The organism is Mycolicibacterium sp. XJ1819 (genome assembly GCF_053483675.1).
Genome location: NZ_JBEFST010000021.1, coordinates 1 through 112,402 on the forward strand (window position 1 = coordinate 1; position 112,402 = coordinate 112,402).

Annotated in this window: 108 protein-coding genes and 2 tRNA genes (1 of these 110 cut by a window edge); 48 read left to right on the forward strand and 62 right to left on the reverse strand. The window is 67.9% G+C overall.

Translation table 11 applies throughout. The annotated features are described in order from the left end of the window. Positions 1–53 precede the first annotated feature (53 nt). The gene (locus ABQE89_RS21325) at positions 54–287 is read right to left on the reverse strand and encodes a hypothetical protein (protein ID WP_448420313.1); all 234 of its coding nucleotides are present in this window, start codon (positions 285–287) and stop codon (positions 54–56) included. 72 nt (positions 288–359) lie between these two features. Here ABQE89_RS21325 and ABQE89_RS21330 point away from each other — a divergent pair, with 72 nt between their 5' ends. The 5 genes from ABQE89_RS21330 (at position 360) to ABQE89_RS21350 (ending at position 6,877) form a co-directional block, all read left to right on the forward strand. Then, a complete protein-coding gene (locus tag ABQE89_RS21330) occupies positions 360–1,649 on the forward strand; it encodes an alpha/beta hydrolase fold domain-containing protein (RefSeq protein ID WP_448420315.1) in 1,290 nt (429 codons plus the stop codon). 55 nt (positions 1,650–1,704) lie between these two features. Next, positions 1,705–2,727, forward strand: coding sequence for a DUF2293 domain-containing protein (locus ABQE89_RS21335; RefSeq protein ID WP_448420317.1), 1,023 nt, complete (start codon positions 1,705–1,707; stop codon positions 2,725–2,727). A gap of 121 nt (positions 2,728–2,848) precedes the next feature. Then, the gene (locus ABQE89_RS21340; RefSeq protein ID WP_448420319.1) at positions 2,849–3,442 is read left to right on the forward strand and encodes a TetR/AcrR family transcriptional regulator; all 594 of its coding nucleotides are present in this window, start codon (positions 2,849–2,851) and stop codon (positions 3,440–3,442) included. Positions 3,443–3,575: 133 nt separating this feature from the next. Next, positions 3,576–4,022 (forward strand): MmpS family transport accessory protein, encoded by a 447-nt coding sequence (locus tag ABQE89_RS21345; protein WP_448420320.1) that lies wholly within the window; start codon positions 3,576–3,578, stop codon positions 4,020–4,022. Then, positions 4,019–6,877, forward strand: a complete 2,859-nt coding sequence (locus ABQE89_RS21350) for an MMPL/RND family transporter (RefSeq protein WP_448420322.1) — start codon at positions 4,019–4,021, stop codon at positions 6,875–6,877. The genes ABQE89_RS21345 and ABQE89_RS21350 overlap by 4 nt, the downstream gene beginning before the upstream one ends. 139 nt (positions 6,878–7,016) lie before the next feature. Here the strand turns inward: ABQE89_RS21350 and ABQE89_RS21355 are convergent, their stop codons facing one another. Then, positions 7,017–7,574, reverse strand: coding sequence for a class I SAM-dependent methyltransferase (locus ABQE89_RS21355; protein WP_448420324.1), 558 nt, complete (start codon positions 7,572–7,574; stop codon positions 7,017–7,019). Positions 7,575–7,645: 71 nt separating this feature from the next. On the opposite strand from ABQE89_RS21355, the gene ABQE89_RS21360 reads away from it, so the two are divergent. Then, positions 7,646–8,959: a plasmid pRiA4b ORF-3 family protein gene (locus ABQE89_RS21360; RefSeq protein WP_448420326.1), complete on the forward strand. Its 1,314-nt coding sequence runs from the start codon at positions 7,646–7,648 to the stop codon at positions 8,957–8,959. A 93-nt stretch (positions 8,960–9,052) separates the two neighbouring features. Here the strand turns inward: ABQE89_RS21360 and ABQE89_RS21365 are convergent, their stop codons facing one another. The 4 genes from ABQE89_RS21365 to ABQE89_RS21380 form a co-directional block, all read right to left on the reverse strand. Further along, a complete protein-coding gene (locus tag ABQE89_RS21365) occupies positions 9,053–9,436 on the reverse strand; it encodes a type II toxin-antitoxin system death-on-curing family toxin (protein ID WP_448420328.1) in 384 nt (127 codons plus the stop codon). Further along, the gene (locus ABQE89_RS21370) at positions 9,433–9,630 is read right to left on the reverse strand and encodes an antitoxin Phd (protein WP_448420330.1); all 198 of its coding nucleotides are present in this window, start codon (positions 9,628–9,630) and stop codon (positions 9,433–9,435) included. The genes ABQE89_RS21365 and ABQE89_RS21370 overlap by 4 nt, the downstream gene beginning before the upstream one ends. A 52-nt stretch (positions 9,631–9,682) precedes the next feature. Next, positions 9,683–10,825: a serine hydrolase domain-containing protein gene (locus ABQE89_RS21375; RefSeq protein ID WP_448420332.1), complete on the reverse strand. Its 1,143-nt coding sequence runs from the start codon at positions 10,823–10,825 to the stop codon at positions 9,683–9,685. Positions 10,826–10,904: 79 nt separating this feature from the next. Beyond that, complete coding sequence (locus ABQE89_RS21380) at positions 10,905–11,606, reverse strand: mycothiol-dependent nitroreductase Rv2466c family protein (protein ID WP_448420334.1); 702 nt, start codon at positions 11,604–11,606, stop codon at positions 10,905–10,907. 196 nt (positions 11,607–11,802) lie between these two features. Between ABQE89_RS21380 and ABQE89_RS21385 the strand changes: the two genes are divergently transcribed. Genes ABQE89_RS21385 through ABQE89_RS21400 form a run of 4 tightly spaced genes read left to right on the forward strand, consistent with a single transcriptional unit; the run spans position 11,803 to position 14,171 of the window. Continuing rightward, positions 11,803–12,087 carry a type VII secretion target gene (locus ABQE89_RS21385; RefSeq protein WP_448420336.1) on the forward strand — a complete coding sequence of 95 codons (285 nt, stop codon included), beginning with the start codon at positions 11,803–11,805 and terminating at the stop codon, positions 12,085–12,087. A gap of 49 nt (positions 12,088–12,136) precedes the next feature. Continuing rightward, complete coding sequence (locus ABQE89_RS21390; RefSeq protein WP_448420338.1) at positions 12,137–13,441, forward strand: hypothetical protein; 1,305 nt, start codon at positions 12,137–12,139, stop codon at positions 13,439–13,441. Continuing rightward, on the forward strand, positions 13,438–13,950 hold the full coding sequence (locus tag ABQE89_RS21395; protein WP_448420340.1) for a hypothetical protein: 513 nt from the start codon (positions 13,438–13,440) through the stop codon (positions 13,948–13,950). The genes ABQE89_RS21390 and ABQE89_RS21395 overlap by 4 nt, the downstream gene beginning before the upstream one ends. 59 nt (positions 13,951–14,009) lie before the next feature. Beyond that, positions 14,010–14,171 carry a hypothetical protein gene (locus ABQE89_RS21400; protein ID WP_448420342.1) on the forward strand — a complete coding sequence of 54 codons (162 nt, stop codon included), beginning with the start codon at positions 14,010–14,012 and terminating at the stop codon, positions 14,169–14,171. Between the two features lie 87 nt (positions 14,172–14,258). Here ABQE89_RS21400 and ABQE89_RS21405 read toward each other — a convergent pair whose 3' ends face one another. The 6 genes from ABQE89_RS21405 to ABQE89_RS21430 form a co-directional block, all read right to left on the reverse strand. Continuing rightward, positions 14,259–15,329 carry a hypothetical protein gene (locus ABQE89_RS21405; RefSeq protein WP_448420344.1) on the reverse strand — a complete coding sequence of 357 codons (1,071 nt, stop codon included), beginning with the start codon at positions 15,327–15,329 and terminating at the stop codon, positions 14,259–14,261. A gap of 1 nt (position 15,330) precedes the next feature. Further along, positions 15,331–17,031, reverse strand: a complete 1,701-nt coding sequence (locus ABQE89_RS21410; RefSeq protein WP_448420346.1) for an NERD domain-containing protein — start codon at positions 17,029–17,031, stop codon at positions 15,331–15,333. A 377-nt stretch (positions 17,032–17,408) separates the two neighbouring features. Then, positions 17,409–18,767, reverse strand: coding sequence for a hypothetical protein (locus tag ABQE89_RS21415; protein WP_448420348.1), 1,359 nt, complete (start codon positions 18,765–18,767; stop codon positions 17,409–17,411). A gap of 2 nt (positions 18,768–18,769) precedes the next feature. Next, the gene (locus tag ABQE89_RS21420) at positions 18,770–19,054 is read right to left on the reverse strand and encodes a type VII secretion target (protein WP_448420350.1); all 285 of its coding nucleotides are present in this window, start codon (positions 19,052–19,054) and stop codon (positions 18,770–18,772) included. Positions 19,055–19,159: 105 nt separating this feature from the next. Continuing rightward, positions 19,160–19,783 carry a VldE C-terminal domain-containing protein gene (locus ABQE89_RS21425; RefSeq protein WP_448420352.1) on the reverse strand — a complete coding sequence of 208 codons (624 nt, stop codon included), beginning with the start codon at positions 19,781–19,783 and terminating at the stop codon, positions 19,160–19,162. A gap of 240 nt (positions 19,784–20,023) precedes the next feature. Beyond that, positions 20,024–21,385 carry a DUF7159 family protein gene (locus ABQE89_RS21430; RefSeq protein WP_448420354.1) on the reverse strand — a complete coding sequence of 454 codons (1,362 nt, stop codon included), beginning with the start codon at positions 21,383–21,385 and terminating at the stop codon, positions 20,024–20,026. Between the two features lie 124 nt (positions 21,386–21,509). Here ABQE89_RS21430 and ABQE89_RS21435 point away from each other — a divergent pair, with 124 nt between their 5' ends. The 6 genes from ABQE89_RS21435 (at position 21,510) to ABQE89_RS21460 (ending at position 28,045) form a co-directional block, all read left to right on the forward strand. Next, entirely contained in the window at positions 21,510–23,099 is a 1,590-nt protein-coding gene (locus ABQE89_RS21435) for a DUF7937 domain-containing protein (protein WP_448420356.1), read from the forward strand. Between the two features lie 39 nt (positions 23,100–23,138). Beyond that, a complete protein-coding gene (locus ABQE89_RS21440) occupies positions 23,139–24,416 on the forward strand; it encodes an HNH endonuclease signature motif containing protein (RefSeq protein WP_448420358.1) in 1,278 nt (425 codons plus the stop codon). Between the two features lie 437 nt (positions 24,417–24,853). Next, complete coding sequence (locus ABQE89_RS21445) at positions 24,854–25,966, forward strand: hypothetical protein (protein WP_448420360.1); 1,113 nt, start codon at positions 24,854–24,856, stop codon at positions 25,964–25,966. A gap of 124 nt (positions 25,967–26,090) precedes the next feature. Then, a complete protein-coding gene (gene arr / locus ABQE89_RS21450) occupies positions 26,091–26,519 on the forward strand; it encodes an NAD(+)--rifampin ADP-ribosyltransferase (RefSeq protein WP_448420362.1) in 429 nt (142 codons plus the stop codon). 97 nt (positions 26,520–26,616) lie between these two features. Next, positions 26,617–26,835 carry a hypothetical protein gene (locus ABQE89_RS21455; RefSeq protein WP_448420364.1) on the forward strand — a complete coding sequence of 73 codons (219 nt, stop codon included), beginning with the start codon at positions 26,617–26,619 and terminating at the stop codon, positions 26,833–26,835. A gap of 13 nt (positions 26,836–26,848) precedes the next feature. Continuing rightward, complete coding sequence (locus tag ABQE89_RS21460) at positions 26,849–28,045, forward strand: N(5)-(carboxyethyl)ornithine synthase (protein ID WP_448420366.1); 1,197 nt, start codon at positions 26,849–26,851, stop codon at positions 28,043–28,045. A 94-nt stretch (positions 28,046–28,139) separates the two neighbouring features. On the opposite strand, the gene ABQE89_RS21465 is transcribed toward ABQE89_RS21460, so the two are convergent. The 11 genes from ABQE89_RS21465 to ABQE89_RS21515 form a co-directional block, all read right to left on the reverse strand. Beyond that, positions 28,140–28,349: a hypothetical protein gene (locus ABQE89_RS21465; protein WP_448420368.1), complete on the reverse strand. Its 210-nt coding sequence runs from the start codon at positions 28,347–28,349 to the stop codon at positions 28,140–28,142. Between the two features lie 16 nt (positions 28,350–28,365). Beyond that, positions 28,366–28,524 carry a DUF6307 family protein gene (locus ABQE89_RS21470; RefSeq protein ID WP_448420370.1) on the reverse strand — a complete coding sequence of 53 codons (159 nt, stop codon included), beginning with the start codon at positions 28,522–28,524 and terminating at the stop codon, positions 28,366–28,368. Between the two features lie 112 nt (positions 28,525–28,636). Continuing rightward, on the reverse strand, positions 28,637–30,115 hold the full coding sequence (locus ABQE89_RS21475; RefSeq protein ID WP_448420372.1) for a glycoside hydrolase family 130 protein: 1,479 nt from the start codon (positions 30,113–30,115) through the stop codon (positions 28,637–28,639). Beyond that, entirely contained in the window at positions 30,112–31,137 is a 1,026-nt protein-coding gene (locus tag ABQE89_RS21480; protein ID WP_448420374.1) for a glycosyltransferase, read from the reverse strand. The genes ABQE89_RS21475 and ABQE89_RS21480 overlap by 4 nt, the downstream gene beginning before the upstream one ends. Further along, on the reverse strand, positions 31,134–32,264 hold the full coding sequence (locus ABQE89_RS21485; RefSeq protein WP_448420527.1) for a glycosyltransferase: 1,131 nt from the start codon (positions 32,262–32,264) through the stop codon (positions 31,134–31,136). Before ABQE89_RS21485 ends, ABQE89_RS21480 begins: the two co-directional genes overlap by 4 nt. A gap of 224 nt (positions 32,265–32,488) precedes the next feature. Beyond that, positions 32,489–33,886, reverse strand: coding sequence for a WS/DGAT/MGAT family O-acyltransferase (locus ABQE89_RS21490; RefSeq protein ID WP_448420376.1), 1,398 nt, complete (start codon positions 33,884–33,886; stop codon positions 32,489–32,491). 50 nt (positions 33,887–33,936) lie between these two features. Beyond that, entirely contained in the window at positions 33,937–34,398 is a 462-nt protein-coding gene (locus ABQE89_RS21495; protein WP_448420378.1) for a cyclic nucleotide-binding domain-containing protein, read from the reverse strand. Between the two features lie 77 nt (positions 34,399–34,475). Further along, a complete protein-coding gene (locus ABQE89_RS21500) occupies positions 34,476–35,969 on the reverse strand; it encodes a serine/threonine-protein kinase (RefSeq protein WP_448420380.1) in 1,494 nt (497 codons plus the stop codon). A 174-nt stretch (positions 35,970–36,143) separates the two neighbouring features. Further along, positions 36,144–36,338: a hypothetical protein gene (locus ABQE89_RS21505; protein ID WP_448420382.1), complete on the reverse strand. Its 195-nt coding sequence runs from the start codon at positions 36,336–36,338 to the stop codon at positions 36,144–36,146. A 91-nt stretch (positions 36,339–36,429) separates the two neighbouring features. Then, on the reverse strand, positions 36,430–37,257 hold the full coding sequence (locus ABQE89_RS21510) for a DUF2510 domain-containing protein (protein ID WP_448420384.1): 828 nt from the start codon (positions 37,255–37,257) through the stop codon (positions 36,430–36,432). Between the two features lie 50 nt (positions 37,258–37,307). Next, positions 37,308–38,243, reverse strand: a complete 936-nt coding sequence (locus tag ABQE89_RS21515; RefSeq protein WP_448420386.1) for an NAD(P)/FAD-dependent oxidoreductase — start codon at positions 38,241–38,243, stop codon at positions 37,308–37,310. A gap of 89 nt (positions 38,244–38,332) precedes the next feature. On the opposite strand from ABQE89_RS21515, the gene sodC reads away from it, so the two are divergent. Then, complete coding sequence (gene sodC / locus ABQE89_RS21520; RefSeq protein ID WP_448420388.1) at positions 38,333–39,196, forward strand: superoxide dismutase[Cu-Zn]; 864 nt, start codon at positions 38,333–38,335, stop codon at positions 39,194–39,196. Between the two features lie 104 nt (positions 39,197–39,300). Here sodC and ABQE89_RS21525 read toward each other — a convergent pair whose 3' ends face one another. The 4 genes from ABQE89_RS21525 to fdh form a co-directional block, all read right to left on the reverse strand. Continuing rightward, positions 39,301–39,978 (reverse strand): DUF4352 domain-containing protein, encoded by a 678-nt coding sequence (locus ABQE89_RS21525; protein WP_448420390.1) that lies wholly within the window; start codon positions 39,976–39,978, stop codon positions 39,301–39,303. 171 nt (positions 39,979–40,149) lie between these two features. Beyond that, entirely contained in the window at positions 40,150–41,097 is a 948-nt protein-coding gene (nrfD, locus tag ABQE89_RS21530; protein ID WP_448420392.1) for an NrfD/PsrC family molybdoenzyme membrane anchor subunit, read from the reverse strand. Beyond that, complete coding sequence (locus ABQE89_RS21535; RefSeq protein ID WP_448420394.1) at positions 41,097–41,999, reverse strand: 4Fe-4S dicluster domain-containing protein; 903 nt, start codon at positions 41,997–41,999, stop codon at positions 41,097–41,099. Before ABQE89_RS21535 ends, nrfD begins: the two co-directional genes overlap by 1 nt. Next, a complete protein-coding gene (gene fdh / locus ABQE89_RS21540; protein WP_448420396.1) occupies positions 41,996–45,247 on the reverse strand; it encodes a formate dehydrogenase in 3,252 nt (1,083 codons plus the stop codon). Before fdh ends, ABQE89_RS21535 begins: the two co-directional genes overlap by 4 nt. A gap of 122 nt (positions 45,248–45,369) precedes the next feature. Between fdh and ABQE89_RS21545 the strand changes: the two genes are divergently transcribed. Together ABQE89_RS21545 and ABQE89_RS21550 are read left to right on the forward strand one after the other, a co-directional pair. Continuing rightward, positions 45,370–46,218, forward strand: coding sequence for a glycoside hydrolase family 16 protein (locus ABQE89_RS21545; RefSeq protein ID WP_448420529.1), 849 nt, complete (start codon positions 45,370–45,372; stop codon positions 46,216–46,218). Further along, complete coding sequence (locus tag ABQE89_RS21550; RefSeq protein WP_448420398.1) at positions 46,200–47,669, forward strand: glycosyltransferase family 39 protein; 1,470 nt, start codon at positions 46,200–46,202, stop codon at positions 47,667–47,669. The genes ABQE89_RS21545 and ABQE89_RS21550 overlap by 19 nt, the downstream gene beginning before the upstream one ends. Here ABQE89_RS21550 and ABQE89_RS21555 read toward each other — a convergent pair. Genes ABQE89_RS21555 through ABQE89_RS21565 form a run of 3 tightly spaced genes read right to left on the reverse strand, consistent with a single transcriptional unit; the run spans position 47,666 to position 50,881 of the window. Further along, on the reverse strand, positions 47,666–49,342 hold the full coding sequence (locus tag ABQE89_RS21555; RefSeq protein WP_448420399.1) for a SelB domain-containing protein: 1,677 nt from the start codon (positions 49,340–49,342) through the stop codon (positions 47,666–47,668). The genes ABQE89_RS21550 and ABQE89_RS21555 overlap by 4 nt on opposite strands. Next, positions 49,330–50,661, reverse strand: coding sequence for an L-seryl-tRNA(Sec) selenium transferase (gene selA, locus ABQE89_RS21560; protein WP_448420401.1), 1,332 nt, complete (start codon positions 50,659–50,661; stop codon positions 49,330–49,332). The genes ABQE89_RS21555 and selA overlap by 13 nt, the downstream gene beginning before the upstream one ends. Positions 50,662–50,665: 4 nt before the next feature. Beyond that, on the reverse strand, positions 50,666–50,881 hold the full coding sequence (locus tag ABQE89_RS21565) for a hypothetical protein (RefSeq protein WP_448420403.1): 216 nt from the start codon (positions 50,879–50,881) through the stop codon (positions 50,666–50,668). Between the two features lie 46 nt (positions 50,882–50,927). Between ABQE89_RS21565 and ABQE89_RS21570 the strand changes: the two genes are divergently transcribed. Beyond that, positions 50,928–51,446 carry a DUF488 domain-containing protein gene (locus ABQE89_RS21570; RefSeq protein ID WP_448420405.1) on the forward strand — a complete coding sequence of 173 codons (519 nt, stop codon included), beginning with the start codon at positions 50,928–50,930 and terminating at the stop codon, positions 51,444–51,446. Between the two features lie 4 nt (positions 51,447–51,450). Here ABQE89_RS21570 and ABQE89_RS21575 read toward each other — a convergent pair. Further along, a tRNA-Sec gene (locus tag ABQE89_RS21575) sits at positions 51,451–51,545 on the reverse strand. A 38-nt stretch (positions 51,546–51,583) separates the two neighbouring features. On the opposite strand from ABQE89_RS21575, the gene selD reads away from it, so the two are divergent. Beyond that, positions 51,584–52,585 carry a selenide, water dikinase SelD gene (selD, locus tag ABQE89_RS21580; protein ID WP_448420407.1) on the forward strand — a complete coding sequence of 334 codons (1,002 nt, stop codon included), beginning with the start codon at positions 51,584–51,586 and terminating at the stop codon, positions 52,583–52,585. Positions 52,586–52,595: 10 nt separating this feature from the next. Here the strand turns inward: selD and ABQE89_RS21585 are convergent, their stop codons facing one another. Continuing rightward, positions 52,596–52,730, reverse strand: a complete 135-nt coding sequence (locus tag ABQE89_RS21585; protein ID WP_448420409.1) for a hypothetical protein — start codon at positions 52,728–52,730, stop codon at positions 52,596–52,598. A 119-nt stretch (positions 52,731–52,849) separates the two neighbouring features. Beyond that, positions 52,850–58,375 (reverse strand): Ig-like domain-containing protein, encoded by a 5,526-nt coding sequence (locus ABQE89_RS21590; protein ID WP_448420411.1) that lies wholly within the window; start codon positions 58,373–58,375, stop codon positions 52,850–52,852. Between the two features lie 370 nt (positions 58,376–58,745). Here ABQE89_RS21590 and ABQE89_RS21595 point away from each other — a divergent pair, with 370 nt between their 5' ends. After that, a complete protein-coding gene (locus tag ABQE89_RS21595; protein ID WP_448420413.1) occupies positions 58,746–60,131 on the forward strand; it encodes a glycoside hydrolase family 183 protein in 1,386 nt (461 codons plus the stop codon). Between the two features lie 13 nt (positions 60,132–60,144). Here ABQE89_RS21595 and stpK7 read toward each other — a convergent pair whose 3' ends face one another. Next, positions 60,145–61,947: a serine/threonine protein kinase StpK7 gene (gene stpK7 / locus ABQE89_RS21600; protein WP_448420414.1), complete on the reverse strand. Its 1,803-nt coding sequence runs from the start codon at positions 61,945–61,947 to the stop codon at positions 60,145–60,147. Between the two features lie 126 nt (positions 61,948–62,073). Here stpK7 and ABQE89_RS21605 point away from each other — a divergent pair, with 126 nt between their 5' ends. Continuing rightward, entirely contained in the window at positions 62,074–62,868 is a 795-nt protein-coding gene (locus ABQE89_RS21605) for an aminoglycoside phosphotransferase family protein (RefSeq protein ID WP_448420416.1), read from the forward strand. A gap of 37 nt (positions 62,869–62,905) precedes the next feature. Here the strand turns inward: ABQE89_RS21605 and ABQE89_RS21610 are convergent, their stop codons facing one another. After that, entirely contained in the window at positions 62,906–64,276 is a 1,371-nt protein-coding gene (locus ABQE89_RS21610; protein ID WP_448420418.1) for a cytochrome P450, read from the reverse strand. 67 nt (positions 64,277–64,343) lie between these two features. Here ABQE89_RS21610 and ABQE89_RS21615 point away from each other — a divergent pair, with 67 nt between their 5' ends. From ABQE89_RS21615 to ABQE89_RS21630, 4 genes are all read left to right on the forward strand, one after another. Next, positions 64,344–65,522, forward strand: coding sequence for an FAD-binding domain (locus ABQE89_RS21615; protein WP_448420420.1), 1,179 nt, complete (start codon positions 64,344–64,346; stop codon positions 65,520–65,522). An 88-nt stretch (positions 65,523–65,610) separates the two neighbouring features. Beyond that, positions 65,611–67,986 (forward strand): lysylphosphatidylglycerol synthase domain-containing protein, encoded by a 2,376-nt coding sequence (locus tag ABQE89_RS21620; protein WP_448420422.1) that lies wholly within the window; start codon positions 65,611–65,613, stop codon positions 67,984–67,986. A 145-nt stretch (positions 67,987–68,131) separates the two neighbouring features. Next, positions 68,132–69,052, forward strand: coding sequence for a cyclopropane mycolic acid synthase family methyltransferase (locus ABQE89_RS21625; RefSeq protein WP_448420424.1), 921 nt, complete (start codon positions 68,132–68,134; stop codon positions 69,050–69,052). An 87-nt stretch (positions 69,053–69,139) separates the two neighbouring features. Continuing rightward, a complete protein-coding gene (locus ABQE89_RS21630) occupies positions 69,140–70,021 on the forward strand; it encodes a cyclopropane mycolic acid synthase family methyltransferase (protein ID WP_448420426.1) in 882 nt (293 codons plus the stop codon). A 12-nt stretch (positions 70,022–70,033) separates the two neighbouring features. On the opposite strand, the gene ABQE89_RS21635 is transcribed toward ABQE89_RS21630, so the two are convergent. Further along, positions 70,034–71,284: a KasA/KasB family beta-ketoacyl-ACP synthase gene (locus ABQE89_RS21635; RefSeq protein WP_448420428.1), complete on the reverse strand. Its 1,251-nt coding sequence runs from the start codon at positions 71,282–71,284 to the stop codon at positions 70,034–70,036. Positions 71,285–71,429: 145 nt separating this feature from the next. Between ABQE89_RS21635 and ABQE89_RS21640 the strand changes: the two genes are divergently transcribed. Both ABQE89_RS21640 and ABQE89_RS21645 read left to right on the forward strand, forming a co-directional pair. Continuing rightward, on the forward strand, positions 71,430–71,834 hold the full coding sequence (locus ABQE89_RS21640) for a DUF2237 family protein (protein WP_448420430.1): 405 nt from the start codon (positions 71,430–71,432) through the stop codon (positions 71,832–71,834). 38 nt (positions 71,835–71,872) lie between these two features. After that, positions 71,873–72,355 (forward strand): hypothetical protein, encoded by a 483-nt coding sequence (locus ABQE89_RS21645; RefSeq protein WP_448420432.1) that lies wholly within the window; start codon positions 71,873–71,875, stop codon positions 72,353–72,355. Positions 72,356–72,362: 7 nt separating this feature from the next. On the opposite strand, the gene ABQE89_RS21650 is transcribed toward ABQE89_RS21645, so the two are convergent. From ABQE89_RS21650 to ABQE89_RS21670, 5 genes are read right to left on the reverse strand one after another with little or no spacing between them, the layout of a single operon-like run. Continuing rightward, the gene (locus tag ABQE89_RS21650) at positions 72,363–73,445 is read right to left on the reverse strand and encodes an ABC transporter ATP-binding protein (protein WP_448420434.1); all 1,083 of its coding nucleotides are present in this window, start codon (positions 73,443–73,445) and stop codon (positions 72,363–72,365) included. A gap of 28 nt (positions 73,446–73,473) precedes the next feature. Continuing rightward, positions 73,474–74,364, reverse strand: a complete 891-nt coding sequence (locus ABQE89_RS21655; RefSeq protein WP_448420437.1) for a carbohydrate ABC transporter permease — start codon at positions 74,362–74,364, stop codon at positions 73,474–73,476. Beyond that, positions 74,364–75,326, reverse strand: coding sequence for a carbohydrate ABC transporter permease (locus ABQE89_RS21660; protein ID WP_448420439.1), 963 nt, complete (start codon positions 75,324–75,326; stop codon positions 74,364–74,366). The genes ABQE89_RS21655 and ABQE89_RS21660 overlap by 1 nt, the downstream gene beginning before the upstream one ends. Then, complete coding sequence (locus ABQE89_RS21665) at positions 75,323–76,669, reverse strand: ABC transporter substrate-binding protein (protein WP_448420441.1); 1,347 nt, start codon at positions 76,667–76,669, stop codon at positions 75,323–75,325. The genes ABQE89_RS21660 and ABQE89_RS21665 overlap by 4 nt, the downstream gene beginning before the upstream one ends. Beyond that, on the reverse strand, positions 76,666–77,688 hold the full coding sequence (locus tag ABQE89_RS21670) for a sugar-binding transcriptional regulator (RefSeq protein WP_448420443.1): 1,023 nt from the start codon (positions 77,686–77,688) through the stop codon (positions 76,666–76,668). Before ABQE89_RS21670 ends, ABQE89_RS21665 begins: the two co-directional genes overlap by 4 nt. Positions 77,689–77,788: 100 nt before the next feature. On the opposite strand from ABQE89_RS21670, the gene ABQE89_RS21675 reads away from it, so the two are divergent. The 5 genes from ABQE89_RS21675 (at position 77,789) to ABQE89_RS21695 (ending at position 84,466) form a co-directional block, all read left to right on the forward strand. Continuing rightward, on the forward strand, positions 77,789–78,796 hold the full coding sequence (locus tag ABQE89_RS21675; protein WP_448420531.1) for an NAD(P)-dependent alcohol dehydrogenase: 1,008 nt from the start codon (positions 77,789–77,791) through the stop codon (positions 78,794–78,796). After that, the gene (locus tag ABQE89_RS21680; protein WP_448420445.1) at positions 78,793–80,256 is read left to right on the forward strand and encodes a mannitol dehydrogenase family protein; all 1,464 of its coding nucleotides are present in this window, start codon (positions 78,793–78,795) and stop codon (positions 80,254–80,256) included. The genes ABQE89_RS21675 and ABQE89_RS21680 overlap by 4 nt, the downstream gene beginning before the upstream one ends. Beyond that, a complete protein-coding gene (locus tag ABQE89_RS21685) occupies positions 80,253–81,644 on the forward strand; it encodes an FGGY-family carbohydrate kinase (protein WP_448420447.1) in 1,392 nt (463 codons plus the stop codon). Before ABQE89_RS21680 ends, ABQE89_RS21685 begins: the two co-directional genes overlap by 4 nt. A gap of 90 nt (positions 81,645–81,734) precedes the next feature. Further along, positions 81,735–82,457 (forward strand): hypothetical protein, encoded by a 723-nt coding sequence (locus ABQE89_RS21690; protein WP_448420449.1) that lies wholly within the window; start codon positions 81,735–81,737, stop codon positions 82,455–82,457. Positions 82,458–82,459: 2 nt separating this feature from the next. Beyond that, positions 82,460–84,466 carry a YhgE/Pip family protein gene (locus ABQE89_RS21695; protein ID WP_448420451.1) on the forward strand — a complete coding sequence of 669 codons (2,007 nt, stop codon included), beginning with the start codon at positions 82,460–82,462 and terminating at the stop codon, positions 84,464–84,466. 5 nt (positions 84,467–84,471) lie between these two features. Here ABQE89_RS21695 and ABQE89_RS21700 read toward each other — a convergent pair whose 3' ends face one another. Further along, entirely contained in the window at positions 84,472–84,843 is a 372-nt protein-coding gene (locus tag ABQE89_RS21700) for a hypothetical protein (RefSeq protein WP_448420453.1), read from the reverse strand. A 226-nt stretch (positions 84,844–85,069) separates the two neighbouring features. Here ABQE89_RS21700 and ABQE89_RS21705 point away from each other — a divergent pair, with 226 nt between their 5' ends. Genes ABQE89_RS21705 through ABQE89_RS21715 form a run of 3 tightly spaced genes read left to right on the forward strand, consistent with a single transcriptional unit; the run spans position 85,070 to position 86,195 of the window. Beyond that, positions 85,070–85,510: a CDGP domain-containing protein gene (locus ABQE89_RS21705; RefSeq protein WP_448420455.1), complete on the forward strand. Its 441-nt coding sequence runs from the start codon at positions 85,070–85,072 to the stop codon at positions 85,508–85,510. Continuing rightward, complete coding sequence (locus ABQE89_RS21710) at positions 85,507–85,845, forward strand: DUF732 domain-containing protein (protein ID WP_448420457.1); 339 nt, start codon at positions 85,507–85,509, stop codon at positions 85,843–85,845. The genes ABQE89_RS21705 and ABQE89_RS21710 overlap by 4 nt, the downstream gene beginning before the upstream one ends. A 14-nt stretch (positions 85,846–85,859) precedes the next feature. Further along, a complete protein-coding gene (locus ABQE89_RS21715; RefSeq protein WP_448420459.1) occupies positions 85,860–86,195 on the forward strand; it encodes a DUF732 domain-containing protein in 336 nt (111 codons plus the stop codon). Between the two features lie 159 nt (positions 86,196–86,354). On the opposite strand, the gene ABQE89_RS21720 is transcribed toward ABQE89_RS21715, so the two are convergent. Then, positions 86,355–86,440, reverse strand: a tRNA-Tyr gene (locus ABQE89_RS21720). Between the two features lie 194 nt (positions 86,441–86,634). On the opposite strand from ABQE89_RS21720, the gene ABQE89_RS21725 reads away from it, so the two are divergent. Beyond that, entirely contained in the window at positions 86,635–87,126 is a 492-nt protein-coding gene (locus ABQE89_RS21725) for a YajQ family cyclic di-GMP-binding protein (RefSeq protein ID WP_448420461.1), read from the forward strand. Positions 87,127–87,128: 2 nt separating this feature from the next. On the opposite strand, the gene ABQE89_RS21730 is transcribed toward ABQE89_RS21725, so the two are convergent. Then, positions 87,129–87,560, reverse strand: a complete 432-nt coding sequence (locus ABQE89_RS21730; protein ID WP_448420463.1) for a type II toxin-antitoxin system VapC family toxin — start codon at positions 87,558–87,560, stop codon at positions 87,129–87,131. Continuing rightward, the gene (locus ABQE89_RS21735; RefSeq protein WP_448420465.1) at positions 87,547–87,786 is read right to left on the reverse strand and encodes a ribbon-helix-helix domain-containing protein; all 240 of its coding nucleotides are present in this window, start codon (positions 87,784–87,786) and stop codon (positions 87,547–87,549) included. The genes ABQE89_RS21730 and ABQE89_RS21735 overlap by 14 nt, the downstream gene beginning before the upstream one ends. A gap of 18 nt (positions 87,787–87,804) precedes the next feature. On the opposite strand from ABQE89_RS21735, the gene ABQE89_RS21740 reads away from it, so the two are divergent. Then, positions 87,805–88,830 (forward strand): NAD(P)H-dependent glycerol-3-phosphate dehydrogenase, encoded by a 1,026-nt coding sequence (locus ABQE89_RS21740; protein WP_448420467.1) that lies wholly within the window; start codon positions 87,805–87,807, stop codon positions 88,828–88,830. Here the strand turns inward: ABQE89_RS21740 and ABQE89_RS21745 are convergent. Then, positions 88,827–89,378: a hypothetical protein gene (locus ABQE89_RS21745; RefSeq protein ID WP_448420469.1), complete on the reverse strand. Its 552-nt coding sequence runs from the start codon at positions 89,376–89,378 to the stop codon at positions 88,827–88,829. The genes ABQE89_RS21740 and ABQE89_RS21745 overlap by 4 nt on opposite strands. A gap of 171 nt (positions 89,379–89,549) precedes the next feature. On the opposite strand from ABQE89_RS21745, the gene ABQE89_RS21750 reads away from it, so the two are divergent. Next, on the forward strand, positions 89,550–90,722 hold the full coding sequence (locus tag ABQE89_RS21750; protein ID WP_448420471.1) for a flavin-containing monooxygenase: 1,173 nt from the start codon (positions 89,550–89,552) through the stop codon (positions 90,720–90,722). On the opposite strand, the gene ABQE89_RS21755 is transcribed toward ABQE89_RS21750, so the two are convergent. The 3 genes from ABQE89_RS21755 to grcC1 form a co-directional block, all read right to left on the reverse strand. Next, positions 90,667–91,716 carry a helix-turn-helix transcriptional regulator gene (locus tag ABQE89_RS21755; RefSeq protein WP_448420473.1) on the reverse strand — a complete coding sequence of 350 codons (1,050 nt, stop codon included), beginning with the start codon at positions 91,714–91,716 and terminating at the stop codon, positions 90,667–90,669. The two genes, ABQE89_RS21750 and ABQE89_RS21755, sit on opposite strands and share 56 nt — an antisense overlap. A 73-nt stretch (positions 91,717–91,789) precedes the next feature. Then, on the reverse strand, positions 91,790–92,668 hold the full coding sequence (gene htpX / locus ABQE89_RS21760) for a zinc metalloprotease HtpX (protein ID WP_448420475.1): 879 nt from the start codon (positions 92,666–92,668) through the stop codon (positions 91,790–91,792). 88 nt (positions 92,669–92,756) lie between these two features. After that, a complete protein-coding gene (grcC1, locus tag ABQE89_RS21765) occupies positions 92,757–93,764 on the reverse strand; it encodes a nonaprenyl/(2E,6E)-farnesyl/geranylgeranyl diphosphat synthase (RefSeq protein ID WP_448420477.1) in 1,008 nt (335 codons plus the stop codon). A 21-nt stretch (positions 93,765–93,785) separates the two neighbouring features. Between grcC1 and menJ the strand changes: the two genes are divergently transcribed. Further along, positions 93,786–95,006, forward strand: coding sequence for a menaquinone reductase MenJ (gene menJ / locus ABQE89_RS21770; protein WP_448420479.1), 1,221 nt, complete (start codon positions 93,786–93,788; stop codon positions 95,004–95,006). On the opposite strand, the gene ABQE89_RS21775 is transcribed toward menJ, so the two are convergent. Further along, a complete protein-coding gene (locus ABQE89_RS21775; protein ID WP_448420481.1) occupies positions 95,003–95,227 on the reverse strand; it encodes a hypothetical protein in 225 nt (74 codons plus the stop codon). The genes menJ and ABQE89_RS21775 overlap by 4 nt on opposite strands. A 44-nt stretch (positions 95,228–95,271) precedes the next feature. On the opposite strand from ABQE89_RS21775, the gene ABQE89_RS21780 reads away from it, so the two are divergent. After that, a complete protein-coding gene (locus ABQE89_RS21780) occupies positions 95,272–95,730 on the forward strand; it encodes a GAF domain-containing protein (RefSeq protein WP_448420483.1) in 459 nt (152 codons plus the stop codon). 80 nt (positions 95,731–95,810) lie between these two features. After that, positions 95,811–96,044, forward strand: coding sequence for a hypothetical protein (locus ABQE89_RS21785; RefSeq protein ID WP_448420485.1), 234 nt, complete (start codon positions 95,811–95,813; stop codon positions 96,042–96,044). Here ABQE89_RS21785 and ABQE89_RS21790 read toward each other — a convergent pair. The 3 genes from ABQE89_RS21790 to ABQE89_RS21800 all read right to left on the reverse strand — a co-directional run bounded on the left by ABQE89_RS21790 (position 96,041) and on the right by ABQE89_RS21800 (position 99,701). Continuing rightward, positions 96,041–97,099: an alpha/beta hydrolase gene (locus ABQE89_RS21790; RefSeq protein ID WP_448420487.1), complete on the reverse strand. Its 1,059-nt coding sequence runs from the start codon at positions 97,097–97,099 to the stop codon at positions 96,041–96,043. The two genes, ABQE89_RS21785 and ABQE89_RS21790, sit on opposite strands and share 4 nt — an antisense overlap. 54 nt (positions 97,100–97,153) lie before the next feature. Then, entirely contained in the window at positions 97,154–98,881 is a 1,728-nt protein-coding gene (locus tag ABQE89_RS21795) for a hydroxysqualene dehydroxylase (protein ID WP_448420489.1), read from the reverse strand. Between the two features lie 127 nt (positions 98,882–99,008). Continuing rightward, positions 99,009–99,701, reverse strand: coding sequence for a demethylmenaquinone methyltransferase (locus tag ABQE89_RS21800; RefSeq protein ID WP_448420491.1), 693 nt, complete (start codon positions 99,699–99,701; stop codon positions 99,009–99,011). 71 nt (positions 99,702–99,772) lie between these two features. On the opposite strand from ABQE89_RS21800, the gene ABQE89_RS21805 reads away from it, so the two are divergent. Beyond that, positions 99,773–100,597 (forward strand): SDR family oxidoreductase, encoded by an 825-nt coding sequence (locus ABQE89_RS21805; RefSeq protein WP_448420493.1) that lies wholly within the window; start codon positions 99,773–99,775, stop codon positions 100,595–100,597. On the opposite strand, the gene ABQE89_RS21810 is transcribed toward ABQE89_RS21805, so the two are convergent. After that, entirely contained in the window at positions 100,548–101,717 is a 1,170-nt protein-coding gene (locus tag ABQE89_RS21810) for a glycosyltransferase family 4 protein (protein WP_448420495.1), read from the reverse strand. The two genes, ABQE89_RS21805 and ABQE89_RS21810, sit on opposite strands and share 50 nt — an antisense overlap. A gap of 90 nt (positions 101,718–101,807) precedes the next feature. On the opposite strand from ABQE89_RS21810, the gene ABQE89_RS21815 reads away from it, so the two are divergent. Continuing rightward, positions 101,808–102,479 (forward strand): DsbA family protein, encoded by a 672-nt coding sequence (locus ABQE89_RS21815; RefSeq protein WP_448420497.1) that lies wholly within the window; start codon positions 101,808–101,810, stop codon positions 102,477–102,479. A 27-nt stretch (positions 102,480–102,506) separates the two neighbouring features. Here ABQE89_RS21815 and ABQE89_RS21820 read toward each other — a convergent pair whose 3' ends face one another. The 6 genes from ABQE89_RS21820 to ABQE89_RS21845 all read right to left on the reverse strand — a co-directional run bounded on the left by ABQE89_RS21820 (position 102,507) and on the right by ABQE89_RS21845 (position 108,268). Continuing rightward, complete coding sequence (locus ABQE89_RS21820; protein WP_448420533.1) at positions 102,507–103,040, reverse strand: DUF3592 domain-containing protein; 534 nt, start codon at positions 103,038–103,040, stop codon at positions 102,507–102,509. Positions 103,041–103,054: 14 nt separating this feature from the next. Then, complete coding sequence (gene menD / locus ABQE89_RS21825; RefSeq protein ID WP_448420499.1) at positions 103,055–104,689, reverse strand: 2-succinyl-5-enolpyruvyl-6-hydroxy-3-cyclohexene-1-carboxylic-acid synthase; 1,635 nt, start codon at positions 104,687–104,689, stop codon at positions 103,055–103,057. 2 nt (positions 104,690–104,691) lie between these two features. After that, complete coding sequence (locus ABQE89_RS21830) at positions 104,692–105,474, reverse strand: alpha/beta fold hydrolase (protein WP_448420501.1); 783 nt, start codon at positions 105,472–105,474, stop codon at positions 104,692–104,694. A 51-nt stretch (positions 105,475–105,525) separates the two neighbouring features. Beyond that, entirely contained in the window at positions 105,526–106,281 is a 756-nt protein-coding gene (locus ABQE89_RS21835; protein ID WP_448420503.1) for a DJ-1/PfpI family protein, read from the reverse strand. A gap of 11 nt (positions 106,282–106,292) precedes the next feature. Further along, on the reverse strand, positions 106,293–107,249 hold the full coding sequence (locus ABQE89_RS21840) for a GlxA family transcriptional regulator (protein WP_448420535.1): 957 nt from the start codon (positions 107,247–107,249) through the stop codon (positions 106,293–106,295). Between the two features lie 62 nt (positions 107,250–107,311). Beyond that, complete coding sequence (locus ABQE89_RS21845; RefSeq protein WP_448420505.1) at positions 107,312–108,268, reverse strand: o-succinylbenzoate synthase; 957 nt, start codon at positions 108,266–108,268, stop codon at positions 107,312–107,314. Between the two features lie 76 nt (positions 108,269–108,344). Here ABQE89_RS21845 and ABQE89_RS21850 point away from each other — a divergent pair, with 76 nt between their 5' ends. Then, positions 108,345–108,830, forward strand: coding sequence for a TspO/MBR family protein (locus tag ABQE89_RS21850; protein ID WP_448420507.1), 486 nt, complete (start codon positions 108,345–108,347; stop codon positions 108,828–108,830). Between the two features lie 61 nt (positions 108,831–108,891). On the opposite strand, the gene ABQE89_RS21855 is transcribed toward ABQE89_RS21850, so the two are convergent. Continuing rightward, positions 108,892–110,460, reverse strand: a complete 1,569-nt coding sequence (locus ABQE89_RS21855) for a long-chain-fatty-acid--CoA ligase (RefSeq protein ID WP_448420509.1) — start codon at positions 110,458–110,460, stop codon at positions 108,892–108,894. Positions 110,461–110,558: 98 nt separating this feature from the next. Here ABQE89_RS21855 and ABQE89_RS21860 point away from each other — a divergent pair, with 98 nt between their 5' ends. Then, positions 110,559–111,023 carry a YciI family protein gene (locus tag ABQE89_RS21860; protein ID WP_448420511.1) on the forward strand — a complete coding sequence of 155 codons (465 nt, stop codon included), beginning with the start codon at positions 110,559–110,561 and terminating at the stop codon, positions 111,021–111,023. 6 nt (positions 111,024–111,029) lie between these two features. On the opposite strand, the gene ABQE89_RS21865 is transcribed toward ABQE89_RS21860, so the two are convergent. Next, positions 111,030–111,278: a DUF3253 domain-containing protein gene (locus ABQE89_RS21865; protein WP_448420513.1), complete on the reverse strand. Its 249-nt coding sequence runs from the start codon at positions 111,276–111,278 to the stop codon at positions 111,030–111,032. Between the two features lie 114 nt (positions 111,279–111,392). Between ABQE89_RS21865 and fadD8 the strand changes: the two genes are divergently transcribed. Next, positions 111,393–112,402, forward strand: the 5' portion of a protein-coding gene (gene fadD8 / locus ABQE89_RS21870; RefSeq protein WP_448420515.1) for a fatty-acid--CoA ligase FadD8. The gene runs 592 nt beyond the window's last position; only the first 1,010 of its 1,602 coding nucleotides appear in the window; the start codon lies at positions 111,393–111,395; its stop codon lies off the right edge, out of view.

The window sequence follows — 112,402 nt, forward strand, 5'->3', positions numbered from 1 at the left end:
GCTGCGGCCTTTCGAAACGCCGGTGCGTCCGTAGCCGACCGGTACTCGTTCGGTCAGCCGTTACGGCCGACGATCAAGTCCTTGATCTCAGCGAGATGCTCATCCACCGAGCCGAATCGGGCTCGGGTTTCCAGACGGAAATCGGCCAGTCCGGTCTCGACGGCGGTCAGACGTGTCGTGTGTTCGCGCTGGTTCATACCCAGCGCATTGACTGCCGCCAAGACGGCGCGGTAATCCCCCTGGGCTGCCTCCAGCGCAGAAATCCGCGCTTCGTGATCCTCAAGCATCCCTACGATGATCAGCGTAAGGCACGATGGCCGCGCCCCGGCCCCACCGGTGTCGCCTCGTAGAGTGGCCGAATGCGCAAGCATCGAGTCCTCCACCTCGCCCGGCAGGCCGCAGCGTTATTCGTCACGGCCGTCACCGCGGCTTCCACGCTCAACGGCTACCGGCCGCTGGCGCGTAAGGGCTACCCGTCGATCGTTTCGTTCGGGTTCGGTCTGGTGGTCAGCGAGTTCCCGTTGCAGACCCTGGTGAGCCAACTCGGTGGGCTGGCGTTGACCACTCGTCGCCTGACCCGCCCGGTGCGCGCGATCGCCTGGCTGGTGGCCGCCGTCTCGGCGATCGGTCTGCTGAACTTCAGCCGCGCCGGCCATCGGGCCGCGATTCCCCTGACCGAGGCGTTGGACCGCGGCCTGGGTGCCGATCGGCGCACCGACTCGAGGGGCCTGTGGCGTCGTCCCGCAGGCAGCGGCACCGCCAAGGCCCCGGGCGCCTTGCGGATGCTGCGCATCTACCGCGACTACGCCCACGACGGCGACATCAGCTACGGCGAGTACGGCAGCGCCAACCACCTCGACATCTGGCGTCGGCCCGACCTCGAGCCGAACGGGAAAGCGCCGGTGCTGTTCCAGATCCCCGGTGGCGCGTGGGTCACCGGAAACAAACGTGGACAAGCACATCCGTTGATGAGTCACCTCGCCGAGCTCGGCTGGATCTGCGTGGCGATCAACTACCGGCACAGCCCGCGCAATACCTGGCCCGACCACATCATCGACGTCAAGCGCGCGCTGGCCTGGGTCAAGACCCACATCGCCGACTACGGCGGCGACCCCGACTTCGTCGCGGTCACCGGCGGCTCGGCGGGCGGGCATCTGTCGTCGCTGGCCGCGCTGACGCCCAACGACCCGCGGTATCAGCCCGGCTTCGAAGAGGTCGACACCCGCGTTCAGGCCGCGGTGCCGTTCTACGGCGTCTATGACTTCACCCGGTTCGAGGACGCGATGCACCCGTCGATGCCGGAGCTGCTCGAGCAGATGGTCGTCAAACAACCGCAGTCGACGAACTTCGACACCTATGTCGACGCGTCGCCGGTGACCCACGTGGCCCCCGACGCCCCGCCGTTCTTCGTGTTGCACGGCACCAACGACTCGCTGGTGCCCGTCGAGCAGGCCCGGGGATTCGTCGCCAAGCTGCGCGACGTCAGCACCCAGCCCGTGGTGTACGCCGAATTGCCGTTCGCCCAGCACGCTTTCGACATGTTCGGCTCGGCGCGCGCCGCACACGCGGCGGTCGCGGTCGAGCAGTTCCTCGCCGAGGTCTACGCGAAGCGGCAGCAGACGTCGCGGCCGGAAGTCGGCACGGGCTGATCCTGGCGAGGAAAGCGGAGACCTGTCGGACCGCTGACGTAGCGTCGGCCTTGCTATGGCGAACCTTCACACCCGCGTCGCGCGGATTGCCGAGGCAGCCATGGCCGACCAGGGATTCGTCGGACCCGTCGATATCCTCGTCGGCCTGGGCTGGCTGGCGCAGATCAACGTCGATCACTGGGAGCGCGGCCGTTTTCCTGTGCTCAGCCGGCGCGTGACGGTCGAGGCCGACAAGATCACCGCGGCCCTGGCGGCGTTGCAGCAGTGGGCCCGAGACCGTGAATTGAAGCCGTCCGAGATCGAATGCAGAGATAAGCAATTGACCGAGGACGGCGACCCCGACACCGAACGCGCCTTCCGCACCCATTGGGGGCCGGCCTACGGGCCTGACCCCGTCTTCGAGCGTCCGCGCCACCGTCCGCAAGACATCGTAATGATCTCACCGCACGACGCGTTTGTCTGCGACGCGTGCGATGAACCCGGCGATCTACTCGTCAAGGACAAGAAGGGCACGTTGTGCTTGGAGTGCGCGGATCTCGATCATCTCGAGTTTCTGCCGTCCGGTGACGCGGCGTTGACGCGACGCGCACGCAAGGCCAGCCGTTTGTCGGCGGTGGTGGTGCGGTGGAGTAGGCGACGTAAACGCTATGAGCGGCAAGGGGTTCTGGTGGAGCCGGCGGCCATCGAGCAGGCCGCGCAGGAGTGCCTGTCCGACGCGGAGAAGCGTGCCCGCCGCAGGGAACGCGTCGAAGAGGATGTGCAGTTTCGTGGCGAGTTCGCCGAGGCTATCCGCCGACAATTTCCGGGGTGTCCGGCCGAGCGCGCCGAGGCGATCGCGTGGCACGCCGCGGCACGCGGCAGCGGCAGGGTGGGGCGAAGCGCGGCGGGGCGCTCGTTGGACCCCGAGGCGGTGTACCTCGCCGTCGCGGCGTCGGTGCGCCATGTCGACACCGACTACGACGATCTGCTCATGTCCGGTCACGACCGCGATTCTGCTCGCGCGCAGGTGTATCTGCGTGTCGAGGACGTGCTCAGCGCGTGGCGTAACGGAGTCGTGCCGCTCGACGGGCCCAGGTGAACTCGTCGTCGCTTCGGCGTCCGGTGCGCAATAGTTCGCACATAAGCTCAACTTGGGCGGCCGTCGACATACGCTAAAGACGCTACTCGCTCGCACGACGTCGGCAGCCCATGGAGGTCCTGTGATCCGCAATGCCGATGGCGGCACGGACTCTCCGTGGTCGCCGCGCGAAGCCGAGTTGCTCGGGGTGACGCTGCAACTGCTGCAGGAGCACGGCTACGACCGGCTGAGCCTCGACGAGGTGGCGACCACCGCCCGCGCCAGCAAGGCCACCCTGTACCGACGATGGCCGACCAAGGCGGAACTTGTGCTGGCCGCATTCGTCGAGGGCACCCGGCAAGCCGCCGTCGACCCCGACACCGGAACGCTTCGCGGCGATCTGCTCCGCCTCGGCGAGCAGATCCGCGCCCACGTCAGTGCGCATGCGAGCACCATTCGGGCCGTCCTCATGGAAGTCTCGCGAAGCGACAAGCTGGCCGCCATGCTGCAGGAGCAGTTCCTCGACCAGCGCAAAGCCCTCATGGCCCGTGTCCTCGCACGCGCCGTGGACCGCGGCGAGATCGACGCATCCGCGATCACCGACGACCTCTGGGACATGTTGCCCGGCTACCTCATCTACCGGTCCGTCCTCACCGGCCGGGCGGCATCGCCGCGCACGGTGCGACATCTCGTCGACACCGTACTCATCCCCAGCCTCAGCCGTCACAACTCCTGAGGCCCGGGAATCATCTCGCGCCTCGCACGGGTTGTATGGTCCGGTCCCGTACCGTACTGTCAACTTGGTTGATATGCGCCGCAGGCTGCCAACCGTCCGTCAACGCGTCATCGCAGGGTCGAAAGGGTCACGGATGCAGCGGTTTTCGATCGGAAACCGATTGATGCGACGATGGATGCTGCTGGTGGCGGTCTTCGTTATTGCGGTGGCCGGATTCGCGGTATACCGGCTGAACGGCATCTTCGGCAGCCATGACGTGACCTCGACCCCCAGCGGTGCCGCCAACGAAATCGTGCCGTTCAACCCCAAGCACGTGGTCCTGGAGGTCTTCGGGGCGCCCGGGGCCAGCGCGACCATCACCTATCTGGACGTGAACGCCCAACCGCAGCGGGTCGACGACGCGACGCTGCCGTGGGCGTACGACGCGACCACCACACAACCGGCGGTCTTCGTCAACGTCTCCGCGCAGGGCGACAGCGCATCGATCGGCTGTCGGATCACTATCGACGATGTTGTCAAGGACGAGAGAACGGTCGACGCATTGAATGCCTTCACCTTCTGCCTGGACAAGTCCGGATGAGCCAGCATCTCGCCGAGCATCCGACGACGACGGACACCGTCGCCAAGTGGATCCGTCGGCTCTGCGTTCCGATCGTGTTGTTCTGGGTGGCCATCGCCGCCCTGACCAATGCGCTGGTGCCGCAACTCGAGGTCGTCGGCGAGGAGCACAACGTCGCGTTGAGCTCCCCGGATTCGCCGTCGCTGCAGGCGTTTGAGCGCATCGGCGAGGTGTTCGAGGAGTTCGACTCCGACAGTGCGGCGATGGTGGTGCTCGAGGGAGACCAACCCCTGGGCGCTGAGGCGCATCGCTACTACGACGAGTTGGTCAAACGATTCAACGAGGACACCAGACACGTCCAGCACGTGCAGGACTTCTGGGGCGACCCGCTCACCGCGGCGGGATCACAGAGCCCCGACGGGAAGGCCGCCTACGTTCAGGTGTTCCTCGCCGGCAACCAGGGCGAGGCGTTGTCGCTGGAGTCGGTCGACGCGCTGCGCGACATCATCGCCAAAACGCCTGCGCCGCCGGGTATCCATGCCTACGTCGCCGGATCTGCGGCACAGATCGCCGATCAGTTCCAGGTGGGCAACGAAAGCACCGCGATGGTCACGATACTGACCATCGGGGTCATCGCGATCATGCTGCTGATCGTCTACCGCTCGTCGGTGACCATGATCGTCGCGCTCATCACGGTGCTCGTCGAGATGTCAGCGGCGCGCGGTATCGTCTCGTTCCTGGCGAATAGCGGAGTCATCGGCCTGTCGACGTATTCGACGAACATCCTCACGCTGCTGGTCATCGCTGCCGGTACCGACTACGTGATCTTCCTGCTCGGCCGATATCACGAGCGGCGCAACGAAGGCATGGACCGGGAGGCCGCCTTCTACGACATGTACCGCGGAACCTCGCACGTGATACTCGGCTCCGGGCTGACCATCGCCGGCGCGGTCTTCTGCCTGTCCTTCACCCGCCTGCCATACTTCCAGAGCCTGGGAATTCCGGCCGCGATCGGGATGCTCGTCGCGCTGGCAGCGTCGTTGACGTTGGTGCCCGCGGTGCTGGTGGTCGCAGGCCGGTTCGGTCTGCTGGAGCCCAAACGCCAAACCGCCAAACGAGGTTGGCGACGGATCGGCACGGCGATCGTGCGGTGGCCCGCGCCGATTCTGGTGGCGACGATGGTGCTGGCGCTGGTGGGTATCGCCTCGTTGGCGGGTTACAAGGTCAGCTATGACGTCAGCCGGTACATGCCCGGTGATGCCCCGTCCAACGTCGGATACGCCGCCGCCGAGCGTCACTTCTCCAAAGCACGGCTCAATCCCGAACTGGTGATGATCGAAGCCGACCACGATCTGCGCAACCCCACCGACATGATCCTGTTGGAACGCGTGGCCAAGGCCGTCTTTCATACCGACGGCGTCGCTCAGGTGCAGTCGATCACCCGGCCGCTCGGCACACCGCTGGACCACACGTCGATCCCGTTTCAGATCAGTGCGCAGAGCGCCGCGCAGATCAACAGCCTCCCGTTTCAGAAGGACCGCGCCGCCGACATGCTCAGACAGGTGGGCGTCATCAACGACTCGATCAACATCCTGCGCCAGCAGTACGCGTTGCAGGAGCAGTCCAGCGCGATCACACACGAACAAAGTGAGGCGTTCGCGCAGACGGTGGCCACGGCGCAGGATCTGCGCGACAAGATCGCCAACTTCGACGACTTCTTCCGGCCGCTACGGAATTACTTCTATTGGGAGCCACACTGTTACGACATCCCGATCTGCTGGGCGCTGCGGTCGCTGTTCGACGCGCTCGACGGCATCAACGAGTTGACCGACCAGCTGGCCAACGTCTCCGGCAGCATCGCCAAACTCGATGAGTTGCAGCCCAAACTGCTGGCGCTGATCCCGCCGCAGATCGCCTCGCAGGAAACCAACCGCGACCTGACGATGACCAATCACGCCACCACGTCGGGTCTTTACGATCAGACCGCCGCGGCGCTGGAGAACGCGACCGAGTTGGGTGCCGCATACGACGCGTCGGACACCGACGACTCGTTCTACCTGCCGCCGGAGGCCCTCGACAACCCGGAGTTCCAACGAGGGCTGAAGTTGTTCCTCTCGCCGGATGGTAAAGCCGCGCGCATGATCGTCACGCATGACGTGGATCCGGCGACGCCGGAAGGTATTTCGCATATCGAGGCGATCAGGCACTCCGCGAAGGAGGCGGTGAAGGGGACGCCGTTGGCGGGCTCGAGCATCTACATCGGCGGGACGGCGTCGACGTACAAGGACATCGCGGACATGGCGCGCTACGACCTGATGATCGCGGCGATCGCCGCGCTCAGCCTGATCCTGCTGATCATGATGTTCATCACGCGAAGTCTGGTGGCGGCGCTGGTGATCGTGGGCACCGTGACGTTGTCGTTGGGGGCGTCGTTCGGGCTGTCGGTGTTGGTCTGGGAACACATCCTCGGCATCGAGTTGTATTGGGTGATATTCCCGTTGGCCGTCATCCTGTTGTTGGCCGTGGGGTCGGATTACAACCTGCTGCTGGTCTCCCGGTTCAAGGAGGAGATCCATGCCGGCATCAACACCGGGATCATCCGGGCGATGGCCGGTAGCGGATCGGTGGTCACGGCGGCGGGTCTGGTGTTCGCGTTCACCATGGCGTCGTTCGTTTTCAGCGAGTTGCGTGTGCTGGGGCAGATCGGCACCACGATCGCGTTGGGGTTGATCTTCGACACGTTGATCGTGCGGGCGTTCATGACCCCGTCCATCGCCGCGTTGCTCGGCCGGTGGTTTTGGTGGCCGGTACGGGTGCGTCAGCGGCCAGTGCCGCAGAAGTTCAGCGGCGACTCCCGACAGATGGCGCTGTTCTGATTCATCGTTGCGCGCTGGTGCCCTTTCGGGAGCTCCTCGCCGAAATCTGCATCAGGCCTGTGATTCGGGCGGGCTCACGACCCTTGGGCAGATTTCGCGGTGGTTGACCAGGGGGGTATGCGATCGGACAAATCGACGCTCATCCCGTCGATCCTTTCCTCACGACCAGCCACGCTTCGCCGTCACCCTCACCCGCCGCGATGGTCTGCAGCTGAGCGAAGGCGGTCGTCAACTCCCCTGGCGCCACCCGGAATCTCCCCGGACCGGCGCCGACGACGCTCTGCGCCGAGATCGCCAGCAGCCCGCCGGGGGTCAGCCGCTCGATGATCGGCTGGTCCAGTCGGCGGTCCCGGAATCGGTGGCAGATCACCATATCGACGGGCGGTCCCGAAGGCAGGCCGAGGTCGAGATCGACGATGTCGAACCGGCAACGATGGCCGACCTCACTGCGCGCAGCCAGATCTTGCGCCGCGGCGATGGCCGTCGGTGAGATGTCGACTCCCCATACCTCCATGCCGCGGCGGGCAAGCCAGACGCTGGCCATCCCCAGCCCGCAGGCCAGGTCAAGTGCCCGTCCCTCGGTCGGGAACTCTTCCTCGAACGGGGCGAACACGGCGGGGATGCTCACGGCTTCAACGGACGGCGCCACACGACTTCGGTAGCGCTCCTCCCAACAAACGCGGTCCTGCTCACTCATCGCGGTCAGAGTACGCAGGTGGGTAGTGCGGACGGCCGACGATTTTGGCGTCTTCCGGCTACCGTGACCCTGTGTTCGGTGCAGGCACCTCCCCACGACCGGAATTGCGTCGACCACCGCGGGACGAGCTCGCGGTCTACCGAGTCCGCGTCGACCTCGACCACGCCCGGCCGCCCATCTGGCGTCGGCTCGATCTGCGTTCCGATCTGACGTTGGACGTGCTGCATCGAGTCCTGCAGGCGGCTTTCAGTTGGGACGACTATCACCTGCACCGATTCTCGGTGGGCGGTGGTCCGTTCGATCCGGGCAGCCAGGTGTTTCTGTGCCCCTACGACGCCGACGACCCAGAATTCGACGACGACGGCGGCCCGCGTGCCTCACAGGTGCGGCTGGACGAGACGTTGCAGGACGCCGGCGATCAACTGCATTACCTCTACGACTACGGCGACATGTGGGAGCTGACGCTACAGCTCGAGCAGGTGACGCCGGCACTCGACGATGCCCCCACCGCGGTCCTGGTGGACGGCGAACGTGCGGCACCGCCGGAGGACTGCGGCGGGTTGACCGACGCCGAGCAGCTTGCCCAGGTTCTCGACGATCCCGCCCTGTTCGACGCCGACAACGTCAACGCGGCGCTGCGGACCCCGTTCTTCCTTATACGCGAGGCTGGTGTCGACGCCCGCCTTGCCGATCTGGTGTATCGGCTGGAACCCACACCGGCCGGCGCGGGCTTGGCGACGCGGGCGGCACGGCTGGTCTCGGAGCCGACGACGTTGGACGATGCTGAGGCGACGGCAGCGTTGCGCGCGTATCAGTGGTTTCTCGATCGGGCCACCGACGGTGGAATTCCGTTGACATCGGCCGGCTACCTGAAGCCGACCGATGTGGCGGTGGCGACGGAACTCCTTCCAGCGATGGGTGATTGGCCAGGCGGTAGTGATCGCGAGGTGCATTGCCCTCCGCTGCTGCATTTCCGCCAGACGCTTCAGTCGCTGGGGCTGCTGCGCAAGAAAAAGGGCGTGCTGCTGTTGACAAAGGCCGGTGCCGCCGCTCAGCGTGACCCAGCGATGCTGTGGGATCACTTGGCTCGCCGGTTGACGCCTGCCGATGAGAGCACGTTCGAAGGCCAGGCGAGCTTGCTATTGCTTGCGTATGTGGGCAGCAGCGCAGACGGCGCCTTGCCCTTGGACGAGATCGCCGCTGCGCTGACCGAACTCGATTGGCGGCATGCGGACGGTGACGTGGTCCGGGAGGGCGTTCTGTACTGGCTGCCGGCGTACCTCGCGCTCGTCAATGTCTCCGACCGGCCCAGGGTTTGGGCGCAACGCCACTGGATCAGTCCCGCGGCGTCCGCTTTGGCGCGGGCGGCATTGCGTCGGGACTGAGGCGGCCCCTACGACGCGTGGGTCCCGAAGTCTTCGCGCCATCGCGCCGCTTGTTCCAGCACCTCCCGTTTGTATGACTGTGCCGTCAGTCAGTCATCCGGACGCCAATGCCTGCAGCTTCTCCGCGAGTTCTGCCAGCTCCAGATCTCCCTGGGTGGCAACGGCATTCATGAAGTTCTCGGCCTCGTCGACATCGAAGTCGGGGTCCAACTCGATGCCATTGAGGTACAGGAACGTCCATGCGGCGGCCCAGGCGGTGCGCTTGTTGCCGTCGATCAACGCATGATTGCGCGCCAGGGATTGCAGCATCGCCGCCGCCATGGTGGACAGGTCGGGATAGGCGTCGACCCCGAAGGCGGTGGCCTGGGGACGCGCCACCGCCGCATCGAGCAGGCCATAGTCGGCCACCCTCAGCTCCAGACCGACGGCTGCGGCGCCAGCGACGAGAATGTCGTCGCGATCCAGGTATTCGGTCACGCCAGGCGACGATTGAGCTCTGCGCTGCGCTCTGCGATGATCCGCGCACCTTCACGCACGCGGCGCTTGTGATCGCTCGCGGCGTCGAGGGCGGCGCGGTGTACGAACGCGCGCAACGACAGGTCACCTTCCGCGGCTGCCTTGCGCAGCTGCTCCATCTCGTCGTCACTGAAGCTGACGTTCAATGCAGGCATGCTTCGACGGTACCAGATTCAGTACTGAATCCAGTACCAAGCGAACAGTGGCCTATGCCGCCACAGCTTCGTAGACCGCGGCCTCGAACGCCAGGATCGTCTGCACCATGTTGGCGTCGAAGAACGGCAGCAGCTGTGTGGCGATCACCGCGCCGACTCCCGCATTGCGGTCGATCCAGAAGAAGCTGTTGAACAGTCCCGACCAGTCGGCCGAGCCGGCGCTGCGCATGCCGGGCAGGTCGACCAGGTACAGGTGGAAGCCGAGGCCCCAGCCCTGCGGAACGTCGAGCAGCTCGACGGGGTTGGCCAGCTCGGGGATGGTCGGCTCCATCGTCTTGGGCAGCACTGCCCCGTCGAGGTGGTCGCGCAACGCGAGCTCGACCGTCTCCTCCTTGAGGATGCGCGTGCCGTCGAGCTCGCCGCCGTTGAGCCAGGCGCGCACGAACCGCCCGTAGTCGGCGATCGTCCCGTAGGACCCGTGGCCGGCGGCGTCCCACTCGGAGACGGCCGGCAGGTCACGGGCGGTCTCCACGAGGTTGCCGTCGGGCGCCCGGAAGCGGATGGGCAGCAGCCGCGCACGCTGCTCGTCGCTCGGGGCGAACGTCGAGTCCGTCATGCCGAGCGGCGCGTAGACGTGCTCGGCGAGGTAGTCGGCCAGAGTCTGACCGCTCACCGCCTCGACGACCATGCCGAGCCAGTCGGTGCTCAGGCCGTACTCCCAGACGGTGCCGGGGTCGTGGACCAGCGGCGCGCTGAGACTTCGCTTGATGCCCTCCAGCGGGTTGGGAAAGCCCCGTTCGGTGCAGTAGGTGAAGAGCTTCTCGTTGAGGAAGTGGTAGCCGCAGCCGGCGGTGTGGTTCATCAGCTGCCGAACGGTCGCCTGGGTCTTCGGTGCGCGCAGCACGGGCTCACCGCCCTCGAAGCGGTCGAGCACTTGGAGCTCGCCGAACTCGGGCACGATCGAGGGGACGGGTGCGTCGAGCTGGACGCGGCCCTGTTCGACGAGCTGCAGCGCCGCGGTGGTGGCGACGGCCTTGGTCATCGATGCGTTGCGGAACATGGTGTCGGGCTTGGCATCTCCGGCTGAGCCCTGGTACAAGACACCGTCGCGACCGACAACGGTGGCGGCGATGCCGTGCAGCGCTCCGTCAGCCGTCACGCCGCTCAGCAGGTCGTCGATGCGCTCGAACCCCATCGGAAGCTCCTTTGCTCTGCGAATATGCGGGCCATCATCGCACGGGTCACGAGGTACGCCCGGCGGAACCGAGTCGCCGTCAGCCCTGGGGAGGGTCGAAGGGGATGACTTCGCCCCGGTTGATCGACACCCAGTCGCGGGCCTGCAGGTATGGGCGGAAGGTGTCGGTGATCGCCTGTTGGTCGGCGGGTGTCTTGGGGCGCTGCAGCTCGTAGAGATGTGGGAACTCCGTCCACGCGACGACGGCGTCCCACAGTCGCACCGCCGCCTCGGCGGCCGGTGGATCGATGAGCACCGGCCCGAACAGGCACTGCCCGTCCGGGAAGAACAAGGTAGGCACCCCGTAGCCGCCGGCGTCGACGACGCGCTGGTGGTCGGCCATCACCTCGTCGTTGGTCGCCGGGTCGGCGATGGCCTCGTCCACCAGGCCCGGATCAAAACCGAGTTCCGTCAGAAGGGTTCGGGCGACGTCCTTTTCGTGGGGTTTGAGCCCTTCGACGTGCAGGGCGCGGGCCGCGCGTTCATACCAAGCGTCGACATCCGCCATGGACTGGCGGCGCAGCAGCGCCCCGATGCGCATCATCGACCAGCCGTAGGACCACTCCCGTTCCCACGGGTGCTTCTTGCCGTCCTGACGGTTGATCTCCTCGAGGCTGAAGAAGCGCCAGTTCACCTCGAGGCCGGTGTGATCACGCACCTCGCGGATCCATCGCGACGTCTGGTAGGCGAACGGGCACATGATGTCGAAGTGAAAGTCAACGACGACAGGACGATTGATCACATCGGGACCTCGGATTGGGCGGCACGGTTGGTAGTGATTCTGCCAGCTGAAGTCGCTGGTCCCAACCATGGCCGGCGCGGCCACGGCGTGCGGGTTGCAGGCAGAAAAATTTCTGCGCCGCTGGGTGTCGCAGGAGCGTTAGGGTTGATTCGCCTGGGACGAGACTTGCGAGCTAGCAACAATCAAGGGAGACTCGATGCTTGTCGATCCGGAAGTGCTCCGTGCATTCGCAGGACAGGTCAGTGCAGCGTCCGAGGGCATCCAAGGCACCGATGTGGGCGCCAAGGCAACGACATCCGCAGATGGTCTTGTCGCGTCCACCACACAGTGGGCAATGCGCCTCGTCGGCGAGCATTTGAGGCAGCAAGCGAATGCGATCGCCACGAATGTCGATGACATGGGGGCCGCCGTTCGTGGTGCGGGAGACCGATACGAAGTTGTGGACGGCGCCCTCGCGGGAACCTTCGACGGTCTGTTCTGATCCGGTGCTGCCCTCACGCCCCCGCTTACAAGCGTGGAATCCCGATTCGATGACGCCCGCCGCGTCGGCGTTACAGAGTGCAGGCCGATCCGTTTACAGCACGGTGCGAGCTCTTGACGATGGAATCGACCGGACGTCCGTGGCGCACACATGGTCGGGTCAGGCGCATGACGCGGCAACGGCGATGTTTGGCCGCGCGACCCATACGACCTCTGAGTTCGCTCACTACACGGAAGCGGTTGCGACAGCGCTGAAAAAGGGCAGCGGATCGATCGAAGACGCCCGCGCAGCCTTGCTGGGTCACGCGGAGAAAGTAGATGCCGGCGCGCTGCACGTCACGGACACGTGGGTCGTGCTCATCAAGCCTGCCCGGGTTTCAGCCGAAGAGGCGGCCAGCCTGCTAGCGCAGGCGGAGGCCGAACAGAAGGAGATCAACCGCCTACTGATCGCCGTCGGCGACGCGGATAACGCAACCGCAGAGTCGGTGCAGGCTGAGGCTCAAGATTTCGGCTTCGCTCTGCCCAGGCCGAGTGACTTTCCGGGTCTGGATCCCGTATCTGGGGCTGCCAGACCCGCTGACGATGTGCCGGATCCGATGACGCTCAATGGGCTCATCCAGCAGGGTGTCGTCCGAGATAACGACATGGCGCAGACGGTTCGGGAGAGCCGCGAGTGGGTCACAGAAGACGGCCAGGGGCGGACGACGCTGATGATGATGGACGGCAGCAGACACGAAATATATGAGTGGAACGATTTCGCCCCGTGCGTCGAGGACACCTACTACGACAAGCACGGCAACGAGGTTTCCAACACGTTCTCGCAGGACAAGACCAACTACGACGGCACGAAGTACACATCCATCAGATTCTCCGATGGCACCGAAGTCACGATGACGCAAACTCCAGACGGAAAGACCACCGGGGGTGTGACGGCGCCCGACGGTCGCCATGGTGTCCTACCGGACGAATTCTTCACTCACCCGACGCTCACCCTTGTCGGCGGTGCGCTCACAGGACTGGGAGAACAAGCCAAACGTGGAATCCCGATGCTTTCACCACAGTCGGTTGAAAACCTTGGAAAGGCGGCCAAATTCGGTGGGCCGGCGCTAGGTGTGGCGACAGCACTTTACGAGACTGTGACGGCGAAGACGTTCTACGACGGCTGTGTCGCTGCCATTTCCGGTGGCGCGAGCGTTGTCGGCGGCTACGGTGGTGGCGCAGCAGGGGCCGCAACGCTTTCGGCACTTGGCGTTCCGCAATTGGCACCGGCTGCCGCTGCAACCGGAAGCGTCCTCGGTACATGGACTTTCGGATATGTCGGCGGAATCATCGGCAATATCGTGTGTCCCAAATGAAGCTGCTGCCCATCGCGATCATCGGCACACTGTTCTTCGGACCCATCGGGCTTTTAGCGGCGGTTTGGGCAGTCATCAACATTGGACGGGGTGAGTACCTGACAGCCGTTGTATCGCTAGGGGTCGCAATGTTCGGCCTGGGTATTATCGTCCCCTTTGCCAAGGCCGTTCCAGGAAAGCTGACCCCACGCGGTGACTTCGACAACGAGGGGACAACTATTCGGCCGGATCGATACGTTGACATACCTATCCAGATCGCGCTATTTGGTGCAACGGTAGCCAGCGTTTTGTACGTGATATTCGGACACACTGGGGTACTGGACATTCCAATGCCAAAGCAGATGCGCTTATCCCTTCCGTTCAGCAGCGCGGCGATCGCAGTCATGGGGGTGCCAATGGTATGGAGAACGTTCCGCCGCGGCTGCTTGCATTACCTGCGTTTGACCCCCCTGGGTTCACGTTCGTGCATGGATGGCGACCTGAGGGCGGTGACTGGGCGCGGGTCGTAGACGTCACTGATGCCTCCCCGAATCGGTCGGCACCATCATCGAGCGCAATAGTCGTGGTGATGTCCGACGAGGACGTGCTGACAATGCCAGCGGCGTCCTTCACCTCAGAGGAGCGACGTCTGCGGGAGCTGGTCCGATTCTATTGGCAGAATCCGGATCATCGCGACGAACTGACGGACGGTCAGGCACTCAAGCGCCTGGCTGAAGGTCGATTCGAGTAAGGTGCGCAACAAGACTGAGCAATATCTATCCGACCAGATAAAACCTGCTCGGATCAATCGGAACCGATGGGCCGAACGGGATTGATGTCAAATCCCGCCAGGCTCGCCCAGATTAGCGACTGAAGGGTGCACCACTACCGGATATCCGTGGCGCAACGCGGCCACCGATGGCGCCGGCGTGAGCACGGTCGCTTCATCGGCACCAAAGGCCGTGAGTGCGACAGGGTCGCTGTATCCGGTCGGTTTCCACCGATGCGACCAGCCTTGCCACAGCAGAAGCATCTCATCGTCCGCAGCGACGAATGTGCCATCAGGTAGCGAGTCGATGCGCGCTCTCGGACGGGTGGCCTGGCTACGGAAGCTAGCCAACAGGTCGTCGAGATCGTTCGCGTTCTTGATCCTGGTCGGGTATGCCGATCGCACTGCGCTGAAGTAGTCGCGGTAGCGGTTACGACGGCATGTGAAGCAGGGCCTGTGCCCAGCCGCGAGCGCGACCGCCTCATCGAAAAAGAACAGCTTCTCGTACTTCCTCGGCTGCTTCAGCTCGCGCGGAAAGTTGAGTTCGCACACCAGCCACGTGGAACCGTATGAACGGTTGCCCATGAAAATGCCGCGTGTCGGTACCGCAATAATCTCACCTCTCGGTGTCACCCGGTTACACCGAGTCTGGCGGTGCGTCGGAGTTGTCACCTGTCGTTGCGGCGCCAACGGAGGTGAGGATGTGAGCTCATGGCGCGGGTTCCTGTGGGGAGTTGGCCATATGGGCTCAAGATCATCGACTGTGTCTGTGCCGTCGGAGATCTTGTCTGCGAAGCGCATCGCGAGCTTGTAGCGTTCGGCCACCGTGTCTTCGAACCTGAAACATGGCCGATTGATCCACTGTTGGCGGCCTTGCGCGCTCGGCGTGAGTGCGAATCTCACCCTTCGCCAATCAACGGTCGCTGTCCGCCGCGCTTTGTCCACGTGTGTGACCACGCCCAGCGCGTGAACGCGGCCTACTAGGTCGACAGAGTCCCACGACGCCACGACGATACCGTGGTGTGGCGCCAGATCCCGCAATATGCGGCCTTCCGACAGATCAAGCACGGCACTGTCCAGGATGGCGTCGGGGCCGCCGTAATCCGCTGGATCCAGTCGCCAGAAAGTGTTGGTAGTCAACCTATGCACCCTCCGTGTAGGTACTGTCTGGCAGCTCGCGCGCCGACGCCGTCGGCAGGTTGAGCCGGTGCGCAAGGTCCGGACCGCCCACTGGGCGTAAGAATTCAGGGTCGCCGCACACGACGAGTTGGTCGCGGGCACGGGACAATCCGACGTATAGACGTTCGCGAGAGCGTTCGAAGGCGGCCTCCTCGTTGACGACCAGCACGACCGCGCGGCGTTCAAGTCCCTTGAAGCCCAGCACGTGTCCGTAGAAGACCTGCTCGGTGTCCCAGAAGCTATCCCAATAGGCCTTATGTCCGCCCTTCTGGCGTTCGACCTGCTCAGGATGTCGGCTACCGGTCGTCAACAGCGCGACATCCTCAGGGCGCCAGCCTTCCTCGAGGAGACGCTCGACCTCGTCGTCGCCGGCCACCAGGGCATCCTCTCGCGCACAGGCGACGAACTTGACCGCCGGCCCTTCCCCGCCCAGGAATCGCATCGGATGATCGACGAGCGGCTGAAATGCGTTGGCGATCTGTCGCGTGTTGCGCAGGTTGTGATCGAGCAGGAGCGATACCAGCGGAACTGGCGGCGCGCCATGGCGGTCGAAGACGCGCTGACCTTCGTCGGTGAAGAGGTAGATGCCGCCGGTCTCCTCGTCCTTGAGCGCGGTCAGCAGCGGATCCCACCACGAGTCTGCGAAGTCCTGGGCCTCGTCGACGACGATCGAGTCGAACCGGTGTCCGGTCGCGAGTTGTGCTGCCAATTCGGTCATTTGCAGCGGCAGGTCGTGCTCCCAGAACTGCACGGTCGCGTCGGTGCGCACCGACTCGTCCGGGCCTTCGGGAGCACCCCACAACTTGCCCAGGTCGTGAAACTCGCCCACGTAGGCGGGTTGGTGGCGCCGCGGCCAGGTGGCGCAGATGCGTTCCAGATAGGAGGCCAGGCCGTGCGAGTAGCAGACCAGCGCGAAGCGCTGACCTTTCGCCGAGAGGCGGCGAGCCTGCTCCATCGCCAGGAACGTCTTGCCGCTGCCCGCTCCTCCGCGGATCTCGACGCGGTTGAGTAACTGGATGGCGTCGAGGATGACGGCCTGGTGTTCGGTCAGCGCGTCCGCGGAGTCCTCGTTGGCCAACGCCCGTGCGACGATGCTGCGCTGCGGTAATCCCCTGCCGCTCAAGGTGATTGTGAGCTGATCAATACCCTGGTGGGTGAGCAGCGGTCGGTCGAGTTCCTGTCGGACGAGCACGTACTTGAGTCTGTCGACCAACGTCGGGAGGTCGTCGCGGTCGATGACCTTCCAGCGCGGGCACTCCGGCAGGGCGAAGTCGGTAGCGATCTCGGCGTTGGGAAACACGACGACGTGGTCCCAGCGCAGCCGGCCCTGCGTCCAGCGGTCGTCCTTCTCGACGAACTCGCGAAGCGCGTAGCAGGCCTCGCGGGCCTGGCGCACCGGGTTGATCTTGTGTTCATGACCGCGGCGACGCTGCCACCAGCTCTCGCCGTCGTGCCAGACGTCGCCGCCTTTGACCTCCAGGCAGACGATGCCCGCGCCCTCGATGGCGACGACGAAGTCGACCTCGTGGTCCTTGAGGTGATCGGTGACACGCTGACCCGGGATCACCGCGTCATTGGGTTCGAGCTGCTCAAGCAGGCACTGATAGACCCTGCGTTCGGCGGCGTTCGCGAGCCGGGGTGTTTCCTCGGGAGTGATCGTCATCGTGCAGGCCCCATGATCTTGAAGGGTAGATCCGCTGGACGATAAATATGCGGGATGCGGTTCCGCTGATAGGCCGGACGCGCAGTTGGCGGACTGTTGACGGACGGTTTTCGACCGCTAGCCGGCTCTCGAGTATCAGTTTCCCGTTACGCAGCCCCGCAAGCTCGTCCGTCCCCACGCCACATGGTGCACCCCGGCGAACGCCAGCGCGCAGCACGCGGCAAGGCTGCCTGACCCTACGGCTGCCAGATAGTGTCCTGCTGCCGCCCACCGAACGGCGTACATGAACGGCAGTCCAGTAAACAGAAGGGCTCCCGCGGTGAGCCATGCCAGGCGGCGGCCGCTTGCGGCCCATCCCACCGGCTGCGGCAGTCCCACTATGGACAAGCGATCTCCCCGAGCATCTCCCCCAGCTCGTCTCCGGCAATGACGCCTGCGAACGCACCTACGATAGCGAAGAGCGGAACCGCTACGGGCGCAACACCCGTCGCCGCAGCCAGCGCCGCCCCGCCCTTGGCTAGGCCCCAACTTCCGAGGCCGCTGCCGGCACCTCCGACCGCCGCCACGCACGCGTCATGAGCGGTCTCGGCCATCAGCATGTCGAACACGGTCGTTGCAAAGGTCAACGCCGGGCCACCGAATTTCGCTGCTCTGCCGACCTTCTCGACAGACTCGGCAGTTAGCATGGGCAGTGTTCCACCCCTGCCGACCTGTGCTTCCAGCCCTGCCATGTGCGAGGTGATACTCAGCGACAAGTTGTCGACCAGCTCGACCGGCACCGCAACATGGTGTCCGCCGGCCGCAGTGAACCCCGCAGTGCTATGGCCCGTGGGGTCCATGGACATCGTGAAGTTCGATCCGTCCGCCCACGTGAATGACGTGTAGTCGCAATCGTTTCCGAGATCTCGCCACGAACTGGCACGCGAGATCTCCACGCCCTTCCTGTCGTACTGGGTAATCGAGAAGAAATCCTGCCGACTCGGCCAGTCGAACGGGTCGTATTTCGTGATGACATGACGACTTCCGTCCTGCATCGTCATCGTCGTCACCTCGTCACCGTACTCATTCTCCGATTCGGCGACCTCGCGCACGCTCAGCGCCATCTCGTGGTCGCGCAACGCCTCCTGCTGCAGCACTCCCAACGGATCGCGTGGATCGGTTACCTCATCTGCCGGCGGCGTCGCACCCGACAGAGCGAACAGCACCGAAATCGGATCCGTTTCCGCCATGCCGAACTGATCCATCGCTGCCCGAATGGCTTTCGAGATCTTGTCGTCGGCGTCCCCCACCGCCCCCAAGAGGTCGTTGATCTCGTCTTGCGACGCCGCCGCCAACTCCGCCAGCTCCGCGAACTGCTCGGCTGACATCCGCACCGCATCGACCAGCACCGCCCAGTCGTCGGTCACTCGCAGCGGACCAGCCTCGATCTCATCGGCCTTGCGCAGCAACGCCGCCCGCGCCGCCCCGAGGGCGTCGGCACCCGTGCGCACCGCCGCCGCGACCGCCTTCCCATACGAGCCGACGTCAGCGGCATAATCGTTGGCCCGCAGGAACATCGCCAACGCAGCCGAATGCGCGCGCCCCTCCCACGCCCGCATCTCCGGCATGCGCGCACACGCCTTCTCGATTCCGCCCACCGCGGAAACAACCTCGTCGGCTGACGCGCCGATCGTGTCGGCCGCAGCCACGAGGGCGTCGGGATTCCAGCCTTGCAACGTCGGGCGCGACGGCAACATCGTCAGAACACCCCGTCGAACTCGCCCGCCAGCGCATCGTCGGTGACCTCGAACGTGTCACCGGTGCCGCGGACCGCTGCGCCCATCGTCGTCACGTTCTGGGCCAGCTGCGTCACCATCTGCGCCAGGTGCTCGCCGACCGCGCGCACCGCCCACTGTGTCGTCGACCCCGGCAACGCATCGGCCGCCGATGACGTCCGCCCACCGAGGTCCGCCTGCGCGATCGCGTCGGCGGCGACGTCCACCTGCCCGGCAAAAGCACGCAGAATCTCCGGGTCGACCAGCACCCCTACCCCCTGTATGTGTCGGCATCGTCCTTCGATTCTCCGACACCGCAGGGGCATGTCATTGCAGCAATTTCCGGCCCGAGCGCCGAGGCGCATCGCCGCCGGTCAGCGGAGGTAAACCTGCCCCTCCGAAGGGAATCCGCCGCCCTTGGTCGCGATGTGCACGTGGTCGTAGTGGTTGGCGGTGTCCGACCCGCGGTTCGACATCAGCCGTTGCGAGCCGTCGGGCTTGTAGATGGTCTGCCGCCAGATCGCGTGCACCAGCCCGAAGCGTTCCGCGTTCTCCAACACATAGGCAAGCACGCTGTCCCCCAACGCTTTCCCCTCTTCCGAGCGTGCGTTCGGGATCATCACGTCGATCGCCAAGCCGTGCGGATGCCACTTCAACGGGTCTGAGCGAACCCCGCCGATGTCGAGAATCTCGGGGAATGTCGCACTCACCGCCCGCGCCGCCAGGATCGTGCTGACCTGCAGCCCGGTCTCCTTCGCCACGCCCTGCGGCAGCTCCGGCGGAACAGGGGGCGGCGGCGGTGGCTGGGCCGCCATCAACTGCACCGGCGGCGCGCTCGGCGCCGGTGCCGCCGCCGTGGCCTCGCAGCACTCCGCTGCGTCACTGACCTGCGGGTGGCCGTCCCCGCCGACAACAAACAGCGCCACCGCCGAGATCGCTCCCCCGACGACGGCTAACCGCGGCCTCCTCCGCGTCTTGGCTAATGCGTGTCTTCCCATCGGCCGCGGAGACTACCGACGCCGCGCTCGCCTCAGCCAACTCGTCGCTCAAGCGTCTGACGCCTTCCGCGCCACCCATTGAGCCGCAACGCCCGAGCTAAAGGGCTAAACCACACCACACCGCGGCGGGCTCGCCCCGCCCACTCACCGTGGTGAACATCATGAAGGCCACCGATTGTGACGCGGCCAGATTCAGGACAGGACGTGGTCGTCTTCACCAACCAGCGCTGAGCACTGCCGTTACGGCGTCTCCACCACCGTCGTCGCGGGCGCCTCGATCGACCCACCACTGCTGCTGTCGCTGCCGCTCGAAGGAGCCTCCAGAGCAGGCGGGGGTGCCTCCGGAGCGACGGCCGGCGGAGTGTAAGCGGGCTCCACCTGGGTCACGGGCGGCTGCGTCGGTGTGACCGGCGAGTACAGGATCGGGGGCTGTTCCTCCGACGTCGTCGTCTCCTCGGTCGTCGTCGTCTCCTCGGACGTGGTCGTCTCCGACGTCGGCGGCGCCGTGGTGGTCGTTGTTGTCGTCGTCTCCGTGGTGGTGGTCGTCGTCGGCGTCGTGGTGGTGGTCGTCGGCGTGACGGACGTCGTCACCGTCGTCGTCCAGGTCGGCACCGTCGGGAACGGGTTGAACGGCGGGAACGGAACGACCGGCACCGGAACGACCGGCACGTTCGGCGCTGGTGCGGGCGGCGGCGCGGGCACTTGCGGGGCGGGAACCTGCGGCGCGACGCTGTTCGGCCCCCGGTTCGGCCGCACGCTGGGTGCCCGCGGGGCCTCGGGCGCCGGCGACACCACCGCGACCGGCAACGCCACCGGATCCGGCTCATGCGGCACCTGCGGCAGGTATCGGCCCGGCACCGTGTCGGCCTGAGCCTGCGCCGGCGGTGGGGGCTGCGCCGACACATCGGCGACCGGTCGGACCGCTATCGCCACCGATGCCGCCAGCGTGGCGAAACTGACCACCACAAAACCCAGCGCACTGCCCATCAGCAGGGTTCGCGGCGGCGGCGGCGCGATCATCGAGGTGTAGGCCTCTTCGTCCTCCAGTTCCGGGACGAACTCCTCCAGCGAATCGAAGGGCAGCTCGTATTCGCCCGGCTCCTCCTGCGAGTAGGCCAGCTGAGGTCCCACCACGGCGGGGTCGGCCGCCTGCGCCATTTGCGTCGCGTCTGCGGCCGCGGGTGCCATTTGTGTCGCGTCTGCGGCCGCCGGCGCCATCTGCGTCGCCGCACCCGCAGGGAATCCGATCTGCGCCGCACTCCGCGCGGTCGCGAACTCGTCGTCTGCGTCGGCATTACCGGCCAGCGCCGCAGTCGCGTCGGCCTCCGACACCACCTCGACGTTCGCCACGCCCGCGTCGACCACCATCTGGCGCAGCTCCTCGGCCCGCGCGGCCTCGGGAACACAGATCCGCGTCGCGGCGACCTGGTTGCCCGAATCGGCCACCGCGCGGTAGGTGCCGACGATCGTCTCGGCCAGATCGGTCATCACGTCGTCTGGCAGATCCAGCGCGTACTGGTCGTAGACCTGCGCATCCGATGCGCCGACCATCGCCAACCGCGCGACCCGATCGGTCACCGCCACTCCGAGGACTACGTCCACCGATTCACCTTCGCCATTCCCCTACTTGCCCCGACGGCCCAAGCTACCCCGCCGCCGTGCTTGTGTGACGAGGCAAAAGTGAGCACGCTGAACCCCATTGAGTCTCTAGAGGAGGAATCGGCACGTGAGCGATCCGCGTTACGACGCATCGGCCACCGTCGCGGTGCCCACCACCGCCGTGGCCGCGGGCGGCCGATCACCACGCCTCGGCCACGTGCCCGTGCGCACCAACATCGTGCGCGACGGCATCGCGGTCGCCCTGCTGGTCCTCGCGCTGCTGCTGCCGTGGAACCTCGACTTCGGACTGACCGTCCCGGGCAGTCCGCGCAGTGTGTGGGCGGTCGTGGTCGTGGTGACGCTGCTCGCGGTCAGCGCCGCGCTGGACGCGCACATCGGGCCGCTGCGGCTGACCAACCCGGGCCTCGACGTCCGCCTGCTCAGCCGCGTCCGGCTGTTCGTGTGTCTGCCCTACCTTGTCGTCGCGGCCGGCTTCGTCGGCTACCACCTGATCGAGACTGTGCGCGACGGCGGAACCGGCATCACCCCGCCGGGTGTCGGCCCCGGTCTGCTGCTCGGTATCGGCGGTGCGCTGCTGGCCGCACAACCACCGGTGACCAGTATCACCATCGAGGGCAGCGGTTTTCGGCGCTGGTATGCACTCGCCCGGGTGCTGGGCGCGGTGTCGATCGGGCTCGCGACGCTGGCGGTCGGGTGGAACCTGTACTGGCGGCTGCGCTACCTGTTCGTCGCGAACGCCGAGTTCGACGGTCAGGACGTCGCCGTGATCGTCACGACGCTGCTCTACGGCGCGGTGGCGCTGACCGCGTTGATCATCGGGTCGCGCTGGCTCGTCCTGAGGTCGGCGGCCGGGCGGATGGCAGCCACCGCGCTGGGCGCCTCGGCCGGGTTGGCCGCGACGCTGGTGTGGATCTTGCCGGTGGGCCGCGACGTCGACGCCTTCCACGGCATCGCGCAGAACACGTCGACGGCGGCCGTCGGCTACGAGGGGTATCTGTTCTGGGTGGCCGCCGCGGCGATCGTCGGGCCGACGACGCTGTACACCGTCTTCCTGATCAAGCCGCCGACGCTCGGAGCATTTCGGTCGGCGGCCCAGAAGTGCCTGACGCTGATCGCGTTCTGGGCGTTCGCCGCGGCCCTGTGCCGCGTGGTCGACTTCGTGATCGCCGCATCGCTGGATCTGCCCCGCGCCCTGTACGACAGCGTGGCGATGACGGCGTTCAATCTGTTCGCCGGCCTCATCGCGTGGTGGCTGCACCGCCAACTCGACCGGGGATCGCCGGCGCTGGCCGTCATCGCCGCGTTCAGCGCGTTGTTGTTCGTGTTCGCGGTGGCCAACGTGACGATCGGCGTCGCACTGGCTCCGCGCTACGCCGAAGCCCCGCCCGACACGATCTACGGCAACAACCTGGCCCAGCAGATCACCAGCACGTTCGACGTGGTGATCTGCCTGTTGGGTGCGGCCGTGCTGGTCGTGATGCTGTTCACCGGTCCGCTGGCGGGCTATCTGATGCGTCGCCGTGAATCCCGGACCGCGGCCCCGGCACCGTCGGCACCGTCGCAACTTCCGAGAATTGTTCGGCGCGAAGAGGATTCAGCGACGTCGGTGTTGGCGCCGGAGACCGAGCAGTTCACCACCGCCCTGCGGATCCAGCGCCGTAGCTCCGACGAACCTCCGTCAGGGCCCGGCGGCTAAGGGTCCGAACTTGTCAGACCCCGTTGGCATGATGCGGGTATGTCGACGGCTACACCAGGTGACGCCAGGGTGATGAGCCCTACGGAGCGTCTCGACGCGTGCATTGCCGAGTTGGAGGAGCTTTCCGGCCAGCGCAACGCCATCGATGGGCGCATCGTGGAGCTCACCGCCGAGATCGACCGTGACGGGCTGTGGGCGACGACGGGCGCGCGGTCGGTCAAGCACTTTGTGTCCTGGAAGCTGGGGATGAGTGACACCACCGCCGAATCGGTGGCTACCGTCGCGAAGCGGTTCGACGAGTTTCCGCGCTGCACGTCGCAGATGCGGGACGGCCGACTGTCGTTGGATCAGGTCGGGGTGATCGCCAAACACGCCGCCACGGGCTCAGACGACCATTACGTCGAAATGGCGTCGGTGGCCACGGTGAACCAGTTGCGGATCGCGATCAGGCTGGAGCCACGCCCGACCCCGCCCAAACCTGAACCGCAGCGCTCGATCACCAAGACCACCGGCGACGAGTACACCACCTACCGGATCACCGTCCCGAACATCGAGGCGGCCAAGGTCGACGCTGCGCTGCAGTCACACCGCGACGCGCTGATCAACGAGCACATCAGCACCCACGGACCCGACGCTGCCGGTGACAGTCACGACCGCAGAGCGCAGCGCGACTACCTGACTCGGCCGCCGTTCCCGACATTGACCGACGCATTCATGCGGATGGTGGAAACTGCCTGGGACAGTGAAGTCGCGCGACGCCCCCACGGACAGCACACGACCGTGATCGTGCATCTGGACGCCGAAAAGCGCGCCGGCTGGGTCCACCTGGGTCCCGCACTCTCGGACGCCGACCGCCAATACCTGTTGTGCGACACCAACTGTGAGGTGTGGCTGCAGCGCGGCGGGCAGGTCATCGGGGCAGGACGCTCGACGCGGGTGATCAGTAGGCGCTTGCGTCGCGCGTTGGAGTACCGCGACCGCACCTGCCGGGTGCCCGGCTGTAACGCGACTCGTGGTCTGCACGCTCATCACATCCAGCACTGGGAAGACGGCGGGCCCACCGAACTGGGGAATCTGGTGTTGGTGTGTCCGTACCACCATCGGATGCATCATCGCGGCGAGATCACCATCACCGGACCCGCCGACCGACTCACCGTGTCCGACAGCTCCGGCCGAATACTCGGGGCCGGTTCGCTGGCCCGCCCACCCACCAAACCTCCGCCCGCGGTTGCGCCCTGGCGCGGACCGCTCGGCGAACGGGCCGACTGGTGGTGGTACCAACCCTTCGAACCCCAACCGCCGCCGTCACCCAACTAGGCCCGACGCCGACACGACGTCGACGCGCAAACAGGCTGGCGCACCGGGTGATCCGCGTGCCGGTTCGACAGAGGCTGTCGGAAAGTCGGGTTTTTGAGACACCGTCGCCACGCTCCGGCTCGACGGTGCGCCAGCCCCACGCTCGGGCCGTGGCCAACTGCGTCACCGAGATCGGCCTGCCCGTGCCGCCTCCGCGACGGGCGTTACTCCTGTGACGCATGAGATCAAATCCCGCAGCCAGCAAACAAAACCATAGGGAAACACCTGATTCCTTCACGAGCGCATCTCCGTACGCTCGGCAGCAGACGGGCCCGATGGGCTGACCGTCGAACATCCATAACCAAGCATCAGCAGCAACCAGAGATCCACACCCGAACGCGGTGGAGTTGTGCGCCCCAGCAATACCCGGCACCGACTCCGCATCGAAGGACACCGCAATGGCTTATCCCCAGTATTACCACGAGCATCAGCCAACCGTCCCGTGGCCTGACGACTACGACGGTCCAGATCCTCAGCGCCGCAGAAGAACTCCGATACTCGCTGCCTCGCTAGCCGGGCTCATTGCGGTTCTCGTGCTGGCGGTCGGCGTTCTGCTCGGTCTTCAGGTCGGCGGATCCGATCCCGCCGAGACCGTCTCCTCCAGCCCGTCACCGTCCGTTGTCGCAAGCGCCCCCAGTGCGGTGGAGCCGACGACGCCGCAGCCTGCCGGTGTGGACACCGGGCGGCGGCGCGCCCTCGAGGCCGCCCGCCTGGACCGGTCGACATACGAGTCGCTGAGCGCGCGTGAGTTCGCCCTCATGGCCAAGGACCCCGACGGGTGGGCCGGCCGGAAGATCATCGTCTACGGGGTGATCACTCAGTTCGACTCCGCGACCGGTGCGACGTCCTTCCGCGCCGACACCGGCCCCGCGCCGGTGACCGACGTCTACGACTACGACCAGAACACCTTCGTCACCGCCCACGACGCAGGTATGGCCTCTGACTTCGTCGAGAAGGACAGGGTGACGATGTACGTCGAGGTCGACGGGGCGCTCACCTACGACACCCAGATCGGCGGCTCGGCGACCGTGCCGTCGCTGATGGCCAACATCATCGAGAGCACGAGTTTCCGTCCCGCGCCGCGACCGGCGTACCCGACGGTTGCGCCGTTGCCCGTCCCCGATGCCGAGTCCGCCAGCGGGAATCAACTGCGCGCGATCGCCACGAGCGACAAGCCGATCGTGGCTGCGTCTCTCGCAGATCGCTGGGTGCCGCAGTTGAGTGCCAAGCGGCTCGGACTGGTCGCCGAAGGACGCACGTGGACCCACGCGGCGATACTGGCCGAGCACGAGCAGCTCCGACAGACTTACCCCGGCGTTCGGCTGCTGTGGTCAGGTAACTGGTCGACGTTCTCCGAATCGAACTTCTGGGTGACGATCGCGGGTTCCACCTTCCCCAGCGCCGAGGGTGCGTTGGCGTGGTGCAGCAGCGTCGGATTCGACCGAGACCACTGCTTCGCGAAACTGGTCAGTGCCACACACCCCGTCGAGGGCAGCACTGACTACAACTGACGGCCGCATCGGCCCCGAGGTCTCGTCTCACTCTCACTGTACGACCGGACCCGGGGCTTGCGGCAAGGCCCCTGAGGTGACGCACAATCGTCCGGCCACGAACCACGACGGACGGAGACCCGCTGTGCCGCACACCCCGAAACCCTTCGAAGTCCACGAGTCCGGCGCCTACCTGCACGGCACCAAGGCCGACCTGAAGATCGGTGATCTGTTGGTGCCCGGGCGTCCGTCGAACTTCGAAGACGGCCGCATCATGAACCACGTCTACATCACCCAGACCCTCGATGCCGCGGTGTGGGGCGCCGAGCTGGGCGCGGGCGACGGGCCCGGCCACATCTACGTCGTCGAGCCGCTAGGCCCGGTCGAGGACGACCCCAATGTGACGGACAAGAAGCTCCCCGGTAACCCGACCCGCTCCTACCGCACCCGCGAACCCGTGCGCATTGTCGGCGAGCTAACCGACTGGGTCGGGCACACACCCGAACAGCTGCAAGCCATGCAGGACACGTTGGCCGACCTCCGGCGCCGAGGAGAAGCCGTCATCTACGACTGACATCTCCTGATCCGAGCCCGCCGCCTGTTTCATTTATTGTTGACACACAAACTAATTGACGGTGTACTTGGGTTCTACCTGCAGATTAGAGAATCTCATGATCGCCAAGATCGAATCCCGACTTATCAGTCTCATCAAGTCCGCCGCAGTGGCCACACTCAGGTTCGGACAACGCCTGATGGGCGCAGAACCCACCGCGAGCCGCGCCGCCGACGCGCGCCTCGCTGACACACACCGGCACGACCAGGCGGCGCAGGCCGACCGTGGCCGTGACACCAAGCTCGAACACCAGAATCGGGCCGACGGCGCCACGTGAGCGGCACCACCGAGTGACGAACACCGCTGATACGCAACCGCTTTCACTCGGTGTCCTGTCGCGCTCACGCAAGCAGGACGAGCGCCGACTACCCATTCACCCGGGCCACTTCAGCAAGATAGATCCGACAATCCGGGACCGGATCTTCCTCGAGCACGGCTACGGTGCGGACTTCGGTGCCACAGACGACGCGCTTGCCGGCCTCGTCGGCGGCATCCGCACCCGCGAACAGCTCATCGCCGACTGCGACGTTATCCTGCTGCCCAAGGTCGAGGCGCCGGATCTGACCGAATTTCGTGTCGGACAGGTCGTCTGGGGCTGGCCGCACTGCGTCCAGAACACCGGCCTGACTCAGGTCGCCATCGACCGACGGTTGACGCTGATCGCCTTCGAGGCGATGAACCACTGGCAGGCCGACGGCGGCTTCGGGCTGCACGTCTTCCACAAGAATAACGAGCTCGCCGGCTACTGCTCAGTCCTGCACGCCATGCAACTGATCGGCGTCACCGGCAACTACGGCCAGCGCCTGCGCGCGTCCGTCATCGGGTTCGGCGCCACTGCCCGCGGCGCGGTCACCGCCCTGAGCTCCCACGGCGTCGACGACGTGCGGGTGCTGACCAACCGCGACGTCGCAGCGGTCGCCGCGCCGATTCACTCCACCCAGATCATCCAGATGGGACAAGACGCCGGAACCACGCCCGAACAGACGTGGGCGGACACCCCCGACGCCGGTGTCGTACCCGTCGCCCGCGTTCTCGCCGACAACGACATCGTCGTCAACTGCGTACTGCAGGACCCCCGCAACCCGTTGCTCTTCGCCACCGACAAGGACCTGGCCACGTTCGCTCCGGGCAGCCTGATCGTCGACGTCTCCTGCGATGTGGGCATGGGCTTCAGCTGGGCCAAGCCGACGACGTTCGTCGAACCGCTGCGGGAGTTGGCGAACGGCGTGTACTACTACGCGGTCGACCACAGCCCCTCGTACCTGTGGAAATCAGCGACGTGGGAGGTCAGCGAGGCCTTGCTGCCGCACCTGGACACCCTCCTGGCCGGCCCGGCGGCCTGGCAAGCGAGCCCGACCATCCATCGCGCCGTTGAAATTCGCGACGGCGTCATCCTCAACCGCGACATCCTGTCGTTTCAGCGCCGCGACGATGCGTTTCCGCACCTGATGTCCAACGCGCCGCCCTCGGACTCCCACACCGCGTGAGCCGCGTCGTCCTCGCTGCGCTGGGTCCGCCGCCCAACGCCGCCGCGGCGCATCTCGGCGACGGTTGAAAACGTTCGCCCCTCAGCGAGGTATGTCATGGGCTTGGGTGACGAATCGCCGCGCGGCGAAAGCCGACTTCGATATCCACATCGCGCGGATCCCAGCGGCCCAGATGGGTGGCGAGCGCTGAAAGCGAACCCCGGACCAGCGAGCGCTCGTTCGCCACAAACCCCGCACCCACGCGAATCACCTCGTCACGGCACACGATCCTCCGCTCGTCCTGAGTTTCGCTCGTCGTGGCCACGTTTCAGGCCCGGACGCTAGCGAATCTGCTCGGGGATCGAATTCAGCGTATGCAGAACCTGCACCGCCAATTCGCTTGCAGCCTTGTCCCCGAGCTTCGAGTGAGCCTTGATGGTTTCTGCTACCAACTCAACACGTTTGGTGTACGGGGTGCGCAGCTCAGTGGGAGTACTCATGGGAGTTCCTTTTCAATCGAACATGTTTCGCTCGAAACCGAGCTGTCCGATACCTTCGACCCTACACCCATTCTCGCTGGTGTGTTCGATCCCGCGTCGCCTCCGGCCACCGTCAGGACTGGAGTGCGACCACCAACTCACCCAGCGGCACGGTCGCGAAACCGATCGCCGCGTCGCCGATGCCGTACGGCACCACCAGCACGTCTCCGTGCAGTAGCGCACCGCACGAATACACCACGTTCGGCACATACCCATCCTGCTCGTCGGCGGCCGGGCTCAGCAGAGGTTGGTCCAGCTGACCGACGATCCGCGTCGGCTCGTCGAGGTCGAGCAGCAACGCGCCGATCCGGTAGGTGCGCATCGGGCCCACACCGTGGGTGAGCACCAGCCACCCGGCCTCGGTCTCGATGGGTGGACCGCAGTTTCCCAGCTGCAATGTCTCCCACGCCCGCGCCGGCTGCTGGCACGGCGCAGAGTCCGCCCACTCGAACGGATGCGGCGAGAACGCGACCGCATTCGATTCCCGGTCCGACCGGGACATCGCCGCGAAACGTCCCCCGATCCGGCGCGGGAACAGCGCGAGACCCTTGTTCGCCGCCGCCGGGCCCACCATCGGCGTCGACGTGAACGCCCGGAAGTCCGTGGTCTCCAACAGTTGCTGGCTGATATGCGATCCGCTGTAAGCGGTGTAGGAGGCATAGAAGGTCACTGTGCCGTCGTCGTCAGCGAAGCGCACGAAGCGCGCGTCCTCGATGCCGCCGGCCTCGGCGCTCGTCGCAGGCCACAGCACCCGCTCGGAAAGCACGCTGTCGTCGGTGAATTCGATGCCGTAGGTTCGCGACGCAATGACCCGGATCAACGAAATTGTCTCGGCCGCACGGCCCCGCGTCGCCCGGTGACTTGCCAGCATGGACAGCTGCTCTTCCAGATCGACCGTGGTGAACTGGTCACCGAGCGCATCCAGAACGTAGTCGGCGGCCTCGCCGCTGCCGTGCAGTCGGCGTAGCTCGCTGCGGATCACCGCACCGTCCAGCAATGTCGGCACGCTGGATCCCACCGTCGAGAAGGCGGCCCGATCGTCGAGCGCCACCTCGCCGGCGCTGTCCACCACACCGGTCCGGAACCCGATCGACGAAATGTGGCCCTCGCCGATGCCGCGCACGCTCATTACGAACCGTAGGCCGCCCGCCGCGACGCCGCTCTGATCGGGATGAGCGACCATGCTCGGGTTGCACAAGGCCGCGCCCTCGATCGCGTACTCGTTGGTGAAGACCGCCCCCAGCAACATCATTCGTGCCTCGGAAAGCTCACCGGCGCGGTCCACACGGTCGGCAACTTCACGCGCATGCCGACGGAAGGTCCCGACAAGATCGCGGTGCCGCCCGTCGAAGCGGGTGACGACGTCATCCAACGAAGTACGGACCTCGTCCTCGTCGAGCGCCAGGATGCGTTTCAGCACGGCGCCGGCACGGGAGTCCTGGTGCTCGAACCCCTCCTGGCCGGGCACGAACAGCCTGGTGATCACCCTCGACCGATCCGACTCGAGCCGCAGCGCCCGGCGGGTCGCCAAACCGGGCCGCACCGATGTCACTGGGACACAGTTCGATATTGCTGTGCGTGCTGCGAGGTCGAAATCAGCGCAAGCGTGGACTCGGCGCCTTGATTGCGGTTTACCCCGTCAGCGTGCAATCCGTCGTATCCGCCGCCGGTGTGCGGATCCCACATCAGCTGTCCCGCGTCGTTGTCACCCATGAACCATCGGGCCGCGGCCACGACACCGTCCCGCCAGATCGGGTTGTCGGCGTCGACGGCGGCGGCGCGCGCACACGCGTCGGCGAGCGTGGACACTTCGATGGGCTGTTGATCGAACGCGGGCGGGCGGTCCCCGGGACCTCTGCCCGCAACCGGTGTGGGCGAAAGATGGCCGTCGCCCGTTTCGTTGTCGATCAACCATGCCAGCAGATCCAGACCGCGCCGGCACAGCGCCGAATCGTCGAGCGCGGCCCCGGCGGCGATCATCGCCTCGGGCAGAACGGCGTTCGCGTATCTCAGCCGCGGCTCGGGCCACGGCCATGCCGCGTCCTCGTTCGGGGCCGGCACTGTGGCGGCATAGTCGGTGAGCAACACGCGTGCCGCGCGGTGTTGCGGGTCGAGCGCGAGGACTTCGGCGGCGCCCAGGGCGGCGAAAGCCATTGCGCGCGGCCATTCCGACCTTTCCTGTGCCGCACGGTCAAACTGCACGAGGGCCGACTGCTGGGCGCAGACGACCTTGCTGCGCGCCGCAGCGGTCCCCAACCCCCACACGCACCTGCCCCACGGATCCTCCAACGCCGGCTCGTCGATCCAATTGCCGGAGCTGTCCATCCGGTTGCAGCAGGCACCCTTCAGCGCTATCGCATCGTCGAGGAAGCGCAACGCGACGCCCGCCAGACCGTTCAGTGCGCGGTCGGGCTCCTCGTTTCGGGTCGTCACGACCAGTACCCGCGCCACATCGTCGGTGCAGTAACCATGTTCGGGCCGCGGCTCGGCGAGTTCGGCGTGCTCAAAGGTGCCGCGGCGGTCCGACAGCCGAAACAGATGGTCGAAGACCGGCGCCGGCGACACCGCGGTCATTCGCTGGCCTGACGCTGCGCCAGAAGCCGGCGGGCCATGGCCAGATACGCGCCGGCGACCACCGGCCACGCCAACTCCGGCGCCAGACGTCTGGCCTCTGCGGCCATCTCGCCTGCGAGACGAGGTCGCGTCAGCACCTGGCGCAATGCGGTCGCCAGTGCAGCCGGATCGTCATGATCGACGACGATGCCCGCTCCGGTCGCCAGCAACTCGACCGCGTGCGGGAACGCGGTCGCCACCACGGGCCGACCGCTCGCGATCGCATCGACCAGCACACCGGAGGTCACCTGATCCGTCGAGTCGTAGGGCAGGACCACCACCGCGGCGGACTGCGCCAGAACCGTCAACATTTCCACGTTGCGGTAACCGGTCTCGAAGTGCACCGAGTCCGCAACACCGCATCGGCGCGCCTGCTCGATCCGCGCATCGCGGTATGCCTCGCCATCGGCGGCCAGCACCTTCGGGTGAGTGCGGCCCGCCACCAGATACCGCGGCCGTCCCGGCAGATCCTTGAGCGAACGCATCGCTTCGATGACCCGCTCGATGCCCTTGCCCGGGCCCATCAGACCCCATGTCAACACAATCGGTCGGCTGCCCCGGGAGCGAGCGGCGCCCGCCGGCACTGCCGCGCCGTGCGGGATGGTGACGACCTTGCGGCCGTCGATGCCGAACCCGCCGCGCAGCCGCTGGTTGGCCGCCTCCGACATCACAATTACCTGATCCGCCCGCGCCACCACCTCTTCCAACACCGAACGCTGGTGTGGCGTCGGATCTTTCAAGACGGTGTGGGCGACCACGATCGAAGGGACGCGCAGCCCGTCCATGATGTCGACGACCTCGTCTCCGTCGACACCTCCGTAGATGCCGTACTCATGCTGGATGACGGTGACGTCACTCTTGTTCAACAGTTCGGCGCACCTGAGGGCGGATACGGTTGAGCCGTTGACCATCTCGCCTACGACACGTGCGCTCGCGCAAGACCTGCCGTCGGCCAGTCGGACGACGCTGACGTCGACACCGTGTGCGGTCAAGCCCTTGGCCAGTGCGGCGCTGAAGGTCGCCAGCCCGCACGGTGTCGGTGGATATGTGCTCAGGATGCCGACGCTCGGGGCGTCTGGGCCTTCTATCCCGGCAACGGGCGTCGTTCTACCCGGAAGGGTGTATAGCGTAGTCAAGGGTGATCCCAACTGGCGGTTGTCACCTGCATGCCCGGCGTGAGCGATTGCTCGGCGCGGTCAACGGCTAGGCAGCTGACACATCCCGGGACTGGCTGGATCTCCAACTATTCAACGGTACACGCGCACTCACCGGCCCTGCTTAGCGCGTGGTCAGGGGGCGGAACCGTGCCACATTACTTCTCTTTGCGGCGCTTGCCGACAAGCTCAGCCAACTCCGTCTCGAAGCGGTCCGCCAGATCCCACAGGTCGTCGACGAGTTGCCGACAGGACACCATGCCCACATTGAGCTTGCCGCTCAACGACATCACCGTGATGTTGAGCCCCGAGCCGTGAAAGATCGGCCCCAGCGGGAACAGCGACTTCATCCGCGCGCCCATCGCGTACAGCGTCGTCGGCGGGCCCGCCACGTTCGAGATCACCGCATTGTGAATCGCGGCCGTCTTCAACGGCGTGCGCGACATCACCTCCAGCACCACCCCGAACGCCGCAGGCGGAAGCACCTGGGTCACATCGGCCAGCAGCGTCGGCGCGATCGCCGCGCTGTGTTCCTTTGCCCGCGAACTGGATTCGGCGATCACCCGCAGCCGCTGCACCGGATCGGCGATCTGCGTCTGCAGGTTGCAGAACATCCCCGAGAGCTGATTGCGCCCCGGCCGGTCGGACTTGTCGTGCACCGGACTGGGCACCACCGCCACCAACGGCCGCTCGGGCAGCTCGCCGCGACCCTCGAAATACCCCCGCAGCGCCCCCGCGCACAACCCCATCACCACGTCGTTGACCTTCACGCCGAACCGGTCCTTGACCCGCTTGACGTCGTCCAACGGCAGCTGCGCGAACGCGACCGCGCGGTCCGAGGTGATCTCGGCGTTGAACACCGTCGACGGCGCCCTGAACGGCGCGGCCATCGCCCGACCACTGCGCGCCCGACCGATCGTGCTGACGACGGTCGACACCGCCGCCGGCACCGCCCGCGTCAACTCCCACGGCCGGGTGAGAAACCGCATGAACCCGTCGGCGGCGATCGCCAACGGCGCCCCACCGCCGGGCCCCTCGACCGGATCTGGTGGCGGCGCATCGGGTTCGACATCACACAGCTGGTCGATCAGGTTGGCCGCCGACACCCCGTCCACCGCGGCGTGATGCACCTTTATCATCAACACCACCGGACCACCGTCATGCGGATCGCTGCCGTCGACGCCCTCGATCACCCACATCTCCCACAGCGGCTCACTGCGGTCCAGCGGCGTCGACGCGATGCGCCCGCACACCTCGGCCAACTCCTCGCGCCCGCCCGGCGCGGGCAGCCCGACGCGGTGCAGATGCCGCGACACGTCCAGATCGGGGTCCTCCACCCACACCGGGTGGTCCAGGTTCAGCTGGCTGTTGGCCAATTTGGCGCGCAACTCCGGCAGCCCCTGCATGCGCGACGCCAGATGCTCGCGGATCCCCTCGAAGCTATAGCCGCCGGGGATGGTGGTGGTGTCCAACTCGGCGATCGAGCACACATGCAGTGGGACACTGGGCGATTCGCTGTAGAGCAAACTCGCGTCGAACGCGCTCAGCCGTTCCATCCACCCGAATTACCCCCGCCGGCATGGGCACCAAACCTCGGGGCCCCGGGTCAGGCCGAGTCGGTCGCCTCTCGCGGGGCGTGGCGGGCCACCGTCGCGTCCATCGCCTCACGCAACGCCGGTAGCTCGTCGACGAGACGCCGCAGATCGTCACGCGCGATGTGGAGCACTTCGGCGCGCCCGGTCGTCGTCACCGTGGCGTTGCGCAGCGCCCCGCGCAGGACCGACTCGCCGATCACCTCGCCCGGCCCGACCGTGGCGATCCGGTCGTGGCCGACGTAGACCCCGGCTTCCCCGCTGAGCAGGATGTAGCAGGCATCCGAGGGGGTCTGCTCTTGAATCAGCGGCCACGGTCCCGATGTCGACGTGCGGTGGGCGGCCTCCAGCAGACGCTTGAGGTCGTTGTCGGAGAACTTCGAGAACGTCTCGAACTCCCGCAGCCGGCCGGCGTCCTGGGCGATCTCCTGTGCGCGGGCTTCTGCGCTCGCACGGGCGTACTTACGGTTGTCCATGGTGGGCTCCCCCATCCGCGATGTGCCCCTGACATCGGGCAGCTTAGCGAACGACCAGTACAAACCGTGCCAAAACGTCAACGGTCCGACGGGCCGTACTCAAGCGCCGGCTCCGCGGAGTCCACCGACCCGTTGCTCGAGATCGTCAGCATGTCCGGCTGCACGTCGTAGCGCGCGCCGTCGGCCGGGTTGACGGCCACGAACCCGTCGCCCGAGCGTCGCACGTTCGCGATCTCGACGTTGGCGCCGTCGCGCAGCCGCTCACCGCGGTAGTAGTAGTCACCGGGCGCCTTCTCGCAGATCACCGCCAGCGACTGCGCCGTCCTGATCAGGGCCGCCGGTGTGCTGCCCGCATCGCAGCGGGCGGTGTGCCCGACGAAGCCCTGCGCGTCGGTGCCCGACACCCCGGCGATCCGTCCCCGGCTGGGCGACGGCGCGGTGGTGGTCTGCGAGGTCGACGGCGGCGCCGCCAGGCGGGTCTGCGGCGTCGCCTGCCCATCCTCGCCACCGAACGCCAACGCCATGGCCAGCGCCACGGCCGTCGCCAGCAATGCGACCGTCGCCGCGATCAACCCGATCTGTCCGCGCCCCAGCCGCGGTTTGCGCGTCGGGGGCGGCGCCGGGGTGAACGCCTGCTGATAGGCCGTCCGGGCGGGGTTCGGGTCGACCGAGGAGAACTGCCTGGTGGCGGGAGGCGGCACCGAGGGCGGAGCAGGTGCGGCGATCGGCGCGGGTGCCTGGTCGGCGGCCGCAACCGCGGCGGCCAGGTCGCCTGCCGTCGCGTACCGGTCGGCGGGCTTCTTGGCCATGCCCGTGGCGACGACGTCGTCAAACGCCCGGCTGACGCCGCGGCGCATGATGCTGGGCCGCGGCGGCGGCGAGAACAGGTGCGCGCCCATGATCTCGCGCAGATCGCCGGATTCGTACGGCGCGCGCCCGGTCAGGCATTCGTAGAGCAGGCAGGTCAGCGAGTAGATGTCGGAGGGCGGGCCGCCGCGTTCACCGCTGATGCGTTCGGGCGCCATGTAGGCGCACGAGCCGATCACCAGCCCGGTCTTGGTCACCGTGGCTTCGCCGCCGCCGTGGGCGATGCCGAAGTCGACGAGGTAGGCGAAGTCGTCGGCGGTGAGCAGCACGTTCTCCGGTTTGATGTCGCGATGCACCAGGCCGTTGGTGTGCGCGGCGTCCAGCGCGGCGGCGACCTGCGTGACGATCGACACCGCCCGCGCCGGCGGCAGCGGACCGTTGGTGCGCAGCAGATCCTTGACGCTGGCGCCCTCGACCAGCCGCATGTCGATGTAGAGCACGCCGTCGATGTCGCCGAAGTCGTGCACCGGGATGACGTGCGGTTCCTGCAGGCGCGCAGCCACGCGTGACTCGCGGCGAAACCGCTCCTGAAAGCTCGGGTCGGCCGCCATGTCCGGGCGCAACAGCTTGATCGCGACCATCCGCTCACGTTCGGTGTCGTAGGCGCGGTACACCTCGCCCATTCCCCCGACCCCGATCAGAGACTGCAGCTCATAGGGCCCGAACCGGGTGCCCAGCCGAGAGCCGCCTTTCGGGGAGCTCACATGCACGTCCTTCCGTCCTCAGTGCGTCAACTGGAAGCGTTCCCGAATCGCGGAGCCGGCTAACGCGATCTCGGCGGCCGCCACGAATGATGTTGGATCACAGCATCTTTGCTGTCGGCGACCTGCGATGACGCCCCCGCAAGGCAGCTTACGCCGTCACCAGCCGGGGCCTGGTCAGCGATGCCAGCCACTCGGCCGTTCCAACAGCCGCGGCTCCTGCAGGTCGCGGGCCGCCGAGGCGTACAACGCGTCCACGCGGGCGGCGAGCAGCCCGAAGTCCAGCAGATGCCCGAGCCGGTGCTCTTGCTCGATGAGCTGCTCGACCTGCACGCCGACGATCGGATACTGCGCGGGCAGGACGTTCTGCATCGACAGCCGCGCGTGGCGTCCATCCCGGGCTCCTCAATGTTGACAATGTCAAGATGCTCGAGAGTAACGACGCCGCCGCGCCCCCGGCCGGTCAACGCGAGTTCAGTGAGATGCGTTCCAGCACGAACGCGGTGATGCCGAGTGCGACGAGCGCGAACGTCAACGCGCAGGCGGCCAGTAGACCGAAGCCGACGGCGTAATCCTCGGAGTAGGACGCGGTGTGGCCCATCATCGCCGCGAGGTTGACGAAATTGCCCACCGACGCCAGGAAGGCGATGCCGCCGAGGATCGTCACCGCCAGCGCCGAATGGCTTCGCCACACCGTCCACAGGTACGCCGCACCGGCGAGGACGGAGACCACCCCCACGAACGCGACCCACACACCGGGGCTCTGCACGGCGGATTCGACGTCGGCCTGCAACTGCCGCCGCAGAAAGGAGCTCAGCACGTCGTCGGGCCCCGACACGGTGACCTGACCGAAGCCGTTCATCGCGATGCGGTAGCCGCCCACCATGGTGCTGCCCCACTCCAGAAGGGCCGACAGGAACAACGCCAGCCCCGCGGCAATGATCGCGATCCCGGCGACCGCTCGCGAGCTGCCCTTCTGCACCTGCCGCGGCCCGGTGTCCTTGATTCTCTGCAACCACGACTGGGAGGTGTGCGGAGGGTAACCGGCTGGGCCATACGGGTTTTGGACAGCGGGCATGCGCTGGGGCGTCCACTGGTATCCGTCCCACCAGCGCTGTGCGCCGCTGCCGTCCGGGTCGGGATACCACCCGGCCCGGCCGGGCACGTTCGCGGGGCGCGACGGGTGGGGTTCGCGGGTGATGTTGGTCCACGCCTGGCCGTCCCACCACCGCTCGCCGCCTGATCCGCCGGGGTCGGGGTACCAGTCCGGATCAACCCGGTTGTCTGACACGGCCGACTCTCCCATCTCGCAGTGAGCTTGCTGCGAGATTATGCCTGGCCTCAGGTCGGCGGGTAGGGCAGGCCGAATTCGTCGGCCAGCAGGCTCTGCACGACGATCATCGCGGTCTGCGAACCGGCGGCGATCGCGCCCGCCACATACGGTTGCTCGGCGCACACGTCGCCGGCGGCGAACACCCCGCCCGCGCTGGTGCGGTGCAGGTCGTCGACGGCGATGGTGTCGGCGGCCAGCGGGCCCGGAGAGCACTCGGCCTCGAGTTGTCGGGCCAGCGGTGAGCGTTGGCGCAGCGGCGCCTCCACCAGCAGACCGTCGCGGGCCAGCCGGGTGCCGTCGGCGAACGCGATGGCGCTCAATTGTCCTTCTTCGCTGACCAATTCGGCGACACGGCGGTCGTCGATGACGACCCCTGCGGATTGCAGGAGGTCTTTGTCGGCCGGCGAGAGGTCGGTTCTTCCGTCCGTGAGGACGACGACGTCGTCGCTCCAGCCGCGCAGCATCAGCGCCGCGTGCACAGCCTCCTCACCCGCGGCCAGCGTGGCCAGCCGCTTGTCGCGCATCTCCCAGCCGTGGCAGAACGGGCACTGGAACACCGAGGTGCCCCACAGTTCGGCCACGCCGGGTAGATCGGGCGGGCAGTACTGCATACCGGTCGCGAGGATCACCCGGCGGGCGAGGATGGGGTCGCCGTCCTCGGGTTCGAGGATGAAACCGCCCTCGACACGACGGCCGCCGCTGATGCGCCCGTGGCGGTACTCGACGCTGGGGTACGCCGACAACTCGCGGCGGCCCGCGGCATACAGGTCGGCCGGCGGGCGCTGGTCGTAGCCGAGCAGGCCGCCGATCAGCGACGATGCCCGGTTGCTCTGCTCGTCGGCGTCGATCACCACGGTGCGTCGACGCGCCCGGCCCAACACCAGCGCAGCACTCAGCCCGGCCGCCCCGCCGCCGACGACGGCGCATTCCCACTGATCTTCCATCGTCGTTTGATTCCCGCGAGGCACGTGGCGAAACGCCGCGCGCGGTGACGCCGGCATAGCCGCGGTGTGACGTGGGTAACCCATGGGCCATGTCCAAGTCGAAAACTGCCGTAGCCGTCATCGCAGCCCCCGTCGCCGTCGCGTTCCTGGCCGCCTGCCAGGGTGAACAAGCCGCCGACGAGACCACCTCGCCCACCACGAGTCCCACCTCCGACGCCGAGACGATCACCACCGATCTGCAGACCGCGGACGGCAGAACCGTGGCCAACGCGAAGATCGAGTTCGCGAACGGAACCGCCACGATCACGCTGGAGACCACCGAAGCCGGCCTGCTCTCGCCGGGCTTCCACGGTTTCCACATCCACGAGTTCGGCAGGTGTGAGGCCAACAGCGTCGCCCCGACCGGCGGTGAGCCCGGCGACTTCCTCTCCGCCGGCGGTCACCTGCACATGCGCGATCAAAGCGGTCATCCCGCCGTCGGCGATCTGACCCCGGTCGAGGTGCATGCGGACGGGTCGGCGCGGCTGGTCGCCACCACCGACTCGTTCACCATCGAGGACCTGCGCGGGCCCGAGGGATCCGCCCTGATGCTGCACGAGCGCCCCGACAACTTCGCCAACATCCCGCCGCGCTACACCGTCAACGGTGTGCCCGGCCCGGACGCCGAGACGCTGGCCACCGGCGACGCCGGCAGCCGGGTGGCCTGCGGTGTGCTGGCACCGGCCAGCGCCCAGGCCACGACGCCGGAGACGACCGAGACCACCACGATCACCGAGACGACGGCTCCGGTGCCCCCGGCCACGGGCACCTCGCCCGCGACGACGTCGCCGGCACCGGCGGAGACCACCAGCCCGACCGAGACCGAGACTCCGACGACGACCACCCCGACGACCACGACCTCCTTGGAGACCTCGCCGTCGCTACCCGAGGAAGAGGGTGAGCCCGAGGGGTGACACCGCGGCCGGACACCGCCTGACTACTACCGGCCGTCCCAACATCAGCGACAAACTCGCTCAGAGGTTGGCACGCCGACAGGTGCTACCCCGGAGTGCCGCTGTCAGAGCTGAACCTTGGCCCCACCGGAGAACATCGAGTCGTGCACCTCGAGTTCTGCGGGCTGAGTGCCCGGCGGCACGTCGAAGGCCACCCGCACCTGCACACTGTTGCCCGGGTTGATGTCGCTCATGATGCCGTCGGATTCGTTCATCCACATGCCGGCCTCGGAATCGGCGCCGTACTCCCGGCCCGAGGTGTCGATGAGCTTCTGGTTCGCGCCGAAGTACGACTGCGGTTCGTTGCCGATGTTCGTGACGGACAGCGTCAGGATGATGAACTCGCCCTGAGCTTTCGCGATCATGTACGGGTTGCTGAGGTCACCGGCCTCCGCGGCGCGAGTGATCTCGAGGACGCGGAACTCGAACTTGCCGTCCCGCACGGCCGACCCAGCCGGCGCGGCGGTCGGGGTCGCCGGTTCCGACGGGGCCGCGGGCGTCGTTGACGTGGACGTGGTCGAACTGGACGTCGCCGCACTGTCGTCCTCGTCGCTTCCGCACGTCGCGACCAGCAGCAGGAAGCCGAGGACGGCGACGACGGCCAAAGCCACCTTGCCCGCATTGGAACTCTTCTTCGGAGCCTCCGGGGCAGGCGGCGTCGTCCAGGCCTGGCCGTCCCAGTACATCTGCCGGCCCGAGCCCGACGGATCCGGATACCAACCTGGTGGCGCTGATGCGGTCACTGCTTACCTCTTCACTCGAAGCGATCACTACGAGCGGCGAGGTTAGCGGATGGCACCGACAGCCAAAGAATCAGCGTTGCTGTGAAAAATATCTCGCCAGCTAGATTGCGTTCAACTGGAGATATTTGGTAGCTGTAGCCGCGTCACCGGCCAGCGTCGCACGTAGCTGGGCTAGCTGCGGACACGCTGCTCCGCGTCCAGCCGCTCGCGCTGCGGCACGACGACGTACTTCGGGTCGCGGGTGGACTCGACACCAGCCTCGAACACCCCGAACCGCTGCAGCGCGCTGCCCGCCAGCAGCGCCAGCCCCGACGCCGCGACCACCCCGCGCCGCCGGCCCACCAGCGCGCCCACCGCCCCGCCCACCGTCAGCACCTCCGAGAGCTGACGCAGCCGGTGCGCCCGACCCGTCGCGTACGCCTCGCCCGACACCCCCAGCCGCTGCTCCATCACCCGCGACGCCGCAACCTCCAGCCCCGCTCCCACGGCTGCCATCCGCCGCGCCGGGCCCGTCTCCTGCATCGGCGCCAACAACATGCCCAACCCGCCGCCGCTGGCGGCCGCCGATCCGACGAACACGAACGGCAGATACGGGTGCGCGTCCCGCCACGCCGGAACCGCGGTGTGCGACAACAACACCGCCGTGTACGACGCCACGCCCGGCGCCGTCGCCGCGGCCCACAACCCCGCCGGGCGCGCCGCGGTGTCCACCAGCCGGCCCAGTCGCGTCGACCTCACCCGTCGCGGCATCAGCTCCGCCAGCGCCGCCAGTCCCGACCCCGGCCCGTACGCCGACAGAATCCAGGTGCCCATGCTCATCGGCGAGCTCGGCTTGGCCACCCGCAGCATGTGGTGAAACCGTTCGGGGCGGCCCAGGTCGGCGATGAGGAAGTACAGGCTCGCCAAAATGCCTGCCAGCGAACCGATCCGGCTCACCTTCCGCAACCCGGGCCGCGCGGTCACATCCGCACCTGCGGCCAGCATCGCCGCGCCGGCGGACAGCCCGCCGCAGAACAGATACGCCGCGATCCGCCAGTCCCACACCGGAGTCTTGAGGATCTGCCGCCCATAGTACGAGCGGAACTCCGCCCGCGGCACCGCCAACTGCTCGCGCGCCATCAGCTTCGCCGCCCGACGAACGCCGACACCGCGATCCCCACCAACGCCGAGGCCGCCATGCCCGCATACCGCCACATCGCGCCGGCGTCGCGGGTGGGCACCACCGGATCCGGTGGCAGCCCGTACACCTCGGGTTCGTCGAGCAGCAGAAAGAACGCGCCGTCGCCGCCGACACCGTCATTGGGGTCGTGGCCGTACAACCGCGCCGAATCCACGCCGCGCGCGTGCAACTCCTCGACGCGCAGCGCCGCGCGTTCCCGCAACTCGTCGAGCACGCCGAACTGGATCGAGTCCGTCGGACACGCCTTCGCGCACGCCGGTTCCAGCCCGTCGCGCAACCGGTCGTAGCACAGTGTGCACTTCCACGCCCGCCCGTCGCCTTCACGTCGCTCGATCACCCCGTACGGGCAGCCCGACACGCAGTACCCGCAGCCGTTGCAGATGTCCTGCTGCACAACGACTGTGCTGAACTCGGTGCGGAACAGTGCGCCCGTCGGGCACACGTCCAGACATCCCGCATGGGTGCAGTGCTTGCAGACGTCGCTGCTCATCAACCACCGGAAGTCCGTGCGGGTCTCGGACCCGGACTCGTCACCGGGCTTCGAGAAGCCCGGCATCCCGAGGTCGACGGCCGGCGAAGCGGGCTGTTCGACGAACGCCACGTGCCGCCACGAGTTCGCGCCCAGCTCGCCGGTGTTGTCGAAAGACATGCCCAACAGGTTGAACCCGTCCCCGTCCCCGGAGACGGGCACCGCGTTCCACTCCTTGCACGCCACCTCACACGCCTTGCAGCCGATGCACACCGACGTGTCGGTGAAAAACCCCATCCGCGGCGGCGCGTCCTGGTAGCCGGCTTCACCCGCCACGTCGTCGAGCGGCCCGTAGAATCTGTTCTCGCTCATGGTGTTTCCTCGGTGTGGTCGGTCGAGGGCTGGGTGGTGTCGAGGTTGGTGCCGGTGTCGACCGTGATACCCGCACGCTGCCGGTAGGACGCCAGGTAGGCCAACAGCGCCGGGCCCCGCGGTCGTCGGCCCGGCTGGATGTCACACGTCGCCACCTTGCTCTCCTGGATGAACACGTTCGGGTCGGCCACCACCCCGAGCAGGTCGTTGACCACGTCGCCGTCGATCAGCCCGCTATGGCCCCAGTGGTACGGCATCCACACCTGATGCACCACGTGGTCCTCGATGCGCAGCGGACGCATCCGGTCGGTGACGAACACCCGCGCGTCCACCGCCGCGCGGCTGGTCACCACGTGCGCCCATGCCATGTGAGTCAGGCCGCGTTCGGCTGCCAGCTCCGGTGACACCTCGACGAACAACGCCGGTTGCAGTTCCGCGAGATAGGGCAACTGGCGGCTCATCCCGCCGGCGGTGTGATGTTCGGTCAACCGGGCCGCGGTGAACACGAACGGGAACGTTTCGCCGCGCCCCTCCGGCGGCGACGGGTGCGACGGGTTGTCAGCGCGTCCGTACACCTTGCGCGCCGGGTTGCCCTGCTGGGTGTAAAGCGGGTTGCGGATGGGGGATTCGTGCGGCTCGTAGTGCGTCGGCAACGGTCCGTCGAGCACACCGGCGGGCGCGAACAACCAGCCCTTGCCGTCGGCCTGCATGATGAACGCGTCGTCGCCGCGCAGCGCGTCCACGCCGACCGCGCCGGGCTCGGGCACGTAGTCCGGCGGTTTGGTCTTCTCGAAGTCCGGCACGTCATGACCGGTCCACTCGCCCTTGTCGGGATCCCACCAGACCAGCTTCTTGCGCTCGCTCCACGGCCTGCCCTGCGGATCGGCCGACGCGCGGTTGTAGAGCACCCGCCGGTTCATCGGCCAGACCCAGCCCCACTCGTCGAGGCTGCCCGGCCGGCGCCGCGCGGCCTGGTTGATCTCCTGGGCGTACACCCCGCTGTAGATCCAGCACCCGCACGCCGTGCTGCCGTCGGCCTTCAACTCGGTGAAGCCGTCGAGCGCGCGGTCGGTGGTCAGGTCGACGCCGTTGATGCGGCGCAACACGTCCTCGGCCGACGGTTCGTCGCCATCCATCGCGTAGTCCCACGCCAGCTCCAGCAGCGGCCGGTCGCGCTCATCGGTTGAGCCGGCCAGCTTTTCGCGCAGGATCCGGCCGAGGTGGTAGAAGAACCACAGCTCAGAACGCGCGTCGCCCGGTGGCTCGACGGCCTGGTCGCGCCACTGCAGCATCCGCTGGGTCTGGGTGAACGTGCCCGACTTCTCCACATGCGAGGCCGCCGGGAACACGAACACCTCGGTGCGACACGTCTGCGGGGTGATCTCACCGGTCTCGACCTCCGGACCGTCCCGCCAGAACGTCGCGCTCTCAATCTCGACCAGATCGCGCACCACCAGCCAGTCCAGGTTGGCCATGCCCAGGCGCTGCAACCGTCCGTGCGCCGAACCGACCGCCGGGTTCTGGCCCAGCAGGAAGTAGCCGAACACCTTGCCGTCGACCATGTCCATCACCGTGCGGTAGGTGCCGTGATCGCCGCTGATGCGCGGCAGGTAGTCGAAGCAGAAGTCGTTCTCGGCGGTGGCGTGTGCGCCCCAGTACTCCTTGAGCAGCGACACCATGTAGGTATCGGCGTTGCGCCAGAAGCCTTTCTGGTGCGTGCCCATGATGTCGTCGAGGTAGTCCGACAGCGTCTCGTGGCCCGCCTCGGGCATCCCGAGATAGCCCGGCAGCAGGTTGAACAACGTCGGCACGTCGGTGGAGCCCTGGATGCTGGCGTGTCCGCGCAGCGCGATCACCCCACCGCCGGGGCGGCCGATGTTGCCCAGCAGCAACTGGATGATCGATCCGGCGCGGATGTACTGCGCGCCCACCGAATGCTGCGTCCAGCCCACGCTGTACACCAGCGCCGAGGTGCGTTCGCGTCCGGAGTTGCGCGCCCACGCCTTCGCCACTTCCAGGAAGTCCGCCGCCGGCACCCCGCACACCCGCTCCACCATCTCCGGGGTGTAGCGGGCGTAGTGCCGCTTGAGGATCTGATACACGCAGCGTGGATGCTGCAGTGTCGGATCGTTGGGGATGCCGTCGGCGGTCCCCTCGACCGGCGGCCCGCCCGAACCGCTTTCGTAGGGTTCGCTGCGTTCCTTGGCGCCGGCCCCGCCCTCCTCGGGTTCGGTGCTCTCGTACTGCCACGTCGTGGTGTCGTAGGAGGCGGAGTCGCCGTCGTAGCCACTGAACAACCCGTCGAGATCCTCGGTGTCCGCGAACCTTTCGTCGACGAGGAACGACGCGTTGGTGTAGGCGACGACGTACTCGCGGAAGTCCAACTCGTGGGACAGGATGTAGTTGATCACCCCGCCCAAAAACGCGATGTCACTGCCCGCGCGCAGCGACACATAGCGGTCGGCGACTGCGCTGGTGCGGGTGAACCGTGGGTCGATGTGCACGACCTGCGTGCCGCGCGCCTTGGCCTCCATCACCCACTGGAACCCGACCGGATGGGCCTCGGCCATGTTCGAGCCCATGATGACGATGAAGTCCGAATTGGCGAGATCCTGCTGATAGTCCGTCGCCCCGCCGCGACCGAAGGAGGCTCCCAGACCGGGAACCGTGGCGCTGTGTCAAATACGCGCCTGGTTCTCGATCTGCAGCGCGCCCAGCGCGGTGAACAGCTTCTTGATCAGATAGTTCTCTTCGTTGTCCAGCGTCGCTCCGCCCAGGCTGGCGATACCCAGCGTGCGGCGCAGGGTGTGGCGGTCGGCGTCGAACTGCTGCCAGCCCTTCTCCCGGGCGTCGAGCACCCGATCGGCGACCATGTGCATCGCGGTGTCGAGGTCGATCTCCTGGAAATCGTTGGCGTACGGCGGACGGTAGCGCACCTTGGTCAACCGCTGCGGACCGGTAACCAGTTGTTTGCTCGCAGATCCCTTGGGGCACAGCCGTCCTCGGGAGATCGGGCTGTCGGGGTTGCCCTCGATCTGGATGATCTTGCCGTCCTCGACGTAGACGTTCTGCGCGCAGCCGACCGCGCAGAACGGGCACACCGACTTCGTCACGTGGTCGGCATCGGAGGTGCGCGGCGTCAGCGCGGCCGATCGCTGCGACTGGGCGGCCTTACCCCGGCCCAGCGGGTCCTGCCCGGTGAGCTGGCGGTACACCGGCCACGACTGGATCAGCTTCTTGATCACCATCGACGTCTCCTCTACCCGGCTTACCCCGATCCAATCATCCTTTCGCGTGGCCGTCAGCGCGTCGGGTCGGCCAAAGCGCGGTGATCATCACCGCGACCCTCTATCGTGCGGGGGTGCCTGAAATCGATCGTCGCAACATGATGCTGATGACCGGAATCGCCGCCCTGGGCGCCGCCGCCCTACCCGCTGGATTGGCGAACGCTGCGCCGCCTCGGCCGTCGCCGCCGATGCAACCGGTCCCCGACGCCGCCTCCACCGGCGGCTACCTGTTCCAGGACGAGTTCGACGGCCCGGCCGGTTCGGCCCCCGATCCGGCCAAGTGGCTCATCCAGACCTGGGACGACCCCGTCGACCCGCCGATCGCGGGCCATTACCGCGACGACCGCCGCAACGTGTTCGTCGACGGCAACTCCAACCTGGTGCTGTGCGCCACCCGCGAAGGCGACCAGTACTTCAGCGGTAAGGTGCTCAGCCACTTCCGCGGCCAGATCAACACCACCTGGGAGTCGCGGATCAAGTTCGAATCCATGCACCCCGGGCTGTGGCCGGCCTACTGGCTGCTCAACCAGGATCCGCTGCCCGACGGCGAGGTCGACATCGTCGAGTACTACGGCAACGGGCTGTGGCCGCCGGGCACCACCGTGCACGCCGCCTCCAACGGAAAGACGTGGGAGGGCAAGTCGATTCCCGAACTGGTCGACCCCGCCTGGCACACCTGGCGGGTCAACTGGGCCGAGGACGGGTTCCGGTTCTGGCGTGACTACACCGACGGCGCCGAACCGTACTTCTACGTTCCCGCCAAACCGATTCCGGTGCACGGCCGCCCCGACGACCTGCGGTGGCCGTTCGGCATCCCCGGCTACTGGCTGCAGGCGATCTTCAACCTCGCGGTCGGCGGCTCCGGCGGCGGCGATCCCGCCAGGGCGCCCTATCCGTCGGTGATGCTCGTCGATTGGATCCGCGTCTGGTAAAGCCGCGGGTTCCGGCGGCGCTGGACCCGCTGCTCGTCGCGGTGTTCGGCGCCGCGGTGAGCCTGTTCGGTGCCGGATGGCCGTCCTTCTGGTACGACGAGGCCGCGACGATCTCGGCGTCCTACAGCCGATCGCTGGGTGAGCTGTGGCAGATGCTCGGCCACGTCGACGCCGTGCACGGCCTCTATTACCTGTTGATGCACGGGTGGTTTCAGCTGTTTGCGCCCACCGAGTTCTGGTCGCGGGCGCCCAGCGGGCTGGCGGTCGGGGCCGCCGCGGCGGGTGTGGTGGTGCTGGGCGCGCAGTTGTCGTCGCGGTCGGTGGGCGCGGCGGCCGGGGTGATGTGCGCGGTCCTGCCGCGCACGACGTGGGCGGGCATCGAGGCGCGGCCGTACGCGCTGTCGATGATGTTCGCGGTGTGGCTGGCCGTGGTGCTGGTGTGGGCGACGCGGCGGACGGGTTGGTGGCCGTGGGTCGCCTACGGCGCGCTGCTGGCGGTGTCGGTCCTGCTCGACGTGTATCTGGCGCTGCTGTTCGTCGCGCACGCGGTGTTCGTGGTGGCGTTCCGGCGGTCGGCGGTGGTGCCGTTCGCGGCGGCCTCGACGACGGTGCTGGCGGCGGCGGTGCCGTTTGTCGCGACGGTGGCCGGTCAGGTGAACCAGATCAGCTGGATCACGCCGATCGGGTGGCGGACCTTCGAAGACGTTGCGGTGCAACAGTATTTCGACCGTAATCCGTACTTCGCGGCGCTGGCCGGGCTGGTGGTGCTGGCGGCGGTGGTGATGTGGCTGTGCGGGGCACGGCCGGTGGACCGTGAGCCTCTGGTGCTGGCGGTGGGGTGGCTGGTGGTGCCCACGGTGTTGATCGTGGGGTACTCGGCGATCGTCGAGCCGCTCTACACGCCGCGCTATCTGAGCTTCACCGCGCCCGCGATGGCGTTGCTGCTGGGGGTGTGCATTGTCGCGGTGGCGGGTTCGGGCTGGCTGGCCGCCGCGGTGGTGGCATTGTTCGGCGTCGTCGCCGCACACAATCACGTTGTGGTGCAACGCGGTTCGTATGCGAAGTACGGGATGGACTACAGCGCGGTGGCCGACCTGATCTCTGCGCGGGCCTCGCCCGGTGACTGCCTGCTGGTCAACGACACCGTGACGTTTCACCCCGCGCCCATGCGGCCCCTGCTCGCCGCCCGTCCCGACGCCTTCCGTGACCTGGTCGACGTCAGCCTGTGGCAGCGGGCGACCGACCGCGACGCGGTCTTCGACACCAACCTCGTGCCGGAGGCGTCGGTGGGACCGCTGGAGCACTGCGCGGAGGTGTGGATCATCACGCAGGCCGAGCACCCGATGCCGTTCGCCGTCACCCCGGCCTTTCCGATGGTGCAGGGCTTAGGGTTTCAGTTGCTCGACCGCTGGCAGTTCAACCTGGTACAGGTGATCAAGGCGGTGCGTTAGCCCAGGGTGCGGGTGCCGTCCTCGCCGCGTCGGGTGAGCCTTTGGGCGTCGAGGCGTTCGAGCAGCGGGATCGCGACCCGACGGGTGGTGTTCAGCGCGCGTTTGGCCTCGGCGGCGGTGAACGGCCGCGGCAGTGTCGTGAGGATCTTGACGGCGCGCTCCAGCGCATCGGGCCCCAGGACGACACCGTCGGCGATCTTGGTCAGCCGCTTGGCGCGCACGGCGGCGGCCAGCTCGCGCGGGCCGAGGCCCAGCCCGCGCAGTTCGTCGGCCTCCGGGGCGCGGAACGGTTCGGCGGCCAGTCGCTCCTCGAGGGTGCGCACGGCCTCGTCGACGCGCTGCGGCAGAGCGGTGTCGGGCCTGCGCACCCGCCCGTCGACGAGTACGAGGCCGGTGCCGTCGAGCAGGGCAGGGATGAGATCGACCGTAGGGATGTCGAGGTGTTGGCGCAGGGTTTCCAGCGGCATGCCCGCCGCGACGTCGTTGCGGGCAGACCATTCGTCCAGCGCCGTCATCATTTGATGACGCCGCTCGGTCCACCACGTCTGGTCGACGACCCAGTCGCCGACCCGCTGTCCGTCGGCCGGGAAACCCATGGCGCGCAACTCGTCGGCACGGGCGCACACCGGCGGCCCGGCCCGCCCCGAGGCCAACTCGGCGGCCCGCACCCGCGCCGCACCCCGTCGGCGCAGCGGCGGCGGGCGCACATCGAGCACCTCGACGCCTGCGGCGATGCGGTGCGCGCCGGGGTCCCGCAGCAGCCCGACATCGCCGATACGCAACGGCAGCGGGCGCGCCAGCCGCAGCCGCGCGGCCTGCCCCAAAGGCCGCACCTGCACCGGCACCGCCGCAGACCCGATGTGCAACACCACGTTTCGGTGTAGCTCGTCGGCCGACCGCAGCGCCACGTCGATCTCGGCGGTGTCCAACCACGCGGCCGGGGTGCACAGCACGTCACCGCGGCCGATGTCGCGGTGGTCCACACCGCGCAGATTCACCGCGACCCGCGCCACCGCCTGCACCGCGGGCTCGTCGCGGCCCAGCGACTGCAGCCCGCGGATGCCGACACGTCGGCCGGCATGCTCGAGTTCGTCGCCGACGCGCAGCGTTCCGGCCGCCAGCGTGCCGGTGACCACGGTGCCCGCGCCGCGGATCGTGAAGGACCGGTCGACCCACAGTCGCACGTCGGCGTCGAGGTCGGGCCGGGGCAATCGCGCGGCCAGACCCAGCAGTTCGGCGCGCACCGCGTCGAGGTCGCTGCCCAGCACAATCGACGCGTCTGGAAGCCGTTCCTGCACTTGGCCTATCGCGCGGGCCGGGTCGGCGAGGTCGGTCTTGGTGATAGCGACCAGCCAGTGCCGCACCCCGAGGGCCCGCAGTGCGGCGCAGTGTTCCTCGGACTGCGGCATCCAACCTTCGGTGGCGGCGACGACGAACATCACCGCCGGCACCGGCCCGACACCGGCCAGCATGTTGGCGACAAAGCGTTCATGCCCCGGCACGTCGACGAACGCGAACTGCTCACCGTCGACCTGCGTCCACGCGAAGCCCAGCTCGATCGTCAGCCCGCGGCGCTGCTCCTCGACCAGCCGGTCGGGCCACATGCCGGTGAGCCGCTGCACCAGCGTCGACTTGCCGTGATCGACGTGGCCGGCGGTGGCTATGACGTGCACGCCCGCACCGCGGCCACGAGTGCGTCGTCGTCCCCGGCCGGCACCGTGCGCAGGTCGAGCAGGCAGCGTCCGTTCTCCAGCCGGCCGACCACCGCGGGGCTGCCGACCCGCAACGGCGCAGCACACGACTCCGGCAGGCTGACCGCCGCGCTGGGCAACTGCACGCCCGGCGCGCCACCGCCGCCGACGGCGGCCACACAGTCGACGGCCTCGGCATCGGGTAGCTGCGCGGCGATGCGGCGGGCGCGCTGCCGCAGCTCGGCGGCGTCGGCCTCGAGCGCCTCGGCGACCGGTGGCGGCGGGCCCACGATGGTGGCCTCCAGCGCGGACAACGTCAGCTTGTCCACCCGCAGGGCGCGGGCGGCGGGGTGGCGGCGCAGCCGCTCGACGATGTCGGCCGCACCCAGCAGCAGGCCGGCCTGGGGGCCGCCGAGCAGTTTGTCGCCGCTGGCGGTGACGAGGTCGGCGCCGTCGCGCAGCATGGTGGTGGCGTCGGGTTCGTCGGGCAGCAGCGGGTGCGGGGCCAGCAGCCCGGAGCCGATGTCGACGACCAGCGGGACGCCCAGACCCGTCAGCTCGGGCACGGCGACCGTCGACGTGAAACCGGAGACGGCATAGTTCGACGGGTGCACCTTGAGCACGAAACCGGTGTCGGGGCCGATGGCGTCGGTGTAGTCGCGCAGGTGGGTGCGGTTGGTGGTGCCGACCTCGCGGATGCGTGACCCGGTGGACGCCATCAGCTCGGGCAGCCGGAACCCGTCGCCGATCTCGATGAGCTCGCCGCGGCTGACCACGATCTCCTGGTCGGGCGCCAGCGTCAGCGCGGTGAGCAGCAGCGCGGCGGCGTTATTGTTCACGACGTGCACGGCCTGCGCGGTGGGGACCGCGTCGGCCAGGGCTTTCAGCGCGCCGCGGCCGCGGCGGGCCCGTCGACCCGTGTGCAGGTCGAACTCGACGTCGGTGGCGCCCGCGGCGGTGACCATGGCGTCGACGGCGGCCGGCGACAGCGGGGCCCGGCCGAGGTTGGTGTGCACGACGACGCCGGTGGCGTTGATGACCGGCCGTAGACTCGCGGCGCTGCTGGGCAGGGCGGCCACGGCGTACTCGGTGACCTCGTCGGGGCCGATATGGCCGTCGCGAGCCTGCCGTTGGGCCTGTCCGACAACGTCTTTCACGAGCGCGCGACCGAGGGTGTGGGCGGCGGAGACGAGGCGCGGGTCGGCGAGCACGGCATCGGTGCGCGGGATGAGCCGCCGCGCATCCTGTGATTTCGGCGTGGCGGGTTGCGCTGACCGCGACTGCTCACGCCGAAATCCCATCTGCTTACTCGTGGTTGTCCATGACGGAGCGGACGATCGGCAGCAGCCAACCCGAGATCGGCCACACCGCCGCGAGTGCGAACGCGGTCAGGGCGTTCACCAGGCCGACGACCGTGCGCTGTTGGCGGCCGTCCTCGTCGTCACCGAAGCCGTTGCGCAGCAGGACCACCGTGGTGGCAAGCCACCCGGCAAGATAAAGGATCACCAAAACGACGCTCACTGCCTCAGTTGTACCCTGTTGGCGCGCTTTGGGGTACACAGTCGGTGTGTTGATCTCGGTGGGACACGGCGCACTTGACCGAAGCGGTCTGGTGCCGCTGCTGCGCGGCGCCGACGTGGCCGCCCTCGTCGACATCCGCCGCTACCCCAACAGCAGGCGCAACCCGGACGTCGAAACCGGTGCGATCGCCGGGTGGGCCGGCGAGGCGGAGCTGGACTACCGCTGGGACGAGCGGCTCGGCGGGCGACGGCGGCTGCCCGCCGGAACCGAACCGGAGGACCGCTGGTGGCGGGTGCAGCAGTTCGCCGCGTATGCCGCCTACACCCGCACCGAGCCGTTCGGCGAGGCGCTGGCCGAGCTGATCGCGCAGTCGCGGCGGCAGCGCACGGCGATGATGTGCAGCGAGTCGGTGTGGTGGCGCTGCCACCGGCGCATCGTCGCCGACGTGGCGGTGGTGAAGTTCTCCGTGCAGGTCTGCCACCTCATGCACGACGGCCGGCTCGTCGAGCACGAGCCGTCGGAAGGGGCCCGGATACGGGCCGACGGGCAGATCGTGTGGGCGTGAGCGGTGGCGGAGGCGGACGGGAATCGAACCCGCCAGCGACAGAATCTGCCGCTCAGCGATTTTGAAGACCGTGCCGGTCACCAGACCGGATACGCCTCCCTACCCACGCGTCGATCATGCCAGGCACGATGGACGCCATGACAGATCACGGCGCCCACCGACTGACCCAGTACGCCCACGGCGGCGGCTGCGCGTGCAAGATCCCGCCGGGCGAACTGGAGGACGTGGTGCGCGGGTTGACGGCCGCGCCGCTGGACCCGGTCGGTGAGCTGCTGGTCGGGCTGGACCACGGGGACGATGCGGCCGCGGTGCGCATCCGGGGCAACCTGGCGTTGATCGCGACGACGGATTTCTTCACCCCGGTGGTCGACGACGCCTACGACTGGGGACGCATCGCGGCCGCCAACGCGCTCTCCGATGTGTACGCGATGGGCGGGCGTCCCGTCGTGGCGGTGAACCTGCTGGGCTGGCCGCGCGAGGTGCTGCCGTTCGAGCTGGCGGCCGAGACACTGCGCGGCGGGCTGGACATCTGCAGCGAGGCGGGCTGTCATCTGGCCGGCGGGCACAGCGTCGACGACCCGGAGCCGAAGTACGGCCTGGCGGTCACTGGCATCGGCGACCCGAACCGCTTGCTGCGCAACGACTCCGGTAAGCCGGGGGTCCCGCTGTCGCTGACCAAGCCGCTGGGTGTCGGCGTGCTCAACAGCAGGCACAAGGCCACCGGCGAGCGCTTCCCCCACGCCATTGAGGCGATGACCACGCTGAACGCGGCGGCCGCACAGGCCGCCCTGGCGGCCGGTGTCCAATGTGCCACCGACGTCACGGGTTTCGGGCTGCTGGGCCATCTGCACAAGTTGGCGCGGGCCAGCGGTGTCACCGCAGTACTCGACGCGGCGGCGGTGCCCTACCTTGACGGCGCGCGGGAAGCTGTGAAAGCCGGTTACGTCAGCGGCGGGACCAAGCGCAACCTGGACTGGGTGGCGCCGCACGTCGACCTGGGTGCGGTGGGCCGGGACGAGGCGCTGTTATTGGCCGACGCGCAGACCTCCGGCGGCTTGTTGATCGCCGGTGAGATCCCGGGCGCGCCGGTGATCGGCGAACTGGTGGCTCGTGGCGCACACACGATCGTGGTGCGGTAGGCCGAGCGAACTACCTGGCGGCGAGGGGGGTGGCCCGCTTGGGGCCGTCGGAGAACACCGGGTTCTGCACGGGCTCCGCGGGATCATGCTGGTCCGAGACGTCTTCGGCCTCGGGAAGATGGGAAAAAAGGTCGTTCGACTTCAAGAATTAAGTCCTTCGATAAGTGCCGCATCCGAAAGAGCGGACGGTGAGGTGCAGGCCGATGGCACTGCCGACCGGTGACGGTCTACCGCCCAGCTTACACGCTCGCACCGTGAGGTGCGTCACGCGGACAAGGTCGCCCCGACCGGACGGGCGAGTGTCAGATCGACGACGACGACCCGCGTACTGGTGGTGGAACTGCCGGGGTGGTAGTCCATCGTCGTGATCGTCGCGCGGCCGCCTTGCGGGTCGATCTGCGCAAGTCCGAGCATCTGCCCGGCCACGCTGAACGTCTCGCCGATCTGCGCCCCGGTGGACATGTCGATCACCGTCACCTCCGTGGTGTAGGCGGTGTGGAACGCACCCGGGGTGGCCAGGCCGGTGGTGACAATGGCCCGCGTGCCCTCGGTGTTGAGCTGCACGAGGTCGTGGTCGCCGGAGATCATGTCCGCATAGGGCCGGCCCAGCAGGGTGTAGGTCTGACCGACCTGCATGCCGCTGAAGACGTCGATCACCGCCACGGAGGTGATTTCGGTCGACGCCCCGGTGTCGGGATCGAAGGTGGTCTCGTAGGCGGATACGACGGCGCGGGTGCCGTCGGCGGTGAACTGGGCCACCTCGCCGTTGCCCGAGATGACGACGGGCTCACCGATGAGCGCGCCGGTGGTCATGTCGATGACCGACACCCGGGTGTCGCCGCCGACCCATTGGGTGATCGTCGCGCGCGTTCCGTCCTCGTTGGCCCGGCCCCCGTTGAGGACGCCGTTCTCGGGCAGCGTGACGGTGGTGCCGATCTGCGTTCCCGTCGTCGCATCGAACACCGCCGCGCGGATGACGTTGTTGAACACCGTCGTGACGATCGCGCGGTCACCGTCGCCGTCGAAGATCGACTCCAGGTCCGAGAACTCCAGCCCGCCGGGCACGCTGACGATCTCGCCGACCGGCTCTCCTGTCATGGTGTCGATGGTGGCCAATCGCGTCGTCCGGGAGAACACGTCGGTCATGACCGCGACCGTGGCCAGCGTGCCGTCGGCATTCAGGTGGCCGCCGAAATTGACATTGCCGAGCACACTGATCTGGCCGACCTGGGTCGCGGAAGCCGTGTCCACGACGGTCATCCATGTCGTGGGCGTCGGAAGCGACGTGCTGCGGTGGATGATGACCGCGCGGGTTCCGTTGTCGGACAGCAGGGTCTGAAAGCCCTCGCTGTCCGGGAGAACCAGCGAGGTGCCGACCTGTGTGCCGGTTGCGGCATCGACAATCGAGACGTAGGTGGTGTCGGAGGACGCCCATTCTCTCGTCATGGCCACGATGCGGTCGGTCTCCGGGATCGCCAACAGCGCGGTAAAGGAACCTGTCAGATGGCCGTCGAGGGCGAACGTCGCACCGCGCTGTTGTCCGGTCGCGGTGTCGATGACCGTGACGCGACTGACTCGACTCGGATCCAATGCGGACGTCACGTACACCGCTCGCGTCCCGTCTGCGGTGAAGACCAGGGATGCGCTGAGGTTGTCGTCACCCGACAGGTCGACGACATCGCCGAGTCGCCCACCGTTGACGGCGTCGACGACGGTCACCTCGTAACGCTGCCCCTGCTTGGTGTTGTCCTCGTCGAGCCCGATCGTGATGAGGGCGCGCGTACCCGTGGGGTTGAATTGCACGCCACCGGGATTGGAGCCGGTCACGGTGACCACATCGCCGACCTGCTGACCGGTGGCCGTGTCGATCAGGACCAGTCGGGTGGCGTAGGTGTTGGTCGCCGAGCTCCACTCGTCCGCGGTGACCGCGGCCCTGGTGCCGGTGTCGTTGAAGCTGAGTTGGCCGCCGCCGGCCAACGGCACCGGCGTCCCGATCTGGGCCCCGGTCTGCGCGTCGATGACGGTCACCGTGGTGAGGTACGAGCCCGTCGCGGTCTCCTCGGAGGCGAGGACCACCACGCGCTGGCCGTCGGGAGTGAACCGGGCCTGAAGTCCGTTCGAGGCGCGTCCGAGGGTGCTGCCGACCCGCTCGCCGGTGAACGGGTCGATGAGCGCCAGGTAGCTGGTGGGCGTTCCGGAGGCATCGTAGTCCAGGGTGGTCACCAGCGCGCGGGTGCCGTCGGCGTTGAAACCGGCTGTCCCGTAGGGATTTCCCTCCGGGGCGCCGGGAAGGAACACGCCGCCGAGCACTACGGGCGTTCCAGCGATGCCGACATCGTCGAAGGCACGCTTGATGGCGTTGATCGCCGAGGCGTCGAAGCCCACCGCCCTGGCCTGGTTGATGACGGCGTATCGCGCCATCCGGTAGTCGGCGTTGCTGGGCATCGCGCCCAATGAGTTGTAGAAGACCTTCGCCCACATGGAGTCGCTGACTTCGGTGGTGGCCGAGTCGGTCATCATCAGGTAGGCGGCGTGGGTGAAGATCGTACTGTTCTCGTACTCGTCGGCGCCGAGCTGACGGTAGTGCGTGCGGTAGTCGTCTTCACCGTCTTGGCTGTCGGGGGCGGCCATGTCGCGAAGTGCGCAGGCAACCTTCGCACACGTCCTTGCGCTGTTGACGTCCCAGAGGGCCTCACCGATCCGCCACCGCTCGATGGAGAACTGCGAGTCGCCGTAGACGCTCGCTTCGATCAGCCCGCCCATGATGTCGGCGTAGGCCTCGTTGAGCGCGTTGGCCTCGGTGTTGCCACCCAGCCAGTCGATGTGCGAGCCGTTCTTGTAGGTCATGACGGCCTGGATCACCGCGTGGGTCAGCTCGTGGCCGACGATGTCTGCACCGGCCGCATAGTCCTCGGCCAGGATGATTCGCGGGGTCCCCGTCCAGATCGCGTTGTCCAGGCCGTTGCCGACGACGTCGAACCGGATCGTGCTCATCACACCCTTGAGGAAGTTCGGGTCCAGGCGCTTGTAGAGGTCGTGGGCGGCGGCCGCGTTGGCCAAGGCCGACACCCCGTCGCGATCCCAGTTGCCCAGCAGGTCTTTCGTGATCTCTTGACCGTTCCTCGTCCCGATATACCTGCCCTCCTTGTACCACTGCGCCCGGTACACCTCGAGCTTGCGTGCCACGTCGCGTAGGACGTAAGTATTCCCGAAGGGCGGGTTTTCGCGAACCTCCACGGTGATGGGGCGGTCGTTTCCGAGCGCATCGGGTGCCGTCTCCGACGTCGAGGCGGCAGCCGCCTCCATCGCGGACGTCTCGGCGAAGAGGGTGCCCACCTCCCATCCGTTGGCGTACAAGTAGTACGTGTCGGCGACCAACGGCAGGTCGGCCTGCGGATCGTCGACCGAGGGGTCGGTGGAAAGCGTCACACGCCAAGCCAATCGAGGTGACGTGCTGGGGTCAGCGTTGTAGACGACGAGGTCGGCCTGCGACGTCAACCCGGCTACCAGCTCGTCGCGCTCCGCGTCGGACAGATCCCCGAAATGGTTCAGCAGCGCGGCGACCGCGGTGTCGGTGGCGTCCTGGACGCCGAAACTGTCGTCGGGCGTGGTGTCGACGGCGGTGATGTCGGTGTCGTACATGCTGAAAACGCCGGTGACGGCGCCGTTGTGGTCGGTGACGAGAACGACCTCGCTTCCCACAACGGGTATACCGTTGACCTCCTGGCGCAGGCTGTAGAAGTGCGCCGCACCAACCGCACTGCCGTCCAAACCCTCGATCGCGAGGTCGGTGATGCGCTCCTCCGCGGCGAAGTTCGCCGAGGCCCCGAGTAGTTCGGCCACGCGGTTCAACACCTGGGCCGCTTCGGCGCTGTTGCGCACCGGCACGTCGATGAACTGCCCGTCGATCACCCGGATCGTGCCGTCACCGTTGGCGCTGACCTCCACCACGCCGCTCTCGAGGAGGTTCCGCAGCTGATCGATGTCCAGCGGTGCGGCGCTGACGATGGTGATGTGCACGGTGGCGGGGCTGCTGACGGCGCCGGAGTTGTCCTCGACCGTGTACTCGAAGCTGTCGCTGGTCACACCGGTCGCCGTCGACACATAGGTCACCACCCCGGTGACAGGATCCACTGTGGCGGTGCCGAATTCGGCTTCCCGAGTGATGGTCACGGTCGTCACATCGACCTTGCCGTCGGCATCGGTGTCGTTGGCGGTGACCGTGATGGTGGCGCTACCGCCTTCGTCGACGGTGGCGGTGTCGTCGTTGGCCACCGGCGGGTCGTTGAGCGCGCCGACCGTGATCGTCACCGTGGCGACGTTGCTGGTGGCGACGCCGTCGGTGACCTGGTAGGTGAAGCTGTCCGGACCGCTGTACTCGGGTAGCGGTGTGTAGGTGAATGAGCCGTCGGCGTTGAAGTCCAACGTGCCGTTCATCGGTGGGGCCACCAAAATGGCCGTGAGTTGGTCCGCGGTGTTGTCGACGTCGGTGTCGCCGACCAGGACGCCGGTGGAGGCGGGCACCACCAGCACACCGTCCTCGCCGACGGTGTAGGTGTCGTCGTTGGCCACCGGCGCATCGTTGGCGGGCGTGACGCTCACCGTGACCGTCGCGGTGTCAGTGTGCTTGCCGCCACCGAAAAGGCTTGCCAGTCCGTGCAAGTGGAACGCTTCGGCGTCGCTGACCGTGTAGGTGAAGGTATCGGTGCTGCCGGAGAAATCTGGGTTCGGGGTGTAGGTGATGGTGCCGTCGGGGTTGACGACAACGGTGCCGTTGGCGGGTTGGGTGACCGCGGTGACGCTCAAGGTGTCGTCGTCGACGTCGTTGCCCAGGACGTCGATGGTGATGGGCGTGTCCTCGGAGGTGGTGATCAGGTCCGCGACGGCGTCGGGGCTGGTGTTGAAGAAGGTCCGGGTGATCTCGCGACGCACGAACGCCAACACCGCCCACAACAGCGGCGGGTCGGCCGGTGTGTCGGGTCCGGATCCGATGAACGGCGAAAGCAACGCTCCGACAACCGTTGTGGCGACGTTCACGATTGTGCCCACCAACCCGGTGGCGACCCCCGCGGTTTGAGTCGGGGCGATGTCGACGACATCCGGGACACCGGTTTCGTCGACCGTGGTGGTGGTGGTGGTGGTGAACAGTTCCGGCGCATCGATGTCGTCGTCAGACGAGAAGCGCAAGGTCGAGAAGGCGGGTGTGTCCTCGACGGAAGCGGCGTCGGGGCCCTCGGCAGCGGGAGCCGGGTCGGGAATCTGTGCTTCGGGCGTGGGGATCGCTCGCGCGGCGGAGGAGCCGTCCGGTTCGGGCGGTGCGGACTGCGGCGTCGTCGGTGCGCTCACCTCACCCGGTTCCGACGGTGCGGGCGGCGTCGAAGTCGGCGGCTGTTCCTCGGCACCGGCGACGTCGTCGTCCACGATGGTGACCAACGGGTCGTCGGTCGCGAGGTCCTGCGCCACCTCGTCGTCGGGGTCCTGGCCGGATACGTCGTCGTCGGTCGGCGCCTGGTTGTCGGTGTGGCCTGCGGGCGACTCACCGCTCGGATCGGTGGCGGTGGCCATCGACGGCGCAGAGGGATCGCTGGCGGCGGAGGTGCCGTCGGCGCCGGACGTGTTGTCGGCGCGGGCGATGCCTGCGCCGTTTCCGCTCGCCACCGCGATACCGACGCCGAGCGCCACCGCCAACGCTCCCACCCTGCCGATATGGCGCGCATAGGTGCTGTGCGGATAGCTGAAGACCGCAGTGAGCACCGCATTTTGAGCACGCCGGTCAGCGGATGGGGCCATCGGGAGCCTCCGATATGTGGGAGTCAGAACTTGCACGGGAAAACTTACGGCAAAGGCAGCTTCTGAGTCACGCATACCGGCGCAGCGATTATGCAGAAAATGGCAAATTTTCGTCTACGTCAAGAAAGTTGCAGGTAGCGGGCGCGTTCCGGCCCGGGCGGAGTGCGGTTCGCCACGACGACGCCGTCGTGGCGAAAAGTTTGCCACCGATGGGTCGCCGTAGGCAGTCGGGCGACGATATCGGGTTGCGACACGGTCACGGAACGGTACCCATCCGTGCATCGTGGGCCACACCGGCCTCGTCGGTCACTAACGTCACACCGGCCCATCGCCGACGTCGTTGCGACGTCCGCCGCCCGGAAGGTGTGACATGTCGCCGCGTCGAATTGCCTCGCTCTCGGTGGCGTCGGCGACTGCGCTGTGCGTGGTGATCGGTAGCGCGCCGCCCGCGAGCGCCGAGCCGTGCACGGGTGCTGCCGCCGCGATCCAACCGCCGGCGCCCAACGCCGAGGAGACACCGTCGCTGGGACCCGGCGGTCCTCCGGTCGGACACCGGCCGCGCAACACCAACGACGACGCCCCCGCGCCGCGGCTCGGGCAACTGCCCCGTGCCCAGGTGCAGCAGCAGGCCGCGGTGCAGCCCGTGCCGAGGCCCGCGAGGCCCGAGGCAGCGGCCGCGGTGGTCGAGCCGCCACCGGCTCCGCCGCCGCCCGCCCCGCCGGGCACGTCGATCGTCGGCTGGGTGACCGGGCCGGAAAGCCCCAACGACACCGTGAAGAAGTTCGCGATCACCGGCACCGATCTCGGAATCATGTGGGACAACGGCGATCCCGTCAATCGGCAGGTGCTGATGGCCTTCGGCGACACGTACGGCTACTGCGGCGTGCGCGGCCAGCAGTGGCGCTACAACGTGCTGTTCCGCAGCCAGGACGGCACGTTGTCGAACACGGTGGGCGTGCCCGACGGCATGGTCGCCAACAAGCACTCCGGCTCGCCGCTGTGGGCGCCGGGATTGTCCAAACAGATCATCAACAGCATCAAGTGGGCGCCCGAGGAGAAGGGCATCATCCCGACCGCGGGCGTCGCGGTCGGCGGCAAGCAGTACGTCAACTTCATGTCCATCAGGAGCTGGGACGCCGACGGGCGGTGGACGACGAACTTCTCGGCGATCGCGGTGTCACCCGACAACGGCGAGAACTGGGGCGTCTACCCGGATTCCGTGCGCCCCGCCGCACCAGATCGCGTCGAACGGGCGCGCTACGTGGGAGGCAACGAGAACTTCCAGCAGGGGGCGTTCCTCAAGCCCGGGCCCGGTGACCCGTACCTGTACTCGTTCGGTACGCCGTCGGGGCGTGGCGGTTCGGCGTACATCTCGCGGGTGCTGCCCGCCGCGGTGGCGGATCTGCGGCGCTACGAGTACTGGAGCGCGGACGCGAACGCCTGGGTGCCCGGCGATCCGGGGGCGGCGACGGTCGTCATCCCCGGCCCGGTGGGCGAGATGTCGGCCCAATTCAACACACACCTCAACCAATATCTGGTGCTGTACTGCAACGGCGCCAACGACGTCGTCTCCCGCACCGCGCCTGCGCCGCAAGGGCCGTGGAGTCCCGAGCGGGTGCTTGCGCGGTCAATGGAGATTCCCGGCGGCATCTACGCGCCGTTCCTGCATCCGTGGTCGACGGGCAAGGAGCTGTACTACAACCTCTCGCAATGGTCGACGTACAACGTGATGCTGATGAGAACCGTTCTGCCGTAGACCGATAGCGCGTCTACCGGGTGGCGCCGTTGATCGTGGGCTTGTCGATCATGCCCTTCTCGACGCCCCACATCGTGGCGATGGTGCGGTACTCCCCCGTCGAGATCAGGTGCTCCAGCGCCTGGCGCAGCGATTCGGCCAACGCCGAACCCTTCGCGACCGGCCACCCGTAGGGCGCACTGTCGAACACCTCACCGGCGGCCTCCAACGACCCGCCCGACGTCTTGATCGCGAATCCGGTCACCGGTGAATCCGCCGACAGCGCATCGACTTCCCCGTTGATCAGCGCGGTGTTCAGGTCGTCCTGGCTGACGTAGACGACCTTGTCGATCGGCGACATCCCGGCCGCCACACAGTCCTCGCTCTTGGCCGGGATCTCCTCGGTCTCCTGCAGCGACGCATACGACACCCCGACTCGCAGCCCGCACGCGTTCGCCGGGTCCACCTCGGCGCCCACCCGCTGAGCCCACAGCGTGCCCGCCTCGAAGTACGTCACGAAGTCGACGAGATCCTCACGCTCCTTGGTGTCGGTGAACGACGACATCCCGACGTTGAAGTCGCCCGCCCGCACCGACGGGAAGATCGCTTCGAACGCCGTTTCCCGGTATTCGGGCGCCAGGCCGAGCGTGCGCGCGATCGCGTTCATCAGGTCGACGTCGAACCCGACGATCTGGCCGTCGGCGTCCTTGAATTCGTTTGGCGCATAAGGCACATTCACGCCGATGATCAGCCGGCCCGTCGACTTGATGTCCTCGGGCACCGTCTCGGCGATCGGCGCCACCGCGCCCGGTGCGGCCGCCGGCGTCGCCGTGCTCGCCTCGGCGCTGGCAGGGCGCGCGTCGTCTCTCCCGGAGTTGCCGCGCCACTGCAGCACCCCGAACGTGCCCAGTGCGGCCACCAGCACCACGGCGCCCGCGACCGCCAACGCCCGCCGCGACACCCGCGGCCCGCTCGACGCCGCCCGCCCGGCCTGATGCCGACCGCTGCCCGACGCGCGCACCGGCGCGTTGAGCGCCCGTCGCGCCGCCGCGGCCAGGTCGCCGGCCTTCTGGTAGCGCTTGGCCGGCTTCTTGGCCATGCCCTTGGCGATCACCTCGTCGAACGGCGCCAGTCGCGCATCGGTGCCCGACGGGCGCGGCACCTCCTTGGTCATGTGCCCGGCGATCTGCTGCTCGAGGGTCTCGGCCGGATACGGCCGCACCCCGGTCAGGCACTCGTAGAGCACACACGCCAACGCGTAGATGTCCGCCGTGGGATCCACCGGCTTGCCCTCGAACCGCTCGGGGGCCATGTAGGCCATGGTGCCCAGCGTGCTGCCCGCGGTCGTCAATCCCTTCTCCCCGGCGCTGCGCGCCAGCCCGAAGTCGATGAGATACACGAACTCTCGATCGGTGATCAAGATGTTGGACGGTTTGATGTCGCGGTGGATCAGCCCGGCCTCGTGCGCGGAGTCCAGCGCGGTGGCCACGTGCTCGACCACCTTGACCGCCAAGGCCTTGTCCAACGGTTTGCCGGTGTCGGCCAGGATGGTGCCCAGATTACGGCCCTCGATCAGCCGCATCTCCAGATATAGCCGGCCGTCGATCTCGCCGAAGCCGTGGATCGGCACCACATGCGGGTCGTTGAGCCCGGCAGCGGCCTGCGACTCGCGGCGGAACCGCTGTTGAAACGTCTCGTCGGCGGCCATGCTCGGCGGCAGCACCTTCAGCGCCACGATCCGGTCGGTGTGGGTGTCGTACGCCCGATAGACCTCACCCATTCCGCCCCGGCCTATCAGCTGCTGTAGCTGGTAGTGCCCGAATGGTGTCGCGTCCACCTGTTGCTAACTCCTCGTCAGCGTGCCCCCGTCGCTGTGTCGATCGAAACTACCGCACGTTTGCGGGCGCGGGGAATGCGTCGCGCCAAGCCGCCGTAGGGGTCGCACATGATTCGATGGCGGTCGATGGGTGCCAACGTCCAACGTCAGCTGCAGCAATGGGAGCTACGCCCCGATGGTGCGCCGATCGGCGGGACCGGATCGACAATCGTGCCCGTACGCACGTCCGACGGCACCCCTGCCGTGCTCAAGCTCGGCACCGCATCCGCCCTCGAGCACCTGGTGCTGCGGCGCTGGGGCGGCCGGGGAGCGGCGCGGTTGTTTCGCGCCGATCCGCGCCGCCATGCGCTGCTGCTCGAACGGCTGCATCGGATCGACCTGACCAGCAGGCCCGACGTCGAGGCCTGTTACGTCGTCGCGGGACTCTACCGCCACCTCCACGTGCCCGCGATGCCCCAACTACCCACGGTGCCAGCGCTTCTCGAGCAATGGCTTCGCGACTTCCAGGCCCTTCCGCGCAGCGCACCGATCCCCCACCGGCTGGTGCAGCAGGCGATGGCGCTGAGTGACGGGCTCTCGGCGCTGCCCGCGGACAGCGTCGCGCACGGCAACCTCCATTACGGCAACGTGCTCGCCGCCGATCGCGCGCCGTGGCTGGCCATCGCGCCGCACCCGCTCAATGCCGACCCGGCCTACGACCTCGCGCCGATGCTGTGGAGCTGGTGGGACGAGCTTGCCGACGATGTCCGCGGCGGGGTCCGGCGCCGGTTTTACGCGCTGATCGACGCAGGCGGCTTCGACGAAGACCGGGCCCGCGCCTGGGTGCTGCTGCGCGTCGTGCGCGAGGCCACCAGGGTGCTGGCGTCGGATCCCTCCGCAGTGACCCGCTACGTGGCGCTGGCGAAGGCGGTGCAGGACTGACGGTGGACTTGCGGTAGTAGGTGAGCGAATAACTCGCTCAGAGGTTGGCAGACAGAGCACTGTCCCCGCTGGGAGGCTGGGCGGGCGCACCACCTCGACGCGCCCGCACGGTGATGCGTCCACCCCGCTTGGGCGTGAAGATCACGTGCTTGAGCCGCGTTTTCTCACCCGCCTCGGTCGTCGGCGCCAACTCGACCCGGCGCAGGATCTCCCGCAGCACCACGCGCATCTCCACCATCGCGAACCCCGCGCCCAGACATCGCCGATTGCCCCCGCCGAACGGCAGCCAGGTCGTCGGGCTCAGCGTGGCGCCCACCATCCGCTCGGGGTCGAAGCGCGTCGGGTCCGGGTACACCGAGGCGCTGTCGTGCACCAGCGTGATGCTCGGCACCACCATCACGCCCGCCGGCAGCCGGTATCCCGCGATCTCGACCGGTTCCTTGAGGATGCGACCCACGTCGGGCACCACCGGGCGGATCCGCAGTGTCTCCTTGGCCACCGCGTCCAGATACTCGTCGCCGGCCTCATCACCCGCGTCGGCCGCCGCCACCGCCTTGGCCAGGATCTCGGGGTGGCGCGTCAGCCGCTCCAACGCCCACGCCAGCCCCGTCGCAGTGGTGTCGTGCCCGGCCACCAGCAGGGTGATCAGCTGATCACGCAACTCCTTGTCGCTCAGTGCTTTTCCGTCGTCGGCACCGGCCTGAACCAGCATCGCCAACGCGTCGGTGCGCGACGCGAGGTCTGGGTCGGCGCGACGCTCGGCGATCTCCTCATACAGCAGCCGGTCGGCTTCCTCGATACGCTGCCGCAGCCCTCGCCACGGCCATCTGCGCTGCAGCTCGGGCTTGGCGATCGCGATCGACGCCCACGGGCCCACCCGCAGCAGCCGCGGCATCACCTCACGCAGCGCGGCCAGCCGCTTGGGATCGCTGGCGCCGATCACCGTCCGCAGGATGACCTCCAGGGTGATCTGCGACGTCTTCGGCGCGACGGCGAACGGTCGCCCGACCGGCCAACCCGCGACGTTGTCCGCGGCGATTTCGGCCATCGTCGCCATCTGCCGGGCCACCGCGTCGCGGTGAAACGGCGCCATCATCAGGCGACGACGGTCGCGGTGCACGTCGCCGTCGATCACCAGCAGCGAGCTGTCGCCCAACAGCCCGGCCAGCATCGAATTCGCCTCGCCCGCATGGAAAATCCGCGGATCACCCGCGAACACGGTCTTGATCGCGTCCGGATCGGCGAGGTACACCATCTCGCCCACCATCGAGTTGCGCAGCCGGAACACGTCGCCATAGCGCCGTTGGCACGCGGCCACGAACTGCGGCCACCATCGCACCATCAGCAACAGTTGCACCGCCGACGGAATCCGCGGCCCCGGCGGCAGTGCCCGCGTTGTTTGACTCATGCCTAACAGCGTAGGAGCCTCGATGATGACTTGGAAGACCTTTTGGATGAGGAGGTGGCTCTCGAGGATGAGGATCGCGATCAGCGGAGCAGGCATTGCCGGTACGGCGCTGGCGCACTGGCTGCACCGCACCGGCCACACTCCGACGCTCATCGAACGCTCGCCGGTGTTTCGCACCGGCGGATACATGATCGACTTCTGGGGAGTCGGGTATCGCGCCGCACGCCGCATGGGCATCGAGGACGCGATCCTCGACGCCGGCTACGACGTGCGGTGCGTGCGCTCGGTCGACGCCGACGGCGGTACGCAAGCCGAACTGCGCGTCGACATTCTCAGCGGCATGGTGGGCGACGACGTGACCAGCCTGCCCCGCGGGGACCTGGCCGCCGCTGTGTACGCCACCATCGACGGCAAGGTCGACACGCTGCTCGGCAACACCATCACCGCCCTCGAGGAGCATCCCGACGGTGTGCGACTGACGTTCGACCGCGCCGAGCCGCGAGAGTTCGACCTGGTCATCGGTGCCGACGGGCTGCACTCCAACGTGCGCGGGCTGGTCTTCGGCCCCGAACGCGACTACGAGCACTACCTCGGGTGCAAGGTCGCCGCCTGTGTGGTCGACGGCTACCGCCCGCGTGACGAGCTGGTCTATGTCACCTACAACACGCCCGGACGGCAGCTCGCCCGCTTCGCCCTGCGCGGTGACCGCACCATGTTCCTGTTCGTGTGGCGCGCCGAGCGCGACACCGGAGCAGACGGCGCCGTGCTGCCGGTCAAACAGCAGCTGCACGACGAGTTCAGCGGCGCGGGCTGGGAAGCCCGGCAGATTCTCGCGGCCGTCGACGACGTCGACGACATCTATTTCGACGTGGTCAGTCAGATCCGGATGGACCGCTGGTCGCAGGGCCGGGTCCTGTTGATCGGCGACGCAGCCGGCTGCATCTCGCTGCTGGGCGGCGAGGGCACCGGGCTGGCGATGACCGAGGCTTACGTGCTCGCCGGGGAACTGCAGCGCGCCGATGGCGACCACCGCCGTGCGTTCACCGCCTACGAGCAACAGCTACGCCCGTTCATCAGGGACAAGCAGGCCGGCGCCGAACGGTTTCTGGGCTTCTTCGCCACCAGGACCCGATTGGGCCTGTGGTTTCGCACCATGGCCATCCGAAGCATGAAAATCCGCCCGCTGGCCAGGCTGTTCGCCGGCAGCGCCGCCGACGAATTCGAACTGCCCGACTACGGCATGTAACGGGCCTTGGCCGCCCGCCGGTGGGTTACCGACTAAGTTGTCGGCGAGTCGCCACCACGCGACCACAGAGCCGGAAGATCGTTAAGACATGCGAGTTGACGGGCGAGACATCGCTGTTTCAGGCAGCCTGCTGCAGCCCCTGACCCGCCGGACCAACGACATCCTCCGCGTCGCCCTTTCCGGGGTGTTCCTCGCCGTGGTGATCTTCAGTTCGCTGATCACCCGCAACGAGTGGGTGGCCCTCGAGGAGTCGATCTCCGAGATCGTCGCGTTCCTCACCCCGACCCAGGCCAACCTGGTCTATCTCGGCTACGGCGTCGCGATCGTCGCGCTGCCGTTCGTCATCCTGGTCAGCCTGATCATCACCCGGCAGTGGAAGCTGCTGGGCGCGTACGCCGCCGCGGCCGCGATCGCCGGAGTGGCCCTGTCGATCAGCGGCGACGGCATCGCCGCCCCGCGGTGGCATTTCGATCTGTCCGAGCGGCTCGACACCGTGGCCTCCCAGTTCGTCGACGATCCGCGCTGGATCGCGATGCTCGCCGCGGTCCTCACCGTGTCGGGGCCGTGGCTGCCCGCCAAATGGCGGCGCTGGTGGTGGGCGCTGCTGCTGGCGTTCGTGCCGATCCACCTGATGATCAGCGCCATCGTGCCCGCGCGGTCGCTGTTCGGCCTGGCCGTCGGCTGGTTCGTCGGCGCGCTGGTGGTGCTGGTGGTGGGCACCCCCGGCCTGGAGGTGCCGCTGGAGACCGCGGTGCGCGCGATGGCGCGGCGCGACTGTCTGGTGTCGGCGCTGCGGGTGGTGCGCCCGGCCGGCGCGGGCCCGCTGCTGCTGTCGGCGACCTGTGACGGGCATACCTCCACGGCGGTCATGGAGCTCTACGGCCCGCACCAGCGCGGCGGCGGCGTGCTCCTGCAGCTGTGGCGCAAGCTGCGCCTGCGCAACCGCGAGACCGCGCCGCTGCACGCGTCGATGCGCCGCACCGTCGAGCATCGCGCGCTGATGACCATCGCGATCGACCAGCTCAAGATCGCCAACACCGCGCCGATCGCCGTGTCGGCCCTCGAACGCGGCTGGACCCTGTACGCGCACACCCCCGCGCGCGGCACCCCGATCCGTGACCGCGCCGAGCAGACCCCCGTCGACCATGTCTGGGCGTCCCTGCGCGAACTTCACGACTGCCAGATCTCGCACGGCGACCTGCGCGCGAGCGAGATCACCGTCGACGACGACGCGGTGCTGTTCGGCGGTTTCCACTTCGCCGAGTACGGTGCCACCGACGCGCAGCTGCGATCCGACATCGCCCAGCTGCTCGTCACCACCACCGACCTCTACGACGCGCCGTCGGCGGTGCGCGCGGCCATCGACACGTTCGGCAAGGACATCGTGCTGGCGGCATCCCGGCGACTGACGAAATCCGCTGTGCCCGCGGCTATTCGACAGTCGGTCAGCCACGCCGGCGACGTCATCTCCGCCGCCAGGGACGAGGTCAAGCGCCAGACCCGCGTCGACGAGATCCGCGCCGAAACCGTCACCCGCTTCACCCGCAGCCAGGTGATCCAGTTGGTGCTGCTGGCCGCGCTGGTCTACGTCGCCTACCCGTTCATCAGCTCGGTGCCCACGTTCATCACCGAACTGCGCACCGCGAACTGGTGGTGGGCGCTGCTGGGCCTCGCGGTGTCGGGGCTGACCTACGTCGGTGCAGCCGCGGCGCTGTGGGCGTGCGCGGACGGGCTGGTCACGCTGCGCAGCCTGGTGGTCATGCAGGTCGCCAACAAGTTCGCCGCGACCACCACCCCGGCCGGCGTCGGCGGCCTTGCGCTGTCCGCCCGGTTTCTGCAGAAAGGCGGCGTCAACCCGATGCGCGCCACCACCGCCGTCGCGCTGCAGCAGTCGGTGCAGGTGGTCACCCACATCGGGTTGCTGATCTTCTTTTCCGCCGCGGCCGGGGTGTCGGCCGAACTGTCGCGCTTCGTGCCCAGCCTCGGCGCGCTGTATCTGGTCGCCGGACTGCTGCTCGGGCTCATCGGCACCTTCCTGCTGGTGCCGCGGCTGCGCCGCTGGCTGGCGACGGCGGTACGGCCCCGGCTCAAGGAGGTCGTCGGTCACCTCGTCGACCTCGCGGGTGAGCCACGGCGACTGGCGGTCATCGTGCTCGGTTGTGCGGCAACAACTCTGGGCAATGCGTTCGCGTTGTGGGCGGCCGTCGAGGCGTTCGGTGGCGACACCTCGTTCGTCACCGTCACCGTCGTGACGATGGTCGGCGGCACGCTGGCCTCGGCGGCCCCCACCCCCGGCGGCATCGGCGCGGTGGAGGCGGCGTTGATCGGTGGCCTCGCGGCGTTCGGCATGCCTGCCGCGGTCGCGGTGCCCTCGGTGCTGCTCTACCGCGTGCTGACGGCCTGGCTGCCGGTGTTCGTCGGCTGGCAGGTGATGCGGTGGATGACCAAGAACAACAAGATCTAGATCACGCCGCCGTCAATTGACACGCCATTAAATCCCTGCGGCGGAAGCGTTTCCCGTGGCGGACACCAGCGTATTCTTGGGGAATCGTGTCGAGACACCTGCACGTTGATCAACAAGCCGGTCCCTCGATCTCGAAGGGTGAACAGTGACCGAATCACCAACTGCTCAATCCAAGTGGCTGTCCAGATCGGCGTCGCAGACCCGCGGGTCGGACAAGTTGGAAGTCCAATTCCACTACGACATCTCCAACGACTTCTTCAAGCTGTGGCAGGACCCGACCCAGACCTACAGCTGCGCCTACTTCGAGCGCGACGACATGTCACTGGAAGAGGCCCAGATGGCCAAGGTCGATCTGGCGCTGGGCAAGCTGGGTCTGCAACCCGGCATGACCCTGCTCGACATCGGCTGCGGCTGGGGATCGACGATCATGCGGGCGGTGGACCGCTACGACGTCAACGTCATCGGGTTGACGCTCTCGGAGAACCAGAAGCGCCACATCGAGGACCACTGGTTCGCCAACTCGAAGAGCACCCGGCGCATGGAGGTGCGCCTGCAGCCGTGGGAGGACTTCGACGGGCAGGTCGACCGGATCGTGTCGATCGGGGCGTTCGAGCATTTCGGCTTCAACAAGTACGACGACTACTTCAAGAACACGTTCAGCTGGATGCCTGACGACGGGGTGATGCTGCTACACACCATCATCGTCCCCAGCGACGACGAGGTGAAGGCCAAGAAGCTGCCGTTGACCATGTCCAACGTGCGCTTCATCAAGTTCATCATGGACGAGATCTACCCCGGCGGACGGCTGCCGCTGGCCTCGATGGTCACAGACCACGCCGCCGCGGCCGGCTACACCGTCACCCGCGAACAGCACCTCCAACCGCATTACGTCAGGACGCTGGACACGTGGGCGGCCAACCTCGAGGCCAGCAGGGACGAGGCGATCGCGATCACCTCCGAGGAGGTCTACGAACGGTTCCACAGGTACCTCACCGGCTGCGCGGATCTGTTCCGCGGGGGCTTCACCGACGTCGCGCAGTTCACCTGTGAAAAGACCCCCGCCTAGCCAGGATACGAAGCACAGGATATTAGTCTGTGGGGGAAACGGGCGGCTGCCAGCCCCCGTCGGCATACAACAGGAGGCCAGCCGCAGATGTCGGAGAGCAGGTCGGGCTCGACCGAAATGCGTCCGCCCTACGAGGACATTCAGGCCCACTACGACATCTCGAATGACTTCTTCGGGTTGTTCCAGGATCCGACGCGCACCTACAGCAGCGCGTTCTTCGAGCGTGACGACATGACGCTGGAAGAGGCCCAGCTGGCCAAGATCGACCTCGCGCTGGGCAAACTCGATCTGAAGCCGGGCATGACCCTGCTCGACGTGGGTTGCGGCTGGGGTTCGGTGATGAAGCGCGCGATGGAGAAGCACGACGTCAACGTCGTCGGGTTGACCCTGAGCCGTAACCAGTGCAGCTACGCCCAGCAGTTGCTCGACGACATGGACACCGACCGCGAGCGGCGGGTGCTGCTGCGCGGCTGGGAGGAGTTCGACGACCCCGTCGACCGCATCGTCAGCATCGAGGCGTTCGAGGCGTTCCCGAAGACGCGGTACAAGGCGTTCTTCGACATGACCTACCGGGTCATGCCCGACGACGGCCGGATGCTGTTGCAGACGATCATGGGCCATCCGCTCAAGCGGTGGCCGGAGTTGGGCATCCCGATCGTGATGAGCGACCTGAAGTTCATGCGGTTCATCTCCAAGGAGATCTTCCCCGGCGGTCAGGTGCCGTGCGACGAGGACGTCGTCGAGTACTCGCGCGAGGCCGGCTACTCGGTGGCCGACCTGCAGAAGCTCAGCCCGCACTATGTGCGCACCCTGAGCACCTGGGCCCAGCGGCTCCAGGCCAGCCGCGAGCAGGCCATCGCGGCCACCTCCGAGGAGGTCTACGACCGCTACATGCGCTACCTGACCGGGTGCGCCGACTTCTTCGAGCGCGGCATCTGCGAGGTCGGGCAGTTCACGCTGACCAAATAGCGCTCGGCGGGTTCAGTAGGCGCCGAACGCCAGCGCGACGTTGTTGCCGCCGAGACCGAACGAGTTGCTGACCGCGTAGCGGTACTGGCCGGCGCGGGCCTTGCCCGCCACCACGTCGAGGTCCACCTCGGGGTCGAGTTCCTTGAGGTTCAGTGTGGGCGGCACCACCCCGTCGCGCAGCGCCTGCACCGTCAGCACCGCCTCGATCGCCCCGGCCGCGCCCAACGAATGGCCAAGCGCCGCCTTGGGCGCGTACACCGCGGGCGAGTGCGTGCCCATCGCGTTGCGGATCGCGCGGGCTTCGGCCAGGTCACCTTCCTTGGTGCCGGTGGCGTGCGCGTTGACGTGGTCGATGTCGGCGGGGGTCAAGCCGGCCAGTTCGACCGCGCGGGTGATGGCCTCCCCGGCGAGTTGGCCGTCGGGGTTGGGCATGACGACGTCGTAGCTGTCGGAAGTGATCCCCGCGCCCATCAGGCGGGCCAGGATCGGGGCGCCGCGCGCCTTGGCGTGTTCCTCGGTCTCGACGAGCATCAGCGCGCCGCCCTCACCGAACACCATCCCGTCGCGGTGCAGGTCGAACGGCCGGCACGCGCCCGCCGGGTCGTCGTTGTCGGTGGTCAACAGGCCCTGGCCGACGAACGCCGCGACCGGCACCGCCTCGATGTGGGTCTCCACGCCGCCGCAGATCACGATGTCGGCCTCGCCGAGCACGATGTGGCGCCACGCGTGGGCGATCGCCGCCGCGCCCGACGCATCGGCCATCACCGGCGAGATGATGCCGCCCTTGGCTTTCCGGTCCAGCCCCACCGCGGCGGCCGCGCCGTTGGGCATGAACATCTGCACGGTCAGCGGGGACACCGCGCGCAGCCCCTTCTGCAGCCACTGGTCGTGGGCCAGCGGGATCTCTTCGGTGCTGCCCAGCGCCAACCCGACCGACACCGCCAGCCGTCGCAGGTCCACGTCGGGTGACCCCGCGGTCTCCCACAGGCGTCGACTCAACAGGGTCGACATCTTCTGCATGTAAGACGTCCGCCGCCGCTCCACGCGGTCGAGTTGCTCGTCGAGGTTCTCCAGGATCGTCCCGCCGATGCGCACCGGCGAGTCCAGTTCGTCGACGAACCATTTGTCCAGCGGACGAATCCCGCTTCGGCCCTGCTGCAGTTGCTGCCAGGTGCCTTCGGCGTCGGCGGCCAGCGCGGTCGTCGATGCGACCGCAGTGACCACGACGTGGGGAAATCCGTCACCGGTCGTCAAGGCGGGCATGCCCCCAGTGCTCCTTGTTCTGGCGCTTCCGGCTGACCAGTTGTGGTGTTGCCGCTGGTTACACATTAATTGGGTGAACGCATGTCGGCCGGGATTCCCCGGACTCGCCGCCCCAAACGCTCCGGTTTCGGGGACACTTGTGGCGATGTCCGAAGTCAAGGCTGAAGTCAATGTCCTCGGTGAGCCGCTGCAACCGTGCGGAACCGACCCGCTGACCGGGTTCTACCGCGACGGGTGCTGCTCGACGGGCCCAGAGGACGTCGGCAGGCACACCATCTGCGCCGTGGTCACCGCCGAGTTCCTCGAGCATCAGCGGGCGATCGGAAACGACCTGTCCACGCCGCGGCCCGAGTACCGGTTTCCGGGCCTGCGCCCCGGCGACCGGTGGTGTGTGACCGCCGTGAACTGGTTGCGGGCCTACCGCGACGGCGTCGCCGCGCCGGTGGTGCTGGCCTCGACGCACGAGCGCACGCTCGACGTGGTGCCGCTGCAGGCGCTGCGCGAACACGCCGTCGACGTCCCCGACGACCTGGGTGAGCTTTCCGGGTGAGCTTTCCGGGTGAGCGGTGACGCCCTAGGTTGGACACCATGACAGACGGATCACCCGCGGTCACGGTCGGCCATCCGCCCGCCGTGCTGCTGCGCACCATCAATCCGATGCTGCGGTTCGCGCTGCGCACCCCGCTGGGCGGACCGCTGCGCCGACAGTTCATGGTGTTGACCTTCACCGGACGCAAGAGCGGCCGCACGTTCTCGATTCCGGTCAGCGCGCACCGCATCGACGGCCAGCTGTACGCGATCGCGGAGGCCGCCTGGAAGCACAACTTCCGCGACGGCCACGAGGCGCAGGTGGTCCACGACGGAAAGACCACGACGATGCGCGGTGAGCTCATCACCGATCCCGCGACCGTCGCCGACCTGGCGCACCGCTTGACCCAGTCCTACGGCGTCAAGCGCGCCCAGACCATGATGGGGCTGAAGTTCCGCGAGCCGCGGATCCCCACGGTCGAGGAGTTCACCGAGGCGTCCGTGCGCGAGAAGATCGCCGCGATCCGGTTCACCCCGGCCTGACTCTCGCTCAGGTGGCGAGGCGGTCGCCGGTGTCGGGGTGGAACAGATGCACCGCGCCGCCCTGGCGCTTGCGCAGCCGCACCGTGTCGGCGAGCTTGGCGGGCACCCGGTCCAGGCAGCGCGCGACGAGTTCGACCCCGCCCGTGGAGTGGGTGTACAGATACGCCTCGCTGCCGAGGTCCTCGACGAGGTCGACGATCGCCTCCACCCCGCCGGAGTCGGACAGCTCCAGATGCTCGGGCCGGACGCCGAGGGTGACGGTGTCCAGCTTCGCGTCGTGCAGGACGCTGACCTCGTCGCGCTCCAATTCCACCACCGAGTCGCCGATGCGCACCCCCTCGGTCGTGACCGCGCCGGTGAAGATGTTCATCGCGGGGGACCCGATGAAGCCCGCGACGAAAGCATTGGCCGGCCGATCGTAAAGCTCTGAGGGCGAGGCGAATTGCTGCAGCTTGCCATTCTTGAGCACCGCCACCCGATCGCCCATCGTCATCGCCTCGACCTGGTCGTGGGTGACGTAGACGGTGGTGGTGCCCAGGCGCCGCTGCAGCGCGGCGATCTGGGTGCGGGTCTGCACGCGCAGCTTGGCGTCGAGGTTGGACAGCGGCTCGTCCATGCAGAACACCTGCGGCTCACGCACGATCGCGCGACCCATCGCGACCCGCTGCCGCTGACCACCCGAGAGCTTGGCCGGCTTGCGGTCCAGGAAGTCGGTGAGGTCGAGCACCTTGGCGGCCTCCTCGACCTTGCGCCGGCGCTCGTCGGCCGGCACGCCGCGCAGCTTCAACGCGAAACCCATGTTCTCGGCGACGGTCTTGTTCGGGTACAGCGCGTAGTTCTGGAACACCATCGCGATGTCGCGGTCCTTGGACGGCACTCCGCGCATGTTGCGGCCCGCGATCTCGATGCTGCCCTCGTCGATGTCCTCCAGGCCGGCCAGCATCCGCAGCGCGGTGCTCTTGCCCGACCCGGACGGCCCGACCAGCACGACGAACTCACCGTCGGTGATGTCGAGGTTCAGCGAGTCGACAGCCAACACGTCAGACCCCTCGTAGATGCACGAGGCGTTGTGGTAAGTGATTGTGGCCATGGGGTTGTGCCTCTCTTTTCCGGGGGGCTTACTTGATCGCGCCGAAGGACAGTCCGCGCACCAGCTTGTTCTGCGCCAGCCAGCCGGCCAGGATCACCGGCAGCGCGGCCATCGTCGACGCCGCGCACAGCTTCGCCCAGTACAGGCCCTCGCCGGCGATGAATCCGACAAGGAACACCGGGATGGTCTGCGCCTGAACGGCGGTCAGGTTGACCGCGAAGAAGAATTCGTTCCAGGCGAAGATGACGCAGATCAGCGCGGTCGCGGCGATGCCGGGCGACACGATCGGCAGGATCACCTCGCGCATGGTGCGCCAGGTGCCCGCTCCGTCGAGGCTGGCGGCCTCGAGCAACTCGCCGGGCACCTCGAGGAAGAACGAGCGCATCATCCACACCGCGATCGGCAGGTTCATCGCGGTGTAAAGAATGACCAACGCCCAGATGTTGTCCAGCAGACCGATATTGGAGACGATCACATACAGCGGAATGATCGCCGCGACGATCGGCAGCATCTTGGTGCTCATGAAGAAGAACAGTGAGTCCTGGGTCTTCTTCACCGGCCGCAGCGACAACGCGAACGCCGCCGGGATGCCCAGCGCGAGCACCAGGATCGTCGAAACCACCGTGGCGAACAGCGAATTCAGCAGCGCGGCGCCGGCGCCCTGATCGATGACGGTCTTGAACTGGTCGAGGGTGGGCGTGAAGATCACCTTCGGGGTGGTGGTGTAGGCGTCCACCTCCTGCTTGAACGCCGTCAGCACCATCCAGAACACCGGGAAGAAGAACCCGATGCCCGCGATCCACGCCACCACACCCCACGGATCGAACTTGCGGCGCTTGACGTTCTTCTTCACCAGCGAGCGCGCGAGAGCCTTCTCCGCCTGCGGTGTCGAGGTCTGTGAAACCGACGAGGTGCTCATCAGGCCGCCTCCTCCTTGCCCGAGAACGATTTGAAGATCAGCCGCAGCGCGAAGGTCGCGATGATGATCGTGAACACCACGACGATGACGCCCATCGCGGCGGCCTGGCCGATGTCGAAGCCCAGGAAGGCGCGCTGATAGATGTAGAACGGCAGGTTCGCGCTGGCCGTACCGGGCCCGCCTTGGGTCATCATGAAGATCGCGTCGAAGGTGTTGACCAGATAGATCGCGCCCAGCACCGCGCCGAGTTCGATGAACCGCCGCAGGTGCGGCAGCGTGAGCTCACGGAACAGTTGAAACGCGTTGGCCCCGTCGACGCGGCCGGCTTCCAGGATGTCGCGGGGCATCGACTGCAGACCCGCCAGGATCAGCAGCATCATGAACGGCGTCCACTGCCATACCAGGTTGGCCATCACCGAGGACAGCGGAAACCGGCTGACCCAGTCGATGTGCTCGACGCCGAACGGCGACAGCAGCCAGTTGACGATGCCGAACACCGGGTCGAGCATCGCGGTCTTCCACATCAGCGCGCCGGCGACCGGCGTCACCAGGAACGGCGTGATGAGCAGGGTGCGCACGATCCCGCGGCCCAAGAAGATCCGGTCCAACAGCAACGCGAGGATCAACCCGAGCACCACCGAGATCAGCACGGTGCCGACGATGAGCACCACCGTGTTGAGCGCGACCTGCCAGAACGTGCTGTCCTGCACGACGTCGACGTAGTTCTGCAGGCCGACGAACTCGCGCGACCCCGGCCGCACCAGGTTCCACGACAGCGTGGAGAAGTACAGCGTGAACAGGAACGGGATCTGGGTGACGACGATGGTGAAGATCAGCGCGGGCAGCAGCGGCCCGCGTCGGCGCCACCCTTCGGCGCGTGAGACCCCGGGATCCTTGGTCTCTTTGATGCGCGCGACGTGTTCGGCATCGGCTTTGGCCTCTGCAGCGGCGATCGTTGTCATGACGCCTCCTGGTAGGTCTTTCCGACAACTTGCGCGTAGCGCTGTGACTGGTCCAGCGCGTCGGCAACGGACTTCTGCCCCGCGATCGAGGCGCTGATCTGCTGGCTGACCCGGGTTCCGAGGTCCTGGAACTCCGGGATGGCCAGGAACTGAATTCCGGTGTAGGGCACCGGCGCTACGGTCGGACGCAGCGGGTTGGCGTTCTCGATGGAGTCCAGCGTCAGCTGACCGAACGCCGCGGAGGCCTTCTTGTATTCGGGAATCTCATAGGTGGACAGCCGACTGCCCGGCGGCACCCGCTCCCACCCCAGCTCCTCGCCGACCAGCCGGATGTAGTTCTTGTCGGTCATCCACGAGATGAACTTCCAGGCAGCGTCTTTCTTGTCGCTGCTCACCGGGATACCCAGCGACCAGGTGTAGAGCCAGCCGTTGTCGGCCTTCTCCGCCTTGGGCGCCAACGCGTAGCCGATCTTGCCGACGACGTTGCTCTGCGCGGGGTCCTCCAGCACGCTGACCGCCGAGGTGGCGTCGTACCACATCGCGGCGCGACCCTGCGCGAACTGAGTGGCGCACTCGCCGAAACCGCTTGTCGCCGGGCCGGGTTCGCCGTGGCTACGCACCAGGTCGACGTAGAACTGCACGGCCTTGCGCACCTCGGGGCTGTCCAGTTGCGCGTTCCACTGCATGTCGTACCAGCGCCCGCCGAAGGCGTTGATCACGGTGTCCAGCGGCGCGAGCACCTCACCCCAGCCGGGCTTTCCGCGCAGGCAGATGCCCGCCAGATCGGGCCGGTCCAGTTCGGCGGCCGCGTCGGCGACCTGCTGCCACGTCGGGTCACGGGGCATGGTGATGCCGGCCTGTTCGAACAGGTCCTTGCGGTACATCAGAAACGACGACTCGCCGTAGAACGGCACCGAGTACAGGTCACCCTCATACGACAGCGATTCCCGCAGCGAGGGAATGATGTCGTCCTGGTCGTAACCCGGTGTGTTCTGGGCGTATTCGGACAGGTTGACCAGCCAGCCGTCCCTGGCCCACTGCGGCGTTTCGTAGTTGCTGATCATCACCACGTCGAACTCGCCGCCGCCCATCGCCACCGACGCGGTGATCTTCGCTCGCGCCTGGTTCTCCGAGAGCGTGATGAACCGCAGCTTGATGCCGGGGTTGGCGGCCTCGAAGTGTGACGAGAGGTCGCGGGCGTCGGTCATCTGCGAGTTCGACACCATCGCGATCGTCACGGTGTTACCCGACGAGCCGAACGAGCCTGCGCCCGCACAGCCCGTCAGCACCAGGCACAGCGCCGACACGACACTGAGCGCCGCGCGGACCGGTCGTCGTTTCACGTCAGACTCCTTTTCTTTGCAGCGCGATCCAAAAACCAATGCGCACATCGTGAGTCGCACACCAGATAGCGGGCGAACCCGCCGCGCAGCGCACCCAGCGCCGCCTCGTACTTGGCCGCTCCGCCCGTCACCAGGATCGCGGCCGGACAGTCGCGGATGTCCTCGAGTCGCGCCGACACGGCCCGGTCGGCCAGTTCGGTGTCGAGCACCGCGCCGTCCGCGGCGAAGAACCGTCCGCCGATCTCACCGACGGCGCCCTGGCGCGACAGGGAGCGCAACATCCGGGTGTCCAGGAAGCTGCCCTCGAACAGCGTGGTCGAGGTGGACACGGCGCCGACGCCGAAGATCATCGCCTCGGCGGTGCGGCCGGCCTCCAGCGCCCGAGAGATCATCGAGTCCGCGTGCAGCGACGACACGGTCGCGGGGTCGGCGTAAAGCGGCGCGGCCAGCCGGATCACCCTGGCCTGCAGCTGTTCTGCGCAGCGGCCGAGCACGTATTCGGTGCCGGTCTGGTAGTTGACGGTGCTGATCGCGCCGTCGAGTTGCACCACCGCGCGGCAGGTGGCCGCCCCGGACGGCAGCGCGGTGGCGACCGCGACGACCTCGGGGCCCCAGGTGAAGCCGAGGGTGTCGGTGGGTTTGAGCCGACGGGTGAGCAGCCGCGCGGCCGCACGGCCCAGCGGTGCCCAGGCGGCGGCGTCCTCTAACGAGCCGGCGTCGTCGACGCTGCCGCCCACCACCACCGCTTCGGTCAGCCCGAACGCGGCCTCCAACGCGGTCTCCTCCTCGGCGTGCAGCCGGTCGCGCTGGTCGGGTGGCACGACCACCTCGATGCGGACCAGGCCGTTGGCCTTGGCGCGGGCCAGCAGGCGGCCCGCGGTGGGGCGGGAGACTCCGAGGCGGGCGGCGACTTCGGCCTGGGTGAGGCCGTCGAGGTAGTACAGCGACGCGGCGCGCAAGGCCAGCCGCAGATCGTCGGCCCCGGGTGCGGCCTGCACCGTCGCGGTCGTGGAGACCATGGCCACCTCTCGTTCGCCGCTGAGCAAATGCTCACCGGTGCGTGAAGATGCTCAACACGCTAGCATGGTTGGTGTGACGCAGACAACACTTCCGCCGAAAATGCGAGCTGCCGTCCTCGTCCAACCCGGCCTCATCGAGATGGCCGAGCGCCCGGTCCCCACCCCCGCCCCCGGCGAGGTGCTGGTGCGGGTCGGCGCGGTCGGGGTGTGCGGTTCCGACGCGCACTACTACCGCGAGGGCCGGATCGGCGAGTTCGTCGTCGAATCGCCGCTGATCCTGGGCCACGAGGCGGGCGGCACCATCGCCGCCGTCGGCCCCGGAGTGCCGGAATCACGGCTGGGCGAACGCGTTTCGATCGAGCCGCAGCACCCGGACCCGGATTCCGAGGAGACCAGGCGGGGCCTCTACAACCTGTGCCAGCACATGCGGTTCTACGCCACGCCCCCGGTGGACGGCGCGCTGTGCGACTACGTCACCATCGGCGCCGCGTTCGCCCACCCGGTGCCCGACGACATGTCCGACGAGGCGGCGGCGCTGTGCGAACCGCTGTCGGTGGCGATCGCCTCGGTGAACAAGGCCGCGCTACGCGGCGGATCACGGGTGCTGATCGCGGGCGCCGGGCCGATCGGCGTGATGACAGCCCAGGTCGCCCGGGCGTTCGGCGCCACCGAGATCGTCGTCACCGACATCGATCCGGCCCGACGTGCGTTGGCCGCCGACTTCGGCGCCACTGCGGCGCTGGACCCGACGGTCGACGACGTCGCGGATCTGGGTGTCGACGCGTTCATCGACGCCTCCGGCGCACCGGCGGCCGTCTGCTCGGGACTGACGGCGGTGCGACCCGCCGGCCGCGCGGTGCTGGTCGGGATGGGCGCGGCGACGATGGAATTGCCGGTGCAGGTGATCCAGAACCGCGAACTGGTGCTGACCGGGGTGTTCCGCTACGCCAACACCTGGCCGACGGCGATCGCCCTGATCCGGGCCGGGCGCGTCGACGTCGACGCGATGGTGACCGCACGCTTCCCGCTGGAGAAGACCGCCGAGGCGCTCGACGCCGACCGCACCCCCGGGCATATCAAAGCGATTGTCGAGGTAGGAGTTACGTGAAACTGAACCGCGAGAACCTGAGCCGGCTGCAGATCGCCGTGCCGTCCTACGACCCCGCCGGGGTGACCGCCGGGATCGCGCACTTCGGCGTCGGCGGATTCCACCGGGCCCATCAGGCGATGTATCTGGACCGGCTGCTGGGCGACGGGCTGGCCACCGACTGGGGTATCTGCGGTATCGGCGTGCTGCCCAACGACCGACGAATGAAAAACGCGCTGGCCGACCAGGACTGCCTCTACACGTTGATCCTCGAGCACCCCGACGGCACCCGCGAGCCGCGGGTGATCGGTTCGATCGTCGACTTCCGCCACGCGCCCGACGACCCCGACGCGGTGGTCGAACTGCTGGCCGATCCCGCGATCCGGATCATCTCGCTGACCATCACCGAGGGCGGCTACAACATCCGCGACTCCGACGGGGAGTTCGACCTGACGAACGCCGCGGTGCAAGCGGATCTGGCCGGGGACGCGCCACCGGCCACCGTGTTCGGCTTGGTGACCGCCGCGATGGCCCGTCGACGCGAACGTGGTGTGGGCGCACCGACGATCGTGTCGTGCGACAACATCGTCGAAAACGGACACGTCGCCCGAAAGGCGTTCATGACGTTCGCCGAGGCACTCGAGCCCGCGCTGGCGCAGTGGATCGGCGCGAACAGCCGGTTTCCGAACTCGATGGTGGACCGGATCACCCCGGTGACCACCCCGGAGGTGACCGAATCGCTGTCGCGCGAGTTCGGTGTCGACGACGCGTGGCCGGTGGCCGCCGAACCGTTCGCGCTGTGGGTGCTCGAGGACGACTTCGTCGCGGGCCGACCGCCGCTGGAGAAGGCGGGCGTGCAACTCGTCGACGATGTGGCGCCGTACGAGGCGATGAAGCTGCGATTGCTCAACGCCAGCCATCAGGGCCTGTGCTACTTCGCCTACCTCGCCGGCTACCGGTTGGTGCATGACGCCGCCCAGGATCCGCTGTTCGCCGAGTTCCTCACCCGGTACATGGATTCCGAGGCGATGCCGACGCTGCAGCCGGTGCCCGGGCTGATCGAGTTCAAGGAGCAGTTGATCCCCCGGTTCGCAAACGCCTACGTGCGCGACACCGTCGCGCGGTTGTGCGCGGAGTCCTCCGACCGCATCCCGAAGTGGCTGCTGCCGGTGGCGCGCGACAACCTCGGCTCCGGTGGGCCGGTGCGGTTGGCGGCCGCGATCGTCGCGAGTTGGGCACGCTATGCCGAGGGCGTCGACGAACAGGGTGAGCCGATCACCGTCGTCGACCGCCTCGCCGACTCGCTGGTGCCGCTGGCGCAGCGCCAACGGTCGGAACCGTTGGCGTTTCTGGCGAATCGGGAGGTGTTCGGCGACCTTGTCGACGAACCGCGGTTCGTCGAACCGTATCTGTGGACGTTGGAGTCGCTGCACCGCGACGGCGCGCGGGCCACGCTCGAGGCCCTGCTGAGGCAGCCATGACACTGGTCGCGGGCATCGACTCGTCCACGCAGTCGTGCAAGGTGTTGGTGTGCGACGCCGACACCGGCGCTGTGGTGCGCGAGGGTCGGGCCTCCCATCCCGACGGTACCGAGATCGACCCGGCCGCTTGGGAATCAGCGGCCGCCGACGCAATCGCCGCGGCGGGTGGGTTCGACGATGTGGCCGCGGTGTCGGTCGGTGCGCAGCAGCACGGCATGGTGTGTCTGGACGCGTCCGGACAGGTGGTGCGCCCGGCGCTGCTGTGGAACGACGTGCGATCCGCCGACGCCGCGGTGGCGCTGGTCGACGAACTCGGCGGGCCCGACGCGTGGGCCGACGCGGTGGGCGTGGTGCCGGTCGCGTCGATCACCGCGACCAAGCTGCGGTGGCTGGCCGACCACGAGCCACAACACGCCGACCGCACCGCGGCGGTGTGTCTGCCGCACGACTGGCTGACATGGCGGCTGCGCAAGAGTGCCGACATCTACTCGATGACCACCGATCGCAGCGACACCAGTGGCACCGGCTATTTCGATTCCGCCGCAAATGCCTATCGAATAGACTTGCTGGAGTTGGCTTTTCGCGGCCGACAGCCTTCGTTGCCGACGGTGCTGCCACCCGGCGGAGCAGTCGAGGGCGACACGCGGGTGTACGGCGCCGGGCTGGGCGACAACGCCGCATCGGCGCTGGGGCTCGCCGCCGAAGAGGGCGATGTCGTGGTCTCGGTGGGCACCTCGGGGGTGGTGGCCGCGGTGACGCCCGAACCGGTGCGCGACGGCACCGGATTCGTCGCGGGCTTCGCCGACGGCACCGGCCGGTACCTGCCGTTGGTGTGCACGCTCAACGGCGCGCGGGTGCTCGACGCGGCGGCGGCGATGCTGCGGGTGGACCACGACGAGCTGTCGCGGTTAGCGCTGTCCGCGCCGCCCGGCAGCGACGGCCTGGTGTTGGTGCCGTATCTGGAAGGTGAGCGAACCCCGAACCGGCCCAACGCCTCGGGCGCGTTGCACGGGCTGCGGGTTGGCAATGCCACCGCGCAGAATCTGGCCCGCGCGGCGGTGGAGGGTCTGCTGTGCGCGTTGGCCGACGGGATCGCACATCTGGACGCCCACGGGATCGCGGTGCGGCGGGTGCTGCTGGTGGGCGGTGCCGCGCGGTCGCAGGCGCTGCGCGAAATCGCCCCGCAGGTGTTCGGTGTCCCGGTGCTCACGCCGAATCCCGCCGAGTATGTGGCGTTGGGCGCCGCGCGGCAGGCGGCGTGGGCGTTGAGCGCCTCGGCCGGGCCGCCGCGGTGGACACCGCCGCCGACGGCGACCTACGAGGGCGATCCGGTGCCGCAGGTGCGGTCGCGCTATGCCGAGGTGCGCGATCTGACCGAAGGGGTCTAACGGACCCGAACACCCAGCCGCGGCCCGGCGTCCAACCGCGTCTTGTATAGATGAGGCTGACGTCAGCGTGAAATTCGTCGGGAGGTGCGGGTGTCCGATTCGACGCCGCAAGAGGTGCACGGGAAGCCCGCGGTCGTGGCGCGGGGCATCTCGCAGCGGGGACCGTGGGGCCCTGTATACGGTCCGGTAGACCTCGACATCGAGGCCGGCGGGGTGACGGTGCTGGGGTGCCCGCCGGGTTCGGGACGCACCGCGCTGCTGATGACGCTGGCCGGCCGGATGAAGACGCGCACCGGTTCGCTGACGGTGTTCGGCCGCAGCAGCGCACGCGGGATCTTCGACGTGGCGGCGCTGGCGGGCATCGACGAACTCGATGCGGTGGCCGAGTCGGTGACCGTCGCCGACGTGGTCACCGAACAATTGCGGTGGCGGGCGCCGTGGTACCGGCGGGTGCCGCGCGCAGTGCAGACCGAGGTACAGCACGTGTGTGCGCCGGTGTTCGGGACGTTGCCCACACCGGGGCTGCACGAGTATGTCGAGGAACTGACCGAACTCGACCGACTGCTGTTACGGATCTCGCTGGCCAATCTGAAGCGTCCGCCGCTGTTGGTGGTCGGTGACCTGGACCAGGTCACCAGCGACCGCCAGCGCGCCCAATTACTGGCCCGTCTCGTCGATCTGGGCCAGGCGCAGACCGTCATCACCGCGACCGTCAACGACGTGCGCGTCGACTCCGGCGTGCGCGCCCACGTCGTCGTCGACAACGTCGGCGCGACAGAACTCGTCGACAACGACCCGAAAGGCGGCCGCTGACCATGCTCGCCGGACTCTCGCTCGGCACCGACATCAAGCGGTATTCTCGCGGCACCATGCCGCGCATCGCCCTGGTGACGATTGTGATGCTGCCACTGCTGTACGGCGCCATGTACCTGTGGGCGTTCTGGAACCCGTTCGGCGAGGTGGACAAGGTACCCGTGGCGCTGGTCAACGAAGACCGCGGCGCGGTGGTCCAGGGCAACGAGATTCGCGCCGGCGACCAGGTGGCAGGCGGGTTGATGGATTCCGGTGAGCTGGATCTGACCGAGTTGTCGGCCGAGGAGGCAGCCAGGGGGCTGGCCGACGGCAGGTACTACTTCACGATCACCGTGCCTGCGGATTTCAGCGCCGCGATCGCGTCGGCGGGCAGTGACGATCCGCGCAAGGCGCAGGTGCGGTTCACGTTCAACGACGCCAACAACTACCTCGGGTCGATCATCGGCCAGAACGCCGCGCGCGAGGTCATCAACGAGGTGAACGCGAAGGTCGGCGCGCAGACCGTCGACGCCGTGCTGACCGGGATGACCGAGGCCGGCGCGGGGTTGCGGCAGGCCGCCGACGGGGCGGACCAGCTCTCGGCGGGGCTGACCACCGCCGACGACGGTGCGCACCAACTGGCGTCGGGTTCGCGACTGCTGGCCGACAACCTCGGTGTGGCCCGCGACGGCGCGGCGACGCTGGCGGCGGGCACCCGCGAACTGTCCTCGTCGGTGACCACCGCCACCGACCCGCTGCTCACCGCACTCGACGTGGTCGGCGACCTACAGGTCGATCCGCAGGTCGTCGGCGAGGCCGCGAGCCACCTGAGCGCAGCGGCGAGATCGGTCACCGACCGCATCGCCGCGCTCAACATCGACTACGGCCATGCCGCGGCCGTCGTCGACCAGGTGGTGGCCGGTCTGCGCACCAATCCCGACCCCGCCGTGCAGCACCTCGGCGAGACGCTGGCTCGGGTGCACACGCTGCTGGTGGCCCGTGGGATCGACCCCGCGACCGACGAGGGACTGATCCGGTTGCGCGACGGGGCCGCGCGGATGGAGAACGATCTCGCCGATCCGAACAGCCACCTACGCACCGTGCTCACCCGGGTGCTCGACGGAGGCTTGAAAGCCGATCTGGTCAAGCTGCGGCAGGGCGTAACCGAGCTTGACGACGGTGCACACCGGCTCAGCAGCGGTCTGGTGCAGTTGGCCGACGGGGGCGAACGCCTGGCCTCAGGTGCGAGCGAGTTAGCCTCGGGCACTTCACAGTTGAGCAACGGCGCCCATCTGTTGGCAACCAAACTGACCGAAGGCGCCCAGCAGGTGCCCTCGTGGACACCGGCGCAGCGCGTACAGGTCGCCGACACGCTGTCCACACCGGTCGCGCTCGACGAGGAGACCGACAACCGTGCGGCGACATTCGGGACCGGTTTCGCGCCGTTCTTCCTGCCGCTGGCGCTGTTCATCGGCGCGCTGATCATATGGATGTTGTTGACGCCGTTACAGGCTCGACCGATCATATACGGGCTCAACGCGTTTCGGGTGGTGCTGGTGTCGTACTGGCCCGCGGTGTTGCTGGCGCTGTGCCAGGTGCTCGTGATGTATGTCGTGGTGCATTTCGGGGTCGGCCTGCAGCCGAGGTATCCGATCCCGACCATCGCATTCCTGGGACTGGTCGCTGCGGCGTTCCTCGCGTTGATCCAGGCGCTCAACGCGGTGTTCGGTGTCGCTGTCGGCAGGGTGCTCACGTTGGCGTTCCTGATGCTGCAGCTGGTGTCGGCCGGCGGGATCTATCCGGTGGAGACAACCGCGCGACCGTTCCAGATCATCCATCCGTTCGATCCAATGACATATGCGGTCAATGGTTTACGCCAATTGACCGTTGGCGGTGTGGACCATCGGCTGTGGGTGGCGATTGCCGTGCTCACCGGAATACTGCTGGCGTCGCTGACTGCCTCGGCGTGGGCCGCGCGGCGCAACCGCCAGTACACCGTCGAGCGTCTACACCCGCCGGTGGAGGTGTAGCGGCGCTAGCGCCGGCGCCGGTTTTCGTCGCGCCGAAACAGGTACATCCCGCCGACCTCACCGCTGGGATCGGGCATCCACGCGGCATGCTCGAGGTGCCAGCCGGCCTCCTCGATCTGGCCGAGGACATCGCGGTGGGTGAGCCCGTGGCGCGGTTGTGCGCCCAGCGGTTCGTAGCGCACCGCGGAGTGCGGCAGCTGCAGTTGGAAGAACTCGTCGCCACGGTCGTAGGCCTGCACGGCCTGGCCGGGCGGGGACTTCCAGAAGGCTTCCTCGGCTCTGCGTTCCACCGCGGACATCGGCGCCGGCGGGTCAGACTTCGGGGTCGATTTTCCGGCTCGGCGTCGGTCGTGGTTCATCTGGATGACGGCCGCCATTACCCGATCATCGCACCGGCCGTCAGCGACAGTGAGCCGAATCACAAAGACGCGGTCTTGAGGGTCGACGCTGTGGCCGCAGTGGCGTAAGTCGCTGCTGTGAATTCTGAGGTTTGCTGCTGCCCAAACGCGTAGGGAAACACCCGATTCCTCACGCGCCAGCAAAGCCTATCGTCGAAGGTGCGGTCAGTTCTGCACCGCGACTCAGTTGGCAAGAGGTACAAGTATGGGCACCACGCACAGGCGTTCGCCACACAGATTTCAGACCAGAAAAACCGCAGCGGTCGGCGTCGGCGTGCTCGCGGCCATCACCGTAGGGGCAGCGCCTGGAGCGCTCGCGCAGGGCGACAATTGGAGTGCTCCCAGTGCGGGTGGCAGCAGCGTCGGCTGCGAGACCGTCGACTGGGGTTTTCTAGGCTCCCAACAGCGGACTATCTGCGACGGCGCGCGCAATGCCGACGGCTCGTGGATGCGCTACCGAGTGGTGTGGACGCCGGCCGGATATGTGCCGTCCTCCACTTACTGCGGTACCTATTCCTGCACTTCGTCAGGCGGCTACTACCGGCCCCAGACCGTACAGGCCAAGGAGAACTACATCGTCTTCGACCACAACGTGCTCCAAGGCGAACCCGGTTGGCTGCCGCCGGGGACGGACATCATCCGATGAAGACGCACGTTTCCAGCAAACCTATCCGCGCTTTCCTGGCGGGTGCGATGCTGCTCGCAGCGGCACCCATCGGCTCGGTCCCAACCGCCAACGCCCAGGATTATTCGACGGACGAGCTCTTCTACCTCTTCACCACCGCCAACGGATGGGGCTTGACGGAGGAGGAAGCGGCGGCCCAGGGCGCTGCGGTCTGCGTGGTGTTCGCTTCGGGCACCACCCTCCCGTCCTTGGTTTATCAAGTGGTCGAGATGCACCCGGACTGGACCACGAACGACGCCGCGCGCCTCGTCGGCGCCGCCGCCGAGGCGTATTGCCCCGAAGACGACTACATCTGAGCTGGCTGCCCGAAATGATTCGACGGTCCGCCGCACTCGCGGTGACGGCAGGGCTCGGGCTCGTCTTCGCCCCGGCTGCCGAGGCAGATGAGCTCAGCTTCCTTCAAGCGCTCAACGACAACGGCATCGTCGTCTACGACACCGCTGCCGCACTGAGCAACGGATATCTGGCCTGCAGCATGCTGGACACGAATACCGGCGACGTGGTCGCCACCGAAATTCTCTATTACTTCCCCTCCGAGGCGACGATCAACAGTGCGGCGACCCTGGTGATCGTCGCAGCCCAAGAGCTGTGCCCGTGGCACTGGCATCCGGCCGGCGTCACCCCACCCTTGTTGAGGGCTTCGTAGACAGCACTTCGGCCCGTCCCAGAAGGAGGGCAACTGCACGCCCCTGGATGCTGACGGGCAATCGATCGAATGTGCGGTGACGGCGCTGAGTGTGCGTCCACGGCGGGGATCATCGGAAAATCCCGCCCTCAGCACACACCCGATACCCGTACCTTCGCATGGTGGCAGGTGCAGGATTCGAACCTGCGTAGGCGTAAGCCGACGGATTTACAGTCCGCTCCCATTGGCCGCTCGGGCAACCTGCCTGGTGCGAGTAGCCAGGGTACAACGAGCGGACGCCCGAGACGAAAACGGGCAAGCCGTCCGCGTCGAGATCGACGTTTTGGCGAGATCTACTCGCACTTCGGCACCCGTTTGTCCGGTTGGGCGGCATGAGAGCCACGAGAGGGCGGCGTGGGATAGTGCATACGAGCCAACCCACCGAGGAGGAGCGCAGTCAATGGCGGATTCTTCGTTCGACATCGTCAGCAAGGTCGATCGCCAGGAGGTGGACAACGCGCTGAACCAGGCCGCCAAGGAACTGGCCACCCGGTTCGACTTCCGCGGCACCGACACATCGATCGCGTGGCAGGGCGAGGAGACCATCGTCATCACCTCGTCCACCGAGGAGCGCGCCAAGGCCGCCGTCGACGTCTTCAAGGAAAAGCTGGTCCGTCGCGACATCTCCATGAAGTCCTTCGACGCCGGCGAACCGCAGGCCTCGGGCAAGACCTACAAGGTCAGCGGCCAGATCAAGCAAGGCATCAGCAGCGAGAACGCCAAGAAGATCACCAAGCTCATCCGCGACGACGGCCCCAAGGGCGTCAAGACCCAGATCCAGGGGGAGGAGGTCCGGGTGTCGTCGAAGAAGCGCGACGACTTACAAACCGTCATCGCGATACTGAAGAAGGCCGACCTCGACGTGGCGCTGCAGTTCGTCAACTACCGGTAGGTCTACAGCTCGAGCGGATGGCTCCACCGCAATCGGTCAAACCGGGCGAAGCCACGCTCGGCACTTACCCAGGTGGCGTTGTGCTCCAACGCGTAAGCGCCGAGATACGCGTCAGCGATGTCGTTGCCACTGGCGCCGACATCGCCGGCGAGTCGCCGAAACAATGTCCAATGCCGTTCGCCGGCCTGGAGCTGCATCACCGCAGGAGCGTCCAACATCGCGTCGACGGCCTCCCACGCCACCTCTGGCCGGGTCGGTTCGGCGAAAATCCTGCGATTGGTGATGATCCTCACGAACCCGCTGAGCACGACGTCTGGCACGCCGATGGGTTCATCGCCGTTGGCGAGCCGCTCTAGGAGCGGGCGATAGTCCGCGTGCTCAGGAAGATCTGCTCTGTGCGCATGGAGCAAGACGTTGACGTCAATGCAGAGCATCGACAGACGCGCCTTCGTCCATCGCTTCGGCGACCGAGGCGTTCGACGAGATGTCCACGCCGGCCCTCAGGCCACCGCGCCCCGTCGCCCGGACCTTGTACGTGCGTGCGCCCCGTCGCTCTGGGGGGTTCAGACCGCGGCGCACCGCATCTTCGAGAACAGCGGCGACCGTTCGGCCCGTTCGGGCGGCCTTCTCCTGTGCAATCCCGCCTTTCGCCGCCGTCAACCGTCCTACGCTGACGGCATGGCACCTGCGAAACGTGAACCCAAAGTCGTCGTCCTCGGTGGGGGATCCTGGGGCACCACCGTGGCGTCCATCTGCGCCCGCCGGGGCCCGACGTTGCAGTGGGTGCGCTCGGCGGAGACCGCCGATGACATCAACGAGAACCACCGCAACAGCAAGTACCTCGGCGACGAGGTCGAGCTGGCGCACACCCTGAAGGCCACCACCGACTTCTCCGAGGCCGCCGAATGCGCCGACGTCATCGTCATGGGCGTGCCCTCGCACGGTTTCCGCGCGGTGCTGACCGAACTGGCCAAGGAGCTACGGCCGTGGGTTCCGGTGGTGTCGCTGGTCAAGGGTCTCGAGCAGGGCACCAACTACCGGATGAGCCAGATCGTCGACGAGGTGCTGCCCGGGCATCCGGCGGGCATCCTGGCCGGGCCCAACATCGCACGCGAGGTGGCCGAGGGGTACGCCGCCGCGGCAGTGCTGGCGATGCCGGACCAGAACCTCGCGGCCCATCTCGCACAGTTGCTGCGCACCAGACGATTTCGGACCTACACCACCGACGACGTGGTCGGCGTGGAGATGGCCGGCGCACTGAAGAACGTCTACGCCATCGCCGTCGGGATGGGGTATTCGCTCGGCATCGGCGAGAACACCCGCGCGATGGTGATGGCCCGCGCGCTACGCGAGATGTCCAAGCTCGGCGAGTCGATGGGTGGACATCGCGACACCTTCGCCGGCGTCGCAGGCATGGGTGACCTCATCGTCACGTGCACCAGTCAGCGCAGCCGCAACCGCCACGTCGGCGAGCAGTTGGGCGCGGGCAAGCCCATCGACGAGATCATCGCCTCGATGAACCAGGTCGCCGAGGGCGTGAAGGCCGCCAGCGTCGTCATGGAATTCGCCGAGAAGTACGGCATCACCATGCCGATCGCCCGCGAGGTCGACGCCGTCGTCAACCACGGCTCCAGCGTCGAACAGGCCTACCGGGGCCTGATGGCCGAAAAACCCGGCCACGAGGTGCACGGCTCCGGCTTCTAGTTGAAGTAGGGGTTCGTGCCCTCGGGGCGTTCCAGCAGCGGGTCTCGACCGTCGTTGATGATGTAGCTGCCCTCGGGGCTGATCACGAACCCGGACTGGATGCGGCTGTCCGAACACGTCGTCACCGGTCCCTCGCTGCCACAGCTGACCGTCTGAAAGCTGATCCGCGAACCCGCCGGCAGCAGGTTGACCTCACCGATCCCGCCGAAGATGTCGCCGTCGGTGCGGGAGAAACCGGGCGGCCCCGGGCCGCCGCTGACCAGGTTGGCGCCCTCGGGCGCGGCGGGCAACGCTCCGCTGCAGCCGTAGCCGCCGTTGCGTTGCAGCACACACGTCAGCCCGTCGGGAGTCTTGAACGCATACCAGTTGCCGTCCATCGCGGCGTAGTCGGACAGTTTCACCGGTGCCATCGCGTTGACGTTCGGCGGCGGTGGCGGCGGAGGTGTCGGTGGCGGCGCCGGTTGCGCGGCGGCCAGGCCCGAGGCGCCCACCATCGCCGTTGCCGCGCCCGCGGCGCCGAGCATCAGCATTCGGTTCAGCACGCCCATCACCCTAAGTGGTGCGAATGCGGCTCGCAGCATACTGCTCTTTCGCCCCTCGGCCCCGACCCGTTACGGGCGATTTCGGCGTGGCGAGTCGCGCTCACCGCGACCGACCACGCCGAAATCCCCCTCAATTGCGGGGTGGCGCCGCCCGCGGGCCGCGACGAGCCTGGGGTCGTGGCGAGCCAACACCGCGTACTGGTGATCGGTAGCGGTCCGGCCGGGCTGTCGTGTGCCGCCGAGCTCATCGCCCGCGGGGTGCATGCCGAGGTCCTCGAGCGTGGCACCCAGCCCGCCGCGGCATGGGCCGGCCGCTACGACGTGCTGCGCTTCAACACCTGCCGTCACAATTCGGCGCTGCCGGGTGCGGCGTTTCCCCGCGACTTCGGCCAGTTCCCCACCCGCGACCAGTACGTCGGCTATCTGCGGACCTACGCCGCGAGCCACCGCGTCCCCGTCCGGCTCGGTGTCGAGGTGAGCCGCATCGAGCCCGCGCCCGACGGCGGCTGGGCCGTCGTCACCAATCACGGCACCCTCATCAGCGGCCACGTCGTCGTCGCCACCGGCGTCTTCAACCGCCCGACGCTGCCGCCCTGGGCCGACGGCCACGACTTCGGCGGCCGGCTGCTCCACGCCGCGCACTACCGCAACGCCTCTGCCTTCGCCGGCGACCGCGTCCTGGTGGTCGGCGCCGGCTCCACCGGACTCGAGATCGCCCACGAACTGAGCCGCTCCGGTGCGTCCGTGCGGCTGTCGGTGCGCACGCCGCCGAACATCCTGCTGCGGGAGATCGCCGGGCTGCCCGGCGATCTGCCGTTGCCGTTGTTCCTTCGCCTGCCCACGGGGCTCGTCGACAAGGTGCTGCTCGCGATGCAGCGGCGGGTGATCGGGGACCTCAGCGCGTTCGGCATCGGCGTGCCCGCCGAGGGGCCGATCGCCGGGCTCAAGCGCCGGGGCGGCGGCACCGCGATCGTCGACCGCGGGGTCGTGAACGCGATCCGCGACGGCTCACTGCCCGTGGTATCCGCCGTCGACCACTTGGCGCCTGGCGGCGCGGTGCTTGTCGACGGCAGCGAGGTCGAGGTCGACAGCATCATCGCGGCGACCGGCTACCGCGCCGGACTCGATGCGATGGTCGGCCATCTCGACGTGTTGACCGACCGCGGAATGCCGCGCGACGGCGTCGGCGGCGAGGTGCTGCCGGGGTTGCGGTTCGTCGGCTATGTGTATCGGCCCGGGCTGACGAAGTTCGTCGGCGTCCTGGCGCGACGGGTGGCCCGCGACATCGCGGGCACTACCGAACGGCGGGCTCCTGCGACAGCAGCGCGGCCAGCTCCGGGCGGCTGTTGACGCCGAGCTTCGCGAAGATCGCCTTGACGTGTCCGCGCAACGTCTCGGTGGTGATCCACAGCCGACCGGCGATGTCGCGGGTGGCCATCCCCGTCAGCAGCAGCTGGGTGATCTCCTTTTCCCGACGGGTGAGCTGGCGCAGCGCCACCAGCAGCGGCGCGATGTCCGACCGGCGGGCAGGCTCCAACACCACCGCGGTGTGCTCGGCGTCGAGTCGGACACCGCGCACCACCAGCCAGTCCCCCGAGCGGGCCGTGGTGCGCGCCAATGCCGGCTCGCCGACGCCGTGTTCGGCCAGCGTCCGGGCTTGCCGGGCCACCTCGTGCAGGACGATGGCGCTGTTGAGGCGCTCGTCGTCGATGGGGCCGAGCCATTCGGTCACCTGCGGCGTCATCGACTCGACGCTGCCGTCGTCGGCGAAGATCACCAGCGCGGGCGGCGCGGGCGCGGTGTGGCCGGCGAACCGGCTGGTGAGCTGCAGACAGGCGCGAATTCCGTTGGCTATGTGTGGACAAAGCCTCGCCATGACCGCGACCTCGACTTCGGTGAAGAACCCGTCGGCGGCCCGGCGGGTCAGACAGAAATTGCCCCACGTGGCGTTTCCAGAGCTGAACACTCCCCGCATCTCGTCGCCGTAGCCGGCGGGCTGGTAGATCCGCGACCAGCGGGCACTCATCCCGAGATCGCCGCCGGTGGCGGCGCTCAGCGAGGCCGCGGGAATGCCCCGCTGGGCGAGGTCGACGAACTTGTTCACGTCGTCGGCGCCCAGTTCACATTCGATCAATGCGAGATTCTGTGCGCGCGTGACATTTTCGGCGTGCACACCGGTGACGAGCAGCGTGTCGGGGTCGGTGAGCAGCCAACCCGCGGCGGCGTAGGGGATTTCGGTGCGGACATGTCCGGCGACCGCCGCGAGCAGGTCGAGCGGATCGTGCGCCCGCGCGCAGGTGCGGACGACACGTTCTTCGAGTCGGGCGGGCCGACGTCCGGACATCGGCTCCACTTTACGTGTTTACGTGCGATTTCGGCGTGGCGAGTCGCGCTCACCGCGACCGACCACGCCGAAATCACCAGGGGTGGGGGCCGCGGCCGGCCATCGCCTCCAAACGCCTGATGCGGTCTTCCATCGGCGGATGCGTGGAGAACAGCTTGCCGATCTTCTCCCCGGCCCTGAACGGGTTGGCGATCATCAGGTGTGCCTGATCGGCCAGTTGCGGATCCGGCGGCAGCGGCGCCTGCTCGACGCCCGCGCTGATCTTGCGCAACGCGCTCGCCAACGCCAGCGGATCACCGGTGAGCTCCGCGCCCGACTGATCGGCCTGGTACTCCCGCGACCGTGACACCGCCATCCGGATCACCATCGCGGCGATCGGCCCCAGCAGCGAAACCAGAAGAATGGCAAACGGATTCGCTCCGCCTTCGCGGTTGCCGCCGAACATGCTCGCGAAGAAGGCCATGTTGGCCAGCGCGGTGATCACCGACGCCATCGCGCCGGCCACGCACGAGATCAGGATGTCACGGTTGTACACGTGCGACAGTTCGTGGCCGAGCACGGCGCGCAGCTCGCGCTCGTTGAGGATCTGCAGGATGCCCGTCGTGCAGCACACCGCGGCGTTGCGCGGATTGCGGCCGGTCGCGAACGCGTTGGGTGCGGCGGTGTCGCTGATGTAGAGCCGCGGCATCGGCTGGCGCGCCGTGGTGGCCAACTCCCGCACGATCCGGTACATCGCCGGGGCCTGCATCTCGGTGACCGGCTGGGCATGCATCGCCCGCAACGCCAGCTTGTCGCTGTTGAAGTACACGTAGGCGTTCATGCCGATGGCGAACAACACGGCCAAAAACATGATGTTGCGGCCGAACATCGCGCCGACACCGACGATCAGGGCGGAAAACAGCGCCAGCAACAGGAAGGTCTTGATCCTGTTGGCGTGCGGATTCCACGTCATCGTCGATTCCTCCTACTGAGGGCTACCCAGAAGCTGGGAGAGTCTTCGCTGGTCCAACGTTTCGCCGGCCTTAACAGGTTCCCGATCGTCAGCCGTGACGGTTCACGGTGTAGTCCACCAGCGTGGCCAGCGCCGCGCGTCCCGGCCCGTCGGGCAGCCTGCCGACCTCGTCGCGGGCCTGCGCGGCGTACTGGGCGACGGTCTGTTTGGCGCGCACCATGCCTTCGGAGGTGCGCAGCAGCCGCAGCGCCTCCTGCAGGTGGTCCTCGTCCTCGACCGGGCCGACCAGAAGTTCCCGCAGCCGGTCGGCGTCGGGCCCCGCGTCGCGCAACGCGTAGAGCACCGGCAGGGTGTGCACACCTTCCCGCAGATCGGTGCCGGGTTCCTTACCGGATTCGTGCAGGTCGCTGTCGATGTCGATGATGTCGTCGGAGATCTGGAACGCCGTGCCCACGATGCCGCCGAGCCGGCTGAGCCGCTCGATCTGCTGCTCGTCGGCGCCGGAGAACGTCGCCCCGAACCGGCCCGACGCGGCGATCAGGCACGCGGTCTTCTCGTACACCACCTTCAGGTAATGCTCGACGGAGTCGACTTGGTCGGCGGCGCCGCGGGTCTCACGCATCTGCCCCGTCACCAGTTGGGCGAAGGTGTCAGCGATGATGTGCACCGCCTCCGGGCCCAGCCGGCTCACCAGCCGCGAGGCCGTCGCGAACAGGTAGTCACCGGCCAGGATCGCGATGTTGTTGCTCCACTTCGCGTTCGCGCTGGGCGCCCCGCGGCGCACCTGCGCCTCGTCCATCACGTCGTCGTGGTAGAGCGTCGCCAGGTGCACCAGCTCGATAACCGCGCCCGCGACCGTCACCTGCCACGCGTCGGGGTCCGGGCCCAGCCGGGCCGAGAGCACCGTGAAAAGTGGGCGAAAACGTTTGCCGCCCGCCTGGAACAAATGCTGGACCGCCTCGGACATCAACTCGTCGGCTTTGCCGAGCTCGGTGGCCATCAGGTCTTCGATGCGGGCCACACCGTCGCGCACATCCTGGGCGAATGCGGGATCGCCGAAATCCACGCCCGCCACCACGGTCGCTGGTGTCCTCACGCGTCCAACATACTGGTGATCGTGCAAAGCAGAGCCGACGTGGTGGTGGTGGGCGCCGGACCCGCAGGTTCGGCCGCGGCCGCCTGGGCGTGTCGCGCCGGGCGCGACGTGCTGGTCATCGACTCCGCGCAGTTCCCCCGCGACAAGGCCTGCGGCGACGGGCTGACCCCGCGCGCGGTGCAGGAGATGGAGCGCCTCGGCCTCGGTCCGTGGCTCGACGGGCGGGTACGCCACCGCGGATTGCGGATGTCGGGGTTCGGCGCCGATGTCGAAATCGAATGGCCCGGCCCGTCGTTTCCGGCCACCTCCAGCGCCGTTCCGCGCACCGAACTCGACGACCGCATCCGCATGGTGGCCGTCGACGAAGGTGCCAAGATGGCGCTCGGCGCCAAAGCCGTCGACGTGCGCCACGACGCCGAGGGCCGCGTCTGCGCCGTGGTGCTGGACTCCGGAATCGAAATCGGTTGCGGCGAGCTGATTGTGGCCGACGGGGCCCGCTCGACGCTGGGCCGGGTACTCGGCAGGCAATGGCATCAGGAGACGGTCTACGGGGTGGCGGTCCGCGGATACATCGCCACGCCGCGGCACAGCGAGCCGTGGATCACCTCGCATCTGGAACTACGCTCACCGCAGGGCGAGGTGCTGCCCGGCTACGGCTGGATCTTCCCGCTGGGCAACGGCGAGGTGAACATCGGTGTCGGCGCGCTGGCGACCGCCACACGTCCCGCCGATGCCGCCCTGCGCCCGCTGATGTCGTATTACACCGGTCTGCGCCGCGAGGAATGGGGGTTCTGCGGTGAGCCGCGGGCAGGACTGTCGGCGCTGCTGCCGATGGGCGGCGCCGTTTCCGGGGTGGCCGGGCCGAACTGGATGCTCATCGGCGACGCCGCGGCCTGCGTGAACCCGCTCAACGGCGAGGGCATCGACTACGGCATGGAAACCGGCCGGTTGGCGGCCGAGATGCTGGGCAGCGGGGACCTGACATCGGCGTGGCCGGCGGTGCTGACGGCGCATTACGCGCGCGGGTTCTCGGTCGCGCGCCGGTTGGCGCAGTTGCTGACGCTACCCCGGTTTCTGCCGGCGACCGGTCCGGTGGCGATGCGGTCGTCGTATCTGATGAAGATCGCGGTGCGGGTGATGGGCAACTTCGTCACCGACGACGACGCCGACTGGGTCGCGCGGGTGTGGCGGACCGCCGGTGCGGCCTCGCGTCGGGCCGACGAACGCCCGCCGTTCGTCTAATCCCGGTCGCGGCGCGCGATTTCGGGCGCGGCGCCGGTGGAGCCGGTCAGCCACAACGCGATCAGCACATCGGCGGCCGTCACGAACAGACCGATCCAGTACGCCCACTTCAGCGTCGGGTCAGGCTGGGAAGCGAAGAACAGCAGCAGAAAGATCGGGCCGACGATTCCGAACGTCAACGTCATCAGCTGAAAGACGATGTAGCGCTTGAACGTGGCCATCACGGGGCAGAATATCGCGGGTGATCCGGGTTTACCGCGCACCGATGCGTTCCCGCCGCGACGACATCGACCCGGCGGCCTCGTTGGCCCGCGCGCTGGACAGGGGCGTCGTCGGGTTCGGCGATGCAGCGGGCCCGCAACCCGGGGCAATCGAGCGCGCAGCCCGCCGCGTCGAGCGCTTCGCCGATGTGGACACCGGTTCGTTCGTGTGGACCCGCGACGGCGACGGCTTGTATTGGCTCGGCCGCATCGACGGGCCCTACGTCTACGACCGCCACGGCGAGTCAGTCGATCTCGTCCACATCCGCGCGTGCCGGTGGCTGGCGCGGCCGGTACCGGAATCGGAGGTGCCCGCGGCGGTGATCGCCACGTTCGGTCGCGGCGGGCGCAATTTCCAGCAGACCCATGGGTCCACCGTCGGCGCCGAAACCCAGCGGGTCTGGGACGCGAACTGCCAAGAACCCCAAGACCTGTCGAGCCAAGCTAACAATAAGCCCAGCTAGACGAGCTATTCACGGTGGCAACTCGGGATTAGTCTGGAGCCCACAGGCGTTACCCACTGCATCGGCGGAAGGAATCCACGATGCTCAGCCGCACAACCAGATCCGCGCTCGCCGCGATCGCCATCGCGGTAGCCGCCTTGGGGTCGGCCGCCGTCGCGACCGCCGCGCCCGCCGGCCCTTGCCGGGATGTGCCCTACGTCGGCGTCTGCGAACCGCTGCGCGGTGATTCGCGCACCCCGTCACAACAGCAGAGCATGGGCGACGTGATCCTGCCGGGCAGCAACAGCGCCGGCGGCGTGCACGGCGTGGGTTAACCCAGCGACTTCGCGAACCCGCTGACGTCGCGCACGGTCGCGTCGAACACCTCCGGCATCACGTGCGGCATCATCAGATCGCCGCCGTGGCAGGTTCCGGCGACCATGCGGCCCACCGCGGGCACGCCGGCACGCACCAGACGCCGGTAGTACTGCAGCCCCTCGTCGCGTAGCGGATCGAGTTCGTTGACCGAGATGACATGCGGCGGCAGACCGGCCAACTCGACGTCGGCGGCGACGGCGGCCCAGCACGTGGCGTCGTTCGCGTGACTGCCGGTCGGGTTGTAGAGCGAGCCGAGCAACGCCAGTTGCTGACAACTCACGAAGTATCCGTCGTTCTCGGTGAGCGAGGGCAGGTCGTCACACACCTGCAGCCACCGGTTGGAGATGTAGGGGCACTGCGCGTACAACCCGGCGATCTCGTGCAGCCAGTCTTCACGCCTGGCCTTGTGCGCGACGGTGAGCGTGAGGTTGCCGCCGCCGGATTCGCCGTTGACGATCAGATGCGTGACGCCCAATTCGGTGCGGTTGGCGTAGGTCCAGCGCACACCGGCCGCGCAGTCGTCGAGGCCCGCCGGGAACGGGTGTGGACCCAGCCTGCCGCCCGAGTTGCGGAATTCCACTCCGATCACGACAAGGCCTGTGGCAGCGAGGTATTCACGTAGCCGCAGGTACCCGAGATCGGCGGCACTGCCGATCGCCATGCCGCCGCCGTGCAGATGCACCAGGCCCGGCAGCGGGGCCGTGGTGTTGTCGGGGCGGCTGATGTAGACGGTGATGTCGTTGCCGTCGGCGCCGGTGATCGTGGTCGTCGTCGTGGTGACGCCGGTGATCGGCGCCGCGGCGGTGGCAAAAGCGTCGAAGATCGCGCCCATGGCCTGTTCGCTCATCGTGGCCAGCGCGCGTCGCTGCTCCAGCGGGGAATCGACGGTCAGCGGAATCTCCGGCAGCCGACCGTCCAGCCCGAATTCCGCGAGCGCCTTGACCATTCGTGGATCGGAGCGGGGGTCGCTGGCCAGGGTGGCGTCGGGGTCGGCGTGGCGTCCGTGTGACATGGCCGTGAGGCTACCGCGCCGCGGCCGCCGGACACGCCGGTTTCAGATCCGCGATCAGGTGGGCCATCTGGCGTCGACGATGTCCAGCGCGTGCGGCAGGCCCGCGCGGTAGCGCGCCCGGTCGGCGGTTTTGAACGGAATCCACCACGGCGCCTGGAACAACTCGACGATCTTGACCAGCTCACCGTTGTAGCCCGAGGCCTGCAGGACGCCGTTGGCCGCGTACCGGCCGCCCTCGTTGGCGCCCTCCATGGTGGTGACGTTCTGGTCGGTCTTGATCCACTCGCCGGCCAGGAACAGGTTGTCGATCGCGGTGACCGCGGTGGGGCGGCGATGCCAGGACCCGGGGTCCTGGATGAACAGCGGTTCGTCGTTGCGCACGTGGGCGGTACCCGAGTCGATGATCGCGGGATCGAGGAACCACGAGTGCAGCATGTCGTCGTCGACCACGGTGTCGGTGTCGTTGAGATGCGCCTTGATCTGGGTCCACGCCTCCTTGGCGATCTCCTCGGGTTTGCAGTCGCGCGCGCTCTTGCCGTTGAAGTTGCCGGGTGTGCTCCAGTCCGAGATGATCGCCGACAGGCAGTCTTTGACCGTCCCGTCGCCGTACTCGGTCAGGCTCTTCTTCCAGAACTGCTCCTGGCTGATCGAGGTGATGGCCCATCCGGAGTCGACGTAGTTGACATGGCCCTTGGTGACGTCGACGCGGTCCTTGAGGTAGAACATCAGCCCGTTCATCCACTCGGTGCGCAACTGGGCGACGTTGGCCAGATTCGGATCGGCCTCCAACACGTCGGAGGTGAGCACCGCGGCCAGTTTCTCGCACGGGATCGCCGAGATGTACCAGTCGGCGGTGACCTGTTGTGGCACACCGTTGCTGATGACGGTGGCCGATTCGACGTGCTTACCGTCCGGGTTGAATCGGGACAGCGCCTGCCCGACGCGAAAGGTCACTCCCTTGTCGCGAAGGTGATCCACCCACGGGTCGAGCCACTGCGAACTGGTGGGCCCGTTGAGGACACGGTCGAAACCCTTGTTGTCGGTGTCGTTTCCGAGTAGCAGGATCGACCAGACCGATGCTTCGCCGACGAGACCGATCGAATGCGCGCTGGCGTCCTTGGATTTCGACGCCGCCAGGTTGCGAATGATGCCGTCGGCGAGGTAGCGGTTGTATTCTGCGGACTTCTTGTTCGCCCCGATGTAGTCCTCCCACGTCATGTGCTCCCACTGGCCGAGCTTGCGCTCGTTGCTGCTGGTGACGTAGACGGCCAACTTCTGGGCGGCGTAGGCGGCCTCCCACGGCGGCAACCGGAACAGGGTCTCGAACACAGTGGCCACCGAATCGACGAACGCCTTGGGCGTGATCGGATTCGGCAGCGTGGGAAGCGGAAACGGCAACGGGACGGTCAGATCGTGTCGTCCCAGTCCGGAGTGCAGATACGACGTCGCCCTGGTCAGGTTCTCCCAGGTGCCGTTCGAGTTGCCGGGGAAAGGGATTCGTCGCATCGTGTCGGTGACGTTGCGATAGAAGCCCGGAAAGAACCGGAACCCGTGCTCGGCGGGCAACGGGGTGGCTCCCGAGTTGGGCACCGGTATCGATCTGGCCTTGCCGCCGAGTTCTTTTCGTTCGTAGACGGTGACGCTGTAGCCGCGGTCGACGAGTTCGTGCGCCGCGGTCAACCCGGCGATCCCGGCGCCGAACACGGCGACCGACTTACCGGGCGCGGCCCGTGCGACCGGCGGCATCGCGGTCAATGCCGCGGCGGTCGCGGTTCCGGCCAAGAACGTCCGCCGAGACAAGTGACTTCGCAGAGCACCATCGCTCGACATGCGCACAAGTTAATGGTGATTCTCACCGCGATGGCGGCGACACGCCGAAGGGGTCCCGATTGCCACCAGTTCGCCGGACTCAGCGCGGCGGCTTGATCGCGGCGTGCAACGCGACGATTCCGCCGCTCAGGTTGCGCCACCGCACCGACGACCAACCGGCGTCGGCGATCTGACGCGCCAACCGCGGCTGGTCCGGCCACGCGCGGATCGACTCGGCCAGATACACATAGGCGTCCGGGTTCGATGACACCGCGCGAGCCATCCGCGGCAACGCCCGCATCAGGTATTCCTTGTAGACGGTGGCGAACGCGCGGTTGGTCGGGGTGGAGAACTCGCACACCACCAGTCGCCCACCCGGTCGTGTCACGCGGGCCATCTCGTCGAGCGCGGCGGTGTGGTCGACGATGTTGCGCAGGCCGAAGCTGATGGTCACCGCGTCGAACACCTCGTCGTCGAACGGCAACGCCGTACCGTCGGCGGCCACCTTCGGCACCCGGCGCTCGGCGCCCGCCGCGAGCATGCCGACCGAGAAGTCCGCCGCCACACACCACGCCCCCGATGCCGCCAGCTCGACCGTCGACACCGCGGTGCCGGCCGCCAGGTCCAGCACCACGTCGCCGGGGCCGATGCGCAGCGCATCGCGGGTGGCGCGCCGCCAGTACCGGTCCTGCCCCAGCGAGAGCACGGTGTTGGTCAGGTCGTAGCGGCGCGCCACCGCGTCGAACATCGAGGCGACCTCGTGGGGATCCTTGTCCAGCGACGCACGGCTCACGCCGCCGACGCTACCGGTGCACCTCGGCGAACCGGCAAACGGGCAGACCGGTTTTACGGCATTCTTGGACCGTGCCTTCCAAAGTGTGGTTCATCACCGGAACATCGCGCGGGTTCGGCCGGGAGTGGACGATCGCGGCGCTGGACCGCGGCGACAAGGTCGCGGCCACCGCGCGCGACACCTCGACGCTGTCGGATCTGGTCGACAGGTACGGCGACGCGCTGCTGCCGATCCGCCTCGACGTCACCGACCGGGACGCCGATTTCGCGGCGGTCGCACAGGCGCACGACCATTTCGGCGGGCTCGACATCGTCGTCAACAACGCCGGCTACGGCCACTTCGGGCTCGTCGAGGAGCTGACCGAGCAGGAGGCACGCGACCAGTTCGAGACCAACCTGTTCGGCGCGCTGTGGATCACCCAGGCCGCGCTGCCGTACCTGCGCGCGCAGCGCAGCGGACACATCATCCAGGTGTCCTCGATCGGCGGGGTCACGGCGTTTCAGAACCTGGGCATCTACCACGCGTCGAAATGGGCGCTGGAGGGGTTGTCGCAGTCGCTGGCGCAGGAGGTCGCGTCGTTCGGGATCCATGTCACGCTCATCGAGCCGGGCGGCTACGCCACGGACTGGGCCGGGTCCTCGGCTCGACGCTCCGCCCCGCTGCCGGACTACCAGCAGGTGCACGAGGAAGCCGACCGGATCCGGCGCCAACGGGTCACCGAACCGGGCGACCCGGCGGCCTCGGCGCGGGCGCTGCTGAAGATCGTCGACGCCGAGAAACCGCCGCTGCGAGTGTTCTTCGGCGAGTTGCCACTGCAGATGGTCAAGGCCGACTACGAGCAGCGGCTCAGAAACTGGGAGCAGTGGCAGCCGGTCGCGGTCGAAGCGCAGGGCTAGTTGCCCGCGAGGTTGCCGCGATGACGTCCTGGTAGTGGCCCAGTAGCTCGTCGCAGATCGCGGGCCAGGTGCGGCCGAGCACCGACCGGCGGGCGGCCAGCGAGTAGCGGCGCCGCTCGGCGATCAGATGGTCCACGGAATCGGCGAGCCGGCAGTCGAATTCGTCGACGTCCAACAGCAGCCCGGTGCGGTAGGGCGCCACGAGGTCGCGCGGGCCGCCCGCGTTGGGCGCGACGACGGGCAGCCCGGAAGCCATCGCCTCCTGCACCGCCTGACAGAACGTCTCGTGTTCGCCGGGATGCACGAAGACGTCCATGCTGGCGTATGCCGCGGCCAGGCGCTCTGCGTAGAGTGCGCCGGTGAAAACCGCGTGCGGGAGCAGGGTTTGGAGCTTGTGTCGGTCGACTCCGTCGCCGACGATCACCAACTGGAGGTCGTCGCGGCCGGACAGCGCCGCCAGCCGTTCGACATGCTTCTCGGGCGCGAGCCTGCCGACGAAGCCGACGATCGGCCGGCCGTCCGGGGACCACCGGCGCCGTAGTCCGTGGTCTCGGGCCGACGGTGCGAAACCGGTGATGTCCACGCCGCGGGCCCACTTGTGTACCCGCGGAACACGGTGTTCGGCAAGGCGTTCCATCGCGGCGGTCGACGGTGCCAGGGTACGGTCGGCGCGGCTGTGCAGGTGCCGCGTCCACGCCCACGCCGCGCGTGCGGCGTAGCCGACTCCATAGCTGTGCGCGAAACCCGCGACGTCGGTCTGGAACACCGCCACGGTCGGCACCCCGAGGTGCCGTGCCGCGTGCAGTCCGCCGTAGCCCAGCAGCGCCGGCGAGGCCAGATGCACGATGTCGGGGTCGAATCCGCGCAGCACGTTGACGATCCGCGGGCGGGGCACGCCCAGCGGCAGCGAGGAGATCTTGGGAAACATCCGCGACGGCACCCGGTGAACGCGCACGCCGTCGTGGAGCTTGTCGGCGGCCGGCTCTCCGGGCGGAGTGTCCGGGGCGATGACGAGCGCCTCGTGACCGGTGCGGCGCAGATGCTCGAGCACGCGAAGCACCGAGTTCGTCACGCCGTTGACATTCGGGAGGAAGGACTCTGCGACGATCGCCACGCGCACGGGAGTCAGCGTCGCAGCGACGGCTTTCGGCGAGGTTGCCGCCGGGCATCCGTCGTGCGAACACCTCGTGCCCGTGAGTAGGGTGCTGACATGCGGGTTTCGCGGGCCGTGGTGGTGCTGACGATCGCACTGTCGCTCGCGCTCGTCGGCTGCACCAGGCAGATCAGCGGCGTCGCGCAGCGCGATCCGAGCCGGCCGCCGGTGACAGTCAGCGACGACGGTTTCGGTGTCGTCGCCGGGTTCGACGAGGCACCGTATCGGATCGAGGTGTTCACCGAGCCGCAATGTTCACACTGCGCCGACCTGCAGGCCGATTTCGGCGACCAGATGGCCTACTACATCGGCGTCGGCCAACTGAGGGTGACCTACCGCCCGCTGACGTTTCTCGACGACCGCACCGGCGGGCACTCCGCGCGGGTGAGCAACGCGTTGTTCCTGGCCGCGGAAGGCGAGGCGACCGGTACGGAGTTTCAACGGTTCGTGATGGAACTGTGGGCCAACCAGAATCCCGGCGGGCGGGGGCCCAGCGACGCCGACATGGCCGATATGGCCGCCGCTGCCGGGATGCCGCGGGTCGTCGCCGACCGGATCGCCGACGGCGGTTCGGCGGTGGACATCGCCGACATGGACGTGGCCAACTTCGGCTATCTGTTGGTGATCGACCCGCTGGCCACCGGCACGCCGACGGTGTACAACCCCGCGCGCGACGAGAAGGTCGACATCTACGACGACGACTGGTTGGAGAAGCTCATCCAGTCCTGACCCGCTGTTTGTCCGGCGAGCAGACGCTTACACCCCCGAATCGGGGTGATTTTGGGGGGTTTTGCGTCTGCTCGCGGAGAACGGGCGACGCTCCGCCCACGCCACGCCCAGCAGCGCCGCGCCGGCCACCAGCCAGCCGACGACCGCGATCGAGCCCGCGGGGATGATCGCCAGCGCGGCGTTGCGGTCCTGCACCCGCACCAGATCGGGGTCGTTGACGTCGTATTCGACGTAGATGCGCATACCGGGTTCCAGTTCCGAGGGATACAGCACGCCCAGTTCGGGCCGGTACGTCACACGGTCGGGGGTGACGAACTCGATCGTCGACCGCCGCGGCCCGGCGCTGAGCACCTCGGCGGCCGCCACGCCCATGTTCCGCTCGATCTGCCGGTCGTTGCGCCAGGCGCCCATCACCATCAGCATCGACTGCAACGTCACCAGGCACGCCGCGATGACGATACCCATCCGGATGCGACGAAAGATCTTCTGCGAGCGCGTCTCGCCGGGATCCGGCGACAGCCGCGGAATCAGCTTGCGAACCAGGGCCGATGGCGGCCGCATCAGCCCCGAGATGTTCACAGTGCGGCCTTGATCGACGCGTGCAGCGCGCGCAGCGACGACCGGTCGGCCTTCACCTCCAGCACCCTCATCCCGTCGGCGGGCACGTCCAGCGCCTCGGCCAGCTCACCGGCCTCGATCTGCCGGCTCTCGACGTGGTAGGCACGGCACAGCGCGCCGACGTCCACGTCGTGCGGGGTGCCGAAGATCCGCGACGACACATCGGAGAACCGCGGGTCGCCCTGTTCGAGCAGTTCGAAGATGCCGCCGCCGTTGTCGTTGGAGACCACGATCGTCAGATCCCGCGGGGTCGGTTCGGTGGGCCCGATCAGCAGGCCGGAGCTGTCGTGGACGAACGTCAGGTCGCCGAGCAACGCGATGGTGCGGCCCGAGTGCGCCAGCGCCGCGCCGATGGCCGTCGACACCGTGCCGTCGATGCCGGCCACCCCCCGGTTGGACCGCACCTTGACGCCGTGGGCGTCCAGCCCGACCAGCGCGGCGTCACGCACCGGGTTGGACGCTCCGAGCACCAGCTGGTCCCCCGGCCGCACCGCGTCGGCCACCGCGGCCGCCACGTGCAGTCCGGTGGTCAACGGGTGCGCGGCCAGTTGGTCGCGGACGGCCGCGATCGCGTGCCGGTTGACCTCCGCGCAGCGTTGCAGCCAGGCCTGGCTCGGCGCGCCGGCCGTGACCGCGCGGGTGCCGGTGGCCTGGGAGTTTCCGGACACGTCGGGCCAGCGCGGGCCGGTGGTCAGCGCGTACACCGGCACCGACGGGTCGGCCAGCAGCGCCGACACCGGCCGGTGCAGCGTCGGGCGGCCCAACATGATCACCTGATGCGGGCGGACCAATTGCAGCGCGAATGGGTGCAGTGGGTTGTCCGCGGGCGGCGCGGTGGGCTCGGCGACCGTCGGCAGCGCGGCCAGGTTCGGATGGGCGCCCGCGCCGTGCCCGGCGATCACCACGGTGTCGGGGGTGAGGTCGATGTCGAGGGGCTGGTCGAATGTCACCGGCGGCGTATGCGTCCACGGTCTGCCGTCGGGGCGGCCCTCGGGTGCGTAGATGCCGGTGTCGCGGGCGTCGGCCACGTCGGGGACCAGCGGCTCGCGCAGCGGGATGTCGAACTGCACCGGGCCCGCATTCGCGCTGCGAGATCCGGTGGCCGCCACCAGGACTCGGCACACCGCCGAGCGCCACTGGGCGTTGAGGGCGTCCAGCCGGTCCGGAGTCTCCTCCGCGAGCCCCAGGCTGATGTTCGCGCGCACCTGGGTGCCGAAATAGCCCAGCTGCTCGAAGGTCTGGTTGGCACCGGTGCCCAGGAGCTCATACGGCCGGTTGGCGCTGAGCACGATCAGCGGCACCCGCGCGTAGTTGGCCTCCACCACCGCGGGCCCCAGGTTGGCGACCGCTGTGCCCGACGTCATCGCCACACACACCGGCGCGCTCTCGGCGACGGCCAGCCCGATGGCCAGGTAGCCGGCGGTGCGCTCGTCGATCCGCACATGTAGCCGGATCCGGCCCGCCCGGTCGGCGTCCTGCAGGGCGAACGCCAGCGGCGCGTTGCGCGACCCTGGGCACAGCACCACGTCGCGCACGCCGCCGCGAATGAGCTCGTCGACGACGACGCGGGCTTGCGCAGTCGAGGGATTCACCACTACAGGTTACTGGCGAAGAATTCCAAGATCGCGGCGTTGACCTCGTGCGGCTTCTCGATGAAGCCCAGATGGCCGGTGTCGGCGATCTCCAGGAAACGGCCGGCCGGGATGGCCTCGGCGACCTCGCGGCCCAGATGCGGCGGTAGCACCACGTCGTCGGCGAACCCGATCACCAGCGTGGGGGCCGTGATCGCCTGGTACGCCGGCAGCCGGTTGCCGGTGGGGCCGATGTCGATCTGGGTGCGCAGCCCCGGCGTCGGTTTCGTCGGCCACATCGTGAACATCTCGCTCCAGTCGCGGACCTTGGCGTCGTCGTTCAGTGTCGTCGGCGAAAAACTCTCCAGCAGACGCACTTTCGCGTCATAGGCGGCGGGCAGCTGCACACCTGCGTCGTAGAGTTCACGTTCGGCGTCGCGGAAGAAGTCGCGGGCCCGGTCGTGGCGTCCGCGGGTGGCCATCAGCACCGCCGAGCTCACCAACTCCGGGCGCGCGACCATCAGCTCCTGTGCGATGTAGGCACCCATCGACACCGCGACGATGCCCACCGGCGCGGCGTCGAGCTTCTCGATCAGCGCGGCCGTGTCGGCGACCATGGTCTCGCCCGTGAACCCCTCGGCGTTCTCGGTGGCGCCCACGCCGCGGTTGTCGAAGGTGATGCAGCGGTAGCCGGCCCGCTGGAACTCGGGCACCTGATGCAGATGCCAGGTGCGTCCCGCACCTCCGCGGCCCGCGATGAACAGGACAGGGGCGCCGGCGCCGCGGTCGTCGTAGGCCAAATTCACTCCGCCGACCGTACTCGACGCCGATTGCCGACGAGCGACCGTGTATGCGCGCTAAGAGCGACCGAACGACGGCATTCTGCGGTCGCTCGCGGAGTCTTTGGCCCGGTGACGAACCCGTCGGATGGCCGCGTCCCACATCAACCGCACCGTCGGCGCGAGCTGATGATGCCTGATCGTGTCGCGGCCCAGCTGCGCGGTCGCGGCGACTCTGGTGGCCGCCGACGCCTTCGAGAGATGGCCGGAGTCGAAGGGTGGCTGCGGGTCGTACTCGATCGCCAGCTGCACCGCCTTGGCCTTGGCCTCACCGCAGATCTCGCCGAACAGCCACATGGCCAAGTCGATACCCGCCGACACCCCCGCCGCGGTCACCACCTTGCCCTCGCGCACGATGCGCTGGTCGCCGACGGTCTCGACGCCGAACGGCTTGAGCATCGGCAGGGCCAGCCAGTGCGAGGTGGCCCGGCGTCCGTCGAGCAGACCGGCGGCGGCCAGGATGACCGAGCCCGAGCACACCGACGTGGTCCACTCCGAGGTCTCATCGGCGCCACGCAGCCAGTCGAGCAGCTTCTGGTCGCGGGCGTGTTCGAAGCTGGAGAGGCCGCCGGGCACCAAAACGATGTCGGGCGACGGGGTCTCGTCGAACGAGTGGGTGGCGCCGATCAGCAGCACGCCGGAGTCGGCGGTGATCGGTCCCGGCTCGCGCCACACGAAGCGCACCTCGGCGTCGGGCAGGTTGCGCAGCACCTCGTAGGGGCCGATGAAGTCCAGTGCGGTGAAGCCGGGGTACACCACGATCGCGATCTGCATTGCGGTTCCTTTCAGGCGAACGTCTTGCGGTACTGGTCGGGCGAGATGCCCAGCCGACGGACGAAGTTGCGGCGCAACGTCTCTGCGCTGCCGAAGCCGCAGCGGGCCGCGATGACGGTGAGGGTGTCGTCGGTTTCCTCGAGTTGCCGACGGGCGGCTTCGGTGCGGATCCGTTCGACGTAGGCGCCGGGCGCCTCGCCGACCTCCTCGGTGAACACCCGGGTGAAGTGCCGCGGGCTCATCGAGGCGCGCCTAGCCAACTCCGGAATGCTGTGCACGGCACCGGGTTCGGCCTCGATGGCCTCCTGCACCTCGCGGATGGGCGCCCGTTTGGCCCGCGGCATCCACACCGGCGCGGCGAACTGCGTCTGCCCACCGGGGCGACGCAGGTACAGCACCAGCCAACGCGCCACGGTCTGCGCGACATCGGTGCCGTAGTCGTTCTCGACCAGCGACAGGGCCAGGTCGATGCCCGCGGTGACGCCCGCCGCCGTCCAGACCTTCTCAGAACTGCGCAGGAATATCGGCTCGGGGTCGACTGTGACGCGGGGAAACTCGTCGGCCAACCGGTCGGCGAAGGCCCAGTGGGTGGTGGCGACGCAGCCGTCGACGAGGCCGGCCTGGGCCACCAGGTACGCCCCGGTGCAGACGCTGACGACGCGGCGGGCGTTGTCGGCGGCGATCTGTATCCAGCCGACGGTGTCCGGGTTGCGCCGCACATCGTCGACCCCCCAGCCGCCGGGCAGGACCAGCGTGTCGATGGGTTCGCGCGGGTCGGGCAGCGGTTGGGTGGCCAGCGCCAGGCCGCTGCCGGTGGTGGCCGGTTGGCCGCCCCGCGAGACGACGGTGACGCGGTAGCCCTCGTGGCCGCGGCCCTGGCCGGCCAGGCACAGGGTGGCGCCGGTGAACACCTCCGACGGGCCGACCAGGTCGAGAGCCTGGACGCCCGGGTAGCCGAGAATCACCACCGATCGCACCCCGTCAGTGTTGGCGACCAGCGCCGTGGCGTCTAGGCCATAGATCCCACAGATTAGGACAGCCGCTGGTAGCAGGCCTTGACGCGGTCGATCCACCACTGCCGGCGATCCGCCGGGGCCGCCAGCGTCGCGAGGCGGGCCGGGTCGGGGACCGCGGGCCGCACCGGCAGCTGACCGTCGACGGGCGCCGGCAGATCGGCGACGTCCTCGACGAACAGCCGGCCGGTGCCCAGCCCGCAGGCATGGTCCAGGTCGGGCAGTGCGGCGGCCGCGAGCAGCCCGCGGCCGATGCCGACCGCCGAGTCGAGCGCGCTGGAGACGACGATCGGGATGTCGATCTGGCCGGCGATCTCGAGCAGTGTGCCCACTCCACCGAGGGGCGCGACCTTGAGCACCGCGACATCGGCGGCCCCGGCGCGCACCACGTGCAGCGGATCGTCGGCCTTGCGGATGCTTTCGTCGGCGGCGATCGGCACGTCGGTGCGGCCCCGCAGTTCGGCGAGTTCGGCGACCGTTGCGCACGGCTGCTCGACGTACTCGAGCGGGCCCTCGGCGCTCAGCGCCCCGATCGCCGTCACGGCCTGGGCGACCTCCCAGCGGCCGTTGGCATCGACACGCACCGTCGGCACCAGCGCGCGAACGGCATTGACGCGTGCGACGTCGTCGGCGAGTGTCTGCCCCGCCTCGGCGACCTTGACCTTGGCGGTGCGGGCGCCGGGAAACCGGGCCAGCACCTCGGGCACCCGGTCGGCCTCGACGGCGGGCACGGTGGCGTTGATCGGGATGCGGTCGCGGTGGGTGGGCGGCGGTGGGGTGTAGGCGGCTTCGACCGCCGAGGCCAGCCAGTGCACGGCCTCGCTCGGCTCGTATTCGACGAACGCGCCGAACTCGCCCCAGCCCTCGGGGCCCTCGATCAGCGCCACTTCGCGAACATCGATGCCGCGGAAGCGAACTCGCATGGGAAGCGCCACCACATGCAGGCGGTCGAGGATATCGTCGAGGGAGGCCACCCCTCAATAGTGACGGGTCAGGTTTAGCGGTGCGCGATGCGGGCACATATGAGTTGCTCGATCAAGAGGAGAACCCATGCAGTTGCGAACGCTCGTCCCGTCGGCGCTGGCCGTCGCCGCGACGGCGGTGATCGGCGGATTGGCCAGCAGAAACTCACAGTCGGCGTGGTATGCGTCGCTGCGCAAACCGCCGTATCAGCCACCGGCACAAGTCTTTCCGATTGTGTGGCCGCTGCTGTACACCGACATCGCGGTGACCTCGGCGGCGGTGGTCGACGAGTTGGAGCAGCGGGGCCGCCCCGGCGAGCGTCGCCGCTATATCGTCGCGCTGGCGGTGAACCTGGTGCTCAACGGGAGTTGGTCGTGGCTGTTCTTCAACCAGGGCAGGCTCGGCACCTCCGCGGTGGCCGCCGGTGTGTTGGCTGCCAGCAGCGCGGACCTGACGCGTCGCGCGGTCGCCGTGCAGGGCGCCAAGGCCGTCCCGCTGGCGGCCTATCCGCTGTGGTGCGCATTCGCGACCGCGCTGTCCACACACATCTGGTTTCTGAACCGGCGGCGTTAGGTGGTCTGTGTGCCAACCGGTTGGCGCCACAACGGGTGACCCCCGGAGGGAGCCGGCGTTCTCAGACCGTCGCGCGGTCGCGGCCCTCCCAATAGGGCTTGCGCAGATCCTTCTTGAGCACCTTGCCGGTCGGGTTGCGCGGTAACTCGTCCATGATGTCGATGGATTTCGGGCACTTGTAGCCGGCCAACCGCTCACGACAGAACGCGATCAGTTCGTCCGGGGCCGCTTCCCCTTCCAGCTGCAAGACGGCCTTGACGACCTCGCCCCACTTGTCGTCGGGCACCCCGATCACCGCGACGTCGACCACTGCGGGATGCTCGGCCAGCACCCGCTCCACCTCGATCGAGTAGATGTTCTCGCCGCCGGAGATGATCATGTCCTTGAGCCGGTCCTCGACGAAGATATAGCCACCGTCGTCGATGTGGCCGATGTCGCCGGTGCGGAACCAGCCGTCGGAGGCGATGGCCTCGGCGGTGGCCTCCGGGCGGTTGTGATAGCCCTTCATCAATTGCGGTGTGCGGAACCATAATTCGCCCTGCTCCCCCGCCGGCACATCCTGCAACGTATCGGGGTCGACGACGCGCACTTCCGCGTTGGGCACCAGCGTTCCCGCGCTGGACAACCGCTCCTCCCGCCCCGGGTCGCGGTGCGCTTCGGGCAGCAGATGGCTGATCACGCCGCACACCTCGGTCAAGCCGTAGGCCTGCATGAAATCGGTGTTGGGCCAGGCCGTGAGCGCTTGACGCAGCAGAGGCAACGGCATCGGCGAGGCGCCGTACGCGAACGTCTTGAGTGCCCCGAACATCTTGACCGCGTCCTCGCCGGACTCCAGCACCTTGGCCAGCACCGCGGGCACCAGGAAGGTGCGGTTGGCGCCCTTGAGGATCGCCCCGGCCAGCGAGGCGCCGTCGACCTCGCGCGTCATCACGCTCGGGAAGCCGTCGTGAATTCCGAACTGCACATACGACGAGCCGCCGACGTGGAACAACGGCATCGACACCATGTTCTTGTCGCCCTCGTCGAACTCGAATCCCTCATGGGCATTGATGGTGTGGGCGATCAGGTTCGCCTGCGTCAACTCCACACCCTTGGGCCTGCCGGTGGTGCCCGATGAGTACATGATGATCGCGACGTCGTCGGACTGCACGTCGTCGCCGCGCCCGACCGGGGTGGCGGCGGCCAGCATCGCCTCGTACTCGTCGTCGTCACCGCCCTCGGGGGTGACCTCGACGAGGTGCGTGAGGTTGGTGGGTTTGTCGCGGATCTTGTCGACGTTGGCCCGCAACTCCTTGCCCACGATCAGCACCTTGGCGTCGGAGTCGTTGAGCACGTAGTCGAGTTCGTCGGCGGCCAGCCGGAAGTTGATCAGCGCGTTGGCCGCGCCCAGCGACGCCGCCGCCAGGGTCAGCTCGACACCCGCGGGATGGTTCTTGTCCAGGAACGCCACGACGTCGCCGCGACCCACGCCGCGCTCTGCCAGCGCGCCGGCCAGCCTGCGGATCCGGTCGTTCCACTGGGCCCAGGTCCAGGACCGGTCCAGGTAATCGAAAGCGTCGGCGTCGGGCTTGGTCTCGGCCCAGTGAGCGGTGCGTTCGTCGAGGAAGCGAGGTTCTGGCAACGCTGACATAGCCCCGAGCGTAGCGAGATCGGGGGAGGCCCGATGAGAAATGCCTGCGGCGCTTGTCGAACTCTGTGGGTACTGATTCGACAGAAGGAGACATCGAGATGGCGCGTTACATGCTGATCATGCGGTCCACCCCCGAGGCCGAGGCCGCGATGGCCGAGGCGGAGGTCGACTTCGACCAGATCATCGAGCAGATGGGCCGCTTCAACGAAGCGCTCATCAACGCCGGGGTGCTGATCGCCGGCGAGGGCCTGACCGGACCCGAGGAGGGCTTCGTCGTCGACTTCGACTCCGACCCCCCGGCGGTCACCGACGGCCCCTACCCCGACGCCAACGCGCTGTTCGACGGCTTTTGGATCATCGAGGTGGCCGACATGGACGAGGCCAAGCAGTGGGCGCAGCGAATCCCGCTGGGCAAGGGCGTCAAGGTCGAGGCCCGCCGCGTCCACGACACCGCCGACTTCCCGCAGGACAACCCGTGGGTCCGCAAGGAGATCCAGTGGAAGGCCGAGCTGGCCGAGAAGATCGCCAAGCAGGCCCGGGCCGAGGCCGAGGCGTACGCCTGAAACGTGTCACCTGGCGCGGATCCGGATGGGTCCGCGCCAGGTGCTATCCGGGTCGAGGACCGCGCCCTTCTGGGTGATCTCGACGTCACCGCTGCGGGCCAATTCCCGTGCCATCTCGCGGGCGTCGTCCATCAGGTCACGCCAGTCGTCGCCGCCGACGGCGCGGGCGGCGTCGGACGGGCAGATCGTCCTGTCCGGGCCGCGGCCGCGCGACAGGTCCAGGATCGCCTCGCGCAGCCGCTCTTTGGTGCCCATCGGCCGAATCTACGCCCCCGCTCGGAACGCCGCGGACTGGTCGCGGCCGTCATCGGTGCTAATGATTCCGGGGACTTGGTGACCAGAATTGAAACACGTTCTAGTCTGATGGTCATGAGTGATGCCCTGCTGCGCCATCCCGTCCACTCCGGCCACCTCACGGTGGGAGCGCTGAAACGGAACAAGGACAAGCCGGTGCTGTTCCTCGGCGACACCACGCTGACCGGCGGTGAGCTCGCCGACCGCATCAGCCAGTACGTTCAGGCGTTCGAGGCGCTCGGCGCGGGGACGGGCACCGCGACCGGCCTGCTGTCGCTGAACCGGCCCGAGGTACTGATGATCATCGGCGCCGGCCAGACGCAGGGCTACCGCCGCACCGCACTACACCCTCTCGGTTCCCTGGACGACCACGCGTATGTGTTGAACGACGCCGGGGTCACGTCGCTGATCATCGATCCCAACCCGATGTTCGTCGAACGGGCGCAGGGCCTGCTGGAGAAGGTGCCCGCGCTCAAGCAGGTGCTGACCATCGGGCCGGTGCCCCCGGCGTTGTCGGGCGTCGGCGTCGACCTGACCGCCGAGGCCGCCAAGTACACACCGCAGCCCCTGGTGGCCGCGGACCTGCCGCCCGATCACATCGGCGGCATGGCCTACACCGGCGGCACCACCGGTAAGCCCAAGGGCGTGATCGGCACCGTGCAGTCGATCACCACGATGACGACGATCCAGTTGGCCGAGTGGGAGTGGCCCGAACATCCGAAGTTTCTGATGTGCACCCCGCTGTCTCACGCCGGGGCGGCGTTCTTCGTGCCGACGATCATCAAGGGCGGCGAGTTGGTGGTGCTGACCAAGTTCGACCCGGCCGAGGTGCTGCGGGTGATCGAGGAGCAGAAGATCACCGCCACGATGTTGGTGCCCTCGATGATCTACGCGCTGATGGACCATCCCGACTCGCACACCCGCGACCTGTCGTCGCTGGAGACGGTGTACTACGGCGCGTCGGCGATGAACCCGGTGCGACTGCGCGAGGCGATCGACCGGTTCGGCCCGATCTTCGCCCAGTACTACGGCCAGTCCGAGGCGCCGATGGTGATCACCTATCTGGCCAAGGGCGAACACGACGA

Excerpts from the sequence above, each read along its gene's own strand:
- nrfD (WP_448420392.1), bottom strand. The coding sequence starts at position 41,097 with ATGGCGCGCGAGCAGTTGGCGGTGCCGCGGGCGGAGTTCCGCTCGTAC.
- ABQE89_RS21710 (WP_448420457.1), top strand. The coding sequence starts at position 85,507 with ATGAAGACGCACGTTTCCAGCAAACCTATCCGCGCTTTCCTGGCGGGT.
- ABQE89_RS21620 (WP_448420422.1), top strand. The coding sequence starts at position 65,611 with ATGCGAGTTGACGGGCGAGACATCGCTGTTTCAGGCAGCCTGCTGCAG.
- ABQE89_RS21495 (WP_448420378.1), bottom strand. The coding sequence starts at position 34,398 with ATGGACAACCGTAAGTACGCCCGTGCGAGCGCAGAAGCCCGCGCACAG.
- ABQE89_RS21610 (WP_448420418.1), bottom strand. The coding sequence starts at position 64,276 with ATGAGTCAAACAACGCGGGCACTGCCGCCGGGGCCGCGGATTCCGTCG.
- ABQE89_RS21820 (WP_448420533.1), bottom strand. The coding sequence starts at position 103,040 with ATGCGGCCGCCATCGGCCCTGGTTCGCAAGCTGATTCCGCGGCTGTCG.
- ABQE89_RS21425 (WP_448420352.1), bottom strand. The coding sequence starts at position 19,783 with ATGGGAAGACACGCATTAGCCAAGACGCGGAGGAGGCCGCGGTTAGCC.
- ABQE89_RS21630 (WP_448420426.1), top strand. The coding sequence starts at position 69,140 with ATGTCGGAGAGCAGGTCGGGCTCGACCGAAATGCGTCCGCCCTACGAG.
- htpX (WP_448420475.1), bottom strand. The coding sequence starts at position 92,668 with ATGACGTGGAATCCGCACGCCAACAGGATCAAGACCTTCCTGTTGCTG.
- ABQE89_RS21635 (WP_448420428.1), bottom strand. The coding sequence starts at position 71,284 with ATGCCCGCCTTGACGACCGGTGACGGATTTCCCCACGTCGTGGTCACT.
- ABQE89_RS21480 (WP_448420374.1), bottom strand. The coding sequence starts at position 31,137 with ATGACCGCGGTGTCGCCGGCGCCGGTCTTCGACCATCTGTTTCGGCTG.
- ABQE89_RS21755 (WP_448420473.1), bottom strand. The coding sequence starts at position 91,716 with ATGTCCGGACGTCGGCCCGCCCGACTCGAAGAACGTGTCGTCCGCACC.
- ABQE89_RS21590 (WP_448420411.1), bottom strand. The coding sequence starts at position 58,375 with ATGGCCCCATCCGCTGACCGGCGTGCTCAAAATGCGGTGCTCACTGCG.
- ABQE89_RS21855 (WP_448420509.1), bottom strand. The coding sequence starts at position 110,460 with ATGTCAGCGTTGCCAGAACCTCGCTTCCTCGACGAACGCACCGCTCAC.
- ABQE89_RS21390 (WP_448420338.1), top strand. The coding sequence starts at position 12,137 with ATGACGCCCGCCGCGTCGGCGTTACAGAGTGCAGGCCGATCCGTTTAC.
- ABQE89_RS21670 (WP_448420443.1), bottom strand. The coding sequence starts at position 77,688 with ATGGTCTCCACGACCGCGACGGTGCAGGCCGCACCCGGGGCCGACGAT.
- ABQE89_RS21655 (WP_448420437.1), bottom strand. The coding sequence starts at position 74,364 with ATGAGCACCTCGTCGGTTTCACAGACCTCGACACCGCAGGCGGAGAAG.
- ABQE89_RS21470 (WP_448420370.1), bottom strand. The coding sequence starts at position 28,524 with ATGAGTACTCCCACTGAGCTGCGCACCCCGTACACCAAACGTGTTGAG.
- ABQE89_RS21490 (WP_448420376.1), bottom strand. The coding sequence starts at position 33,886 with ATGGAACGGCTGAGCGCGTTCGACGCGAGTTTGCTCTACAGCGAATCG.
- ABQE89_RS21725 (WP_448420461.1), top strand. The coding sequence starts at position 86,635 with ATGGCGGATTCTTCGTTCGACATCGTCAGCAAGGTCGATCGCCAGGAG.
- ABQE89_RS21440 (WP_448420358.1), top strand. The coding sequence starts at position 23,139 with ATGTCGACGGCTACACCAGGTGACGCCAGGGTGATGAGCCCTACGGAG.
- ABQE89_RS21445 (WP_448420360.1), top strand. The coding sequence starts at position 24,854 with ATGGCTTATCCCCAGTATTACCACGAGCATCAGCCAACCGTCCCGTGG.
- ABQE89_RS21715 (WP_448420459.1), top strand. The coding sequence starts at position 85,860 with ATGATTCGACGGTCCGCCGCACTCGCGGTGACGGCAGGGCTCGGGCTC.
- ABQE89_RS21740 (WP_448420467.1), top strand. The coding sequence starts at position 87,805 with ATGGCACCTGCGAAACGTGAACCCAAAGTCGTCGTCCTCGGTGGGGGA.
- ABQE89_RS21780 (WP_448420483.1), top strand. The coding sequence starts at position 95,272 with ATGCGTTCCCGCCGCGACGACATCGACCCGGCGGCCTCGTTGGCCCGC.
- ABQE89_RS21650 (WP_448420434.1), bottom strand. The coding sequence starts at position 73,445 with ATGGCCACAATCACTTACCACAACGCCTCGTGCATCTACGAGGGGTCT.
- ABQE89_RS21785 (WP_448420485.1), top strand. The coding sequence starts at position 95,811 with ATGCTCAGCCGCACAACCAGATCCGCGCTCGCCGCGATCGCCATCGCG.
- ABQE89_RS21605 (WP_448420416.1), top strand. The coding sequence starts at position 62,074 with ATGGGTGCCAACGTCCAACGTCAGCTGCAGCAATGGGAGCTACGCCCC.
- ABQE89_RS21410 (WP_448420346.1), bottom strand. The coding sequence starts at position 17,031 with ATGACGATCACTCCCGAGGAAACACCCCGGCTCGCGAACGCCGCCGAA.
- ABQE89_RS21860 (WP_448420511.1), top strand. The coding sequence starts at position 110,559 with ATGGCGCGTTACATGCTGATCATGCGGTCCACCCCCGAGGCCGAGGCC.
- ABQE89_RS21700 (WP_448420453.1), bottom strand. The coding sequence starts at position 84,843 with ATGGCGGCCGTCATCCAGATGAACCACGACCGACGCCGAGCCGGAAAA.
- ABQE89_RS21375 (WP_448420332.1), bottom strand. The coding sequence starts at position 10,825 with ATGGGGTTCGAGCGCATCGACGACCTGCTGAGCGGCGTGACGGCTGAC.
- ABQE89_RS21645 (WP_448420432.1), top strand. The coding sequence starts at position 71,873 with ATGACAGACGGATCACCCGCGGTCACGGTCGGCCATCCGCCCGCCGTG.
- ABQE89_RS21775 (WP_448420481.1), bottom strand. The coding sequence starts at position 95,227 with ATGGCCACGTTCAAGCGCTACATCGTCTTTCAGCTGATGACGTTGACG.
- ABQE89_RS21345 (WP_448420320.1), top strand. The coding sequence starts at position 3,576 with ATGCAGCGGTTTTCGATCGGAAACCGATTGATGCGACGATGGATGCTG.
- ABQE89_RS21850 (WP_448420507.1), top strand. The coding sequence starts at position 108,345 with ATGCAGTTGCGAACGCTCGTCCCGTCGGCGCTGGCCGTCGCCGCGACG.
- ABQE89_RS21685 (WP_448420447.1), top strand. The coding sequence starts at position 80,253 with ATGACACTGGTCGCGGGCATCGACTCGTCCACGCAGTCGTGCAAGGTG.
- ABQE89_RS21335 (WP_448420317.1), top strand. The coding sequence starts at position 1,705 with ATGGCGAACCTTCACACCCGCGTCGCGCGGATTGCCGAGGCAGCCATG.
- ABQE89_RS21865 (WP_448420513.1), bottom strand. The coding sequence starts at position 111,278 with ATGGGCACCAAAGAGCGGCTGCGCGAGGCGATCCTGGACCTGTCGCGC.
- ABQE89_RS21330 (WP_448420315.1), top strand. The coding sequence starts at position 360 with ATGCGCAAGCATCGAGTCCTCCACCTCGCCCGGCAGGCCGCAGCGTTA.
- ABQE89_RS21790 (WP_448420487.1), bottom strand. The coding sequence starts at position 97,099 with ATGTCACACGGACGCCACGCCGACCCCGACGCCACCCTGGCCAGCGAC.
- ABQE89_RS21415 (WP_448420348.1), bottom strand. The coding sequence starts at position 18,767 with ATGTTGCCGTCGCGCCCGACGTTGCAAGGCTGGAATCCCGACGCCCTC.
- ABQE89_RS21730 (WP_448420463.1), bottom strand. The coding sequence starts at position 87,560 with ATGCTCTGCATTGACGTCAACGTCTTGCTCCATGCGCACAGAGCAGAT.
- ABQE89_RS21350 (WP_448420322.1), top strand. The coding sequence starts at position 4,019 with ATGAGCCAGCATCTCGCCGAGCATCCGACGACGACGGACACCGTCGCC.
- sodC (WP_448420388.1), top strand. The coding sequence starts at position 38,333 with ATGTCCAAGTCGAAAACTGCCGTAGCCGTCATCGCAGCCCCCGTCGCC.
- ABQE89_RS21640 (WP_448420430.1), top strand. The coding sequence starts at position 71,430 with ATGTCCGAAGTCAAGGCTGAAGTCAATGTCCTCGGTGAGCCGCTGCAA.
- ABQE89_RS21455 (WP_448420364.1), top strand. The coding sequence starts at position 26,617 with ATGATCGCCAAGATCGAATCCCGACTTATCAGTCTCATCAAGTCCGCC.
- ABQE89_RS21370 (WP_448420330.1), bottom strand. The coding sequence starts at position 9,630 with ATGCCTGCATTGAACGTCAGCTTCAGTGACGACGAGATGGAGCAGCTG.
- ABQE89_RS21745 (WP_448420469.1), bottom strand. The coding sequence starts at position 89,378 with ATGGGCGTGCTGAACCGAATGCTGATGCTCGGCGCCGCGGGCGCGGCA.
- ABQE89_RS21400 (WP_448420342.1), top strand. The coding sequence starts at position 14,010 with ATGTCCGACGAGGACGTGCTGACAATGCCAGCGGCGTCCTTCACCTCA.
- selA (WP_448420401.1), bottom strand. The coding sequence starts at position 50,661 with ATGGGATTTCGGCGTGAGCAGTCGCGGTCAGCGCAACCCGCCACGCCG.
- ABQE89_RS21835 (WP_448420503.1), bottom strand. The coding sequence starts at position 106,281 with ATGCAGATCGCGATCGTGGTGTACCCCGGCTTCACCGCACTGGACTTC.
- ABQE89_RS21385 (WP_448420336.1), top strand. The coding sequence starts at position 11,803 with ATGCTTGTCGATCCGGAAGTGCTCCGTGCATTCGCAGGACAGGTCAGT.
- ABQE89_RS21595 (WP_448420413.1), top strand. The coding sequence starts at position 58,746 with ATGTCGCCGCGTCGAATTGCCTCGCTCTCGGTGGCGTCGGCGACTGCG.
- ABQE89_RS21505 (WP_448420382.1), bottom strand. The coding sequence starts at position 36,338 with ATGCAGAACGTCCTGCCCGCGCAGTATCCGATCGTCGGCGTGCAGGTC.
- ABQE89_RS21535 (WP_448420394.1), bottom strand. The coding sequence starts at position 41,999 with ATGAGCGAGAACAGATTCTACGGGCCGCTCGACGACGTGGCGGGTGAA.
- ABQE89_RS21705 (WP_448420455.1), top strand. The coding sequence starts at position 85,070 with ATGGGCACCACGCACAGGCGTTCGCCACACAGATTTCAGACCAGAAAA.
- ABQE89_RS21395 (WP_448420340.1), top strand. The coding sequence starts at position 13,438 with ATGAAGCTGCTGCCCATCGCGATCATCGGCACACTGTTCTTCGGACCC.
- ABQE89_RS21515 (WP_448420386.1), bottom strand. The coding sequence starts at position 38,243 with ATGGAAGATCAGTGGGAATGCGCCGTCGTCGGCGGCGGGGCGGCCGGG.
- selD (WP_448420407.1), top strand. The coding sequence starts at position 51,584 with ATGACAGATCACGGCGCCCACCGACTGACCCAGTACGCCCACGGCGGC.
- ABQE89_RS21815 (WP_448420497.1), top strand. The coding sequence starts at position 101,808 with ATGCGGGTTTCGCGGGCCGTGGTGGTGCTGACGATCGCACTGTCGCTC.
- ABQE89_RS21325 (WP_448420313.1), bottom strand. The coding sequence starts at position 287 with ATGCTTGAGGATCACGAAGCGCGGATTTCTGCGCTGGAGGCAGCCCAG.
- ABQE89_RS21355 (WP_448420324.1), bottom strand. The coding sequence starts at position 7,574 with ATGAGTGAGCAGGACCGCGTTTGTTGGGAGGAGCGCTACCGAAGTCGT.
- ABQE89_RS21695 (WP_448420451.1), top strand. The coding sequence starts at position 82,460 with ATGCTCGCCGGACTCTCGCTCGGCACCGACATCAAGCGGTATTCTCGC.
- ABQE89_RS21675 (WP_448420531.1), top strand. The coding sequence starts at position 77,789 with ATGCGAGCTGCCGTCCTCGTCCAACCCGGCCTCATCGAGATGGCCGAG.
- ABQE89_RS21615 (WP_448420420.1), top strand. The coding sequence starts at position 64,344 with ATGAGGATCGCGATCAGCGGAGCAGGCATTGCCGGTACGGCGCTGGCG.
- ABQE89_RS21660 (WP_448420439.1), bottom strand. The coding sequence starts at position 75,326 with ATGACAACGATCGCCGCTGCAGAGGCCAAAGCCGATGCCGAACACGTC.